Origin of the sequence: Flavobacterium sp. GCM10022190, from assembly GCF_042656445.1 — a bacterium.
Taxonomy (GTDB): domain Bacteria; phylum Bacteroidota; class Bacteroidia; order Flavobacteriales; family Flavobacteriaceae; genus Flavobacterium; species Flavobacterium nitratireducens.
Window position 1 is genome coordinate 1 of record NZ_JBHSOQ010000003.1, and the last position, 115,343, is coordinate 115,343.

The window sequence follows — 115,343 nt, forward strand, 5'->3', positions numbered from 1 at the left end:
GCTTCTATAGCTGCTCAAACCAATGTGGATTGCTACGGAAACAACTCTGGTAGTGTGACTGTGGCTGGTGCTAATGGTACTGCTCCTTATACTTATGCTATCGACGGTACTACTTTCGGTACTAGCGGTACTTTCGACTCTTTAGCTGCTGGTTCTTATACTGTAACTATCAAAGATGCTAACGGTTGTACTACTACTCAAGCGGTAACTATTACTCAACCTGAAAACGCTTTATCAGCTACGGCTTCTAACCAAGTAAATGTGTCTTGTAAAGGTGGTAACGATGGTTCGGTTGTGATTACTCCTGCTGGGGGAACTGCTGGATATACAATCACTCCTGATCAAACTGGTTTAACAGCTGGTGTACATACTTTCACTGTTACTGATGCTAAAGGTTGTAAAACAACTATCGATGTAACAATCTCTGAACCTGAAAATGCTTTATCTGCTACGGCTTCTAACCAAGTAAATGTGTCTTGTAAAGGTGGTAACGATGGTTCGGTTGTGATTACTCCTGCTGGGGGAACTGCTGGATATACAATCACTCCTGATCAAACTGGTTTAACAGCTGGTATACATACTTTCACTGTTACTGACTCTAAAGGTTGTAAAACAACTATCGATGTAACCATCTCTGAACCTGAAAATGCTTTATCTGCTACGGCTTCTAACCAAGTAAATGTGTCTTGTAAAGGAGGTAACGATGGTTCGGTTGTGATTACTCCTGCTGGGGGAACTGCTGGATATACAATCACTCCTGATCAAACTGGTTTAACAGCTGGTGTACATACTTTCACTGTTACTGACTCTAAAGGTTGTTCAACAACTATCGATGTAACAATCTCTGAACCTGCTAATCCATTAGCTTTAGCTGTTTCATCTAAAACAGATGCTTCTTGCTATGGTGCTAGTACTGGTTCGGTAACTGCTGGTGCAGTAACTAATGCTGTAGGAACGGTAACTTACTCTTGGAAAAATGCTGCGAATTCTGTTGTAGGAACTACAGCAACAGTAAATAATCTTCCTGCTGGAGTTTATACACTTACTGTTACTGATAATTGTTCTTCTCAATCTAATTCGGTTACTATTGGACAACCTGCTAATCCATTAGCTTTAGCTGTTTCATCTAAAACAGATGCTTCTTGCTATGGTGCTAGTACTGGTTCGGTAACTGCTGGTGCGGTGACCAATGCTGTAGGAACGGTAACTTATTCTTGGAAAAATGCTTCAAACTCTGTTGTAGGAACTACAGCAACAGTTAACAACCTTCCTGTTGGAACGTATACCCTTACTGTTACTGATAATTGTTCTTCTCAATCTAATTCGGTTACTATTGGACAACCTGCTAATCCATTAGCTTTAGCTGTTTCATCTAAAACAGATGCTTCTTGCTATGGTGCTAGTACTGGTTCGGTAACTGCTGGTGCGGTAGCTAATGCTGTAGGAACGGTAACATACTCTTGGAAAAATGCTTCAAACTCTGTTGTAGGAACTACAGCAACAGTAAACAACCTTCCTGCTGGAACGTATACACTTACTGTTACTGATAATTGTTCTTCTCAATCTAATTCGGTTACTATTGGACAACCTGCTAATCCTCTTGCCTTAGCTGTATCTTCTAAAACAGATGCAACATGTTATGGTGATAGTTCAGGTTCGGTAACTGCTGGTGCAGTAACTAATGCTGTAGGAACGGTAACTTATTCTTGGAAAAATGCTTCAAACTCTGTTGTAGGAACTACGGCAACTGTAAATAATCTTCCTGCTGGAACTTATACCCTTACTGTCACTGATAATTGTTCTTCTCAATCTAATTCAGTTACTATTGGACAACCTGCAGCAATAGAACCTATAAATATAGAAGCTGTTTGTAACACGGATCGTACTGAAATTATTAATTTAAATGGTTATCTTCCATCAGGTACTCCATTAAATGGAACTTGGATAGATGATAATACAAATGCATTAAACAATAATGAATTTAAACCGTTTAATGTTCCAACAGGAAGCTACACATTTGAATATCAAGTAACAGTTGGTCAGTGTCCTTTAAGTTATTTTGTGACAATTCCTGTTACTGATTTAGATTGTGGTTTAGTATTAGGTTGTGGAACTATTCTAGTTCACAATGCTTTCACTCCAAATGGAGACGGAACTAATGAAGTATTCAAAATTGACAATCTTGAAGATACTATTTGTTATCCAGAAAACACAGTTGAAATCTATAATAGATGGGGAGTATTAGTTTATGAAACCAAAGGTTACAATAACTCAGACAAGTCATTTAAAGGGTTCTCTGAAGGAAGAGTAACTATTGATAAATCTGCAGGTTTACCTACAGGTACTTACTTCTATATCTTGAATTATACATCTGTTGGTTTACAAGGTGAATTAATTCCTAATAAACAACAAGGATATTTATACCTAACTAGATAATAAACTCCAATTCTAACATACCAGAGGCTTTAAACAAGCCTCTGGATAAAAAAAAGAAACCAAATGAGAACAAAACTACTACTAATCGGTTTAATGTTTACAGCCGCGGTAAGCTATGCGCAACAAGATGCTCAATTTACCCAATACATGTACAACACTATAAACGTTAATCCTGCATATGCTGGATCTAGAGGAGCGATGAGTATCTTCGCTTTACATAGATCTCAGTGGGTAGGATTAGATGGTGCTCCTACTACTAATGCAGTTTCGATAAATACTCCTTTTAACAGCAGCAGAATGGGTTTAGGAGTTTCTATTATCAATGATAAAATTGGACCAACTACAGAAAATAATATTTCAACAGACTTATCATACACAGTACCTACTTCTGAAACGATGAAACTTTCTTTTGGTATTAAAGCTTCTGTAAACATGTTTGATCTGAATATCAACAAACTTAATGCGGAACAGCCAGATCCTTATTTGCAAGGATACAACAACAAAATATCTCCAAACATTGGAGCTGGTGTTTATCTACATTCTGATAAGGCCTATTTAGGATTATCTATCCCAAATTTTCTAGAATCTAACGTTTACAATGATAATGACAGAAAAGTAAATAAAGAGAAAATGAATTTTTATTTCATTGCAGGATATGTATTTGATTTAAATTACAATCTTAAATTTAAACCTGCATTATTAACTAAAATGGTTCAAGGGTCTCCATTACAAGTGGATGTTTCAGGTAACTTCTTGATAAGTGACAAATTTACTTTAGGACTAGCCTACCGATGGAGTGCATCGACAAGTGCTATGGCAGGATTTCAGGTATCGGATGCATTATATATTGGATATGGATACGATTTAGAAACAACAAAATTGGATAATTATAACTCGGGTTCACATGAAGTTTTCTTGAGATATGAAATTTTCAAAAAGAATAATAAAATCACAACTCCAAGATTCTTCTAAATACTACTATCATGAAAAAAAATATACTCCTTTGTATAGCTATGATAAGTGTTTTTTCATTTAACATTTATTCCCAAAAAGCTAAGTTAGCTAATGCCGATAAAAAGTACGACAACTATGCTTATATAGACGCTATTAAAACCTATGAAAAAGTTGCCGAAAAAGGATACAAGTCGGCTCCTATGTTTCAAAAAATAGGAAATGCTTATTATTTTAATGGTGAATTAGATAAAGCGGTAAAATGGTATGCTGAACTTTTTGCTATGCCCGAAACTACAATAGAACCTACTTATTATTACCGTTACGCACAATCCTTAAGAGCAATTGGTGAAAATAAAAAAGCAGATGAAGTTCTAAAAGAATTTGATAAAATTTCAGCTAATGATAGTAGAGCGAAACTTTTCAAACAAAACACTAATTATCTTGATGAAATAAAAGCTAATTCAGGACGATTCAAGATAGAAAATGCAGGTATTAATTCTAAATACTCCGATTACGGTTCTAGTCTCTATAATAACAAAGTTGTTTTTACATCTGCTAGAGATACCGGAAGTTTAGGTCAAAGAAAACACACTTGGACGGACCAACATTTTACTAACTTGTACAGTGCTGATTTAGATGAAAACATGTCTCCTAATAATCCAGTGAAGGCTTTTCGTAAATTAAATTCAAAATTTAATGAAGCCACTCCCGTATTTACTAAAGACGGTAAAACCGTTTATTTTACTCGAAATAATTATATGGATGGTAAAAAAGGTAAAAATGATAATGGGATTACTTTAATCAAAATCTATAAAGCTACATTAGATGGTGAAAATTGGACTAATATCCAAGAGCTCCCTTTTGACAGTAATAATTATAGCACGGCTCACCCAACTTTAAGCCCTGATGAAAAAACATTATACTTTGCATCAGATATGCCAGGTACATTAGGAATGTCAGACATTTTCAAAGTACAAATTAATGAAGATGGAACTTTTGGCACACCTGTAAATTTAGGCCCTACGATAAACACTGAAGGAAGAGAAACTTTTCCTTTTGTGAGTGAAGAAAATGAACTTTATTTTTCATCTGACGGACATCCAGGAGTTGGAGGACTAGATATCTTTGTATCAAAAATCAATGATGACGGTACCTTGAATAGGGTTCAGAATATTGGAATGGAAGCAAACTCCTCTAAAGATGATTTTGCATACTTAATTGACAGCAAAACAAGAAAAGGATTCCTTTCATCAAATAGAGATGGTGGTCTTGGATATGATGATATTTATAAATTTTTAGAAACTAGAAAACTCACTTGCGAACAAGAATTATATGGTGAAGTAACAGATCTTGACTCTAAATTACCTTTAGCCAATGCAAAAGTTACGTTGTTTGACAAGAAAATGAATCTTATCAAAACATTTAATACAGATGACAAAGGAAACTATAGTTTTACGGTAGAATGTGGAAAAATGTACACGGTAAGAGCTGAAAAAGAAGACTATGGTACTAATGAAAAACAAATCACAATTCCATATGAAAATGGTAGAACCTACTTACCTATTCCACTGGAAAAAGACCAATGTAAAGTAACCATTGGAGATGATTTAGGAAAATGTTTTGGAATCAAAAATATTTATTTCGACTTAGACAAGTCTAACATTAGAACCGAAGCAGCTCTTGATTTAGAAAAAATACTAGATGTACTAAATCAATATCCTACTATGAAATTAGATATTCGTTCACATACGGATAGTCGTGCTTCCCATAAATACAATGAAGCCTTATCAGATCGAAGAGCAAAATCAACCATCAGTTGGTTAATCAAAAATGGTGTAAATGCTGATCGATTAACAGGTAAAGGTTACGGAGAAAATCAATTAGTTAACCAATGTGCGGATGGAGTAAAATGTTCTGAAGAAGAACACCAAATGAACAGAAGAAGTGAATTTATTATAACGGCACTTTAATAAAAACCAAATCAAACTTAAACCTCGGAAATAGTAATTCCGAGGTTTTTTTATACATTTACTTTTTATCCATAGCTATGAAGTCAATCTATTTAATGCTCCTCACCTTTATAGGATTCTTTTCCTGGTCAATAATCAATCCTAAAGAGAGTTTTACCTGTTTTCTAGAAATCATTCCTACAATCATTGGATTTGCAATCTTACTCGCAACATATAACAAATTTAGATTTACTAATTTTACTTACTTTCTAATTCTTATTCATTGTATAATCTTATTTATTGGCGGACATTATACCTATGCCGAAGTACCTTTTTTTGATACAATTAAAGAAACATTTCATCAAAGTAGAAACAATTATGACAAAGTAGGTCATTTTGCTCAGGGCTTTATTCCTGCCATGATTATAAGGGAGTTATTTATAAGAAAAAAAGTAATTGCTAATAAACAGTTTTTTAATTTTATCATCGTTTGTATTTGTCTTGCTATTAGCGCTGCTTACGAATGGATTGAATGGTTTGTTTCTTTAGCAACTGGAGAAGGTGGTGATGCCTTTTTAGGAACACAAGGCGATGTTTGGGACACGCAATCGGATATGTTGTTTGCTACAATAGGAGCTGTTTTAGCTTTAATTCTATTATCTAAAACACAGGATAAGTATTTACAAAAACTGTAAATTCAATTTCAAAATTAACTTCGGTAATAAAAATCAATGATTATCTTCTGTATTATTTCTTAACAAATTTATAAGAACACATACAATAATAATATTTTTAACCACATACTGTCCTAATAAAGTAAAACTAAAAGAACTTTTATTAAAAGAAAGTTCCGGAAAAATAAAAAAAACCGAGAATGTAAAACTTAAATGGATGATCGCTAAAATTGTTGTTATTCGTTGTTTATAATTTAAAATAAAAAACAAACCTATTAAGGTCTCCCACATAGCCAAAACCAAATATGAAATATCCGAATGAACACCATTATTTATTAAAACATCTATCGTTTTTTTTGCAATATCTTCTGCGGGACTAAAATTTGGAAAAAATTTTAATACTCCAAAGACAAAATAAATCACTCCTATAGAAAAGATAATTAAACGATTTCCTGAAAACACTTCAGATAAAACAACATGAGTTTTTTTCATTATTTATAGATTGGTTTGTCTTTGTTAAGTGATTTTTCTTTAGCCTTCAAATAAGTACACCCAATTAGTAAAATACCCTAATCTATTTTACATGTTTTTTTGATAAACTTTAGATTAAAATAGTTGTATAAAAAAAGGTTTGAAAATTACTTTTCAAACCTTTTTTTTATGTCTTTAAAATTTTTAAATCAAGATTATAAACTAGACAAATAAGCAACAACATTCTTCTCTATTCTCTCATTGATGTTCGAAATATCTGCTTTTACAAATTTTTCTCCAATGATATTTTCATATAATTCAATATATCTATCGGATACTGTTTCGATATATTCGTCAGTCATATTAGGAATTTGTTGTCCTTCTTTTCCTTGAAATCCATTTTCAATTAACCAACGACGTACAAACTCTTTTGATAATTGTTTTTGCTCCTCTCCTTTTGCCTGTCTTTCTTCGTAACCTTCCGCATAAAAATAACGAGAAGAATCCGGAGTATGAATTTCGTCAATTAAAACAATCTGACCGTCTTTCGTTTTTCCAAATTCATATTTAGTATCTACTAAAATCAATCCACGACTGGCAGCAATTTCAGTTCCTCTTTGAAATAAAGCTCTCGTATATTTTTCTAAAACCAAATAATCTTCTTCAGTCACAATTCCTTTTGCTAAAATAGCTTCTCTGGAAATATCTGCATCATGTTCACCATTATCTGCTTTTGTAGTAGGCGTAATAATTGGTTCTGGGAATTTATCATTTTCTTTCAAACCTTCTGCTAAAGCTACACCGCAAAGTGTTCTTTTTCCGGCAGCATACTCACGAGAAGCATGACCTGACAAATACCCACGAATTACCATTTCTACTTTGAATGGCTCACACAAATGACCAACAGCAACACTAGGATCCGGAGTAGCAATCAACCAGTTTGGCACAATATCCTGAGTTAGTTCCATGAATTTTGTAGCAATTTGGTTTAGGATTTGTCCTTTATAAGGAATTCCTTTTGGCAAAACCACATCAAAAGCCGAAAGCCTGTCGGTTGCCACCATTACTAATAATTCGTCGTTGATATTGTAAACCTCTCTTACTTTTCCTCTATAAACCGATTTTTGACCAGGAAAATTAAAATTAGTGGTAGTGATTGTATTACTCATGTAAATTGAATTGAGATTATTTAATATGAATGCAAATTTAGGATTATTTTGAATAGAATGATAAAGAAAGTACTGCTAAACTCTCAAAATATTATTTATCGACTTTCTTGTTTTTATAACCATATAAGTCATTGAAGTTTTTAAAAACTTATTGAAGAGAATAAAAAGTACAAATAAGTTATTTCATAAATGAAAATCAAAAAAAAAAATCTGCTTATATCTGCGTGCCTAAATAAGTTCACGCAGATTTCCGCAGATTATTATTCAATTGAATCAGTGTCAATTTCTTTAATCAGTGTTCCAAAAAAAAAAAATCAGAAGTACTTATTCCGTTTCTAAGCTTATATTATTTAGAATTTTATCTGCAATATAATTAGCAACTCCATCTTCGTGGTTTTTAGAAATCACTTCTAGATGGGGTAATTTATTTTTCAAACTATCTGGTGCATTTCCCATCAATAATCCTTTGGCCGTTGCATTCAACATTCCTTCGTCGTTGTAACCATCACCAAAAGCTATAGTTTGATGAAATTCATAGCCTTCAATTTCAAGAATTTGACCAATAGCCACACTTTTATCCACATTTTTATTCATGAATTCTAAACAATGTGGTAAACTAAAGGCGTGACTAAAAGTATCTGGATGTTTTTCTAATATACTTTCCCTTAACTCTAATAATTTGGCATGACTATCGTGTTTGAAAAATATTTTTATAGCTTCAAAATCGTTCATTTCTTTGTAATTAACTAGTTCAGGAACGTAGGTTAATTCTTTTTGAAATTCTAATAATTTACTATCATGTTTATTGGTTTGCCAGACATTTTCTTTAAAAAGAACTGAAGTATATTCATCAGGGATCTCCATTTGCATCACTGATTTTACAGCTTCTCTATCCATATTTGTAGCAAATATCAATTCTTTATTGGGTGCATGGATACGGGCTCCATTAGAAGTAACTAAATATACAGGAAAACCCAAAGAAGAAACAATTGACATTGCATCAAGATGATGACGACCTGTAGCAACAATGATTAGATAATTTTGACGGCATAATTCATTAAAAACCTGTTTGGTGTATTCTGAAATTCGGTGGTCACTGTTCAATAAAGTTCCGTCTAAGTCACTAACAATGACTTTAATATTTTCTTTTATCATAAATTCATTTACTCTTATTCTTTGCAAAAATACCTAAAATGCTTTGAAGTCGACGTCTAACACTCTTGAAATAACAGCAAATTAACGTATGCTTACCTTATTTTTTACTTAAAACGAAGCCCAAAAACTCGATACCTAATTATTCTCCCAAACAATTGATACCCTAAAAAATTGCGAAGGATATTGAGCGCATTAGCATCAAAACCAATAGTGTTGCGTTTAAACTTCTTGGGTGGATTTTCGGCAATTTTTAATACTTTTTCAATAATTGATTGTTTCAAATCGGTATTCTTTTTGGTTTTACCTTCAACAATATGACTAATTTTAAGCATTAATTCGTTATAACATTTTAAAGGAGTGGTTTTACATTTGGATACATTTTTTTGAAAATTAGAAGGTGTATTTCCAAATTGAACCGTAGAAACACTAATATTAAAATTCATGAGTTCATAAGCCATACATTCTGAAAAACTCTCCACAGCATGCTTGGTAGAATGATAAAAACTACCCAATGGCAAATTGACCAGACCAGCAATTGACGAAATATTGATAAAATGTCCTTTTTCTTGTTTTCTAAAAACCGGAGTAAATGCTCGGCAAACTTTAACTACTCCTAACCAATTGACATCGACAATATGTTTAATTTGCTCATCCTCAGAAAATTCCACAAAACTTCTATAGCCTATTCCTGCATTATTTATTACAACATCTATTCTTTCGAAATCAGCAAGAATTTGCTCTTTAGCATTTTCGATACTAATTGTTGAAGTAACATCTATAATATAACAATGAATATTAGTCTTATTCTTGAGTTCAATTCCCTCTTCTAAACAGAGCATTGTAGCGATAACATTCCAATTATTTTTTGCAAAATGCAAAGCTAATTCCTTTCCTATTCCTGTTGCTGCTCCTGTTATAATTACGTTCTTCAATAGTTTACTGTTTTTATTAAAAAACTACGACCCTGATTAGGGTCGTAGCTACATGATATTTTAAGTTATTATAATTCTTTAATCAACGTTTTCGGTATATTTATAAGCGTCAATAATCTTTTTAACTAATCGATGTCTTACAATATCTTTATCATCTAGATAAATAATTCCAATCCCTTCAATATCTTTCAAAACCAATAACGCTTCTTTAAGTCCAGATATTGTTCTGCGTGGTAAATCTACCTGTCCAGGGTCACCAGTAACCATAAATTTGGCGTTTTTACCCATACGAGTCAAAAACATTTTCATTTGCGAATGCGTAGTGTTTTGAGCTTCATCCAGAATTACAAAAGCATTATCTAAAGTTCGTCCACGCATGAAAGCTAATGGTGCAATTTGAATAATTCCTTTGGCAATATAATCTTCTAATTTTTCATTCGGAATCATATCGCGCAAAGCATCATACAAAGGTTGCATGTACGGGTCTAGTTTTTCTTTCATATCACCAGGAAGAAAACCCAGATTCTCTCCTGCTTCTACGGCTGGTCTTGTTAAAATTATTCGTTTTACTTGTTTCTCTTTTAAAGCTTTTACAGCCATGGCAACACCAGTATACGTTTTACCTGTTCCTGCTGGCCCTACTGCAAAAACCATGTCATTTTTGTTAATAGTATCGACTAATAATTGTTGATTAGGCGTCATTGCTTTCACAATTTTACCACCTACTCCATGCACTAAAATTTTGTCATTTGGACTCATTTTTTTGTCGTCCTGAGGGTCTCCTAAAATAACACGTTCAATAACATTATCATCAATATTGTTGTAACGGGTAAAATGAAGCATCAATCTTTGAAAACGCCTTTCGAACTCGTCCAATATGTCTTTTTCTCCAAATGCTTTGATAGTTGTTCCTCTGGCAACTATTTTTAATTTTGGATAATATTTTTTAATGGTTTCAAGATGAGTGTCTTGAGCACCCCAAAACTCTTTTGGAGCGATGTCTATGAGCTCGATAATTCTTTCGTTCAAAGGGTATAATTTTACAGTTTTACTTAATCAATTTTAAAACTCCTCCAAAATGCTTTTCATCTTGGTTTTATTTGGTTACTAATTAGAATTTATTTTGGCTTTTTTGCAATTTTGAAATTACTATTATTAGCTTTGCATATCTCAAATTTAATGAAAATTAATTTTAGAATTCACCATTAGTTATAAACAAAAATATGTCAATAATTACCCTTACTACCGATTATGGCTTGAAAGACCACTTTGTTGGTTCGCTAAAAGGGAAAATTTTATCTGAGTATCCAGAAGCCCAAATTATTGATATTTCGCACGATATAGATCCCTTTAACATTGTAGAAGCCAGCTACATAATCAGTGCTTCTTATTCCAGTTTTCCCAAAGGAACAGTTCATCTTATTGGGGTCGATATGGAATTAAATAAGGAGAATCTTCATATTGTGATGCAATGGAACGATTCTTATTTTATTGCTGCCGATAACGGAATTTTAAGCATGCTTTCGCAAAAAATTGTTCCGCAAAAAATTGTAGCCATCAATATCCATGACCGTTTACCAAGTGATGCTTCTGGCTTGGACGTTTTTGTAACTGTGGCTTGCCATATTGCCAGAGGCGGCTTACTAAATGTTATTGGAAGAGAGATTAACACTGTAAAAGAAGTGACCGAACTAAAAGCCGTTGTTGCTAATGATAACAACAGTCTTAAAGGTCATGTTATATATATTGATCATTTTGGAAATGTGGTAACGAATATCACTAAAAAACAATTTCTGGAAGTTGCTAAAGGACGTCCTTATGAAATCCAAATGAAGACCAAAAACATCAAAACTATATTACCGAATTATTCGGCAATTGCAATTTCGGATAAATACCCGATTAAGAATTATGAAGGAGAGAAATTAGCCATTTTTAACGAAGCAGGCTATCTCGAAATTGCCATTTTCAGAAGTAATCCTTCTAAAATTGGTTCCGCAAGTAGTTTGTTAGGACTCAATTACCGTGATGTAGTTTCGATAGAATTTAAGAATTAAGATTTTAGATTAATGATTAACGATTTAAGATTTTTGAAGTAAAAAAAAACACAACTAATAACTCACAACTCATAACTCAAAACCCATAACTCAATATATGAAAGCCCTATTATTACGTGAAATTAAAACCTTTTTTGGTTCGCCAATAGGCTATTTAGTTATCGCTATTTTTCTTATCATCAACGGATTGTTCCTTTGGGTATTTGAAGGCGAATACAATATTCTAAATTCAGGATTTGCCGATATGACTCCTTTTTTCAGTCTAGCACCTTGGATTTTAATTTTCTTAATCCCTGCGGTAACAATGCGTAGTTTTTCGGATGAAAAAAAACAAGGAACACTAGAACTTCTCTTAACCAAACCTTTATCAATATGGCAAATCGTTAATGGAAAGTTTTTTGGTGCTTTACTACTAATCGTCATTGCTATTATTCCAAGTTATATTTATGTAGTAGTGATTTCTAGTTTAGGAATGCCTGAAGGAAATATCGATATGGGAAGCACCATTGGATCTTATTTCGGATTATTATTTTTAATTGCCGCTTATTCCGCAATTGGAATTTTTACTTCTACCCTATCCGATAATCAAATTGTAGCATTTATTTTAGCCGTGTTTTTATGTTTCTTTTTTTATTTTGGTTTTGAAGGATTTGCAACTATTGTCCCTGCTCTTTCTTCCAAAATTTCTGCTTTAGGTATGCAAAATCATTTTAAAAGTATGAGTCGTGGTGTAATTGACACACGCGATTTAACCTATTTCATTAGTGTAACTATAGCTTTTCTTTCGTTTACTGTTTACCAACTTAAATCATACCAATTATAATGATAGCAGCAAAAAAAAGAAATCTAAAATCGGTATTTATTATTGTTGCCGTTTTGTTAGTCATCAACTTCATTGGTAACTCCTTTTTTCATCGATTTGACTTAACAAAAGATCATCGCTACACGCTTTCGCAAACTTCTTTAGACATTATCAAACAAATTAAAGAACCACTTTCTGTCAAAATTTACATGGAAGGTGATTTGCCTGCTGAATTCCGAAGATTACAACAAGAAACCAAAGAATTACTGGAAGAATTCCAAGCATATAATTCCAATATTGTATTCGAATTTGTCAATCCGTTGGAAAACGAGGACGAAAGCATGAACAATATCAAAGCCTTATACATGAAAGGCTTAACACCTGTAAACATTACTGTAGACGACAAAGGAAAACAATCGCAAGAAATGGTTTTCCCTTGGGCTATTGCGGTATATCATAACAAAGAAGTCAATATTCCTTTGCTAAAAAACATCATGGGGGCTTCTACGACTGAAAAAGTAATTGGTTCGGTTCAGCATTTAGAATATTCTATTGCCGATGCATTGAATAAAATTACCAAAGAAAAACAAAAAAAGATAGCGGTAATCAAAGGAAATGGTGAAATTGAGGATATCCGAATTGCCAAATTTTTATTGCAAATTAGAGAAAGCTACCACATAGGCCCATTTACTTTGGATTCGGTTGCTAAAAATCCTATCGGTACCCTGGATGCATTGAAAAAGTATGATTTGGCGGTAATTGCCAAACCTACTGAAGCTTTTACAGATGCCGAAAAACAAGTCCTTGACCAATTTGTGATGAACGGAGGAAAAAGTATGTGGTTAATGGAGCAAACTACGGTCGAAATGGACAGTTTGTACAATGAAGCAGGTGCCACATTAGCCTTTCCTAGAAACCTAAATTTGAACGATATGTTTTTTAAATATGGCGTTCGAATTAATCCAGATATCGTTAAAGACGAATATGGAAGCCCAATTAAATTAGCTTCAGGCGAACAAGGAAGTGCAACTCAATACCAAACGTTCAATTGGAAATTTGCGCCATTAGTTACTCCTGAAAGCAAACACCCCATCGTGAAAAATTTAGGCGGAATCAAATTTGACTTTGCCAATCCAATTGATACTTTGAAAAACGGAATTAAAAAAACGGTTTTATTACAATCTTCTAAATACTCTAAAAAAGTGGGAACTCCTGCCGAAATTAATTTGAATAGTGTTACGGAAGAGACCAGTCCTAATCATTACATCAATACTGGAAATTTACCTTTGGCTGTTTTATTAGAAGGAAATTTTAATTCGGCATTCCAAAATAGAGTATTAGCATTCAAACAAAATGATTTTACAGCTACTGGAAAAACGAACAAAATGATTGTAATATCAGATGGGGATATCATCAAAAACCAATTGGATAAAAATTATGCACCGGTTGAATTGGGATACGATCAACGTTCTGGAAATTTATACGACAACAAAGATTTTTTACTGAATTGCGTGAATTATCTTTTGGATGATACTGGACTTATTAACATTCGTTCCAGAGATTTAGATCTTCCTTTATTAGATAAAGACAAAGTAAGCGAAAACTATAGTCTGACTCAAGTCATAACTATCGGGCTTCCAATCCTAATTCTAGGGATTTTTGGAGTCATTTTTAGTTTCTTCCGTAAAAGAAAATACAGTCGATAGATGTTAATAAAAATTTTTCTATACTCGATTTGTTTACGATATATTTGTAAAAATGTAGGATTGACTATTTCAGTAAAAAGAAATTCAATATTTTAAAAGAATACATTAAATCGTTCCATTTCTGAAAGAAAAAAACAGACTATTGGCGTAAGTTATTACAATAAAAAAACAAATAATCTTCATATGAAATTTATAGTATCGAGTTCGTACTTATTAAAACAATTACAAGTTTTAGGAAGTGTTATCAACAGTAGCAATACCTTGCCTATTTTAGATAACTTCTTATTTGAATTAGACAATAATGAATTAACGGTTTCTTCTTCTGATTTAGAAACAACAATGTCAGCCACTTTGTCTATCGATTCTACAAGTAAAGGAAGTGTTGCTGTTCCAGCAAAATTGCTTTTGGAAATCTTAAAAACTTTCCCAGAACAACCACTTACTTTTACCGTTGAAGAAAATAACACTATAGAAATCAGTTCTAATTCTGGTAAATATGCTTTAGCTTATGCTCCTGGTGAAGAATTCCCAAAAGCGGTAAACTTAGACGAACCATCGGTTACTTTAGTTCCTGCTGACGTTTTAGCAACTGCAGTAAGCAAAACAATCTTTGCAGCCGGAAACGACGATTTACGTCCTGTAATGTCAGGTGTATTCTTCCAGTTTTCACCACAAGGATTGACATTCGTGGCAACTGATGCGCACAAATTAGTAAAATATGCTCGTACTGATGTTACTGCTTCACACGTAGCTGATTTTATTATGCCAAAGAAACCTTTGAATATCTTAAAAAATATTCTTTCTACTTCGGATGCAGAAGTAAAAATTGAATACAACGATTCGAATGCTACTTTCTCTTTTGACAATTACGTATTGATGTGCCGTTTAATTGATGGAAAATATCCAAATTACGAAGCGGTAATTCCAAAAGAAAACCCTAATAAATTAATGATTGATCGTGCTCAGTTTTTGAGTTCTGTTCGTCGTGTAGCTATCTTCTCTAACAAAACAACGCACCAAATCCGTTTAAAAATCGCTGGTGCTGAATTGAATGTTTCTGCTGAAGATATTGATTATTCTAACAAAGCAGAAGAAAGATTGACTTGTGATTACCAAGGTGACGATATGCAAATTGGGTACAATTCTCGTTTCCTAACAGAAATGTTGACGAACCTACAATCAGACATGATAATGTTAGAAATGTCTTTACCTAACCGAGCTGGAATCCTAACCCCTATTGATGGATTAGAAGAAGGTGAAACTGTAACGATGCTTGTAATGCCTGTAATGCTAAATAGCTAATTTATTTTAGCAAAAAAAATGATATTGATAAATTTTAGTATATTTTATTTTTGATATTAAAATATATTACTTATCATTGCATCACCAAAAACGTATTAACCAACCATTTTTTATATTTTAAAAAACCGCGATTCCTCCTTGAAAAGCGGTTTTTTTTTGCTTTTTAGTAGCCTCGAATTCACGAATGAAATGCGCAAAATTACTTTAGACTCTAGATATTCTTCAAATAGTCTTTGATAAACAAAAAATCAAATAACCCCCATTTTTTTCATCAAGAATGTAGCGCTCTTATTTTTACAAATTCCACTACGAAGTTTGTAATCAAAATGCAGGTCATTGTTTTTAATTTCCACCTCAAAGCAATTATTACTTAATACGTTTGGAAATTCATTGGTAGTCAAACAAACTTCAATATCATGGGTGGCAATTGCACCAATGGCTTTTATAGAGATTACTTTTTTTAGCACTTCAATAGTTCCGTTTCGTTTATCATCCGAATTTGTTCCTCTCAAAATTTCGTCCAATAAAACAAAAGCAGGTTCAATTGTCAAACCATCCATAATTTGTTTTAAACGTTTAATTTCGGCAAAGAAATAGGATTCACTATCGGATAAAGAATCCGAAAGTCGCATAGAAACCAAAACAGGTAAAGGATGAACATGAGCTTCAGTAGCACATACCACCGAACCAGTTCCTGCCAAAACCATATTAATTCCTAAGCTTCGCAAAAAAGTACTTTTGCCCGACATATTAGAACCAGTCAAAATCATAAAAGATTGAGGATGAAAAGTGACATCATTCCCTACTCTACTTACTGGATTCAACAAAGGATGACTTAAATTAGTAAAATCTATTTTGAAATCATTAGTTAAAGTCGGATAAGCAAAATCTGGATTATTGTAAGAAAAGTTAGCCAAGCTATTTAGTTTTTCAAATTCACCAATCACTGATAACCATTCTTTTAAATCAGCTGCATGCTCTTTTTTCCAGTTTAAAAGCGCTTTTAAAACATGAAAATTAAACAAGAAGGTTCCATTAAACAAAACCGCTGTAAAAAGGTTTGCAACAGTATCATTTCTAGAAAACAATTCAGACAATTGTTTTAAATACGCACTAGATTGAGCTGCTTTTTGTTGTAACTGCTTTTGCAATTCCATTAACCTAGAGGATTCAAACGACTCATTTTCTATTTTTTCGAGTAATAGCCCATAATTCCCGATTATTTTATCAATATTATCCGAGCTCGCAATTTCGATTTTAATTCGTTTAAAGAACTTTCCTAAAACCATTAAATTAATCATAAATAAATAGCTCAAACTTTTAAGGAGAAGCAAATCGGAAGTGATTAAATAGGTAACAAAAGCAATTAGAAACAACAGTGGACTTATGAATGAGAAAAGCACAGTCCACTTTGGCAAATCCTCGCTATTAAATTTACTCCAACTCAATAACGATTGATAGCTCTTTTCGCTATCTTCAGTTACTTTGGCTAAAGCCAAAAACTCTTGACGAAAAGTTATTTTTTGAGTTAATTCCTTGATAGCTTCCTGGTTTTTCTGAATTTCCTCATTAGAAGATTTTTGCAACAAACTAGCTGCTAAAGTTTTTTTTCCAATAAATGTAGCCGTTCTGTTCAAATATTGAAACAAAGAATTATTCCCAAAAACATCCAAATCATAGGCATAAGGATGATGGAAATCAACAAATTCACCACCATTTTCGAAAGGAATTCCTTTTCTTTCTAAAAAAGTAATCTCATTGGTATTAATATCCAAAAGCGCCTGACTCATTTTTCTTTGAAACTGAAGCTTAGAATGTATTCGCATCAAAAAAAGGAAACCAACAAAAAACAAAGCTGCCAGACCCAACCAAATTATTTCATGTTGCTGAAAATAATAATAAATTGCAGTCAATGAGATTAATAAGCTCCCCAATCGCAACAAACTAATAAAATTATACTTGCTGTTGATGGAATTTAATTGGTCTGTAAATAAACGAACATGAGAAGAATATATATTCATAATGAGTTAAATGAATTACAAATATATAAGAGCCTTAACTATAAAAGAAAGAAATTCGCTTAAAATATCATTGAATAGGGATAACTAAAATAGGGACATCCCAATGTGAGGCACAATCCTTAGTTAAACTATGATGAAACAAACTTTTAAAGAAATTATGTTTATAGGTCAACATGGTCAAAATATCGATATCTTTAAAAAGGATAAAATCTAAAATGCTTTCCTTTACTTCTTCACTAAATACGATTGAAAATTCTACTGGATCATTTGCAAATTCTTCTTCCCATTGTTTAATCGTTTCTTTTGAAACATCGGAAGCATCTGTTTTAACATACAAACATTTGATTTTTGCCTTCATCTTTTTAGCTATTTCAACAACATTTTTCAAGGCTGGTTTGTCTTTTGGTCTAAATCGTGTCGTAAAACCTATTGTTTTAATAGGTTTATATTGAGCTACGGCAGGAATGCTTAAAACAGGAATATCCACATCTGAAATCACTGCTGTGGTATTGGTTCCTAAGAACAATTCTGTCCAACCTTTCTCCCCTTCGGTTCCCATTATAATGTAATCAATATGATCTTCTTTTATTGATTTTTCAATAGCGGTCAATAAACTACCATCCATCAATCGATGCAACATGTTTATATGATCTAAATTGCGTTCGTGAGCTATGGCATGCAGTTTAGGTAATTCTTCTTTAAAGACTTCAAACTGGCTTAATTCTACTGATTCATAAATTAACATGTAGTTTTCTGGAAAAAATTGACTATCAAAAACAGGTAAATCAAAGGCATGTAATAAAATCAATTCGCCCTCTATTCGATTGGCAAACTCTAAAGCGTGAACAAAAGCATTAGTAGCAGTCTCAGAAAAATCGGTTGGAAATAAAATTCGTTTCATTTAAATCAGATATAAAATTAAACATCAAAACCACAGAATAAAGTTACGATTTTAACGCCTTAATTCCCAACAATTACTACTTTTATATTTCTAGGCCAAGCGATACTTGAGTAGTTTTAGTACCTTTGCAACCAATACAGAAAAAAATGCTTAAAAATGATTCTATAGTAGCACTAGCTACCGCTTCCGGAACAGGAGCTATAGCCATTATTCGAGTTTCAGGAAAAGATGCCATAGGTATTGCTAATTCGGTTTTTAAATCAATCAAAAACAAAGATTTAACCCTGCAAAAATCGCACACGCTGCATTTAGGGCATATTGTGGATGGTACAAAAACCTTAGATCAGGTATTGGTTTCTGTTTTCAAAGGTCCTAATTCGTATACTGGTGAAAATACCGTTGAAATATCTTGTCACGGATCTACCTATATTCAGCAACAAATTATTCAATTATTACTTCGAAAAGGCTGTCGTATGGCCGATGCGGGCGAATTTACCCTACGCGCCTTCCTTAACGGAAAACTAGACTTATCGCAAGCCGAAGCCGTTGCCGATTTGATTTCGTCAGACAACGAAGCTTCTCACCAAATTGCAATGCAGCAAATGCGTGGTGGATTTTCAAATGAAATTGCAAAACTAAGAGAAGAATTATTGAATTTTGCTTCTTTAATTGAACTGGAATTAGACTTTGCAGAAGAAGATGTAGAATTTGCCGACCGAAGTCAGTTTCACGAATTATTGAACCGAATTGAATTTGTGCTTAAGCGTCTTATCGACTCTTTTGCTGTGGGTAATGTGATTAAAAACGGGATTCCTGTAGCTATTGTTGGTGAACCCAACGTAGGGAAATCAACCCTTTTGAACGCTTTATTAAACGAAGAACGCGCCATTGTTTCGGATATTGCCGGAACCACTCGTGATACTATTGAGGATGAATTAACGATTGGCGGAATTGGTTTCCGTTTTATTGATACTGCTGGAATACGCGATACTAAAGATGTAGTTGAAAGTATTGGAATCAAAAAAACTTTCGAAAAAATTGAACAAGCACAAGTCGTTTTGTATTTATTTGAAAGCTTGAAGTTTAAAGTTCAAAGTTCTGCATATATTGTGGAGATTGAAAAAATTAAAAATCAATTTCCATTAAAACCTTTGGTTGTTGTGATCAATAAATTGGATTTATTATCCGAAGAAGAAATTAACAACATTCGCAAAGCACTTGAAACTTTAAACCTTACACTAATATTTTTAAGTGCTAAACAAAAAATTGGCGTTGAAGATTTAAAAAACCAACTACTCTCTTTTGTAAATACTGGTGCATTACGTAACAACGAAACCATTGTTACTAACACCAGACATTATGATTCTTTATTGAAAGCCTTAGACGAAATTTCGAAAGTAAAATATGGTCTTGAAAGCAACCTTTCAAGCGACTTAATGGCACTGGATATCAAAGAAGCTTTGTACCAATTTGGGCTCATCACAGGTCAGGTTACAAATGATGAATTGCTGGGTAATATTTTCGCTAATTTCTGTATCGGCAAATAGCAAAACTAAATATCACAAGACATCAACAAATAAACGAGTTAAAGCAATCACAATTAACACTTTAGCTCGTTTTTTATTTCTATTAACTTATCGTTTTAAAGCGTTGGTTTGATTAAATTTGTACCTCATTTGTACCTTAAAACTTAAGATACAAAAAAATATTTTTTTTGGCCAATTTATGGCACATATAGACACACATAGACACAATGGGACATTTTAAGTCACATCACTATGAGTTCAAACATTAAAATTACACGCATTTGTGAGTTCTGTAACAATGAGTTCACAGCACGAACAACAAAAACACGCTTTTGCTCATTAAAATGCAGTAGCAAAAATTACAAATCAAAAGTTAAACAAGCTAAAATTTCAGCTAGCAATAAGGAAACAGAAATTAAGAAGAACCCGCTACTTGAAGTAATAAAATCGAAAGATTTTCTCAGTGTAAACCAAGCAAGTGAATTACTTGGCATAAGCAAGAGAACCATTTACCGAATTATTGCTAGAGGAGAATTAGATATTGCAAAATTTGGTTCAAGAACAGTCATAAGACGATCTGATTTAGATACTTTTTTCTCCCTCCCCTTAGATCAATCGATACTGCGTCCAGTACAGGAATTCCCTGGATTGGAAAATTGCTATACTATAACTCAAATTCAGCAAAAATTTGGAATTTCCTCAGGAGCATTATATATGCTTATCCAAAGACATAGCATTTCTAAATATGCTGTGGGTAAATTTAATTATGTTGCTAAAAGAGATATCGATTTAATATTTAATACAAAAAGCCATGGGAAAGAGTAATGTAACATTGAGGCAAAAAGAGATTGCAAATGGTAGAATATCTCTATATTTAGATTTCTACCCTCCTATTTTAAATTCAAAAACAAACAAATATTCACGAAGGGAGTTTTTAAAAATATATCTGTATAAAAAACCTAGAGATCAAATTCAAAAAACAGCAAACATCGAAAACCTTCGTACCGCACAATTACTTCATTTAAAAAAACAAAATGAACTTAATAAAGAGGATATCTATACGCAATGGGAAAAAGAACAATTACAAATACAAGCCATTGGCGAGGAATCTTTCTTAACTTATTTTAAAAATCTGAGAGATAAAAAATCAGGAGCTAATTACAATATTTGGTACAGTGCTATTGTTCATTTTGAAACTTTTTTAAATGGAGAGGATTTGCAATTTAAAAATGTCTCTATATCCTTGATAGAAGATTATAAAGATTATTTACTAAAGGCTAAAAACTTAAGGGGTAATGGTAATAAAATAGCAAAAAATACTGCTTTGTCGTATTACAATAAAATCAAAACTACTTTGAAAAAAGCTTATAAAGAAGGAAAATTAAGAACAGACATCAACGCTTCAGTAGAATCTATTCCGGAACAGGAATCAAAACGAAATTTCCTTACTCTAGAGGAAGCAAAACAATTATTCAAAACCCCATGTTCTAAGGAAATAGTATATAGAATTTCAATGTTCTCTACACTAACCGGAATGAGGTATTCAGATATTGCAAAATTGAAATGGTCAGAAATTGAATATATCAAAAACGATGGTTACTATATTAGATTCACGCAAAAGAAAACTGAAGGTCATGAAACTATGCCAATATCAGATGATGCCTTTGCTATATTAGGAGCAAGGGGTGAAAATAAAAATAAGGTATTCCCTAATCTAAAGAAATGGGACGTTGACAGAGTTTTACCCGTATGGATTGCAAAATCAGGAATTACTAAACACATTACTTTTCATTGTTTTAGACATACTTATGCCACGCTGCAACTAACATCGGGTACTGATTTATTTACTATTTCAAAAATGCTGGGGCACAAAAACATAAAAACAACTCAAATCTATGCGAAAATAATAGATAAGAAGAAAAGAGAAACTACTGCTAAAATAGATTTGAAATAGATGAACTTGTTAGTATATTCGGTAGTCATTACTTAATCTGACAGTAACAAAAAATGGGGCTAATTGCCCCATTTTATATACACTCAATTTCCAAATTACAACAACATTCTAACTCGAACAATATAACTTTATCTATCGTGATTTGAACTTAACTTCAAATCTACTTCTTTTTGTATCTCTGCAATAGTTTTAATTCTACCAGATTTAATCCATTCCAATAATTCTTCTTTGTAAAAATAAAGGCGTTTGCCTTGCTTATATACCGGTATTTCATTTTTACTTACTTTAGTATAAATCGTAGCTACAGACAAATTCAATAGCTTTGCAGCACCATCAATTGTAAGAAGCTCATCATTATTTCCCTCTCCTTCAATTGTGCTTTTAGATTTAAGAAGTTTCTCGATCTTTTCAATTTTAACACTTAATCTGCCAATAATTTTCGGTAGATCCTCAAAAGTAAATTGTTTCATAATTGGCTTGAATTATTCAAATTGATTAATTGAATCTTACTCCTTTGATTGTTCTTAAATGTTGGCTCATACTTAATATATCCATATTCATGAAGTTGTCTAACACACTTACTATATGTATTTGAACCAGAGATTTTTGCAATTTGCATAATCTCATAACTAAATGCCTCAATTGAATGGGTAAACTCCTTATCTATTTTAAATTGCAACAAAGCAGCATAGATAGCAATATGTGTAATACTGATTCTATTATCATTTTCTATTGCAATGAAAAAATTTGATAAGAAGTTTAAAGCATTCATCTGAATTATCTATATAGAATTAGGCTGTCTTCTTCGTCTTTTTTTTTCTTCTTTCGGGGCTTCCGGACCATCATCACCATCAGTAACTTTTTGTTTTTTACTATCCTGCTTTACTGATTTGGTTTCACTTTCGGAATGTTTCTCTTCTTTAGATTGTCGATTATCAATACGCTGCATATTGGTATCGTAAACATTGATAGTCTTGAATTGAGGGTTGGCTTCGATAAAAAGCTTTACTTCCTTTCCTTCGTTTAAAAAAGTAACCGACTGTCGATTCCCTTTTTTGATGGAATCCATCAAATCTTCTTTAAACTTGGGCGTTTCTAATTCTTTTATCGGATACTTAGATAAAGTCCCTTCTAAATCATAACCATAATTCTCATGGTATTGATTGATTTTAAAATTTCCAGCAGCGTCGGATTCTTTGAAGTCTAGCTGAACCCAGGAATTGTAAATTTGACCTTCTCTATTGGTTAAGTCTTTATTTACCGCTCTACCTTCCATCAAATTATAAGCTTCTTTCATAGTGATATTGCTTCCTTTATTGATGTAAAAAGTTTGCTCTAATGATTCCTTCGTATTTTCTTTAAACAATTCCATTTTATAGGAATTAAAAAAATACATATCACTTTGATCTGATTTTTTAAAATTCAAATTCACCCTGGCAACATCATTTCCATAATAAGCTTCATGATTAATACTAAAATTAGGTTCTTGTTGCTTCACTTTCTCTTTTAGTTCCCCTCCTAATGCCTCTCCAAAACCAGTATACTTTATCTGATCTTTGAGGTATTCAAAATTCTTCTCGTTCATAACTATTGATTTTAAATGATTACTATTCTAAAATTGGCAATACAGCCAATTGCATTAATTTCCTGTTCTTAACCTGAAGTTCAAAATGACGACCTCCCTGCTCTTCCATCAACTGAATAACCAGGTGTTTTTTATCGGGTATGGTAAATTTTGAAAAAGCAAACACTAAGGTATTCGCTGACTTACCTTCTATAGTTTTTGATTGATTGAAAATATATAATGGACAAATTTCCAGTTCCTGTGAAGCTGTTCGTTTCATTTTATTTTGATCTCGAATAAAAAATCGTAGTTGATTTATAGCATAACCAATCTTAGAATAATTTTCAATTTGAATTCTATAGTACAATACATCTTCATGAATAAACACTCCATCTAATCGAAATTCCATCCAATACTTCTTATCTCTTACATTGTATAATTTATCCTTAGCATAATACGCCAATTCTGCATAGCTATGTAATTGTTCTTCATTCTTCGCTTCAGTCGCGCCCAAATATTTAATTTCATCATTTTTGGAAGCTACCACCAAATTCAAGACTGGATTCTCTTCATCAAAATTTAAGATAAAAGAATAAAGCTGCCCATCTGAAGTAACTACCGTAAGATTGGTTTCTTTAAAATCTTCTTTAGCTGCTTTTAACTGAAGAATGTTTTCTACTCCTTTGGCTTTTTGGACTAGAAAATCATTGCTTCCCCTGTCTACACTCAATATCGCATAGGGAAACACAATATTGGTTGTTTTAGAATAAGCAATAGTTAAAGAGTCTAAGTTCACACTAAAAGGTTCTTTAATTTCCTTTTGTAATTGCCCAAATACATTATTCATAAAAAACAATGTGATCATAATTACCACTACATTCATCCTTTTCATCTTTCAATTATTTAGTTAGTATCATTTCTTTTTTGATTTTCATCGCGAATTAAAATTTGATAACCCGCTTTAATAGTTACTTTGATTAATTTTACTTTTTTACTTATAATGTTCTTAGCAGCCTCAATTCCCATTCCAGCTGCCTGAACACCCAAGGAATTATCCAGTGTACTTATCCCTAAAGTTTGCATAGAACGATCTGCCGACTCCTTTGCCACATCACGGCTGATAGCTCCGGGAATATAAATCCCCTCTATACCATCCAAATCATACACTGAAAGTTCAACTGGAAAAATGGAATTATTATACCTGATAGTAGTAATCTTAATAAGAAGTCGTTCTGCTTTTAATGAAGCTGTTCCAAAGAGAAACAAATCTTTTGGCAATAATACCCCATTGACAAAAATGGCTTGATTCAATCGTAATTTCACCGTAGATCCATTCACCAAAGTTTGGGTTTCATGTATAACTGCATCGATAGCATTTTGATTTGTACTTGAAGAAGGAGCTTCATCAAATGAATAAAAACCATTAGTATTAATTCTCCCTCTTGAAGAATTATCATTTTTATTTGCTTCTAAGAGCGTAATATTATCATTTTGAGCCATTGCATTTATACTGAAAATCTGTCCCTTATTCGCTTGGGATTGCTTTCGAAGCTTTTCTTGTACTCTCTCGGGATGCTGAATATCCAAAATACTCTCAAGCATTCCCGATAGTTTTTGCATCTCTGGATCTTCTGTATCAGGTGTATTAATCGATTGCATCATTTGTTCCAACCGGTCCACATCTTTTGAATATAACACTGAAGTATCAGTATCTTCATAATCAACATTTACTCTCCTTTCTCTTGATGGAGTTAATGGTTCATTAATCATCTTTTGCAAAGCTTCCAGTTTTGCATATACTTTTTCTTCATTAGCATCTTTATGAATTGTAGTATTTAGAGCTCCTCGTTGTTGTTTTACTTGATTTGCTCTATAATTTGACTTATCATCTGCAATTATGGAATCTCCGAAAAAAGTATCTTGTTTATAATTAGGATCATTCTTAATCATCTCATTCATTTTCAAAGAATCCAAAACCGCAGCATCATAATAACTCATTTTATCCAATACAGCTGTTTCTTCAAACTTCGGATTCGGTAATTCGACATTAAATCCTATTTCCAGTTGATTTTCTGTATTGTTAACTTCTGCTTTTCCACCACCCAAAACCCAAAATAACAGCGTAACAAAAGGCAGAATCAATAGCGGTATAATCAAAAACAATTTTCGCTGTCTTAGTTTTTGAAGCGATTTACTATTCGTTTCCATAATTTGATTTTTTAATTTTTAATTGATAAAACTTTTCTAAAACACTTAAACTATCCAACAATTTGCTACTAATTTGGCTTAGACTGTCTGACTTTTCACTTAGAGAATGAATCAGAGATAAACTATCTATTTCCATTCGCATACGATTTATTCTTTCTAATTCATTTTTGGCAACCATATTGTTTTTATCTGGTATATCATCATATTTAAAAATATCCACTGGTCTTATAATTGGTGTTAGAATAATCTTACCTGAGGTAGTTTCAGAAAAACTATTGCTTACTAGATAAGCACTGTAACCACAAAGACTACATATAAAAAAGCCCCAAATAATTTTTTGATTGCGATGGGATAATCTAGCTTGCTGCTTAGTCATCCATGACGCCCACTTGTCTTTAAAATATTGGTTAATCTGCTCCGAATAGTGCCATAAACCTACTGTTTGATTAGAATCAACTGATTCCTCCTTTGATTCTTTGCTTTTAAAAAACTCCTTCATAATTTATCACTTCTTATTTTCTGTTTTCAGTACTCAAATCCTGATTCTCAATGGTATTCCATTTCTCAATTAAAAATCCATGTGGATTATTATCACTTCTGGCGACATTGCGTAAATTCCCTTCAGTTACCAGACTTCGATGAACAATACTTGTAGCTCTGATAATATCCTGCTTGGCAAAACATTTGAAATAATAGGGATAAACATTCGTATCTACTAAAACGCTATCTATTGCGATAGTCTGACTAATATTTCCGGAAATGATTCCTGAATAATATCCTTTCTCTTTCAAATCATCATATATTCTCTTCGCGCTATTATCTGAGAGATATAAAGCCTTAGTCACATTACTTTTAATCACTTTATCATCGGGATCGAGTGTAAAGAAGAAATGATGAAAGCTTTTAACATGATCTCTTGCTTCCACTGGAATATTATCTTTCCTATCTGAAGAAAAGGCTTCTAAGGCTTTACCATTTGCTAGAATGTAAATCTTAGATTGCATTTGTGAAACCAAGCTGTAACTTTTAAAAAGAGCAAAACAACATATCACAATACAGCCTATTATTACCAACACAGAAAAAAGTCGTATCTGGCGAAAAGCAGTATCTATATTTTTCATTTTTCTAAACATCAAATTTAAATTTTAAGATTATCAGGAATTCCCCTTTAGCTTATCTCGCATATAGCTTTCCTTATCTCCAAAATAGGGAGAAGAAGATTGATCGGCAGACATACTTTGTGACATACGCCCCGCGGCATTCCCCATAGCATCAGCAGCCATTCCTACACCGGCAGAAGCAGTATTTACTACAGAGCCACTTGTAGTGCTAACCAAAGTCGTGACTTTTTGGGTTAAGGCTCCTCCTCCTCCGGCATGAACAATATAATTTGCAATGGATGGTACCGTAAAATAGCCTACAATTCCAATGATCATAAAGACCAAATAGGCCATATCGGTTCGGCTAAAAAAAGTATCACCATACTCATTGACCTGAGAAATATCGAGTTGCAGCATTTTCTCTTGTATTTTACCAATGATACTTCCAAATATATTGGCGACAGGTAACCAGAGAAAAATATTGATATAGCGTGCCAGCCAAACCGTAAGGGTATGTTGGAAACCATCAAAAACAGAAATACCAAATACTAATGGCCCTAAAATGGACAATACAACCAATTGAAAAGTTCGAAGCGTATCAATACAAAGGGAAGCCGCTTCAAAAAAGACTCTCAGTACTTCACTCAACCATTCTTTAACAGAATTGCGAAAATTATAGGAGGCTTTAGCCATAGCAAACTTGATATCACTTCCAATTCCATCTAAAAGACCTTCAGTTGAACTATCAGCTCCATCGTGTGTATATTTATACCAGCGTTCCTGATTACCACTTCCTGATTCTCCCACAAACATTTGCCAGGCATCGGTAGTTTTAATTGCTTCTTCCTTTTTCTTTAAAAGCACTTCTATTGCTTTATTGGATCCTTCAACCATTGCAGCTGTTGCTGTCACAGTTGGTTTCATAATTCCATTAATCATATACAGAACAGATGGAAAAATCATAATACAAAAACCAATTACAAAGGGACGAAACAAAGGATAAAAATCAACAGGTTCTGCATTGGCGATATGTCGCCATACTCTTGAACCGATATACCAGATAGTAGCAAAAGCGGCAATTCCCTGTCCTACTCCCAACAAATTATTACACAAGGGCATCATTTCATCATAAAGCAAATCAAGTACACTATGCAAGCCTTTCATATCATCCGATATACCTACTGCATAACCCGAATAGGACCAAAATGAAGTAAAGATAAAAAGGTATAAATAATTGATTTTAACTTTCATAATTACACTTATTTAATTTGTTACTTTATATAAATCCTTTATCGCATTTGCATCTTTTAACTCCTTGAAGCGTTGCATACTCAATACTGAAGTATTGTTGTTAAAACTTCTTAAGAAGAGTAATTTATCCTGCATATCTGCAAAAATTCTATCGATAGCTTCTAAGCGCTCATCATCAGACATTCGAAGTTTATTGGCAGTCACCACCATCATGAGTTCATCAATATTTCGTAAACTCCCCTGGAATAAATTACCATAGACACTTTCGATATATTGCAATTCTTTATCATTGAAAAAAGTACTCCCTTTAAAGCGTTTCAATGCCGCTTTGTATTCCTTCATTAAAAGCATTTGATAATTGATAATTTCTGAAATACGTTTGTATTTTTTGACAGTAGGACTCACCTGCATCAATCCATCTAAGAATGTTTTATGCAGACTAAAATTCCCTTGAGATAAATCTTTTATCGTATTGTAACCTCCATTGAGAATAATATATCCCTTTTTCATGTCTTGCAAAATCTGCTTGAACTGTGCCAGTTTCTCAATATTTAAAATGAGTTGCTGCAATTCCTGTGATTGAGCTGAAGTCTTTATTGGAAAAAGTATCCATAAAAAGACAATCCAAACCAACATCCTCTTTTTCATCATCACTCTTTTAAAATTCCATAAACGGCACTACTTTCATGCGCTTCTTTAACTTCCTGCCTTCTTGAAAAATGCAATCCTTTGAGTTGTTTTTTAAAACTTTGAAAAAAATGATAACTGTCTTCCATAGTAACATAAAGCTTGTCAATACGTTTCAATCGCTCATCATCCTTCATTTCAAGTTCCCCATTAGTAGTTACTTCAACTAATTCATTTAAAGTATCACTACAATCATTAATCAATCTATCCAAAACTCTTTTGATATACTCCAGCTCTTTGTTATTGAATAAATCAACTTCCTTTACATCACTAAAAAGGCTTTTATACTCCTTCATAATTTTCCATTGAAGATCAATTATTTCAGCAACTCTGATGTAATTCTTAATCCTTGGATTCACCACTTTCAAAGAATTGAGATAAACAGTATGCAAATTCAGTTCGCCTCTTTTTAAATCACCCACAGTGTTTAATCCTTTTCGGGCAATGGAATAACCTTTCTGTGCCGCATCAATGTATACTTGTAAAGCAACTATTTGCTGGAGTAATACTTTGATTGATTTAGATTGTGCAGAGATATTGTTTATTTGTCCTATAAAAAGAAACAAAAACAGTAGTATCTTTTTCATCACCTCAGAACTTAATTCAAAATAGAGTACAATTTTCTAATAACATCGACCTCATGTTTGGACTTTGCTCTTTGAAGACTAAGCATAACATTCTCTCTGTTGAATTGACTTAAGGCATCGTAGTTTTTATCCAACTGATCAGCAGCAGCATTGATAATTTCAAGTCTTTTGGCATCACTCATTTGGGTAGTAAAGGAATCCACAATTAAAAACAACTGATCCAGATTCTTTAAACTCTCATCGAGTATACCTGAATAGACACTTTGCATATAATCTAATTCAGAGGCACTAAAATGACGATCTTTCTGAAATAAAGACCAGGCCTTTTCATATTCCTTTACCAATCGAAGTTGTTTTTGGTACACCTCTTTTATGAGTCGATAATAACTGATGCTGGATTTTACTTTCATCAATTCATCATAATAATCCCGATACAAATCTCTTTGTTTTTGTGTCCAATTGGATATTTCCTCTAGTTTTAACTTGGATAGCACATTTTCAATTTTCTTTTGTGCATTCTGAAGCCATATCGTTTTATTCTGCAAGCGCTGAATTCTTAAATCGATGGCTTTAATCACTTTCTTTACTGCAAACCGTATTACTTCAATTATAGGTATAGCTGCATTTGCTCCTGCTGACCGCATTGGTGTAGTCAATAATAATAGACACAGCGTACAAACCAATATTTTTCTTTTCCCTTTCATCACCTTTCATTTAGATCCTTCTCTTATTTCATTTGCTAATGCCGCAATGCCTTTTTTAATATCTCCATCATACTTTTTAGCATATTGCTGCACCTTCACTTTTTCCGTTTCCTCTGTGGTATAAGCCAAATATTCTTCCAAGGAGACTTCTGTCCGATACACTTTGGACTGCATACCACCGAGAGAAATAAACACCTCCTTGTATTTCTTTTCCGGATCATTGGCTTTATTGACTGAAAGAACCAAAGCTTTTTCTTTCTCTGTCAATCCCAAAAGCTCCTGAATCTGATCGAATTTATTTTGATATTTACTCTGGTCCAATAGTATTTTACAATCACTATTATTGATAATGGCCTGTTTAACAACCGGAGAAGAAATGATATCTTCTACCTCCTGAGTAACTACAATGGCTTCTCCAAAAAACTTTCGAACTGTTTTAAATAAATACTTTATATATTCCGCCATACCTTCCTTTGCTATAGCTTTCCAGGCTTCCTCTATTAATATCATTTTACGAATACCTTTGAGCTTTCGCATCTTGCTAATAAAGACTTCCATAATGATAATAGTAACTACGGGAAACAGAATAGGATGGTCTTTAATATTGTCCAATTCAAAAACAATAAACCGCTCTTTCAATAACTTTAAATTCTCAGTAGCATTAAGCAAATAGTCAAATTCACCTCCCTTGTAATACGGACGTAAGACATACATAAAATTGTTGACATCAAAATCCTTATCCTTAACCTTATCTCCTTCTAAAACCTTTACAAAGTCTTCTTTCAAAAAATCATAGAAACTATTAAAACAGGGAAATATCGTAGTGTTTGATGCTAACTTTTCATAATACAATTGCAAGGCATTGGACAAAGCCACATATTCACTTCGATTAAAGCTTTCATCATCCTTTTTCCATAAGGCCAGTAATAATGTTTTAATGCTTTCCTTTTTCTCAGTATCCAGACTATCTCCTTCCCCAATATAGAACGGATTAAATCGAATAGGATTCTTTTCATCATAAGTAAAATAATAGCCTCCCACCATATCACAAAGCCCTTTGTAACTATGGCCAACATCCACTAAAACAACATGAGTTCCCTGTTCGTAATAGCTTCGAACCATATGGTTGGTAAAAAACGATTTTCCACTACCCGATGGTCCTAAAATAAACTTGTTCCTATTGGTGCAAATTCCATTTTTTACGGGTTCATCGCTAATATCAACATGAACAGGTTTTCCTGTGAGACGGTCTCCCAAACGAATTCCAAAGGGGCTCAAGGAAGACCGATAAGCCGTTTCCATATTCAAAAAACAAACCGCTTGTTCTGCAAAAGTGTCAAAGCAATCATTCATTGGAAAATCAGCTTCATTCCCCGGAATACCGGCCCAAAATATCTGGGCAGCTCCCACTGTTTCTTCTTTAGCAACGGCATCCATCTGCGCCAGAGCAGAAAATACTTTGTTCTTTATCTCTTTTATTTCTTCTTGATTTTCGCTCCAGGCCAAAACATTAAAATGCGCTTTTACAGCTAAACGTTGCTGGCTGATGCCTTCATTAAGAAAATCATTGGTGGCATCACGGGCAATACTGTTTTCACGGCTATAGGCGGAAAGTGATTGTAAGCGCAGCCGTTTACTTTCTAATTTTTGTAAAGTCTTCTGCGCATCCTCTATAAAGAGATATTGATTGTAAATATGATTACAAGACAACAATTGCCCTAAGGTTGAGGCAAAACCCACACTGAATTTGGTTTTATCAGTAGAATAGCGATCAAAGTTGATTCTGCTGCCACAAAAAGCCGGAAGATCAACCGCATCACCTAAAGTAAATAACTGGCAATGCTTCTCTCCTACTTGTATACCCTTTTCAAAGGATAGATCTTTGAACAGTGGTGGTGTTGCCTTATGGGATAAAAAACAATATTTTTCAATCAATCCTTGTTGACGGTTGTGGCTTTTGAGTTCCTCATTTTTCAAACGTCTCAGTTTTACAAAACCACTATCTTCTAAAATGCGTTTAAATTGCCCCGTAGAATCTACGAAATCCTGCAACAATTGCGGATCCAATGTTTGATCTGGAACTATACTACTTCGTATTAAATTCGAAAATAAAGAACTGGACACTTTTCTCCCTTTGGGTTTCTTAGTCAGAATGATATAACATTCATGATCCAAAAAAGGACGCTCATTAAAGAATCGCTCACTACTGCGACTGAGAAAACTGTTTTCCTCTTTATCAAAATTAGCTTGATACTTACTATCAATAAACCAATCCTGCTTATGAAAAACACAAAACTTGGGTAGTATTTTCACTGCCTTTAGCCAAGTTTGGTGAAAAGCTTCATATTCCTGATCTGATAAGGTAAATAGCTCCGGTAAATCAACCTGAAATACAATAGATATATCCCCTTGTTTTGACAAAATACAGTCATGCTGTACATCCATAATTGGTAAAATCGCCTCCATCTCTTTTTCCATCTTCCATCCTGTTTAAATCCTACCAATCATTTCATCATAAAAACCTTCCTACTGCGTGTCCGTACTGCTTTGGGTAATTGTTTTTTCGATAAGGCTTTCATCAAACCATGCTCCCCATATTGATGACTCATCTTATAGATTTTCACTACTAAAACAGTCCCTGAAACAACTATGATACCCATACAGATATAGGAAGGAATTTTCAAAATATAGAGTATGGCAAAAACAATCATCAAAACTACAATCCCCCCTCCTAAATACCAGATATACTGTGCTTTTAGCCCTTTAAACTCTATAGATTGATTAATCCCTTTGTTAATCTGATAGACACTGTTAGTCATCACTCATTCGCTTAAATATTATCGCAAAATCCATCCTTTTCTTTGTTCGAATATCAGACCCCGAAAAAGGATTGAATTACAGTAGCCACAACAACCAGAAAAACACAACTACCAAACCAAGCTGCCGCTACTTTTCCTGTATCAGGATCACCGGCATTCCATTTCTGATAGACTTTAACCGCTCCAATTAATCCTAAAATGGCTCCAATGGCATACATTAACTGCGTACCTGCATCAAAATAACTCCTCACCTTCTGATTGGCTTCATTGATTCCGGCAATACCATCCTGAGCATAGGCCGATAAAGAAATAACGAATACAAAAAGAAAAACGACTTTAATACAAACTGCTCTCACAAACTCCACATAACATTTTTTCATACCACTCCAATTTAAGTTTCAACTATTCCAAAAAAAGCGAAGGAAATACCGCTGTTGTATCACCTCAATCTCCTGTCACATCTAACCATACCGCACCGGGACAAACAGGGGTTATTCCTTCGCATTAAAATTTTATGTTTATGCGATGTAATTTCAAAAATTAATTCTGCTCCTTTGCACCCAAGACATCCAATTCCTTGATATCATCTGTTACCACATCAGTATCGTCGTGAAAATGCCTTTCTTTATAATCTTTTTGATAATTGGAATATTCCTCCTGATCCCTATTCCATTTACTTTCTAACCAACGAAATTTGAGTTTTCGTTTACCGCTTAGAAATTCTTTGAGCTCTGCATAGTAATAACAGACTCCAACAAATACATACCAAATAATCGTAAGTACAACAACTACTATCAAATAATCGTTCCATGAAATTCCTTTTAACATACCTCCTCATTTTTCGTTCTACATTCTGTTTCTCTTCTGAACAACATATTCTTAATGTCATATCTCCTTCAGTACATCACAAAGGAACAATTAGAATCTCCGCTGTACAAGTACAACTAAATAGTTGTACCCCTGTACCTCAGAATAAGTATGAATATAGATGTTGATTTTAGAGGAAAATAGATGATATTAAAAACAAGCCGAGGTACTACTTCCTTTCGGAAAAAGTACCTCGGTCGTTGCCCGACAAGCTTGTTTAGCTTGTGATAAGTTTTATTGTTTATTCCTCTTTTATTTCGACTTCACTATATTATGTCTACATAAAAGACGAATCAGAGACTTTTTAAAAGTATTTTGGAATTTTGAGGTATTCAGTTTAAACCGAAATAAGCAGTTCACTTTGTGCCGGAATACCCACCGAATATGGATTCACTCTAATTTGGATGTGTTTTTTATTATTTTCTTCAAACCACAGCACATCACCCTTTTGTCAACCGCTTCAATCGACCTTGATAAGACTGCAAATAATTCCGTTTAGTAGTAGCATCCAAAAATGAAGCGGCTACCATTTTTTCAACCAAATCAGATTTAGAAAACATCAATTCCATAATAGCTTGAAAATTCTTTTCACTAATTCCGGCCAGTTCCGCTAATTTGGCAAATTGTAAACCTATTTTGCCTTGAGCTAAATTTTTAGGTAATAAGCCATCGTCCAAAGCAAAATCTTTATCGTCAATATGAATACGACTATTAAGCAAATCATAAGCAGGACTCAAGCGATAGTCACCCATTGAAGTTTCAATAACCGAAAAATTTTTAAAATGAGCGTCTCCATTTGAAAAAAGATAATTAAACACCAATAATTTTAATAGCTTCGGAGCTTCTATTTTATAAGTTGGTAAATGGGTTTTCATCAACTCAAAAAGTTCTAAATAATTACCTAAATATTTGTAATCAGTACCATGTGTTTGCGGTGTTCGCTGTGCCAAAGAAGCAAAATCTTCCTGAGCTAATTTTGAACCATCAGTTTGAACATCAAATCGTTTAGTGATGTAGGCTGGAGTCCCATCTTGGAAAAAGATCATCGCGTTTTCAGCTGTTTCTATGCCATACAACTGACGAGCAATTTGCATGGTTAAATGCTCATTAGCAGGCATTTGATCGGGTTTCTTTCCCGCAGCAGGAATCGGCTTTAGTATATAGCTACCTTGCTCATTTTCAGCTATTAGCCGTAGTTTATTTTTTTCAAGAAGAACAGAAAATTTTTCCTGAACTCCAGATATAGACATTTGTCTTCGGTTTTCCTCAAACAGAGCATCTGTTTCGGCATTAGAAGAAGGAGAAAGATAAGGCAAAATATGATGCACTTTTTTACCTTGAAATACTCTGTTTAAAGCCGTTTTGCTATAGGTGTCAAAGCCACTGGCTAATGTGCCTGGGCAATGTGTAAAGGGCACTAAATCGAAATTGGTTACTATATCTTTTGCTTTCATAAATATCGACTGTACTTTATACTTTCTGTGCTATTTCAATAACGCGTACAGCGCCTATGCTGTCATTCTTGGCAGTAGTAAGTAACAAACCAAAATAGTCATTACGATCAATTTTATTTAATTTACAAACAAGCTGCTTGTTAGAACCTTCGGGTAGTAAATTATAAAAAAAAGGAAAAAGATACTCTGACTGATACTCCTGCTGCACTTTAGGTAAACCCAAACTAATTCCGGGTTTACTCCCATCGGCAAACCACGCATCATGATAACGAAAGCTAAACGAAGCATCATCATGCTGGGTTAAGATTCCAGCCTCTTCATTTTTAAATAATATTTTAGCACTTCTCATTTACCTATCGTTTTAACTTTTAAGCAAACTTCCATACCTAACACGTCGGCTACTTTTTGCAAGGTTAACAAAGTTGGGTTTCCTTTTCCGCTTTCCAGCTGTTTCAAGGTGCGTAAGCCAACACCTGATAGTTCTGCCAAGGTTTCTTGAGTCACTTGCAAAACTTCTCTACGTTCTTTGATGGTTTTTATGACTTCCATAAAGTGCATTATATAGCATTATTTAATACAAATATAAAATTATTTTTCTGTTTTATAACAAAAAGAGCGTTAAAAAGCACTATTTAGTACTTAAAAAACTATAAGCAGAATAAACACTTTAAAAAGTACAATAAAAAGCACTTTTTAAAACAAAAAGGAATAACTATGAAAATTTAATTTTTATACTAAAAAAAGATGCACTCCTGCTTCTTTTTTATCATTTCTTACTCTTTCTGGTTGTTCGTTATCTAAAAAGTTACTTTATCTGATTTTTTCCTTCAGCACTAATCCTTTCTTAATTTCAAATGGAATTATAATTGTCTCATCAATTTGTTTAATAACCTTAATTTTTCCTTCTGAAGTTTCTTCATAAATAACTCCTCCACTCATAAAAGTAATTGATAAACCTAGGTCTTTAGATTCTTTAATAGCTCTTTCCGAAGCCATTTTTCCAGCTTTAACCAAAGCATTTGTTTGTTGACTATCTTTTCTAAAAACTAATTTTGATTTCATAATATTTAGAGGCATTATGTTTGGCTTTACAGCTAAATTTTTACTTTATCAATATTAATTTCAAATTCAGTTTTTTTAGTTTTATTATCTAATTCAACATTTGTATAACCAAATTGGTTCGCAACCGAATTAAGAATGAATTTTCTTTGTTCATTATCTTCTAAAACTTTTGAATGATAAAAATGACTTTTTATTCCCATAATTGTTTGGGTAAAGAAAAATAATGAAATTTTATTATCTTCAAAAGCGCATAGATTACTTTTCTCTTCATAATCAGTATTAATTATAATCATCTCGTGAATATCATATTCATTTTTACTCATATGCAATGACTGAATATTATCTGTAAATACCTTCTCGTTTTTCGGAAGATATTTTCCTAATACCTCCTTCATCTCTCCCGAATAAAGATTGATCAAAACGACACAAGATTTTTCTAAAAATTCAAAAGAATCCAGTATTAAATTAGGGGATTCAGTGATAATTAAAATCAATGTAGTAGCTAACTTTTGGGCAATAATTTCATCTGAAAATGTATGTATTTCTAAATTAATCTTACCAGCAATAGAAACTACGAAAATCATCTCATCATTGATTTCCCTGACCGAAAACATAGGTAATTTATTTGAGAGCTTTCCAAAAATCATTAAAAGGTCTTCCTGATCCAACAAACCTCTTGATTGTTCTATTGCAATTCCTAAAACACTATAAGAAAAACGAGACCTACCCAAATTTTCAATTATTAATGTTATAATCTTTTTAAATAGTATCCTGCCTTTTTCTAAGTCAATTCTTTCGCAATAATCTATAAAAGTCAAAAAGGCATTCATTGGATTTTCAGATTTTCCTTCAGTCTCAAAATATCTTTTGAATAAACTTTTAAAATTAGATTCAACGGTTTCATCACTTGAATTATCTAAAATTAAGTTTGAAACATCATTGACGTTAATTCTTGCTGTTGTGTTTTGAATAAGTTGATTTATTAATTTATTAGCTTCTAAATGATTGCCCTCTTTATTATAAATATTAATTGCCTTGGAAATATTATATTGATATGATGCTGTAAATTCTTCAATTTTAGAATAAAACAAAGCACTTTCAACTAATGATTCAGCAGCTTTCAAAGATTCGTCCATCAACAAATAAGTATCAGCTTTCTCTCGTGACGCATTTGCTACGCCATAATAGTAATTTAATTCTTTATTGATAGCAATTGATTTATCTGCATATTCGATACTAGACTGATAATTACCTGTATCTCTCTCTATTGCGGATAAAATCCAATAGATACGTCCCTCATCTCTTTGCAAATTATATTCTCTACATTTTATTAAGGCTTCATCATATATCTTTTTTGCTTCTTCTAAATTTCCTTCATCTCTAATAACATTGCCATAATTGATTAAGTTTAAAATTACTTTATCTTTCATTTCATATTGTTGACAAAGTTTTATAGCCTTGTTTCCAAACTCTTTTGCTTTTTCATAGTTTCCTTTCTGTCTATAGATACTCGTTAAAGCATTCAACACAATAACTTCAATTGAAAATTCAGAAGCTTCTTGAATTAGTCCCAAAAGTTGTAAACCATATTTTTCAGCCTCATCTCGATACTCATTAATTTGACCTAAACAAGTTACTAAGTTTACTAGGCTACTCAACATACCAGTTTTATCTCCTAATTCCTCAAAAATTTCAAATGCTTCTTTGCAAGCTTTTGCTCCTTTTTCGTATTCTGATAAATCAACATATATTTTTGAAAGATTAACAAGAAGAGGAGCTTTAAATTTTTTTGAATCGCTTGATATTGTACTAAAAACATTATCTGCTATTTGTTTAGCTTCTTCAACGTTTCCGCATTCAATAAGATTCATTGCTTTATACATAAGAGCAAATGCGTAGAACTTTTTGTTTCCAGATTTTTTTAAATATTCTAAGGATTCATCAATGCAGGTAGTAGATTGCACTCTATTTCCCAATAAATGATGAACTTGACATAAATGATAATTCAAATAACCTTTATCAAGATCATTATTCACAAATCTCAATTTAGTCTCTAAAACTTTTAATGCAAAGCCTAATTCGCCCCAGCTTATTAAATTGGGAAAAACATCGAATAAATACTCTTCTACCTTTTCAGGAGCAATATCAAGAAGAAGATAAGTAGCTTGAATTATTTCTTCTTTTGATAAATAAAAAACACCAAGTTTTTCTTTGTAATGATTAATAATTCCTTTGCTATTTAGTTTATCATAAACAAATTCATAAAACGATGGGTGAAATAATTCTAGTTGCCCATTCCGATTATTAATAAGTGATGACATATTATCAATTTCATTGGACAAATCAATCATCGATAATGAAGCTAAAATTTCTCCAAGTTCTGTAATAGTAATACTAAAATAAGGCACAGTAATTAATGCCAATATTTCTTGTTGTGTAGAATTTAAGCCATTCCAAATTGAGTTTTGATAATCAACCAAGTTTTCAGGTAATGGTGACATCCTAAATTGCGAAAAATAAAAGAGATATAAGGGGTTTCCTTTAGATACTCGTATAATTTCATTGACTTCTAACTTCGATAGCGTGACTCCGTATAAAGTCAAAAATTCTTCGACTTCCTCATCTGAAAAAGCAGAATATTGATAAGGTATTATCCCAGATGATTCAAATAAATTTTTATTTCTTGAAACAAAAAGAAAATTATTATCAAATTTTGATAATGCAATTAATTTTGAAACTGTTTCTTTATCCTGTTCACAATCATCAATGACAAAAAAAAGATTTGATTTCTGTAAACAAATTTGTAACCATTCAAATGCTTCGCCAATATCTGTTAATTCTATAAGTTCTTCATTATTTGATAATCGTATTTTATTAACTAAATACGAAATTACTGATACAGCTGACTTATTTTTTACTGAGATATAAATGGGTGAATCTATTTTTTTTGAAATTTGATAAATCGCTGTTGTTTTTCCGATTCCTGGATTTCCAAATAATAAAATCTGTTTTTTTTCTTGTAATAGTGCTTCTATATTGCTTATTTCCGCATCTCTACAAATTAGTTTTTTGCTCTCAAATTCTTTTGATATAATATCAAAATAAACAAAAGAGTTTAACTCCTTTAGCTTATCTTGTTTTTCCTTTTTTAACAACGCTACAACCTCTGGAGAACTATGAAGCTCCATATTTCCAGCAATGTTATATATATTTTCAGCATTTTGTTCCTTTACGTTCATCTATGCTTTAATCTTTGTGAGGTTTATAGTCTCCTTGTATATTAAAAATATTTTTGCCAGCATTTTGAACGCCAATATTAAAACCTTTCTCGTTTTCAAATTCCATTTTAGATACCTTGGTTATTTGCTCTTGATTTTCTTCAATCCATTTTTTTACTTCATTATAAAGTTCTTCATTATATGATTCTCCTGAAACTTCTTCATAGCAATCTTCCACATCTCGAAATGGTTTGGAAGAATTTTTAGATTCTGTATTACAGATTGTTTCTATATATTTATCCGCATCTTCTTCTTTCTTAAAAAACTTACTGATTCTACTTTTTAATGTTGAAAAATCTAAGACTTTTTTTAAACCATCGTAGGTCGCACTTGCAATTACTTTTGAGGCTATTCCGGCTTTTTCTGCCATTAGGAATGCACATAGGGATGAAAATATAGTTTCCATTATCATATAAATTATTTCTTTAAATAGTTTTCTAATTCTTTTTGATCATTTTCAATTTGATTAATAATACGTTCTTCAGTATAAAAATCATCCGAAGGATAGTAACTATCAAATGATTCATAAGTTTCAAGTAAATAATCTTGTATTCTATTCGGATAGCCTTCTTTTGTGAAATCAAGAGCCAAATCGTCCATCTGTTTTAATCTTTCAAAAATTGTCAAGTTACATATGGCTTGTTTTACAAGTTCTACGTCAAAGTTTTTGCATAATTTTCCCTGTATATCCCCTAACCATAAATTATTCAATCTATTATAGGTTAATGGCAACAGTGTTTTCATTTCGGCAGATCTTCGTTGTGATATTTCTTCTACAGACTCTTTAGGTGGTTTAGACAATTTACTAGAATCAAACAACTTTTCTTCTTTTACAGCATTATAGCTCAACGCTGCTATACTATCAGCTATATCACTTTCTTTCGAAAAATTAAACTCCTTTTTTACAAAGTATTTTATACTCTGCTTTATTATTTTTTCTTTACTACCAATAACATATCCTATAGCAATACTTCCTGCTTTAGAATAGTTAGTTTTAAAATTTATATAATTCTGACCTAGAGTATCAATTTCCTTAAAATGTGTTTGTAACATAATTAAAGGAGTAACTCTATTTTTTAATTGCTTTGGAAGCATTCTATCAAGAAATCTATTTACTTCAGCAGAAATAGCTATTGTATATCCTCCAATATTATTTTCAATAAACTCTATATTTACAGCATCTCCATCATCATCCGATTTTGAAATCCAACCTAACAGAATATCCATAAATTTTTCTGCAGGCTCTTCATTTTGGAAAATAAAAGCCATTTGTACCGGAATCATTTCCTCTTGATTTTTTCCTTGTCTAAAAATGTATGATACACCTCTACAATCGGCTTTTGTAAATAAATCTGAAAACTCTATATCACCTACTAACATTAAAAATGGTTTTACACCATAATCAAATCCAATATTTGTAAAGTTATTTTCACTCATAATTAATTACTTTTTTCGTTATTTTCTCCCTTCCCTTCAAAACTCTCCAACTCCTTATTTACCTCATCTAATAATTGCTTTTCGGTTGGTAGGTAGAGTTCGTATTGACTCGCTATAATATGTTTTTCGTTTTCGGGTAGTGTGAATTTTACAACAGCATCATTTTTATGAGCACAAAGTAAAATTCCAATGGTTGGATTTTCATCCGGTAGTTTTTCGATGCGGTCATAATAATTGACATACATCTGCAACTGTCCAATATCTTGATGAGTAAGCTTGTGGGTTTTGATTTCGATAATAACAAAACTTCTTAAAATGCGATTATAGAATACTAAATCCACAAAAAATTCATCACCCTCGATATGGATTCTTTTTTGACGTGCTACAAAGGAAAAACCATTACCTAATTCTAAGAGAAAATCTTGTAAATGTGTGATAATTGCAGCTTCTAAATCTTTCTCATAATAGGATGCTTCCCTTTTTAATCCCAAAAACTCCAAATACATTGGGTCTTTGATAATTTCTTTGGCATCAGAAGGCTGTTTCTCGTTTTTAGCGACTGCCAAAACACTTTCTTTATCATTACTTAATAAAAGACGTTCGAATAAATTACTATATACTTGGCGTTCCAACTGTCGTGATGTCCAATTGTTTTTTATCGTTTCGGCGATGTAAAACTCTCTTTGTTCATCTTGTTCAAGCCGCATTAAAAGCTTATATTGTGTCCAACTCAATTGCGAACGCAGTGCGTTCGCAATTGGAAAAACACGATAAAACTGCCGACACAACTCGATTTGTCTTTTAGAAAAACCACTTCCAAACTCGGGTTCTAATTCATTGGATATATATTCTGTCAAATATTTTCCATAATCTGCACGGTCTTTTCCTTCTTGTTCTTCCTCAAAAATACGCTTACCAATATTCCAATACATTAATGTTCTCTGGTGGTCAACTGCACGAATCGCATTGTACCTAGATTGTGAAATAATGGACTTAATATCAGATAGAATAGATTGATTTATAAGCATTAGTAAGATTGTATAAAAGTTGCATTATTTAGAGTTTCTAAAAAACCAAATATACTATTATTTCTTACAAAAAAACTGAAAATAATAAAAAAAACAATCTATAGAATACAGCAGTACGATTCAAAAAAAACAGTCAACTTATACTATATTTATAAATTATATAATCCTATTTAAAAACCATCAATTTAACCATTCCCCTATCCCATTATTATAACTCTCTCCTTAAACAGTCCTTATCCCATATCTTGGACGGGATAAACAAGGTTTGTTTATATGCTTTTTTGTAAAAATTAGTTTTTTAATGATGTTGCGCAACAGCTACCACAGTTAGGTACAGAGATTTTTATTGTTTTGCTTCTTTAAGTAGTTCTTTTATTCGATCAATACGATTTTGCGTAATTTGCTTATCAAATTCCTCAGGCCAATAACGCTTCCCTTTTTCGAGTGAACTTATTATATATTCTGCATATCCACGTTTAATTGCATAATCATCTGCTGCATACTCACCTTCTTCATTCTTCGTCCAAGGATTAATCGCATGACCAATTTCGTGTAGGATAATTGAAACAGACTCAGATTGCGTAAATTTTCTAAGTGAATTAATGTCAATAGTAATAACTTTTGAACCATGTTCTATTGTTTTTCCAATATTAGTTTGAGATGCTGGAGAAAAAATAGGATTAAAATAAACTCCAATATCGGACAAAAATTTTAAGTCTTCTAAAGATAAAACTTTAACTAATTCTGAATATACGCCTAATTCAGATAATTCTGAAAGACCTTTTTCACTTAGTATTTGTGCATGCATTATTCCGGCTTTTTTAATATTTTCTTCAATCATTTTCGTGTAGTATTTTCTTCAATTACAGCTACAATATGTTGGCAATTTTGAAGTACAAAACTTCATTTAAACACAGAACCACCATTTTCTTATAGGTGCTGTTATATTCAATTATTCTTCATCTTTTTTCTTGTCAGTTATTATAAAGTCTCTTGGCGAACCTACAATTGCTAGTGATTTAGACTTAAATATCCCAATAATAATATTGACTTCATTAAGAAATTTATGAATCTCATTGCCAAATTTATACTCGTTGGTATTGACTTTAACTATGTCGCCTAGAAGATCTTTGGCTTCTTCTTTGTCAATCACAAAACTATGGTCTTTATATTCATAAACAAGTTTATGTGCAACTTCGTCGGCGGTCAATTTTAGCTCTTTGCCTGCTAATAATCTTATTGCATACTGTTGAGCTGATTCAGATACTCTTTCAAAATAACCAAGAATTCGTAAGTCAAGTTTTTCTTTCATAAAATCAGCAAACATTGGACTTGATTCAGGGTACTTACATACAATTTTTGCAATACTTTCTAATGAACTACTAATACCTAATGCAGGTAATCCTGCAAATTGTGGATCAATAGGCCCTAATTCACTCATTGGCCCCATGTGAATTTCATTACCTCCTAATGAAATGAGAGTTGCAGCAGATTTAGCTTTTCGAGGAATTGTCACAACAAATTTAGGAGACAATTCTTTACATGTTTTACTAATTAGATATGCTGGTTCAATTCGTCCTCCATGATTGTGTATGAGTAAAAGAATTGGTTTTATATTACCATCAGGAATAGCATTGTAAATTTTGTCCACCATTCCCTGTTCTATACTCGAGTTAGGTTCATATAGAAACAATAAATGATAAGCATCTGATATTCCGTTTCGTTTTGCAATTTCAAGTATGTGTTTATATAGAGTGGGCTTTAAGTCGTTAATTTCTTTGGCTCCTTGAATAATTTTTATCAAATCCATAAACTTGTCTGGATTTAATATTTTTTCCTCTTTCTTGGTTTCTACCTCAGGTACTACTGGAGCAGCATCGTCAATAACTTCTTCTACCTTTTCTACTTTCGTTGTCTTTGCCATATTGTGTTTTTGTTTATAATCATGTAAAATGTTAAGTCAGCTATAGGAAGTGCCATCTTGCAATAGCTTTTCAAATATAAAAATAATTCCTACACCAATACTATTAATTAACAAGTATTGTACTAAAAAAAAGGCATCTTGATATCTGCCCATTATATCTCTCAATTTATCGGTTCATCATATATTTCTCTCCCCCACAATTTAATATTTTTTTCTTGATGACCTGAATCATAAAATAAATTATTAAACTCCTCGATAATTTTAAAAACAGCATTGTTATCTGTAGTTCTTATCCTTGTTTCATAATTTTCTTTAGTTCCACTACTCGTAAAATTTAATGATCCCATATATACTATTTCATCATCAATAATGTATATTTTACTATGGATAAAAGTATTGTTGTTTCTATTTGATATTTCAGGAGAAACAAATACTTTAAAAGGAAATAACTGAGAATAGCGATAGCTATAAATCTGTTTATTATTTATTTTCCTTTGAAAATACTTTCTAATTACTATCAAAACAATAATAGGAATTAGACCGTATAAGAACTTTATTTCCTTAGAAAAATATGCTAATAAAAATATTGTGAATACAAAAGCTATATTTACATAATCCAAAATTTTAACAAGTTCAATCCATTTATTTCTAACTATTTCAGATCCTAAATCTTTAATTTGATGTTGTTGAATCAACTGGTTGATATTCTTCTCATAATGACCATAAAAATCTTCAATATTATCAGTTGTTACAAGTTGAATATTAGTTCCTTTTTTATGAAGATAAATTAATTGTTTTATTAAAAATGGTGATAGATATGGTGAAACAATTTTAACCGATTTCTTTGCATTTGAAATATCGTCAAGCAGTTTCTTTCCAGCCCCTTTTCCAATATAAATATCACAATTAGCTCCGTTGTAAAAAGTTCCCATAATATTATTTTACAGTTAAATTGTTTATCAAACAACTAAACTTGTTTGATAGTAAAAATCAAAAAAAGATACCTAAGTATCTTCTTTCTCTTTATCCCTTGTCCTCCAGCTGTCATTAAGCTTGCTGTCTTTTGCATGATCCACAAGCTTACCCATTAGCAGTAATCCTGTCAGCCACGTAGATATCGATTAATTTAATTGTTAGGTTGTGCAATAGCTACAGTTGTTCACAGTAGTTTTTACTTTTCATATCTTCCATAATAATCTTTCCAAACATTCGAACTCTCAATTGCTATCTTCTCATCAGTAATTTTATGTTTTTCATTAATTGTGAAAGGAGCATAAAAACAATAATCGCGTGTTTCAAAATCACATAATGAATCTGCCGTAAATCCCCATAGAATATATGGCAAATCTAGTTCATGATAATGATCTATTAAGAAAATCATCTCATATATTTCTTTGACTGTAGCTTTCTTTAGAATCCACTTTTTTGTTAGCTTAATCATCAAATTCATATCTGTTCCAGGTTCAAATTCTGGATTAAATGTAACATTTTTTGGTAGATTATACAGTTTTAAAAGTTCGTGCTTTTTCTTTTCGGCTAAATAATCGTCCCATTCAAGACCGCCAAAAGTATCATCTGCACAATACCATTCGTAATATGCTTCTTCAAAATGAACTAAATTTTTGAATCTAGTTTCAGTATCTAAAACATACTTCTTTCTCTCAAATTCATCACAAGATGTTAAAAACTTAACTTTTTCTTCAACTTCGTGGCGTTCAACAATTACTTCATCCGTTAATGTCAAAATTTTTGCAATGACAGTTTCAATATTGTTGTTAAGAATAGGTATTGAGACTTTATCGGCTAAGATTGGTGAAAGCTCATAAACTTCACTTTGAGATATATTTAACCAAATTGGCAATATAGTTTTTTGTTTACTAAATATTTCTTTGGTAATTAATCCGTTGAGTTCTTTTTTAGTCCATTCTTTTTTTAAAAAATTATGACTTATCACAACTAAACCATAATTTGATTTCTTAATACCGTTCGAGATTTCTTCAAATAATGAATCCCCAAACTTTAGTGTTAGTTCATCAAACCATACTTTGAAGCCCAATTTTATTAATTCTTCTGCCAGAGGTCTTACAAAAATTTCTTTGTCTTCAGAAGCATGACTAATAAAAAAGTCGTATTCTTTACTTTGATTTTGCATAGGCGGTTAAAAAATTACTGTTAACTACTATATAGCTCAAATAAAATTAGACCTATCACCCCAATTTAGGAAAGGTAGCTCTGACAATATTCAATTTTATTCTAACCAAATATAAAAATAATTCCTACACTTACAACCATTAATTAACAAGTAATATTCTAAAACAAAAAAAAGATGCTTAAACATCTTTTTTTGTTTTTATTTTAAAATCCGTAATCTCTGAGTTTGAAATTTTATCATATTTTTTAGCAAAATCGTTTAACTCATAGCCCATTGCTTTTATTATCCGAAATAAAGTAAATGTATTAGCACTTTTTTTTGCATTAAATATATCAGAAACAGTAGCTTTTCTTATATCTGAATTGTCAGCAATTTCACTATAACTTACATTTAATTCTTCACCGGTATTAGCACCTTGAATACTTTTTTTACTATTATCTAAAAGTTTATTTAAGCTAATAGCAATTTTAATTTTTATATTTTCTTGAGTTTCTTCCACTCATGCAAGTAAAGTTAAAGTAAAATATTTTTTGTTACGCTTTGGCGTACCGATTTAATTTAATATATTTGAACTGCTTTTACCTTTACATAGGTAACTTTTATTATTTTTGCGATTCTTCATATAAAATATTTGAAGCATTCGCTTTGAATCTCGTTTCAGAAAACTGGTAATTTTTAAAACGTACGAGATGATAAGTCAGATGCTCACGTCCTTGGCGTGGGCTCACTTATTCGTACGTTTGGTATACCAGTACCTCTGAATCGTTTAAGCTGAGTTCCACGCTTTTTTAATACCACATGGTTACTCACTTTAATCAAAGTACTGCTCCTCTTTTAAGTCTCGCATTATTCATTATAACAACAATTTGGGAAAGCGCTGTTGGCACTAGGCTGTAACTAGTAAAGACAGTGCTCCTCCCTCTTTTAATCTTTTAATTGACTTGCCTATGTAACATTGCGATGATGACATAAAAAAAGCCCTCTACTCTGTCGCCAAACGTGTATAGAGGACTAAGCTAACAAAACCGAAGTTTCATTAAACCAAAACAAAAGTATGAATAATTATTCAATCTTTAGGCTTTGGTCAGCTCTTGAACTGTCCAAACTCTACTATCTATTCTTGCTGTGCTTATGCTCAGCTACCTATGCCCAAAACCATTTAATTTCAGGAACAGTCGCTGATAAAACTGGTATTTTGCCTGGTGTAACCATTCAGGTCAAAAACACAGCGGTTGTTGTACTCTCTGATTCAAAAGGACATTATCGTATTGATGCTGCTCCTAACGATTTCTTAGTATTTTCTTTTATAGGTTATAAAACTCTTGAAATCCCTGTACAAAGCAATACAACTATTAATGTGCTGCTACAGGAGGATGCTACGACACTAAAAGAGGTGATTGTTAATGCAGGTTACTATTCGACCAAAGAAAGTGAACGAACAGGTAGTATCGCTAAGGTTTCTTCCAAAGATATCGAAAAACTCCCTATCAGTAACCCTTTAGCAGCCCTGCAAGGACGAATGTCTGGCATAAATATCACCCAGTCTACTTCCATGCCAGGAGGAAATTTCAGTATTCAAATCCGTGGAATGAATTCCATTCGCTCAGAGGGTAATGAACCACTGTATATTGTGGATGGTGTTCCTTTTTCCTCTCAATCGCTGGGAAACACTGCCCTTCTTGGTGGAATTCTGCCCGCAAATTCTAGTCCACTCAATAGTATCAACCCTGCTGATATTGAAAGTATCGAAGTTCTAAAAGATGCCGATGCCACCGCTATCTACGGTTCGCGTGGGGCGAATGGTGTGGTCTTAATTACCACTAAAAAAGGGCGTTCTTCTGAAACGCAATTTATGGTGCAATCGGCAGCTACTATTGGACAAGTTGCTCAAAAAATGAAATTATTAAATACCGAGCAATATCTGGCAATACGTAGAGAGGCTTTTGCCAATGACGGCATAAGTAATTACCCAACCAATGCCTATGATCTCAATGGGACTTGGGATCAAAATCGCTATACGGATTGGCAAAAAGTGCTTATCGGAGGAACCGCTCATATTAATACGCTACAGGCTTCTGTTTCTGGAGGTGGAGCCAATACCCAATTTATGCTTAGTGGAAACTACCGTAAAGAAACTACTGTATTTCCGGATGAGGCTAATTTTCAAAGAGGGGCATTTCATAACAGCCTATCGCATCATTCTACAAATAATAAATTCAATTTGTCCCTAACTACTAACTATATATCGGATAACAACACTTTGCCTGGGCAAGATCTGACTGGCGCTGCCTATACCCTAGCTCCAAATGCACCGGCTCTTTATGATTCGCAAGGAAATCTAAACTGGGAAAACGGTACTTTTAGTAATCCATTGGCTTTTTTAAATGGTTCTTACCTAACAAAGACTGCTAATCTTATTGCCAATGCACAACTTTCTTATGCACTTTTTACAGATTTTGAAATCAAAACAAGTCTGGGTTACAACAACCTCAACCTTTCTGAAACCCGTACGCTTCCCTCTACCATTTACAATCCTACTTTTAACCTAGGACCCGATTCTTCGACCTTGTATATAAACGATTCAAAAGTCAATTCATGGATCGTTGAACCACAACTTCATTGGAATAAAAAAGCTACTAACTGGCAGTTTAATATACTTCTTGGAACCACTTTTCAAAGTCAAAAATCCCAACAATTGGTGCAATCAGGAACTGGTTTTGCGGGTAACAATCTGATGAACAATCTGGGAGCGGCAAGTTATCGGGAAGTACTCAATCACGATTTTACGACCTATAATTACACTGCAGTCTTTGGCCGTATTAATAGCATTTGGAAAGAAAAATACATACTTAACCTGACAGGACGTCGTGATGGTTCGAGTCGTTTTGGTCCAGGGAATCGTTTTGCTACTTTTGGTGCTATTGGAGCGGCTTGGTTGTTTTCTAAAGAGGCTGTTTTCAATGATAGTTTTTTGAGTTTTGGAAAACTTCGCTCCAGCTATGGTACTTCGGGAAATGATCAAATTGGTGATTATCAGTTTCTGGATAGTTATAGTATAACTGGCGGACAGTACAATGGTGTAGTGGGTATCAGCCCCACTCGTTTATACAATCCTGATTTTGCTTGGGAAACCAATAAAAAACTGGAAACAGCACTCGAATTAGGATTCTTTAAAAACCGAATCAACATCACGGCCGCTTGGTATCGAAATCGCTCTTCCAATCAGCTCGTCGGTATTCCATTTCCTGGTACTACAGGATTCACCACCTTAAATGCCAATTTGAATGCTACGGTTCAAAATACGGGTTTCGAACTGGAGTTGAGCACTCAGAACATTACATCCAAAGCGTTTAGTTGGTCTACCCATTTTAACCTGAGTCGGGCGAAAAACAAATTAATTGCCTTTCCTGATTTAGAAAGTTCTACCTATAGCAATTCATTAGTGATTGGGCAACCACTGGCTATCAAAAAAACCTACGAGTTTATAGGGATTGATCCTCAAACTGGAGCCTATACCTACACCGATTATAATCAGGATGGTTTAATTACCGCTGCTGATGACCGAAAGCTCGTAAAGGACCTAAGCCCTCAGTACTTTGGAGGGCTATCTAATCAATTGAGCTATAAAAACTGGTCGCTGGATTTTCTTTTTCAGTTTGTTAAACAACAGGCCTACAATTACATCTATACTACCGCTATGGCAGGAACGATGGTCAACCAGCCTGTTGCGGTGCTCAACCATTTTCCGGATAATGGGACAACGGCAGAAATTCAACAATACACTACGGGAGCAAATGCTACCCTCACACAGGCTTATTACAAGTACTATGACAGTAACGCCGCCATTAGTGATGCTTCCTTTATTCGTTTAAAATCAGCGCTTATCAGTTACAATATTCCTGCCGCTTGGGCCAAACACTTCCAAGCCAAAATGTACCTTCAGGGGCAAAACCTACTCACTTTTACCCACTACAAAGGAGCCGATCCTGAAAATCATTCGGCTTACTTCCTCCCTCCTCTAAGGCAATTTACGCTAGGAGTTCAATTAAGTTTTTAACCCTTAAACGCAAAAAGATGAAAACGATAAATCAAATAAAAATGCTAACTCTTAGTGCCACTTTGCTACTCAATCTGGTCTCCTGTGAATCCTTCATCGAGGTGGATCCTCCTAAATCACAATTAATTGGAGCCAATACCTTTGAGGAAGTGTCAACTGCTACTGCTGTATTGTCTAATATTTATGTCCAAATCAGAGAAAATGGTTTTCTAAGTGGAGTGACCAACGGTGGAACACATCTGCTAGGAAATTATGCCGATGAACTTGACTTTTATGGCACCAATACCTCACTGATGGAATTCAACAATCATACCCTGATTGCAACAAACACCATGCTCTCTGCTTTGTGGAATACGAGCTATAATCAAATCTATTCGGCAAATGCGCTATTGGAGGGTGTTACAAAATCAGAAACGATTTCCGATACTGACAAAAATCGACTTCTTGGAGAAGCCTTATTCATTCGGGCTTATCTTCATTTCTATTTGACCAATACTTTTGGAGCGGTTCCCTATATAACTACCACCAATTATAATATAAATAAAAACATTGGAAAACTAAGCCCGGAGCAAATCTATCAAAAAAGCATCAGCGACCTTATTGAGGCTGAACAGCTGATTCCTGATACATATCCTACTGCGGAAAGAGTTCGCCCTAACAAAGCTACCGTAAAGGCTTTGCTGGCACGAGTATATCTCTATGCTCAGAATTGGGAAAAAGCAGAAAGCTATGCCACGGCAGTTATTGAAAATCCCTTGTACTTATGGGTCAATGATTCGAATGCTGAATTCTTGAAAGACAGTCCTTCAATCATCTGGTCTTTACATCCTGGCATTGCTGGACTCAATACCAAAGAGGCTAGAACTTTTATTTTTACATCTGGTCCTCCCACTCGCCCTGCGCTTTCGCTAAGCCTTATGAATAGCTTTGAACCTAATGATCGTAGAAAAACCAATTGGACTAAAACCGTTACAAAATCAGGTGCTTCCTGGGCTTGTGCTTATAAATACAAGAAAAACAGTAATACGGGTACTTCGGTAGAATACACTATTCTATTTCGATTGGCAGAGCAATATCTAATAAGAGCAGAAGCCAGAGCGCAGAATGAAGACCTATCTGGAGCACAGCATGACATCAATAAAATCCGGAATCGTGCCGGCTTAGCCAATACTACCGCAGCCACCGCCTCTGAATTACTAGATGCTATTCTTCAGGAAAGAAGAGTCGAATTATTCTTAGAGCAAGGACACAGATGGTATGATATTAAAAGAACCGATAAAGCCGATGCTATACTAAGCAACTTGAAACCGCAATGGAAAAGTACCCAGATTCTTTTGCCCCTACCCGAAAAGGAACTACTGCTAAACAAAAATCTATTACCCCAAAACACCGGATATTAAAATGAAAAAAATAAAATTATATACATGCCTTCTCTCAGGTATCCTATTGCAATTAACAAATGCTTATGCTCAGGAAAAAAAATTGAAACTCACCGCAGAGGAATTTCAAAAATGGAGCATAATACAAAAAGAAGAGATATCTCCTGATGGTCAATGGATTAGTTACATGCTGGATTATGAATCAGAGAACGATACATTATTTATTCAAAATACAGAGAATCTCAAGAGATTGTGCTTTCCCAAAGCCACTAAAATGGTATTTAGTCCTGATAGTAAATGGTCTGTTGTAATGGGAAAACAAGGCTTTTATTTAGTCGATTTAAAGAAAAATAAGTTGCAAAAAATTGATAATGTCATTACTACTGACTTTTCAGCCGATTCTCGTTATCTCTACCTCTTACTAAAGGAAAAGAAATTGCAGATTCTGGATTTAAATAAAACTGAAAGTAAGGATTTTTCCGGGATTAATTCTTTTTTCCTTGGTTCGAATAATACTCTTGCTATACTGGATTCCTCTGGTGTTTCTATTATTTCACCAAAAGATAATTATAGTCGAAAACAGATTTTCCAAAAAGAAAACGCCACAATTACAAACTTGCTTTGGAACAATACAGCAACGGCACTGGCTTTTACAGAAGAGCTTCCTGCTAATAATGTTACTGATGTAAAATACAATTTGTATTATTACGACATAATGGAATCACGTCTAAGTATTTTTAACCCAAATAACAAACCGGAGTTAAACAACCTTAATGTAATAAACCCGGGAGTACTAACCCGTATGCGTTTTGCTGCAGATGATCAAAAGTTGTTCTTTTATATGGCTCCACCGAATGTAAAGGAGAGTGACGCCAATCAACCGGAAATTTGGGATACTGCATTACCTTTAGAATTTACTTCTCAGCGATATAAAGGAGATACTAAAAAACTACCAAAACTACTGTCTTGGAATCCTAAATCGGATAAAATACAACTGATAGGAACCAATGAACGCCCCGATGTTAAATTAAGTATGAGTAGAAAACTGGCAATTACCTACAATAACCTCCAATACGAACCAATATTTACTACAGAAAAACCGGTAGATCTGTATTTAATAGATTTAGAAAGCGGAAAAGAACAACTTTTTCTTAAAAAACAGGAATTGACTACTTCTCAGCTTGCAAGCTCTGCTGATGAAAGATACATTAGCTATTTTAGAGATAAAAATTGGTGGATTTTCGATAGAATAACCAATACCCATAAAAATCTTACTGCAGTATTAGGCGTTCCTTTTTACGATGTTGATTTTGATCGTCCAAGTACTGCACCTCCATTTGATAATGCCTACTGGACGGATAATAATAAGTTACTGCTAACGGATCAATATGATATCTGGATGCTATCTCCCGATGGTAGTGCCGAGAGAATTACTAGTGGCAGAGAACATAAAATCTCCTATAGTATCCCGTTTTCAGAAATCCCATCTTTCAAACCTTTTTCCTTGTCAAATTTTGGCAGACCATCTTTAGTACTTTCAAAAGGTCTAATTCTTCAAAGCAGAGGGAATAATGAAGAAAGTGGCTATAGTTTGTACATGCCTAATAAAAAATTAAAAACATTATTTTATAGTAACTCTGGCTGTAGTACTCTCAATAGAGCAACAATGGCAGGTTCCTATATATTCAAAGAGCAAACTGTCAGCATTTCTCCAAAAATTAAATTTGCCAACTCCAACAGTAAAGCCCCTAAAATGCTGTTTCAATCCAATCCCCAATATGTTAAGTATGAAATGCCTCAGGCTGAATTAATATCATTTACAAATAAAATCAAAACAGATTTAAAGGGAATTCTGTATTACCCTGTAGGATATAATCCAAATAAAAAATACCCGATGATTGTTTACATCTATGAAAAACTCTCAGTTGGCTACCATAAATTCTTACGTAATAACAACTTTGATGCAATAGGTTTTAATCCTATAAATTACAATCTGGATGGATATTTAGTTTTATTTCCGGATATTGAATATCAAATTGGTAACGCCGGAAAATCAGCCTTGGATTGCGTAGAATCAGCCATAGAAGTTGTAGCTAAAAAAGGCATAGTAGATCTGAATCGTTTAGGAATAGTAGGCCACTCCTATGGAGGTTACGAAGTGAATAATATTGTCACACAAACACCTCGTTTTAAAGCTGCTGTATCGGGTGCAGGCATTAGTGATTTGACTAGTTTTTATTTCTATTATCATTTAGAAACAGATAAATCGAATATGTGGAGAATCGAAGATCAACAATTTCGAATGGGGAAATCCTTTTTTCATAACAAGCAAGGCTATCTGAATAACTCACCTATTATGCATTCCGATAAAATTACTAGCCCGTTATTAATCTGGAGTGGTAAAGAAGATATTAATGTACCTAAGGAACAAAGCATGGAATTGTATATGTCGCTAAGACGACAAAACAAAAAAGCGTTGTTATTGCTATACCCTGATGAACCACATAGCCTTGTAAAATACGAAAATCAATTAGACCTGAAAAAGAGAACAAAACAGTGGTTTGATTATTACTTAAAAGGAATTTAAACAAAAATGAATTAAATATAATTATAGACAATAAAGCCAGATTAGAATTCCAATCTGGCTTTATCTTTTGCTAAAAAACAATATTACTTATAGTTTTCTATACAAATGATTTGGACAGGCAGTACCTGCCGCATTTAAATCATACAATTGAGTGCCAGCAGCATCGGTACAAAAGATACCGTTATTTTCTTGCTGACATACTACCTCTGTTTCTTCACATGGCGATCCCGGAATATATCCGTTTACATCCATTACAGCACTTTTTTCTGGTTTTGCATTAAATGCAAAGGCTCCTGCTACGGCAAAAACGATTGCCACTAAAGGAAAAAATTTCGTTTTCATAACTATTAAAATTAAAATGAATGATTTACTCTATTACAGGTTTTCAATCGTTCCCCTGATACTGCGCGGTATATTTTAAAAGCTATTGCTTTGTATTGTCTATATTCTTTTCACTTTTGAATCGATAACTAAAAAGATGATTTCCTCTAATCCCTATCAATAGATTGTTCCAAACCTTAAAATCACTCATTTTTTTATTTTTTTGATCATCTACATAAAAACTGTACTGATAGCTTTGGTTTACCAAATCATAAACATCAATGATAGAAGCGGTCTTCCACATTTCCTCGGGCTCGTACTTCCCTATCAAAGCGGCATTTACATAAAGATACTTTCCATAACTACTAGAATTTTTATTGACTAGCTGAGGTGGTGCTGAGAATTTACTCATTTGATGGGATTTGATATAACGAACCTTTATTTTAGCTCTAGTAGTGGTATCAATGGTATGTCCACGATAGTCTAAGTTCAAAAGAGAATCAGCAACTATGAATTGATTTCGATAGTAATAGGTATAAATCATCTTATGCAGATCCTGATTATACAACAGCATCCCATCAGTATCAAAAACACCATCAATTTGTTTGACCAGCAAATGACTATTAAGATGCGTGACTATCTTCCCGGTATCACTTATAGAACCCAGAATATTTTCTTTTGTTGCACTACTTAATGCCCTGATAAGTATCCTGTCTTTAGTAACAGGCACCATGGCATTAAAATAAGCCGCTCCCTCCATCCAGATATGAGCTTTCCAGTCCGAAGTGTTCCCTCTGAAAATCACTGGTACGGTGCCATCACTTATATAGAAATAAGGTGGTCTCACAACTACCCGAACGGAATGAAACGCAAAGGAGTTCTCAGGCAATTGAATACGAAAAGATTCTTTCTTTTTGAAACTGCTATCTATTACAGTCATAGCGAGTGGGGCTACTTCATTAGCCAGATAAATTTTGCCATTAGCTACTCCTGCAATATAATAGCTAGGTTGTTGTAAATCATAGGAATGAGCGAACGTTATAGGATGATGCGGAAAACGTCTTATAAAACTATTTCGATGGTGAATCATTTCTTCCGAAAGCATAAAAAGAACTGCAACTAATGCTATACTACTAAAACTAACAAATGAAAGAATTTTTAGTGTTTTACTGCATAGAGGTCTTTCCTGATGGGTTTGCATGCCATATTGTAATACTATGCCAATAAGAGCCAGAAAAACAAATACGATATTAAAAATCAGGTGCGTTCTCCAACTCATCTTTTCTAAAATGCCACCACAGGAACAAGGTATAAAAGAACTAAAATTTAAAATAATGATGATATAGGTGGTAAACATCAGCATAAGTGCAAACGCAGCATACAAAGCTATCCGTCTAAACCGAGACGATAGCAACAAAAAAGCAATTAGTATTTCCAAAATAGGAACTCCCCATGATATCCATTCGGCGAATGCACTTAATAAGGGAGATTGGCCAAGCTGCACTTGAAAAATTTCAAAATCCAATAATTTACTTAGCCCTGAATAAACAAACAATACCACGTAGAGTAAACAAATAATTTCAATACTAATCTCTTTTGTTCTGATTCCCAGTTTCATGATTTCCCATTTAAATTGAACGTATCATTTAATTTGATTCAATAATGTAAATTTCTGAAGTTCAAAACAATAAGCTTTGTTTTATTAGGAGCAAAACTTGGCTAAAACGGATAAAGTAAAAAATTTGATGGCTGAGATTGACTGCTATTAGCTTTCATAAAACGCAAAATAGTTTCTAAAAAGGTACTCTAGGATGCAACAATCCCAAGCCAGACACTTACTCCGACAAAGGGGCAGGGAGTTCTTCAATGCGTGGTAACTCGTTTGGGGAAATACCGAAATGTTTTTTGAAGGATTTGGAAAAATTAGGATAATTGTTAAATCCATTCATCGTAGCTATGTTTTTCAATGGAATAACGGTATGTTCAATCATAAAATAGGCTCTTTTAAGACGCTCCTGATTGTAGAACTGATAAATACTCGTTTTGAAAAAATAACGAAAACCCAATTTTAATTTGTACTCATTGGTTCCAAATTGACGGGACAAATCTTTTATTGAAGGCAAGGGGTCTTCCAAGTGAGCCAATATGTAATCATACAATTTTTGAATTAAAAGAGCGTCTACCCTTCTCAACTTACTACTATTGATGCTTTCCTGTTTTTTAGCCAGGGGGCTATACGAATTTTGCCTCACTATCGAATTAAAACTAAGTAGCAGTTCAGAACGGCTACAAAGCTTCCCTAAACTGCAGGACACAGTGACTAGTAAAGATTCTTTAGTCATAAAATTCAAAACAATAGGCATCGGTTTTTCCTTAGATTCCTGAACCGCGTTTTTCAAATGTTCAAGAGAGGTATCACTTAAAACCGTACCTAGAGACTGATCCAATAATTCCGATTCAAAAAAACCCAAACAAGAACTTGTCTCCGAGGTAAAACTTCGAATGATTAAGTTTTCATCCAAAAGGATACTAATGTGATTCACATCCTGATTACTATGATGCGCATTGAGATAGCCATCATGAAAAACGGATTCTCTCATTTCTTCTGCTACCATGTTTATTAAAACGGCTAAAGTTTCAAATTGCCCATCGATATTGGTTAATGGAATACTGCTATTGAAATTCCCCCTAGCCATTTCAAATAGCATCTGGTATACAGGAACTATTTTATCTTCTCTAAATGCCTTTTCCATACTATTACATTTACATTTACATTTACATTTAAAGACAATGTTCCAACAAACACTGCCGATTGATATCTTAAAAAAAGGAACTATAACCATAAAAAACAGTTTGCTGTTGTTTATGATGTGATACAATCAAAAAGGCTCCCTTCCATAAGTAAGCTGCAGCTATTATGAATCTGAAAAGAAAAGCGAGTCACAATTCGTTTTTCGAACTGCTTGAACGGGGCAATCTGACTATTTGTTTATAGCTAAAAATGGAGTCACAGATAACAAAAATAGCAACAATTATATTATTTAGCTTGTTAATTCAGGATTATTCCTTGTGAAATAGCCGATTTGTTGTCAATTCGGGAATTAAAGTTGTTAATTCGGGAGTATTGAAGAGTGGAATAAAATTCTCTCACTATTTATAATGAATTTTAGTGCTATTTCAGTACTCATTGTAAATTTAGAGAGCATGGCTAAAATCAAACACAACAATTTTATTGACACCGTTGATGATGTTTTATCAGGTGCGAAAAAAGAAGGGGTATTACACCTTTATGCAGAAGACAAATTCTTAACTGGGAGAACCATCCAAATCCAGGGAAAAAAAATGTTTCATTTTGGTACAACTGGCTATTTAGGGCTGGAACAAGACAGTAGACTAAAAGAGGCTGCCATTAAGGCAATCAAAGATTATGGTACCCAATTTCCACTTTCAAAATCCTATATTTCACATCCTCTCTATGCAGAATTAGAGGAAAAACTGGAATTGATGTATGGCATTCCCCCTATCATTACTAAAAACAGCACCTTGGGTCATTTGGCAATAATTCCTACTTTGATACGAGATGAAGATGCCGTTATCATGGATCATCAAGTACACTGGAGTGTTCAAAACGCTTGTCAGCTACTTAAACTACGGGGTATTCCTGTTGAAATGATTCGGCACAACCATCTCAATATGCTAGAAGATAAAATTAAACTTCTCAGTAGTAAATGCAATAAAATCTGGTATATGGCTGATGGAGTCTATTCGATGTATGGCGATTATGCGCCTATTACTGAGTTACTCCAGTTAACCCAAAAATACAGCCAACTTCACCTCTACTTTGATGATGTACATGGCATGAGTTGGAAAGGTAAAAACGGTACAGGCTTCGTTTTTGATGCTATCAAAGAACTACCTGAAAACATTGTCGTAGTAGGTACTCTGAGTAAAACATTCGGTGCCAGTGGGGCTACCTTATTGTGCTCTAATGAAAAACTCAGAAATAAAATCAAAAACTTTGGTGGTCCCCTAACCTTTTCTGCGCAATTGGAACCAGCCTCAGTAGGAGCTGCTATTGCTTCTGCAACTATCCATTTATCTCCGGAAATCAATATGCTACAAAATGATTTAGCGGAAAAAATAGCTTACTTCAATCATTTATTATCTATTGGATCACTTCCCATCCTATCCAAAAATGATTCGCCCGTATTCTTCTTAGGTATGGCTACTCCAATAACAGCGTATAACTTTGTACACCGTCTTTTTTCTGAAGGTTTCTTCCTAAATCTGGGTATCTACCCAGCTGTTCCTATTAAAAATACGGGTATTCGAATTACCCTATCAAGCCATAATCAAAAAGAAGACATTAAGGCATTAGCCCAAGCGATAGAGTTCCATTTTCCTAAAGACTTAGAAGAAACCAATAACAGCCTTGCAAAAGTAAAACAAGCTTTTGGTATGCAGAATAAAACTACTTATGAGAATAAAACTCCTGCTAATTCAGAACTCATTCTGGAGATAAAAAAAAGTATCAAGCATATTGATCCACTGCTTTGGAATAAAGCAATGGGAAAACTAAATATACTGGATTATGAGGGTCTTTGCTATCTGGAAAACACTTTCAGCAAACACCAAGACCCCACTAATCAATGTGACTTCTTTTATTATACCATTAGCGATAAAAATCAACAAATCATCCTAATGACTTTCTTTACTTTTGGAATCTGGAAAGATGATATGCTCGCCACCGAATCCGTTTCCATTCAATTGGAAGAAATCCGAAAAAACAATCCTATGTATTTAACGTCTAAAATATTAAGTATGGGATGCTTATTCACCGAAGGACAACATTACTATGAAAATACAGACCATCCACTTGCGGAAAAAGCTTTGAAACTACTCTTAGATGCAATAGAAGAAAAATACAATGCGTTGAATGCTGATCGATTAATATTACGGGATTTTCAAGAAAATAATCGCTGGAATAAGATTATTCAAAATCAGGGATATTTTAAAATCAATATGCCTGAATCCTGTGTACTAAAAAATGAAACTTGGCATTCTAATGAAGAGTTTGCTCAAAGACTGTCCAGTCGTTCAAAAAAGCATTTCAATAAAGAAATCCTTGCTTACGAAAACTACTATCACATAGCCGTAAAACCCTACTTATCAGCAGTTGAATTAAAAAGAGCCTTTGAACTCTATAAAAATGTGCAGGCCAATAATCTAGCTATTAATACTTTTGCCTATACCTTAGAAGTTTTCGAAAACATGAATCTTTGTCCCAATTGGGAATTCATCATTCTTAGTTTAAAACAGCACAAAACTGAAGCATTTATAGGTGTCATGTTTTGTTATAAAAATGCCTTAAATGTATATGTTCCAGAACTTATTGGAATGGATTATAAATGGGCAAAAGAATACCATCTCTACAGACAATTATTATTTCAAACAATCAAAAGGGCAAACCAATTAGGTATCCACCAAATTGACTTTGGCCTTTCTGCTACCTTTGAAAAAAGGAAATTAGGTGCTACAATTGTACCAAAAGTAGCCTACATACAGGCAAGAGATAATTATGTTTTGGAACTACTCAATAATCTCCAAAATGAGCATAAGTTGCGATAAAAAATGTGAAGAACAGATAAATAGCAAAAGAGTTCACTATAAAAGAGTATAGTTGAACTCTTTTTTAAAGTTGTGTGGGATTTTGAATCTCATTTAGAGAAATGATTTTAAATAATCTAATGCTTCCGCTTCTTTGGTAAAAACCTTCGTTGGCACACTAGGTTTACTTATTTCCAAATAAAACAAACTCACCATATGAGAAACATTTTCATGCACCAAAAGTGCCACAGAAGTGGTTAAAATAGAACCTGTCTGAGCCAAATAATCCCTTCCCGCTTTTTCAGTTGCAATAACACCACGTACATCACATAATACAGGAAAGGAACGTTCGTTTTGAAAATGAATTCTATCAGTTACTACCATCTGGGCTACTTTCAAATCAAGGGTTGTATTTTCTTTGTATTCGAAACGGAGAATAGAGTCTGCGATCCAAAATCGCGCATATTCATTCTCATAAAAGTCATGAGCTGTAATCATCTTTTATGAAATTTATAAGTTAATTCTACAAAAATAGAAACATTTAAATACAACTAAGTTGTCTATTTAGGATTATTTAATAGCTATTCTAGCATTTTTTAATGTCAAATCGGGAATATGACTTGTCAATTTGGGAGTAAAAGCGATTGCTATGAAAATACTTTCAATTTTTATTTTGAATTTTATAATCCATTGCTATCACTACCAAAGAACACAGCTAAAGACATTCGCTTTTTACTCTTCTTTGAGAATGATTTTGAAATTATTACGATACAAATACTACTTATACTAATGAATTAAGAAACCGATTGTAGTAGATAAGAATGGAATTGACTAACACCTCTAAGTAATGCTAATGGAAACACCTAAGACATATCCTTTGGAATGGTTAGATTCTCTAATTTCTTTCACCCTTAACCCGAAAAAGAATGCTATTTGTACTATTAGTGCTGATGAGATCAGTCTTATTACAGAAAAAATTCTAAAAGAAATGCTATGCATACAAACACAACTTAACCAACAAATCTTCCTATTTCGCAAAGAAAGTGAAATCAGACTCTTAGTGCAAAAATACCATTCCTCACTGATAACCTTACAAGATATGGTCGTTTGCAATCAAAATAAAGATGTTTTTAAAAGTCCACATTTAGCAATAATAAAGGAAACTGTGGTGAGTTGTCTAGACGAACTATTAAGCTTTATAGAAAATCGATTCCAAAATTATTTAAACATCGATGAACGAGTTCCTATTAGCTATCTGATCCTTACCAAAAAGGAACTAAAAAGCAAATTTGACATCCTTAAGCCGCTACTAAAAAAAGAAATCAACAACAAATCTATTATAGCGATTATTACAGATGTATTTCAGTTTTCCAAATACAATTGCACACTTACTTATAGAGAGGTTATTTATAGAAAAAAGCTAATCCATGAATTAGAACTGTTTTGTGAAAACCCGAAAAAATCAATCACTTACCCTGCCATCGATGAACTACTCATTTATCTCAATTTTAACAATCTCAAATACCTGAACTATCTTAAAAGAACGATCAGAGAAAAAATTGATCTATTTGAAAATGATTCGGACCGACTGGATAAACTGTTGTTCTTCTTTAAGGAATTTAACCAATTGTACACCAACAAGAATCTCTGTTATAATTTAAAAAATAGGAGCCTTAAAAAAGTAATTTCACGTTGGTTTGAACAGGAAATAATCTATCTTGAAAAAAAGATGGAACAAACGCTTCTCCCCTCAAAAGAGCATGAGAAACTAAATAGTAAGCCTAAAGAAAATAGTAAAGAAAACAAAATTACCTGTCTCTTATCTGCGGATCAAATCGCTCTAATTTTAAGAGCAGCAGATGAATCCAGAATTCTCAATGCCAAATCGATGAGCGCTGTCTTCAAAACTATTATTCCTCATCTCTCTACTCCTTTTAAAACGGAGCTTTCCTATCAGTCCGTTAGAAGTAAATCCTATAATGCCGAAGATAAAGACAAAGAAATAGCTATTGAAACATTGGAAAAAATCATCAAAAAAATTAAAAATTATTAGTAAGCAATACTCCTCAAATTTTTCTAAAATATTCAAAAAAGAGGTTTTATTTTCTTCATAAGTCTAAACTTTCTATTTTTACATTCAAATTTAAAAACACCTACTATGAAAGAGCTTTTTGCTAAAATTGAAGTTGAGTTTGAAAACTTCAAATCGGAATCTGAATTGCACATCGAAAAAGGAAATAAGGCAGCCGGAACAAGAGCACGTAAATCTTCTTTAGATTTAGAGAAACTTTTAAAAGAATTTAGAAAAGCTTCTATAGAAGAATCTAAAAAATAATTTTCTATTGAAATCGTCTTACACTTAAAAAGAGGCTTATGCCTCTTTTTTTATATAGTTTCGTTTGCAAATCATTTTGAATAAGTAATAAGTGGTCAATTTAAATTGGAATTTGGTTATAAATAGTACTGAAATTTGCAAAATACAACCAAATTGAATACCATACCTAAAAAAGAAAGGAATAACAGTTATATTATCCCTTTCTACAAAACCAAAATAAAATTGATGCTGTATTAACTTCCTTTTGACAGATCCTTCAATTTTTGATTCAAATCTATCAGCCCTGCTTTCTGCAAACTTTCTTCAGCGATTGCTTTTAATTCTTTCTGGTTTTCCTCTGGAATATTTTCCATAAAAGCTACAAACTCATCATCATTCTTAATAGACAAACCTCGTTCAATCACCTGATTTAATAACAATACATTTTTACGTGAAATTCGCAAATCAATCTTCACTACTTCATTCATTCCAGGAATACTCATTATAGTGTCGTACACCTTAACTACATCATTTGTTGTAAACATAATTTTACGCTTTTAATTAATACTTTGTTCTATACAAAAATAACGAGCACTTTTGAAATGATCCTAATCAAAATATGAGGAGGATTGCTTAAGGGATGTAGCTTGCTTACATTCGTAAATGCAATGGAATAATGAACCTGAAAAAATGAAAAATATGAACTTCAACTATTCTACAACAAAAGTGCTCAAGACCAATATAATTTATTTAAATTCCTTTGTATTCTTAATTGATTTTAAAACATCAAAAGAACTTGTTTATCAAACCGATTTTCACTCTCATCTAAACCGATTTTTATATACAATTTTAAGAATAAAGATTCCTAAAATTATTTGTTTCTGTAACTGGAAACTATCCGAAATTTATCAATCGAAATTGAAAATTTATTCTTGTTTTATCTTCCTTAGATCCTCCTTAAATCGAATAAAAAAAAGCTTTCCAAAAAATTATTTTAGACTCTTGAATTACTTAAAAAGACATGAGCAAAAACCCTCCTTAAACAGTCAGGATTTTGTCATAGTAAAGTTAAAATATTCTTTAGAAAGAGCAGCTCATGTCTATAAAAAACAATTGTCATTCCTGCTCAAAATAAACTAATAAACAAACAGTTGAGCTGCACTTTCCCAGAATTCTAAACTTGTTAAAGAAAGTTGAACCCTCCGAAAGAACTACAATTAAATGATTGGTTTTAGAATTTATAAAATCTAAAAAAATAGTTTTTTTTTAAACCTAAGAGTTTTAAAGATAAAAACACGCATTGCTAAATACACAAATACAAATTTTAAAGAATCATAAAAATTATGACCTAAAATCAGTTCTAAGATTGCCTCGTTCCTGCAATCGGCAAGATGAACGGTTGTCGGACAACCGCCTATCTTGCCACCTATTGCCTCGGAACTCGGCGGTGGAGACACTTAAAAGCGTAGATTTTGAAAAATAATTAAATGAAGCGAAGCAAATTCACGAATACCAATAAAGATAAATTTGAATTAATGAGTAAAATGATAGATGATGGAAAGAGGAAATTCAAACAGAACTCGCAGGATAACACTGCGCCTGACAGAACAAGAGTATGCAAAAATTGAAAGTAAATTTAAAGTTAGTTGCTGCCGAAAGTTAAGTGACTACATTAGAAAGCATTTATTCAACAAGCCTATTATAAGCACCTACCGCAACCAATCTTTAGATGATTTAATGGAGGAAACTATTGTATTAACTACTGAACTTCGGGCTATTGGTAATAACATCAATCAAATTGCTAAAAAGATAAATACTTTGAAATCTCTAAGTGATTTTAAAGAGCAATATGTTTCGTTCGAGCTGCATCGAAAAATACTTTTTGACAAAATAGATTTCATTGGAAAACACACTCAAAAAATGGCTGAACAATGGTTGCAATCATAAAAACCGGAAACTCAATTCACAGCATATTGAATTACAATGAAAACAAAGTTAAAGCTGAAAAAGCGCAGTGTATTCATGCTGTAAATTATCCTTTAAAATTGGAAAATTTAAGTTTTAATTTAAAGTTAAATCGTTTTTTAAAACTAGCTGAACTTAATGAAAATGCCAAACGGAATACTGTTCATATTTCGCTCAATTTTGATCCTTCGGAAAAGCATTCCAAAGAAAAATTAATTGAAATTGCTGACACTTATATGGATAAAATAGGTTTTGGCAAACAGCCTTATTTGGTGTACCAACATTTCGATGCCGGACATCCTCACTTGCACGTGGTCACAAACAATATTCAGAGTGATGGGAAGCGAATTGATTTACATCATTTAGGTATTCGAAAATCAGAACCTGCAAGAAAAGAAATCGAAAAACTCTTTGGACTTGTAAAAGCTGAGGATAGAAAAAACAAACAACAAGTTACTTTACAGCCGATTGATTCACGGAGAGTAGAATATGGAAAAACAGAGTCTAAAAAAGCTATAAACGGAGTTTTAAATAAAGTTTTGTTCGAATACAAATATTCCAGTCTTCCGGAACTCAATGCTGTTCTAAACCTCTACAATGTTCATGCTGACAGAGGTAGTGAAGATTCCAGAGTTTTTAAAAATAACGGACTGCTATATAAGATTCTCGATAAAGATTCTAAACCTATTGGAGTTCCCATAAAAGCAAGTGATTTTTATTCTAAACCTACTTTAAAATTTCTGGAGGAAAGATTCAAAACAAATGACATAAAAAAGCAATCTCATAAAAAACATTTGAAGAACACAATTGATTTTACTCTCTTAGACAAGAAAATATTCTCTCCTGAACAATTAGCTCTTAAACTCCAAAAAGATGGGATTCATGTGGTTTTTAGAAAAAGTAAAGAGGGACAGTTATATGGAATCACCTATGTTGACCACAAAGCCCAATGTATTTTTAACGGAAGCAGCCTGGGAAAAGAATATAGTGCTAAAGGAATTCAAAAACGTTGTGAATCATTTAATACACCTCAGAAACATTTTAACCTATCCGAAAATCTTGAAAGACTGAAAACCGAAATGGATTCACAAACAACTTTTAATCCAACTATTATCAACAATTTTTTAGATGCATTACTAAAAGCTGAATTCCTTGATAATAGTTATACACCTAAAGAATTAAAGCAAAAAAAAAGAACCAGAAGAAGAAAATTGTAAATTAATTCCAGCTATGAATATCACAAATATTTTATTCTAGAATTCAAATGAAAAAATAATTTACTTAACAAAAGAAAAAGAGAAAAAAGAAAGCTTTCAATCAAGTGGAGGTTATGAATAGAACAAGGCTTGGCACAACCTGAAAGGCTTGGCCTTGTTCATTTCAGAACCGGAACTTAATATGCTTTGCTTTTTATGATTTTTGGAAAGAAATAAAAAACAGTAATCTGAAAACATATTACTATTTTTAATATCGTTGAAATAAAAAATATCAACCTGTTACTAACCCTATTTTTTTTATAAGTAGCTTTTATTTAAAACTGACGACAAACAAACGACAACAAATGTTTGTTATTGTGAACAAAAACGTTATTTTTGTACATAATAATAAACATTTTTTTATTATGAGTAGTAAAAAGCAATCCATATTTCCAAAACATTTTAAAATCTTGGAACACATGGGCGAAAACATAAAATTAGCTAGAAAAAGACGAAAATTGACAGCTACTCAAGTTGCCGAAAGAGCTGATATTGTCCGCACAACTTTATATCAAATTGAAAAAGGAAACCCAAAAGTTGCGTTGGGGTCTTATTTCAATGTACTCCGTGTTTTAGGTCTGCAAGACGATTTTCTCAAATTGGCTGCAGATGATGAACTTGGAAAAAAATTACAAGATTTAGAACTTTTAAAATAATAAATGGCTCAAAACAAAACTGACATATACGTTTATGCACACTGGAAGGGAATGTCAGAACCTGAACTAATAGGTATCCTATCAGCACAACAAGCAAAAAGTAAAAAAGCCTTTAGTTTTGAGTACGATAAACATTGGTTAAAATCGGGAAATCAATTTCTTTTAGATCCTGATATTCAATTATACAGTGGCCCACAATATCCCAACCAAAAGGAAAACTTTGGAATTTTTCTCGACAGTATGCCTGATACTTGGGGACGTACATTGATGAAACGTCGAGCCGCACAAATCGCCAAAGAAAATGGAGAAAAAACACCTACACTTTATGATATTGATTTTCTGTTAGGTGTATATGATGAAAGCCGTATGGGAGCTTTACGCTTTAAAACCAATCCTAATGGAGATTTTCTGGACAACAACCAAACCACTCCAACACCGCCTTGGTCTTCCATTCGTGAATTGCAAAACGCAGCTAATAGTTTTGAAAATGACGATCATAATGATGAAGTAAAAAAGTGGCTGACAGTACTTATGGCTCCAGGTTCTTCATTAGGAGGTGCCAGACCAAAAGCAAATATACTTGATATAGATAAAAATCTTTGGATTGCTAAATTCCCTTCTAAAACGGATACAACAGACAAAGCCGCCTGGGAATTTCTAGCCTACCAACTCGCCTTACAAGCTGGTATTAGCATGTCCGAAAGCCGCATCCAAAAGATTACAGGAAATTATAATACTTTTTTCACTAAACGATTTGACCGTGGAAATGGCGAACGCATACATTTTGCTTCAGCTATGACTATGACAGGAAATAGTGAAGATACTATTCGTGACAATCCAGCAAGCTATCTTGATTTAGCAGAATTCATCAGCAATTATGGAGCCAATGTAGAAGCCAATTTACATCAGCTATGGCGCAGAATCGTCTTCAATATTGCCATTTCCAATACCGACGACCACTTACGTAATCACGGATTCATACTCACCAAAAACGGTTGGATTCTATCACCTGCCTACGACCTCAACCCTTCAATTGACAAAGATGGTTTAGCCTTGAACATTGATATGGATAACAATGCTCTAGATTTTGAACTAGCTAAAAGCGTGGGGGAATATTTTAGGCTAAATAACTCTCAAATGGATCCTATCATACAGGAGGTAACAAATGTAACTTCAAAATGGAAAGACCTTGCTATTAAAATTGGTATTCCTAGAAGCGAACAAGAACTAATGGGAAAAGCGTTTAAATCATAAAGAGGGTGTTATTTCAAAAATTGTTATTTTCGTGATTCGTCACAACGTTTGATTTAGCAGGAGTAACGCTGGTACCGTTGTGAATTGCTTTCAAAAATTGTTATTTTCGTGATTCGTCACAACATGTAGTATTTCAGATGTTCATGCTTTTCGGTTGTGAATTGCTTTCAAAAATTGTTATTTTCGTGATTCGTCACAACACATGGTATTCACAACAAAAGAAGTTTTCCGTTGTGAATTGCTTTCAAAAATTGTTATTTTCGTGATTCGTCACAACTTTCTTATAGACCAGGGAAAGTTATATTCAAGTTGTGAATTGCTTTCAAAAATTGTTATTTTCGTGATTCGTCACAACAAATTATCTTGTAATAGATTGGAATTTAGGTTGTGAATTGCTTTCAAAAATTGTTATTTTCGTGATTCGTCACAACAACATTATGGCAGAAGAAAATAAAGACAACGTTGTGAATTGCTTTCAAAAATTGTTATTTTCGTGATTCGTCACAACAGAACCCACTAAGACGATACGTGTACCAGTGTTGTGAATTGCTTTCAAAAATTGTTATTTTCGTGATTCGTCACAACTTAGTTCCGTGAAACCCACGAACCCTGTAAGTTGTGAATTGCTTTCAAAAATTGTTATTTTCGTGATTCGTCACAACTGTGTATATACAGAACGTTAACAACAATCTGTTGTGAATTGCTTTCAAAAATTGTTATTTTCGTGATTCGTCACAACAAACGATACCGTAAATCAAACCGGAGTACAGTTGTGAATTGCTTTCAAAAATTGTTATTTTCGTGATTCGTCACAACTTTAATCATGATAACCTTTTACAGTAAGCAGTTGTGAATTGCTTTCAAAAATTGTTATTTTCGTGATTCGTCACAACCACCATATTCAACACCAAAACCTCAAACTAGTTGTGAATTGCTTTCAAAAATTGTTATTTTCGTGATTCGTCACAACCCGGTAAATACAGGAAAACATTAGAGCGTGGTTGTGAATTGCTTTCAAAAATTGTTATTTTCGTGATTCGTCACAACAGTACAACCTTAGAAGATATCGCGACAAAGTTGTGAATTGCTTTCAAAAATTGTTATTTTCGTGATTCGTCACAACACTATCGACTGTTTTAATTTGATAGGTTTTGTTGTGAATTGCTTTCAAAAATTGTTATTTTCGTGATTCGTCACAACAAAATCGAAATTGGGGCAAAATACAAGATAGTTGTGAATTGCTTTCAAAAATTGTTATTTTCGTGATTCGTCACAACTACTTGATTCACGCGAACAACTCTCTGACCGTTGTGAATTGCTTTCAAAAATTGTTATTTTCGTGATTCGTCACAACCAGTATCTCGGTATTTGTAATTTGATGAAAGTTGTGAATTGCTTTCAAAAATTGTTATTTTCGTGATTCGTCACAACACCCCTGAAATGAAATCCTCCGTACCCTTCGTTGTGAATTGCTTTCAAAAATTGTTATTTTCGTGATTCGTCACAACCTCAAAAGAAGCTGTCTCACAACTTGAGGCAGTTTTTTTTTGTTTTACAACAGGATTTAGCTTATATTTAAGTGTTGATTTTAAGTCCTCTGAAGATGAAATTTAAACATTACAATCAAAATCAAACCACCCTTTTACCTTATTCATTTGATGAATTTATTGTAGCCCAGCATCCTGTTCGTATTGTAAATCAGGTTGTAGAATCAATCAATATCAAACCCCTACTCAAAGCCTACAGCGAAGAAGGTAACCCAGCGTATCATCTCAAAATGTTACTTAAAGTCATGTTGTATGCCTACATGAACAATGTTTATTCTTCTCGAAAGATTGAATTGGCCATAAGAGAAAATATAAATTTTATGTGGCTTACTGGTATGACAGTGGTGGACCACAATACCATTAGTCGATTTAGAACCAATAAACTCAAAGATTCTTTTAAAGAAATTTTCAAACAAGTTGTTTTAATGTTAGCTAGTGAAGGTTTAATTTCTTTAAAGCAAATCAATACCGATGGTACTAAAATAGAAGCGCAAGCCAACAAATACAGTTTTGTTTGGGGAAAAAGTATTAAAACCAATAAAGCCAAAATGCTTACCCAATTGGAAGAACTCTGGAAATATGCCCAAAGTGTATCTAACGATGATGGTACTAATCCTGAGCCACCCCAGTTCAAGGAAATTAGCCAAGAAGTCATCGAAAAAACAGTAGCTCAAATCGATGCCAAACTCTCCGGTAACGAAAAAGCAAGTTCTAAAGCAAAAGCTAAACTGCGCTACATTAAGCAAAACTTCAGCAAAAACCTAGAAAAATACAATGAACAAGAAAAGATTTTAGGAGAAAGAAGCTCTTATAGTAAGACCGATACCGATGCGACTTTCATGCGAATGAAAGAGGATCATATGTTAAATGGTCAATTGAAACCAGCCTACAATGCTCAAATTTCGACCGAAAATCAAATCATTGTCAACTATACGATTCATCAAAATCCAACCGATACTAAAACCTTAAAACCTCATTTAGAAAATTTAAAAGAGATCTTTGGAGAAAAAGTTTTTCAAAACTTAGAAGAAATCACTGCTGATGCAGGTTACGGAAGCGAACAAAACTATGATTATCTAGAACAAGAAAACCTCACAGCCTATGTGAAATATAACACTTTTGATAAAGAGCAAGATAAAAATCATCAAAGAAAAAAACATCCCTTTAGCAAAGAAAACCTTTACTATAACTCGGAAGAAGATTTTTATGTGTGTCCAATGGGACAAAAAATGACAAAAACACATCAAAGTAAACGAATAACAGAAGCTGGCTACACCCAAAACCTATCACATTACCAAGCTCAAAATTGCGAAGGTTGTCCATTACGAGGGCAATGTTTTAAAGGAAAAGGCAATCGAAGTATTGAAAGAAACCATAACCTAGAAAGACATAAAGAAAAAATTAGAGAACTACTGCTTAGTGCAAAAGGAATCCAAAAACGAAAACAACGCACTGCCGATGTGGAGCCTGTATTTGCACAACTCAAGCACAATCATGGATTTAGACGATTTTCATTAAAAGGTCTTGAAAAAGTAGAATTAGAGTTCGGATTAATGGCTTTAGCACACAATCTTAGAAAGAAATTAGTAGCATAATCAAAAATCAAACTTCCCTCATTATAATATTTAGTTATTCCTTAAAAAGAAGGGACAAATAAAAAACCGCCTCAAATTTAGTATTGAGACGGCTTCTTTTGTTTTTAGGAATAAAAAATCAGAATAATTCGAGTTGCTGTGAAGCAGGTTGAGGATTTTCTTTATTTCTAGCAAAAAAGATTTCAATATCTCCAAACTGCTTGTCGGTAATACACATTATAGCTACTTTTCCAGCTTTGGGCAGCATAGATTTAACCCTTTTAATATGAACTTCTGCATTTTCACGACTCGGACAATGCCTAACGTACATCGAAAACTGAAAAAGTGTAAAGCCATCATCAATAAGTCCTTTACGGAATTTATTGGCATCCCGCATATTCGTTTTCGTTTCTGTAGGAAGGTCATACAATACTAAAACCCACATAATTCGATAAGCATTAAACCTTTCGGCGTTCATAATAATTCAGGATAAGAAATCAATCTTTTTTCCCCGGTATAACATTTGTATAATGATGATACTGTCATTTTTACTGCAACCATCAACGGTCTTGTTTTATCGTCAATTCGTACATCTTTGGTAGCAATCTGCAAAATATATGCTTTAAACTCTCTGGTTAATTCCTCCTGATCTGGATTTATTGCCAGCCACTGCATGACTAACAAATCAACAAAGGGGCGATAAGGTTCCATCAAATCATCAGCCAGACAGTACGGATTGTATTTATTTTTATGAAAAATACCCAATACAGGCAATAATCCTGTTTCCACAATCGCTCGTGCTACGATACTTCTCAAAACCGCATAACCAAAATTGAAAAATGGATTGGGAGACTCCCCATAACGTTGCCTCAGGAAATCCAGACTGATGAGGTATTTCCAATAATGTTGTGCTGCAATACCTTCCATATTGGTCATGTCACCACTTTTTACATTTCTTAGGTATTCCAACATCGGTTCATAATAATTCCCTAACCGTAATAAAACCTCTTTCTGATTTTCAATCTTACACTCTACCGTTTGTTTCCAAAGTTGCTTTTTCAGTGGCTCACTTGCTTCCAATTGGTCTTTAACTCTACCCGAGTGTTCGGTATGACCATACAACGGTAACATCATCCCATGCGGAAGATGTTGCGCATCACAACTCACTACCACCACATTATTACCCATCATCTTTTGAATCAGATTATGCGAAATGGTAATCTGAAAGTGATCCAACATTAATAATCCCAAATCCTCTACAGGAACACTGCCTTTTTCGACCTTAGTTTCTGGACAAAGGATTTTCATCTGTTCATCTTTGAGTTTAAGATAAGCGGGATTGCCGATATAGATGGAGCGAGTAATCATATAGTAGATTTCCAATTAATTTTACCTTCTAATGAGATTTCAAAGTCTTCTCCTTCAAAAAGAAAATTCCACTTTTCCTTCCCCATTTTTAGAAGAGGAGTCTCTCCTTCAATCTCTATGGTAGATGGAATTGCTTTGTATTTATCTAACTTCCTTTTTATCTCATTAGTTTTTTCTAGACCTACGGTTTTAACAAGACGTGATAATCTAAAACTATTATTAATAGTATCAAATCTTAGTTTACGATTCAAAAAGTCTTCACGACGTTTTTTATTGTCTTGAATATTTATATCTTCAATAACATTCGGCAAACCATATTCTTTTTCATATTCTAATAATTTTTCATCTTTAATGAAGGCAATTGATTTCTTTACATCATCTTTAGATAACGCATTTAAATGATAATTAAGCCAAATACTACCATCCGAAAATTGACTTATCACGAATAACCTATTTTTCTGAAAATCAACATCTAACCTTCTTTCAAATTCACCATCTTCGTTTAACACAATTATTTTTTGCCCAATTTTGAGAAGTTGCTTACTGTCCCATTGGATAAACTCAGGATATTTTTCAGAAATAAATTTTTCGATGAAAAAATTTCTATATTTCTTAAATTCTTTGGCTATTTCAAAAGATGAAATTGGAATCAATTCTCTTTTAAGAGTGTCGTTATAAATTCGCTGTACTAAAATTGCATAAGGAACAGAACCAGCTTCTGAATAGAACTTATTTTTATAATCATATTTTGAGCGATAATTCAATCTTTCTTTCACTTCTCTACCGGTACTGGTTTTAATTCTTACGTGACGAATTACATTTCCCTGGAAATCTTTTATTTCAACATTCTTTTTTTGATTTAAAACCAATTGTCGTATGTTAGGATCAATTATGGATTCAATGAGTTTATCTGATTCTTTTACTTTAGAGATATTTTCTCTTTTAACAAAAATATACTCATCCTTGCCTTGTTTGTATTTCCAGTCACCATTTTCTCTTTGGGGTTGGTTATCAGCATATCTTTCAACATCCCGTATTTTTCCTAAATAGGTTTGTGCATACAATGAATTTCTAATCGAATCCCCTTTTTCCTTTTTAATAATTTTATCACCATTCTCGTTCAATACAAATTCACCATCTTTATTCTTTATATATTGAATTGTTCCTCTTTTTCGTACAGTTTTACTGGTCTGTTGAAGAATTTTATCTTTTTGATAATTAACAATCAACGTTGTAGATTCTATTTCATTTATCAATGATTGAACATTGAAATATGGAGGAATCATTTTTTTTCTTAACTCATCAATTTTACGTTTATCTTTATTTTCTACCGCTGAATAATATTCCTTTAAGACTTCTTCCCTATAACTACTGTTTGTGGGAATCATTGTAAGAACCGCAGCATCTATAGCGTGATGCGTATGTTTATTTCTACTTTTTATTTCATCCTGCTCTTGGAAACCAAATATTTTCCTAAAATCTGCCGTCACACTACCTTTTTGTACAGCCACTTTTTTGAAGTAAAGTTTTAGATATTCTCTAGCATATTTACTTACCATCTGAGTATCTACCAATTGTCTTCTCGCCCAACTGTCTTTTATTTCTTCGGCTTCAAAACGATTTAATTTATCGTTCCAATACTCAAAATGCAGTTTATAGTAATGCTTATCTTGGATTCTTTTATTTTTAATATTTTCATCTTCTGCTCCCTTTGCACGTCTTCTGCTTTCGTACTGATTTTTGTAATAATCCCTCAGTTTTCTCCAGCTATCAAGTCTTGGTGAAATACTAGTTCCGTTCGGAGTATCTTTAGAATAATTTTCACAATAAAAAGGTGTTTTTGCACCTTTAATATCTCGGTTGTATTTTGAGAAAGCAACAGTTTGGTTTGCCAATGTATTATCCGGTAAAATGCTTCTCGGAATGGTATGCTCGATGTCAATTTCGTTTGAGAATAATAGCGAAATAGAAATCATTTTTCCAGTGTACATACACTGACCTTTTTGCTCAGTCCATAGTTCATACCGTTTTACATCCTCTTTTTCTCTAAGGATATCTAATCTGTTTTTGTTCTGAATTTTATTTTTGCTTTCGTCTTCAGTCTCTTCGAAAATCTGCTCTGTCCAAAGTTCAAACAAAGGAATATTATCTTCGATGTTAATTGATTGGTTCTCTTCTTGGTTATACTGTTCTAAAAATTTTCGGATTTTCTCACGATTATCTCTTCTTTCTTTTTGATATCTTTCGATTGCAGCACGTTGATTATTATCATTCAGTTCTCTTGCGAGCTCTATTGTCACTTCAGTTTCTTGGTCAATATCTCCATTAATGATTAATTTATTCAATAGTTTTCTAACAATGCTCATTGATTTATTGAACATTGGATTTTTGATACTATCAATAAACGGTATTGGCAGAATCTCAGCTTCTGTATTTTTATACTTTGGAAGATATTTCTCTCCGGTTTTGAAGTTAACTTCTAAATTTTTATTATATAAATTTTCTCTGTTAGAATGATGATAAAGTTCTCCATTGAGTGTAATGTTTTTCTCTTCTAATAATGATTTAAAAATATCTGTAAGTGTTTCCGCTTTTCTGTAAGCTCTCTTTTGATCAAAGAAATATTCTTGATATTCTAAACCTACTTTTTGGATAATTTCATCTTTGTTTTGTATACTATCCCAAGTCTTATCTCCAAAATAATTAATACAGGCATTTTTTACATCTATAATATCATATTCTACAAGCAAATAAGAAAAGTCTTTATAAGCAACTGCTTGTTCTTCATTTCCATCAATCATTGCTCTTGTTTGCCCTTTGTGTTTATCAATCAAATTATTTGATATAGAAGTAATCGATGATTTCTCTTTATAAATTTTGTTACTTTCTTTTAAAACATCTAAAATTATTTCTTGGGAGGAATTCCAATCTGTACCCATTAATTCAGGAATCTTTGCTAGAACAACAGCTTCATTATATAAATATCCTTCTTTAAGAAATGGTATTATTTTACAAATTGCTTTTAAGCTAACATCAGAATAACCTTGCGAAAACTTTCTCTTTAGTTCTACCAATGGCGAGATAGAAATATCTAACCCCTTTCGTTTACGAATTACATCTTCAATTCCTAATTTTTCTATAGCAAATTTCCCTAAATGCTGTTCATCAAAATCGAAAACAATATGCCAAATATCATAAATAGAATATCCATTCTTAATTTTTGGAGCATTTCCAATATTATAATCCTCAATTTCCAACAGTGCATGTTGTACATCATCTTCAAGCAAAGAAATAAGGCCTTTACAAATCGGCATTCCAGCTATCGAAGTATCATACTTATTGTTTTTGGGATTAATTGGATAATTGTATTTTTTAATCGTTTTAGTTTCTTTATTTAAAAACTCTTTTATATCCTCAAATATAAAATTAGAATCTTTTTTTAAGAATAAGTTTGTAAAAAGTTTATCTTTTAATTCCTTGCTAATACTTTGTTTTTCATTATTCTCATCAAAATATTTTATTGTATTAATGAATTGTAAGGCTCTGAAAATTTCAAAAGCAGGATGTGAAATAGGACATCGAAGTTTTGAAGGTTCTAATGTACATTTTCCTATATTACCTTTTTGACTCTTTAATGGTCTTTGCCAAATAATTGCTTTCCAAAGATTCTGTACAAAAACATCAAAGTACTCACCTTTCTCATTTGTTGCGACAGAATATCCTTGCGACTTACAGATAAGTTCCAATTCATTTTTATATTCCTCTCTATATGGGTATTGATTTCTTGCACGCTCATCTTTATCTAAAAACTCCGTTAATAATGCTTCCGCAATTGTTCTATTTGTATCTAAAGCATTTTGAAATCCGCTTTCTCCTCTTCTCTGTATCTGCTTTTCAGTCTCTTGGTCTGTTTCGCCAATATCCTTATATCCTCTTCTCTGAACTAAGTGATATAAAGCTCTTCCAAACTCGTGCTTATTCAATGTTTCATCCAAAGCCTTAACTCTCAGCTCATATGGGTTTTTATATTTTTCTCCATTTTGATATGTAAAATCGCAGGCGAGCCATTTTAAAAATTGTTCATTTTCCGGAAACTTTTTTCTTTTACCTTTCTGATAATGACACCACTCATTTAATTCAATTTCATTTAGTGGAACAAAATCATTCAGAAGAACTTTTAGCAATTCCCATTTTCTATATTTTTTGGCTCTAATTAAATTTCTTTTAGATCGTGCTTCTCTACGATCTTTAGTAGGTGAAGTATATCCTCCAGATTGTCCTTTAGACATACCTGTTTCAAAAGTAACAACACCCTTTTTATTTTTATTGATAAACCATCCTAATGATGAACTTCCTATATCTAATCCAATTTTTGTCATAAGTTATTTGTTTATTAAAATATTTTTATACATTTGTAAGTGAAAGACAATTCACAACAAGGCTATAAGCCGTAGAAAAATCTTCTAGGTAACTGCTTCCGGTAGTTGCCATTTTTTTTACTTACCTAGATAAAAATAGGAAATTTATTATTATTCTACACAAAACAAGTTTATTTATTTTGAAATCAATTCAACATAAGAATTATTCTGTTGTGAAAACATTTTAATTCCCGTACTATCTTCAAGTCTTTTTTATACTTATAATCTTTAAAGAATAAAGTACAAAAACTTTTAAAATATTTAATTTCAATCTAAAAACTCTTAGAATTCAACGAAAGTTTTTTCAAATCTTGCCAAAGGAGATTTGAATGCTATAACGCCAAGGTCTCAAATTTATCATTAAAAACAATGCCACTAATGAAAGTTGAACCAATGTAACTTTACAAATATTATTCATAAACACACAAATTGTATACACAGATTATACAAACAGAGAATAACCTTTTAATATCTGATTAAACATTAGATATATCACACTATTAATAACAGCTACTTCGATTAGTAATTTCTAAATTTTGAAATAAAAGAGTGAGGAAAAAGAGTGAGGAATACTCAAAAAAAAGTCGAATCCCGAAGTATTTAAATATTTCAAAAATCCCCAAATTAAGATAAGCAAAGTGGATTATACAATTAATCCACTTTTCATAACCCTGAGGTCATGGGTACAATTACCGTCTTCATCACATTTAAAAATATAGTTTACATTAGTTTTACTCGCGTCTTATTAAATTTTGGTGATCAGGGTGGGATTGAACCATTTTTAAAAAATCATTAGCAATTATTTAACTTTCTCCAGTAGGTAATTATCTTAACAATATCACTGAAATTTGAAAATGATTAAAATCGTTAATAAATAACAGTTAATTTTTTTTTATTCTCTAATACCCTAATCAAAATATGCTTAGGATTGCTTATTTATTTAACCTATTTTACCTTAGTGTTGGACTTTAAAACCTCATAACCTCTCACTTACATCTTAGCAAGATGATGTCCAACAATCACACAATTAAAGTTTATTTCCAATAAGCTTGTTTTAAATCTAATATAAATTCGTCTGAAGTTCTAAATTCTAATACTGCTTTTGGAAAATTCACTGAACTGCTCACCCATTTAGAAAAGACTCTAAGCTAGATCACCAGTCAATAAAAAAGGCAAGCGTAAAAAGAAAAAAAGAACAGGACAATCTAATCATCTTTAAAAACAGAAATTATGGCACTGCAAACAGGAGAAAACGATCAGGCTTTGAGAAAAATAGTGGATATGACCAGATTAATAAGCATCATACTACTGGCTATTCATTTCTATTATTATTGCTATAGTGCTTTTAAAGAGTGGCAATGGGTAAACGAATTGGGAAATACTGTTTTGGGTACTATTCTCAAAACAGGATTGTTTACTTCTTTTCATAAAACCAAATTCTTTGTTTTAGGATTTTTAGTAATTTCTCTATTGGGTGCTAAAGGAAAAAAGAATGAAAAACTCCATTATAAAACGGCTCTTACTAGTATCTTAGTAGGCTTAACGCTCTTCTTTGGTAGTGCATTGTTTTTTTATCTGAATTTGGGTTTTATTACAGTCCCTATTATCTATATAGTTACGACTTCATTAGGATACTTGATCATGCTCTCTGGAGGGATTTTACTGTCCCGAATTCTTAAGAACAAACTGAATCCTCATGATATTTTCAATAAAGAAAATGAAACCTTCCCACAGGAGGAACGACTATTGGAAAATGAATATTCAATAAATCTGCCCGCCAGATATTATTTAAAAAATAAGCTGCGTTCAAGCTGGATTAATATTATCAATCCTTTTCGGGCTTTGATGGTTTTAGGGACACCTGGTTCCGGAAAATCCTACTTTGTTATTCGACACGTCATCAATCAACATATCCGAAAAGGATTTTCCATGTTTATCTATGATTTTAAATTTGATGATCTTTCCAAAATAGCTTATAATTGCTGGTTAGAAAATAAAAACAACTACAGCATTGCTCCTAAGTTCTACATGATCAACTTTGATGATTTGAGTCGTACCCATCGTTGTAATCCTCTTGAACCTTCTGCTATGACCGATATCACCGATGCGGCCGAATCAGCCCGTACTATTTTGTTAGGGCTCAATCGGGAATGGATTAAAAAACAAGGGGACTTTTTCATCGAATCTCCTATCAACTTTCTCACAGCTATAATATGGTATTTACGTAAATACCAAGATGGAAAATTCTGTACGCTTCCCCATGTCATCGAACTCATGCAAACCGACTACGACAATCTCTTCACCCTCCTTAGAACAGAGAAGGAAATTGAAGTATTAATAAACCCTTTTGTGAATGCCTACCTCAACGATGTCATGGAGCAATTAGAGGGACAGATTGCCTCTGCTAAAATAGCTATGGCAAGACTGTCTTCTCCCCAACTCTACTATGTTTTATCTGGTAATGATTTTAATCTGGATATTAATAATCCTGAAGAACCCAAAATTGTCTGTATGGGTAACAATCCTCAAAAAATACAAATTTATGGCGCTGTATTATCATTATATGTAAGCCGACTAATCAAGCAGGTCAACCAAAAAGGAAAACTAAAAAGTAGCCTGATATTCGATGAATTTCCCACTATATATTTGAATAATATGGATAGTCTGATTGCCACAGCCAGAAGTAATAAAGTAGCAACTTGCTTAGGTATTCAAGATTTCAGTCAGCTTCGTAAAGATTATGGTCGGGAACAGGCCGATGTAATTATGAATATTGTTGGGAATATTATCAGCGGACAAGTAACGGGCGATACCGCTAAACAATTATCAGAACGATTTGGTAAAATTATGCAAGACAGAGAAAGCGTTTCTATAAATAGCGGGGACACTTCTATCAGCCGTTCAAAACAATTAGAATCGGCCGTCCCTCCTTCCAAGATTTCTTCTTTAAGCTCGGGTGAATTCGTGGGTATGGTTGCCGATGATCCCGACTGTAAAATAGAATTAAAAACCTTCCACTCTGAATTACTAAACGATCATGAAGCCTTGAAAAAAGAACAGGAAAATTACAAAGAAATCGAAGTTATCAGAAAGTTGGATAATGCTATCGTACAACGTAATTACCTTCAGGTGAAACAAGATATTCAAGACATCATCCTTTCGGAAATGGAACGACTACTGAATGATCCTGGATTGGCTTATTTGGTGTTAAAAAAATAAAAACTTCGATAAAAAATTACGTAAAGAGAAAACACTTTTTGAAGCTATATTAACACCTATTTAGGTATATAAAAATAAACTTCTTAAAAGGTTTTAGCATGAATACATACTAATTCAAATGTAAAAATCTAAAGTCTAAAACAACTATTACATAAGTTTAATTATTAACCCTAAAAAAGCAGCGATTGCAATGATATATGGCTCCTGAAGTTTTTTATAATAAAGTAAAGCAACTATACTTAAAACAGCAATAGCAATTGTTGGAATGTCTATAATACTTCTCTTGGCAATGACAATTACTGACCCTACTAAAGCCCCTACAACAGCCGCTGTAATTCCTTCAACAAAAGCTTTTACCGATTCTTTTTTTGCAATTTTTTTGAAAGAAGGCGCCATCGCAATAGTAAAGAGGTAACAAGGTAAAAATGTTGCTAGTGCTGCAACCAAAGCACCTATAAATCCTGCTACCAAATACCCAATAAATCCCACTGTTATAACTACCGGTCCAGGGGTTATCATTGCTACTGCAACCGAATCGAGAAATTGTTGTTCGGTTAACCACTTATTTTCCATTACTACACCGGAATGTAAAAAAGGAACAATTGCCAATCCACTTCCGAATACAAAAGCTCCCGCCTTAGCAAAAAAAAGTGCAATTTTAATCAGTGTTGAACTATCATAAGTCCAAAAAGCTACAGGAATTAATAAAATTGAATTTGTAGTCTTTAGGTTCCACCATTTTGGGCAAGCTTTTATAAACATATATAATAGCCCAGCAACTATAAATAACAGTATTTGCTCCTGTTCTGTAATGTAAGTTATAACAGTAGCCAAAATAAAGAACAACCACAACATCCAATTGGTTTGTAAAGATTCTAAGTTGAATTTTCCAACGGATTTTAAAGTCAGTTTATATGAACTTAAGGCTATAATTCCAACAACAGCAGCTCCAACACCATAAAAAACAGCTTGTATCCACAATAAACCACCAAATGATTTATAAACTATTCCTAATAATACTACCATTATAAATGATGGCAATACGAAAGCAATCCCAACTAATGTTGCACCAAAAATTCTGTAATGTACAAAGCCCAAGTAGATTCCTAGTTGAGCCGCTAATGGTCCTGGAGCTAATTGAGCTAATGCCAATCCCTGCTTATACTCTTCTTCAGAAATCCATTTTCGATTTTCTACTAAATCTTTATACATATATCCGACCAATGCAACTGGACCACCAAATCCAATGGTTCCCAATTTTAAAAAATATAGGGTTATTTCTTTTAAAGAATATTTTTGAGTTTCATTCATAATTCCGAATATTTTAAAGACAACTAGCTTACTATATTTGTTCTTGCAAAACTAGAATTATCAAATTACTACAAATAGAATCCTTTTTACTTTTTGTACACCAATTACTTTTTTGTATTCTTTTTACGATAAGAAGAGGGATTTTTACCTGTATGCATCTTAAAAATTCGGGTAAAATGGCTTTGATCTGAAAAGCCAGTCATATATGCTATTTCAGTAAGTTTATATGTGCTGTTTTCAATGAGATGTATTGCTTTTTCGATTCTCAATTTTCTCACATAGTCACCAAAATTTAAATCTTCAAAATATTTAGAAAATTCACGGGATAAATAAGATGGATTTAGTTCTAAATCATTTGAGAATTGTTTTAAATCAAATGTAAACTGAGTATCAATCTGATCTTGTATCATTTCTTTTAAGTCCTTAACCCAAGTGGGTGTTTTTTTGCTTTTAGATTTATCTTCATGCAACAATTTATTATATACGTGATGTAATAAATTTTCAAAAGGACTATTTTGCAAGTGTTTTTGTTTATATAAATGTGTTGCCCAACTATACAAGGCATCATAAAGTAGCATTCCTGTTTCCAACAATTTGGAATCATCGGTAATATTATAAGATAAACCAGCAGAAATTGCCCAAAGACCAGCCGATTCTTTGGCCAAATCATGTCGGTCTGTATCGGCGCCACGAACAATTTCGGCCAAAATTAAAACGGACTTATCTTCAATTTTATGTTTTTTAATAATATAATCAAAAGTAGTTTTATCATTATAATGGGTATACTCAGTATCAGGAACATCAAATGGAATAGCACCTAATTCTTCTGCTTTAACCAAAACCTCGGCAAATGGTACATAAATAAATTCGGCTTCAGAATCAACATATTTTTTAATTAACCAAGGACATGCTATCCGATCAATTTTAGGTCTTTCTCTGGTAATCCATTTCATTAAAATATATCTAAGAATTTAATTCTGCTTTCCTACAAATCTAGACATTTTTGTAAATAAAAAAAATCTCAAACAAAAATATTGAAAGTTTGAAGTTTGTTAATGATTTCCAATCTCACCAACTCAGCTGCGATTCAAAGTCGGATTTAAATTCCTTTTCCCTACTTAGACATTATAGAATATCCGCATGTATATTTCAAAATAATTGACTACCAATACATCTAAGCCATTACACTTTTAAATTCTGTAAATCACCAATTCTAATAAATTGTAAATAGCCACCCTACTTTCTTTGACTTACATTTTAACAGAAATACATTACAAAATATCTTATATTCTACTTATTTTATAGAATTAATATATTTTATTTGCTTAACTCAAATTTTGTTCGCACATTTGTCACAACAAAAACCAAATTCTCCTTTTGAATGAAAAAATTTATGCAAAATATATGTTTGAAAACATCGAATCCCTCGACAGAGTAACTATACTAATTTATATAAATTAAAGAGCCTCTGTATTTCACAGGGGCTTTTTTATTAGCCTAATGATACATAATAATCCCTTTAAATAATACAAAAACATGAGCACACAAAAATTTGAAACAAAAGCATTACATGCAGCACACGATGTAACAACAAACAAAGGGACTAGGGCTGTTCCTATTTATCAAAGCAGTTCTTATGTTTTTAACAGCTCCGAACATGCAGCCAATTTATTCAAACTTGCTGAAACTGGTTTTATATATACCCGTTTGAACAATCCGACTAACGATATATTAGAACAAAGACTTGCTCAATTAGAAGGCGGTATTGGTGCTGTAGTTACAGCCTCTGGGGCTTCGGCTATAGCTACTACTTTCTTGGTATTACTTAAAGCCGGAGATCACATTGTAGCATCCAATAGTTTATATGGTGGAACCTACAACTTATTAAAAGTGACTTTACCCAGATTAGGAATCACTACCACATTTGTCGATCCTACTGAACCATCAAACTTTAATAATGCAGTTCAGGAAAACACCAGAGCTTTTTTTGTAGAATCATTAGGTAATCCAAAACTAGATGTTTTAAACCTTAAAGCTATTTCTGAGGAAGCTAAAATAGCAAAAGTGCCTTTTATAGTTGACAATACAGTCGCGACTCCATATTTATTAAATCCTATAGAACACGGAGCAGATATTGTAATCCACTCGTTAACCAAATATATTTCAGGAAATGGAACATCACTTGGAGGAGTAATAATCGATGGCGGGAAATTTGACTGGAGCAACGGAAAATTCCCCGAATTTACAAGCCCATCTCCTGCATATCATGGACTAATATATCATGAAGTTTTAGGTAACGCTGCTTTTATAGCAAAAATTAGAATCGAAGGATTACGAGATATAGGTGCTTCTTTAAGTCCTTTTAATGCTTTTCAAATCATACAGGGTTTAGAAACCTTAGCTATTCGCATACAAAGACACAGTCAAAACGCACTGGCTTTAGCTCAATGGCTGGAATTTCAGGAAGAAGTAGCCTGGGTTAATTACCCTGGTTTAAAAATAAGCAAACACTATTTATTAGCTCAAAAATATTTACCAAAAGGTCAAAGCGGAGTGCTTACATTTGGACTTAAAGGAGGTTATGAAACTGCAAAAAAAGTAGCTGAATCCACCCAATTGTTTTCACTTTTAGCCAACATAGGAGACACCAAATCTCTTATCATACATCCAGCGAGTACTACTCACCAGCAATTATCAGAAGAAGAACAATTGGCTACAGGAGTAACCGATGATTTAATTCGATTATCCGTAGGTTTAGAAGACATCGAGGATCTAAAAGCCGATTTAAAAGCCGTTTTTGAAACTCTTAATATTCTTCAAGAAGCATAATCTATTTTGCACTAAATCTGTTTAAAAACACATTAAAAATATAACATGGGAAATATCAAAAGAATAGCAATCTTCGATTTTAATCTAGAAAATGGTAAACAAAAACCAAAATTAAACCTATATTATGAAACATTTGGTTTACCACTTGGAACTGCACCGGTAATCGTCATCAACCACTCACTAACCAGTAATTCTACTGTTGTAGGTAAAAACGGCTGGTGGAATGAAATTGCAGGAGAAAACAAAGCTATAGATACCCAATTATTTACGGTAATTGCATTTAACATTCCTGGCAATGGATATGCTAATCCCGAATCCAATTTAATTGAAGACTATCTTGACTTTAGTATTCGAGATATTGCACGAATATTCTGGGAAGGCTTACATTTTCTAGACGTTACCGATATTTACAGCTTAATAGGCGTTAGTTTAGGTGGAGCTGTAGCTTGGGAAATGGCTGCATTACAACCTGACAAAATTGAACATCTCATACCTATAGCTACTGATTGGAAAGCAACCGACTGGGTAATTGCTAATGTTTTAATTCAGGATCAAATACTAAACAATTCAAAAAATCCAATTGTTGATGCAAGAATGCACGCCACACTATTGTACCACAGCCCTGAATACATCAGTCAATTGTATAAAGGTGAAAAATCAGATGAAGCTTTCACATTTAAAATTGAGGAATGGCTCAGCGACAAAGGCAGCCAGCTAAAAAACAGATACCAATTAACTGCCTATAAGTTTATGAATCATTTGCTCAAAACAAATGATGTTACTCGCAACCGAAATGATATCACAGCCCTAGCCCTAAATATTGAATCTAATATTCATTTGGTTACAATTGACTCGGATTATTTATTTACTACGGAAGAATGCTTTAAAACATTTCAAAAAATCAGAAGCGTTAAGCAAAATGTTTATTACAACCTGATTGAATCAAACTATGGACATGATGCTTTTTTAATTGATTTTGAACAATTAGCCAACATTTTAAGCCTCATATTAAGTAATCAAAAAAAAGAAAATTATGCCTACTCATAGAATAAATATAGTATTATTTGGTGTTAGAAATATCGGAAGTGCACTCATTCGTGAAGTGATAAAAAATCAGCAATTCCTATTAGAACAGCAAAATATAGATCTTCGTTTTCCTATAATTGCCAATTCCAGTTTGGCTTTCATTGAAAAAGAAAATCAAAAAAACAACTGGGAAACCGACATCAACCAATTGAGTATTCCTTATACTATCGAATACATCATCGAGCGTACCCAGGAGCTAGAACTTGAAAACCTAATCGCCATTGATGCAACGAGTGGCGCTGAATTTGCCAAATCTTATATTCCACTCATTCAGAACAATTTCGATATCATTTCTGTGAATAATATTGCTAATACTTTGCATCATGATTTTTATACTGAAATACGTAGAAATGTAAAAAAATACCAAGTCGAATTTGAGTATGAATCCAATATAAGTCCTGGATTGAGGGTTATTGAAAAAATTAAAAAAATACAGGCATCAGAAGACACTGTGACCAAAATCCGAGCTCTTGCATCTAGTTCAATAAGCTATATTTTTAGCAGATATGGGAATGAAGCCATTCCTTTTTCAAGAATACTACAGGATGCCGAAAAATTGGGCTACACTCAACATGATTCCAGAGAGGATTTATCAGGGATTGAGATTGCCAGAAAACTATTGATTATCGCAAGAGAACTTGATCAAAAAATAGAACTAAGAAACATCCAGATTCAGTCATTACTACCCGAGACAATTAATAAAACAAATTCCAAATTAGTTTACAATTCCCAAAAAAAATTACTTGACAGAAATATTAAGCTTATCAAACAAAAGCAAAAAAAAAAACACGTATTACGTTACATTGGAGAGATAGATTTAGTACAGCAAACTTTTGAAGTTAAATTAGTTTCGGAACCTATTGATTCAAATTTTGGAAAACTAAATGCAGGTGAACATCTAATTGAACTTTACACCTTGAATAACGGCACTACCCCTATTACAATTCAAGGAGCTCCTTTTGGAAAACAAAATACGGTAAAAAGTATCCTTAACGATATTTTAAAAATTGCCGAAAGAAAAAAAACTATAGTATATGACTAGATTTTAATACTTGATTTTTAACTATCAATTTCCAATAATCCTTTTATTCTTACCTATGAATAAAAGGATTATTTATTTCATCTGTAAAATCAATCTGTGCAGCTTAAGACATCAATAAGCTATTACTAATTGTACAAACAATATCATCACGGATTGCGAAATGTAATACCAAAATAAAACCTTCAGCCCAAAAGTTCTTGCCGGAAACACCATCGAATACAGCAAAAAAAAATTAAAAAAATAATTAGTATTAAGTGGTAGGAATAAAAAACCTAAAAAAAAGAATACTTGATTATCTTATCACAAAGCAAATTGCCCAATCCTAAGATGCAATGCTTAAGATTGGGCAATTTTTATTCAGCTACTTGATAAATGAAATTTAATATAAAAACACAATACTCTAAAAATAGAACTTAATCAATTTTAGACGAATTAAATCTCTTCAATTTAAAAAAATCCATTTTATTTACAAAAGTTATTTGACTGTAGTCAAATTCCATTATAGAATAATTTTTGAAAGTGTATAAAATGAAGTCAATATAATTAAGACTCCCACGGTTATCATCATCGTTTTTACAGCTAACTTTTTTGCAATGTAAGCTCCAAAAGGTGCTGCTAATGTCCCTCCAAGTATCAGCCCTAAGATAATTTGCCAACTTTGGATACCGGTAAAAAAGATCAGAATACCAGCACTGAAATAAGTTATAAAAAATTCGGCAGTGTTTACTGTTCCTATTACCGTGCTAGGTGTATGTCCTTCTTTTATTAAATTAGAAGTCACAATTGGCCCCCAACCTCCGCCTCCAATGGCGTCTAAAAAACCTCCAAAAAGCGCATAAACAGGTGCTTTCTTCAAATCATTTTTTTTGCCAGTATTTTTCTTAAACGCTTTAGAAATAATAATTCCTCCCAGAACTACTAAATAAAGATTAACATAGGGTTTAATATAATCACCATCGATAACGGAACCTAATAAATAAGCTCCAACTGAAGCGCTCAAAACTCCGGGAACTATTAATTTTATAAACAATGCTTTGTTAAAGTTACCAAACTTAATATGGGAAAGTCCTGATACACCAGTAGTAAAAACTTCTGCCGTATGTACGGCTGCAGAAGCTAATCTGGGAGAAAGTCCAAAACCTAGTAATACCGAATTAGAGGTAACACCATAAGCCATCCCTAAAGCACCATCAACTATTTGAGCCAAGAATCCCGCTAGTAAGAACCAGAAGAAAGTTTGATTAAATGTTAAATCTTCTGCTGAAGCGTTGGGTAAATACTTGATAACTACTACTGCTATTAACAACAGTTTTAATGCTACAATTACTACTGAAATATGTTTCAATTTGATTTTTTCCATTTTTTATTCTATCAGTTTTTTGTTATTAAAAAGTCTCTAATCAGATGTACAATACTGATTACATTATATTTTGATGCAAACCTACAAAATAATTTTACAAACTCTATAGAATTAGTAGAATTATTTTAAACAAAAAAAGCAAGTCGCCAAAAAACACCAACTTAAAAACTATTTTTTAGTACAATACGTTTTAAAAAGGTTCAACATCTTGATTTTTGGTAAAGGAGGTTTCAAAATTTTTTTTCTGTCTATGAAAGCTAGAAACTCCTGTAGTGCTAACTTAATTTTAGGAGTACTATCATACATAACCGCACTATCTGTTGAACGAGGTTTTTGAGGCTTTTCGTAGGTATCCGTACTATTGGGAGACTGTTACATAGCCTTACTATCTATTGCATTTAGAATAAAGATTCGCCATTTAAATCTGTAGTAAGTAATTCACTCATATAATCGAAAAAAGGTCTCATTGCTAAAAATGTTGCCATCACTTCTTTCTGAAAATCATCTGATAAAACTTCCTGGTCTGTAAATTTTCTCTTCACTACAAATTGTTTTTTCTTAATCAGATTAATAGCAGGATGATTTTTATCGAAACCTTTCGGAGCCGTTTTTACTCCATCTTCTCCTTCAAGCTCCCCGAAATATTTTACGAAAGTATTGTCGGAAGTAATCTTTTCGATTTCTGTTGTATCCCTTTCGAATTCTTTACGGATACGAAGTAAATCTGCACTATTTGGAGCCCAAAATCCTCCACCCACAAAACTATTATTTTGTTCTAAATGAATATAATAACCACCTCTTAACATTGGCTTTGTACGGGAATATCCAGCTCCAAAATTAGTTTTATAAGGAGATTTATCTTTAGAAAAACGAACATCTTTGTAAATTCTAAAAATATGGATGCCTTGTAAACTATCCTGTTTTTGAAGTTCGGAATAAATCTGTTCGAAAAAAATTTTATTTTCTTTCACAATCAAATCGTATTCTGGTTTGTGATTAGTAAACCATTCCCGATTGTTATTTTCTTTTATCTGTTTAAGAAATTCAAATCCTCTTTTCATAATACTATACAGGTCAAAAGTCCGAATATTTTTCTCATTTGTTTCAAGTGTTAATTGTCTTTTCGAATTGTAGCTTCTTGAAATTTTATTACTTAATCTCGTTTGTGGTTACGGTTTACTTCGTCAGTTTGCTATCGCTCATGTACAAAACCAGGCTATCCGTTGAACGAGATATTTACTGAATATCCGAGCGATCCTTTAGATTTGTTCTTTGAAAAATTCGTAAATTTTAATAAAAATAACCAACCCAACAAAGTGAACCTTCGCGCGAGCAAAGTTAATGGCTTATCCCCCGATTAGGACTTTGTTGGGTTTTACTGAAAAGCTTCAGAGTAGTAATTAAGGTTTTTAGACCTTTTATCAAGGTTTTGAATTATTTCAGTAATTGGTTACTCTAAATTTATTGCTATGAACAAATTTAATCATTTCATTGGAATTGACATTTCAAAAGAGTATTTCGATGCATTTTTATTATCTGAAAATGGTAATCAAAAACACAATCAATTTATTAATTCAACCAAGGGCATTAAGGATTTTCTCAAATGGATTAAAAAAGAAAATACCTTAGTAACAAACACTTTGATCTGTATGGAACATACTGGTATGTATGGTAAACTTTTATCAAGTGTTCTTATAGCTAATGATTGTGATTTATGGATTGAAATGTCCTTTAAAATTATTAGAAGTATTGGTATTCAACGCGGAAAAAATGACAAAATTGATTCTGAAAGAATAGCATATTATGCTTTTAAAAATCAGGAGCAATTCAAACTTTTTAAAGCACCAAAAAAGTCTTTAGAAAAAATAAGAACAATGCTTTCGTTACGTGAAAAGATGGTTGTTTTTAAAGCTTCTTTGATTAGAAACGTGAATGAATTAAAATCTTTTGATAAAGAAATATATACTCTAACACAAAAATATCAAAAACAAACCATTAAAGGAATTAATCATGACATCCGTAAAATAGAAAAAGAATTGCAAGTATTTATTTCAAAAGATGATGAATTAGATTCATTGTTCAACAATATCACTTCTGTTCCAGGGGTAGGTAAAATTACTGCTCTTTCTTTAATTTGTTTTACCAATGAGTTTACCGCATTTGAAAAACCTAGAGAATTAGCTTGTTATTGTGGTGTTGTGCCTTTTGAATATACATCTGGAAAAAGTGTAAGAGCAAAACCTAAAGTCCATTATATGGCTAATAAAAAGCTTAAAAAGCAACTGCACATGTGTGCTTTATCAAGTATAATGCACAATCCGGAAATGAAAACTTATTTTAATAGAAAAGTTGAAGAAGGAAAAAATAAAATGCTTGTTTTAAACAACGTAAGAAATAAACTAATACATATTATATGTGCTTGTGTTAGAGAAAACAGACCTTATCAAATTAAGAAAGCAGTATAGTTGAAAAATTAAATATAATTTTCTTTTGAAAGGAAAGAAGTAAAAAAACTTCTTCCCCTTCGCAAGATTTATTGTTTTTCCTGAACCAAATTTATTGAAAAATCCGCAAAAAAAAACAGATTGAAAATTTATGAATTTTTATTTGGAAGAATCATAGTAATCGGGATTTAATATTTTTCACAAATACTCTTCAAAATCTCTTTTCTGTTCATTTTCTATATCTTTTTTCAACCATATAATTTTTTGTTCCAAATATTTTATATGTTCTACATAATCGAGAAGATTAGGTAATAATTTTACCATCGAAGCTATTTCACCACAAAAATCAATTTCTTTCTGGATATAGGGTACTCGGCTTCCAGTTGTAACTCCAGATGTTTCTAACCAGATGTACTTAAAGATCTCTATATCTTTATTTAAAAGTAAAAATTGCTTCAAGTAGCTGATAAATTTATTATGAAATCTATATAATATCACACTCATAATCATCATAGTTCTTTGCCTATCTTTAAAATGAATGTTAATAAAATTAGCAATATAATTATGGACTTTTTCTGTAGTTTCATCATTTTTTTCTTTAAAATTAAAGAGAACAGTTGAAGGATGTTCTAAGCTGGAAAAGATAGGTGCTTTTGTTATAATAATATCTAAAGCTTTGTCAACTATTTCTTTATAACTAGGCAGAGCCCAAATGCAATCAAGCTTAAAGCGTTCAAAACGGAATGATAAATAATCCATATCAACAACTTTCTGTTCTAAATATTCAATAAAGAAATTACTATCTAAGTTTAAGACTGCTTCAAATTCTTTTCCATCGTAATCAAAATGAGCATCACCCTTTTTTAAAGATATAAAAGCTTGTTTGACTAAGTGTAGATGGTTTGAAAAATAAGAAGCACAGTCTCTGCAAAAATGATGTCCCAAATCGTATCGTTGCGTTATTGGTTTATTCAATATAATCTCAGTCAAATAAGAAATTATATTGTGTTTTTCGATACCTCTCTCACTGCTTGAAGTTTTATAGTTATTGAATTCAGAATCAAATTTTAAATAATCAGTTAATCGGTGAATATATATGTGATTATTGTTTTTAAAAGTTTGTATTAGGAGTTCTAAAAATTTTAAATTTATCTGATTTTCAGGAAGACATTCCAACAATGTAACTATGCTTGATGTTTTATCTTTAAAATCTGAATTATTAATCAGCGTCAGCAATTCTTCACCACTCAAAATATTATTATTGATAATAAAATAAATTATTCTTGGTTGAAATTGGAATGAGAACTCATTATTAAACGTGAGATTTAATGCTTTTTTTATTGAAGTTTTCCCTTTACTAGCAATCCCAATAAAGATTTCTGAGATTCCTCCTTCAATTTCCCAAACTTCTCTTCCTTGCTGTTGAAGAAATAATGAATTCATAAAATAAAGCAAGGACTTGATTTCATTCCATGTTTTAGGCTTAATATAAGCCTGTATTTTTTGACGTTTTTCTTGTTCTCTTTCTTGCCAAGATTTTCCATTTCTATCTTCCAGAAAATCCGTTTTTAAAAGCTTAGAGAGTTTAATAATATCCGAATTGATGAATTGATTCCAATCATCAGGAATTAAACATCCCAATGAAGAAATCTTCTTTGATAATCGACTTACAAATTTGCAATGTGAGTATTGGTCAGGAGAAAGTTTATCTGAAATTATCCTTGCATAAATTGACAATTCATCAATATATATTTGTTCATCAATCTTTCCTCCGGGATAAACAATTTTATTTAATATTTTTTCTGACAGTTCTTCATATTCCTCAAGTGAATTATATAAAACATCCAATATTTTTGCTCTAAGTTCTAATAATTGTGAAGAATGGTATAAATCAAAATTTACAATTCTAAACTCAATACCTTTCGATCCAAATTCTGTAAAATGCCAACCTAACAAAGTTTCTCCAATGTGTAAAAAAGTTCCGTTTGCAATTTCTTTATGTAAGGGAGAACGATTCTCAGTTGATAATATTTCTAAAAGAATATTTTGTCTTTGGTACTCATTATGTAAGTCTTCAACTTTATAGCTAAAATGGTCATGAATGAATTTTAAAAATTCAGGTAATCTATTAGGTTGCTTTGCGACTAAATCAATAGATAATTCAATTGCTGGTTTTAAAAGTTCATTTGGATGATTCCAAAAATTAATCAATAAATCAAAATTTTTAGAAGCTTTAGTATGATCATTGTGTGCATACGAAAATTTAAGTTCTCCATTCTTGATTTCTGTAGTCAATCCATCAATCCATTTTTTTAAGTAAATTAAAGTATCATAACCTTTATAGAACCAAAACAGAGTATAAAAAGAATAGTATTTTTCATTAGTTTCATCACCAGATACAACACTTTGCAAATGAGGCATTACAAAATCTTTGATATGAAAATAGCCAAAAGTATTATTCACATCAACCAAAGTAGTAGTTATTCTTGACGGACATTTTTCTATAAAAGTAGAGATCCAATCTGAATATATTATACTTGCAGAATCACTATGAATAAAACATTTGTAAAAAGCATACGTACCAAGTACTTGGTCTGAAACTTTTACAATTTCGTTAGAATAAACATCTAATATTTCATGTCGATGCAACTCAAGAATTGTAACCCATAATTCATCCCAATCAATATCAAAATTATTTTTTAAAACTGTCTTTAGTTCTTCATTGTTTCTGTCTAACGCACCAAAGAATGAAACTATTGCAAGAGTTTTGAATATGATAGGTCTTGTAAATGCTTCTATTTCATCAGCTACTTTTTCAAAGTACCTTTCATATAATAAGACAGGACTGCTTAAATAATTTATTTCAGAATCTGGAGTAACAGAATATGTTGCCATTAACGCAACTCTTGCATTACCTTTCGATAATTCAATTATTTTTTTTCTAATGTCATAATGATGATGAAGATTCGGCAAAACTTTGAGAATAATTTTTTCAATATCCTCATCTTTCAATTTTTCGACTATAACTTCTTGATATTTGAAATCTTTTAATTCCTGATATACTTGATGTTTCACATAATCTCTGACAGTAATTACTACCTTAAGTTTATTTGTTTTAGGTTTCTGAATGAAATTCAGTAAATAAGCTAAGTTTTGTATTGATTTATTAGCGTCATCAAAAAGAATAATGTAATCTTTTCCATTTTGAAACAGATGAACAAAATCGTCCCAAAGTGGAACAGCAGAACTCTGAATTACTATTGGAATAAAATCTTCTTTAGAGTCTTCTAAAATTTTCACAGCTAATTTTGATTTTCCAACTCCTGCAGAACCTGATAAAAGTAAAATATCAAGATTTTTTAGATGTTCTAAAGATTGTTTAAGTTCATCCTCTCTTGCAATAAAATCATTAATTAATGAAGGTTGTAATCCTTTAGTTGTTTTAATTAAAAAGTCTGGAAGATTATATATCTCACCTTTAATAATTTCAACACCTAAATATTGCTCAGATAAACCTGGAAAATCATAAATATATAAAGGTAAATTTTGGATATCTAAAATTTCAAATTCCGCGTTGATATTGTAATTTTTGACTTTACTTTTTAATCTATAATGCTCATCCGCATCTATTTTACTGGTACAAGCTAATATCACCTTTTCAACATCCTCATTTTTTATCTTGGTTTTTTCTTCATCGAAGCAATGTTCAATATCTTTTTCGAGTTTTTCAATGAATGTTTTTATACCATCAAGTTTGTCTTTTGTTGTACATTCAACAAAAACATATTTGTCATCTTTTACAAAGAATGAATCTGGTGCTCCTTTGCTGGTTTTCTCTTTTCCTACAACAGATCCGGGTGCACCAATAAACATATTTCCTTGTACATGTAATAAATGATTTATTAAGTCTTGGAATCTCGCTTCATTAATAGTTGTTAATGCAACTTCAATTTGTTTAATGAAATTCATACTTTTTTGATTTTATAATTTTATTAACTGACTCAATTGGTAAATCATGTCACTCCAAATATGTCTTGTTTTTAAATCTATTTAGGCTATATCAATTCCCATTCAACTTACTTTCTTTAAATATAATTACAAAAATTTTCTTATAAATATCAAATCTACAAAAAACAAATAAAATCGTTCATTGGTAAGAATTACCACAAAAAAAGCCCAAGAATTCAATCCTGAGCTTTTGCTTTTTATTTCTTTCCGGATTTTAATTTCCAGCGGGTTTCTATAAACGCATCCACATTCTGGGTGCTGTTGTAAAAGTTTAAAAAAACATTTCAGCTAATTTAGGCTATCAACTCTTAAATCGTACTATCCTCATATTTGCAAATTTCCCTCCTGAATTATCGCCAACAAAGAGACCAACTTTACCATCAGAATAAGGGCTTAAGCGTTTTACATGAAGTACTGGATTGGGATTTTTTTCGACAAAAACTGTTACTTCGGTTGCACTAATTTCAATTCGCGCATGAAACCATCCATTAGGATCTGGAGCATTAGGAATTGCTTTTTCAAATTCGGCATTTCTTTCTTTCCTCACTTTTTCCCAAGTGAACTTTGGATGCGAAATATATTGCACCGCATGAATTCTTCTCACGGAATCCTGGGCATAAAAATTAAAGGGTCTAAAATAAACCGCTTCATAAATCGAATCATTTTGACCGTGAAACGCAATTCCCAGAAAACTCTTTTGAAAAACATCCTGCCCCTTCACATCGATTTCGATACTTCCTTTTGAGAAATTTTGGTTTTGAAGCCAAACTATTCCTTCGCCTTCCTTTTCGTTTAGTTGCAGTCCTTGGTATTTTTTATCATTCAAAGGACTGGCAATTCTATTTGCAATATGAAGTCTGTTCTTCTTAATTTCAGTATGCAGGTTTATTTTCTTCACCTTCTGTGCTGAACTCGTTTCGATTGCAAGTACAAGCACCAAAAATAATAATATCTTTTTTCTCATAATGTTATATATATTTTTAAAACACAAAAACTATTGAGCATCTTTCACACAGCGAAAACCCAAGTGATTACAAGCACTTGTAGTTTCCCCTTTTCCTCGGCTACCTGCCACATAGCGAATGCAATATTGGTCGCTACACAAATAAGAACCACCTCTTTGCACGTGTTTCTCCACTCCGGGTTCTTCCGGATCATGACTTTCTAAAGGCCCTTGCGGATTATCACCGGGACTCGTTTTATAATAATCGTCACGGTATAAATCGTTACACCATTCCCATACATTTCCTTCTAAATCATAGATTCCAAAAGGATTTTTTGGAAAAGACTTTACCGGTGCGGCGGCTGCAAAACCGTCTTCGGCTGTATTGTTATTCGGGAAAGTTCCCTGAAAAATATTGGCTAGCCATTTCCCATTGGGTTTCAATTCCTGACCCCAATAATATTTAGTATGCTCTCTACCAGCTCGGGCAGCAAACTCCCATTCGGCCTCTGTTGGCAGACGCTTCCCTGCCCAATCCGCATAAGCCTTAGCATCCGGATAACTAATTTGTACCACAGGATAATTTTCAAGTCCCACAATAGTACTTTCAGGACCAGATGGATGTTTCCAATTGGCACCTGGCACATATTTCCACCATTGTTGAATATTTCCCAAAGAAACTTTAGCTGTTGGAGGAGAAAACACCGCAGAACCAGGAACTAAATTTTCAAGAGGAACTCCGGGATAATCAGCGGGATTTAAAGGCCTTTCGGCAATGGTAATATAATTGGTCGCTTTTACAAATGCTTCAAATTGTGCATTGGTAACTTCGTGTTGATCCATCCAAAATCCTTTTACACTTACGCTGTGAACAGGCTGCGCATCGGGATAATCATTGGTTCCCATTTTGAATTCGCCTCCTGCAACCCAGACCATTCCATCAGTTGATTTCGTTATATTTTCAGTAGAAATGTTGGCAATTGATTGTAACAATAAGGCTTTCTTAGAAGTATTGGCTTTACACATGGCTTCGCAACTTGTTGCAGTAACTACAGCAACAGCCTTATTTTCTTGAGCAAAAGCTGAAAATATACCTGATAAAACAATCAAAGCAAGTGAACTGTATTTTTTTTTACTCATAATCAATAATAATTCGACATAACCTTACTCTTTAATTAGCAAAAACCAAATCAACCTCTTTTTTCAAATCAGCAAAACCTTCTTTTTTAAAAACCATTTTGCCGTTTTGATACAAAATCAATGTTGGAAAAACGGTTACCGTTTTCAAATCGGCTATGACATTGGGATTGTCTTCCAAATCAATTTCTACAATTTTTACTTTTTCACCGTACTCGTCTCGAATCGTTTTCAGGACTGGTTTTACTTTTTTACAAAGTCCGCAATATCTTGAACCTATATCAACCAAAACGCTGTTATTCTCAGTAATGATTTTTTTGTATGCTTCAATTGACAATACACTTTTTGAATTGGTATAAAACGGTTTTCCTCCACCTATCCAAGCCGCTATTCCTCCTTCTAAACTATAGACTTCAGTAAATCCATTTTTCAGTAATTCATCAGCCAGTTTAACACTTCGTCCTGCCCCTATGGAATAAATAAAGACTGGTTTTGATTTATCTAATTTGGCTATATGTTCGTCATAATTTTCAAATTGCTGATTCAAATTAACAGCTCCATTAATGTGATTTAAAGCAAATTCTTCTTTGCCTCTTGCATCAATGATTTGTGGATTTTTTTCGCTATTAATTTTTGTATAAAAGACTTCTAAAGCTATTGTATTGGAATTCCCATCCTGAGCATAACCAATAACTGTAAGCAGAATTACTGCCGCAATGCTAATTTTAAACTTTAACTTTTTCATGTGGATTTCATTTTAAAATACAAACCATATTATTTTACATTACAATTTCAAAATCGATAAAACAGAGTAAAAGGGACAACCGTAGTAGCCCCTTTTTACTAACTAACACTAACAAACCAAACCAAGAGTTGAACTCAATTTAAAAGATAATAGTTCTTTATTGAGAAATCATTATTTCTTTGCAGCCGCACCAGGAATCAATTCATTTCCTGGTCTTATTTTGCTGTATTCTACCACGCCTGTTTTATTAGCCCAATCAAAATATTTAGCCGAAAGATCATTGACAATTGCTGGATTTTGTTGTGCCAGATTGGTTGTTTCTCCTCTATCGGATTCTAAATCGTATAATTCCCATTGGTAGGACGGAAAGATAGAAACCAACTTCCATTTTCCTTCTCTAACGGCTCTGTTCCCAGCTCTTTCCCAGAATATTGGAGCACCACGATTCACTTCGGAAGCACCGTCAAATAAAACTGGCAACAAACTTTTTCCTACTAACGGATTTGATTTTACACCGTTCAATTCTTTTGGATATTGAATTCCTGCCAATTCGTAAAAAGTAGGAGCTAAATCAATAAGATGTCCTGTACCTTTGTCAATACGACCCGGCTTAATTTTTGACGGATACCAGGCAATAAAAGGAGAACTAAAGCCACCTTCGTGCATATTATTTTTATAATCTTGCAAAGGTGTATTAGACAAATAGGCCCAGTTTTGTTCCTGATAGTCAAATGAACCCGAAGTTCCAACTGGTCCATCGTTTTTCACCAAACCTCTTCTTAAAGGATTGTAAGTATTGAAACCACCTTGTGCTCCATTATCAGAGATGAAAACAATCAGTGTATTTTTATCTTTTTTCAACGCTTTTAATTTCTCCAAAACTTTTCCAACATTTTGATCCATGTTGTCAACCATTGCTGCGTAAACTTCCATTTTAGCTTTCCAGAATTGTTTTTCATCATAGGTCAATTTATTCCATTCCGGCACTTCAGGATCTCTTGGAGCAATGGTCTGATTAGGTAATAAGATTCCACTTTCTTTTAATTTCTGGATTCTTTTTTCTCTTAACGCATCCCAACCCTCATCAAATTTCCCTCTGTATTTAGCAATATCAACTGCTTTTGCCTGTAATGGCCAGTGCGGCGCTGTAAAAGCCAGGTACAAAAAGAAAGGTTTATTTTCTTTGTTTTGTTCGTCCAAAAATTGTACGGCATTGTTACCAATTTCATCTGTAAAGTAATAAGAATCTGGTGTAGGATGCAGTTCTTCGTTATTTCTAATCAAAGCCACCGGATAGGGTGTTTTACCAAAAGGCAATCCATCAGTATTAAAATAATTGGCTCCACCTTTTAAGATTCCAAAAAACTTATCAAATCCTCTTTGATTAGGCCACTGGGCTTTATCTTCGGAACCAACGTGCCATTTTCCTGACATTAAAGTGCTGTAACCACCTGAGCGAAACACCTCTCCTAATGTTAGTGATTCTTTGTTCAAATAGCCTTGATACGCTGGTAATCCTAAGTTCACATCAAAATAACCAACACCCGCTTTATGTTGATATTGCCCTGTTAATAACGAAGCTCTTGTAGGTGCACAAATCGAGTTGTTATAAAATTCGCGTAAGCGTGTTCCTTCTTTGGCTAATTTATCCAAATTAGGCGTGCTTATTTCGGAGCCATAATTTCCTAAGTCAGAATAGCCCATATCATCCACCATAATCAAAATAATGTTAGGCTTTGTTGGATTGGTTTGTGCCTGACTAAAAAAACCAAATGCCAGCAAAAGGTTTAGTGTAATAAAAGTTTTTTTCATTTTATATCAATTTAAAATAGTTGTCTAATTATAATTTCCAATCTGAGTTTTGTTTCAAATTTGGGTTTAAATCCAATTCTCTTTGTGGAATTGGAAAATGAACATGTTTAGGCTGTGCATTGTTTTTTCCTGCGGCTTTCAATCGGGCTACAAAATAATCTGGTCCTCTTCGTGCCAGATCAAACCAACGTTGGTATTCGTAAACCAATTCTTTTCTTCTCTCATTAAAAACAGCCTCTCTAAAATCATCTTTACTTAAAGCTGGTAAAATTTCAGAAAGCAACGGAATGTGGGCTCTTTCTCTAACTCTGTCAATCGCTTCATAAGCTAAAGCTGATGGTCCGTTCTGATACTCATTTGCTGCTTCGGCATAGATTAACAATACCTCAGCAAATCGAATTATCGGTGTGTTTTTTGACGATTGTCCCGGCGAAGCTGGTGTGGTTGGATCAAAATATTTATTAAAATGCGGAGTTGTGGTATAGGTTTTTCCATCGGTTGGACTAACATATTTAACGGCAAAAGTCACATATTTACGAGCGTCATCTTCAGCAAAAGATTCAAAAAGTCCTCCGGCTGTGTGTAAAGCATCGGCCTGATCTCCTGCAATTCCCGGTACAGAAGTAGGTGCTGATGTAGAAGCCAACATGTTTCCATTCCAGTTAGTCAGTCCTTTAAACTGTGCCGAGAAAATATGCTCTTTACCATTTTTAGTGGCAACATTAAACACGTCTGCAAAATCTTCGAACAAATCATATACTTCACTATCAATCACTTCTTTACTTTTTTCGGCTGCCAGTTGCCATTTCTTTTGTGTCAAATACACTTTAGACAAAATACTTTTTGCTGCACCCGATGTCGGTCTTCCCTTAATTTGCTGTACTACAGGCAATGCTTCGGCATCCAATAAATCCCTTTCAATTTGGGCATAAACAGCTGCTTCTGCTGTATTGGAAACATTCAAAGCTTCCGAAGTTAAAGTTGTGGTTTCATGTAAAACCAATGGTACATCACCAAACCATCGCACCAAATTGAAATACAAAACTGCTCTTAAAAACTTCGCTTCATTCACCAAATCCTTATCCTTTTGAGAACTTAAAGCTGGGTTATTTGAAATATTATCAATCGCGACATTGGCTCTGTTGATTCCATCATAACTTTGACGCCAAAGTTCTAACATACGGTCATTTGAGGCATCGTGCGTTAGATTAGACAAAGCTCTAACATGCGCATTTCTGGCGCGTGGTCCTGCTTCATAATCATCCGTAGCCATTTCTGTCGAAATCTGAATTAAACGATTGTATAAAGTATGGGTACCACTATTCATCGCGTTATGAATGGCAATTACAGCTGCCTCTGCATCTTCTGTGGTTTTATAAAAATTATTCGCTGCAATAAATGCTTTTGGATCTTCGTCCAAAGAATTACAAGCACTGATTGTAAAAAGAATCAGTAAACTTAGTATACTTATTTTTTTCATGATGTTTCTTTTAGAATGTTACACTTAAACCTGCCGAAATACTTTTAGATGCCGGATAAATTCCAGTATCTGTTCCCGGAGAAATAGAACTTCCGTTAGTTACTTCCGGGTCAAACCCGCTGTAGTTTGTAAATGTGATTAGATTCTCTCCTACCAATCTTAACTTTACAGCAGTCAATTTAAATTGCTCTATTAGTGCTTTAGGTAAATTATAGCTCAATGTGATGTTTTTGAATCGAACGAACGAACCATCTTCTACAAATCGATTTGAGAATACGGGTGCCGGATCTAACTTAGCACGTGGAGTCGTTGTACTTGGATTAGCTGGTGTCCAAGCATCTAAAGCAGATGTTGACGCATTTTGCTGTCCGTTGAACAATTCTAAGGCTTGTGAATTCCCGTTTAGGATATCATTGCCAACAGATCCTTGTATTATAATACCCAATTCAAAACCTTTATAAATAAAGTTATTTGAGAATCCAAATGTGAAATCAGGTTGGGCATTCCCTATAGTAGTTCTGTCAGCAGCAGTTGTAAATGCACCATCACCATTGATGTCTTTGTACAAACGATCACCAGCTTTAGGTGTAACATTTCCAGTAAAAACGCCTTTAGTTGCAATATCAGCAGTTTGCAAAATCCCATCAGTTACTGCACCATAAAATGAACCTAAAGGGTCACCCACTTTTAAAATGTAATTACCAAAAGTGTAGAATTCGGCATTATTACCTAGAGCCAAAACTTTATTTTTATTGAAAGCAATATTAAAATTAGAAGTCCATGACAAATTACTATTACTTAAAGAAGAATTAATTCCTAATTCAATTCCTTGATTTTGTACTGAACCAAAATTTTGTAATGAAGATGTAAATCCACTAGTATATGGGATTTGAACATCTAACAATAAATTCTTAGTTGTTTTGCGGTAAGCGTCAAGCGTAAGAATGACTTTATTACTAAAAATCCCTAAATCTATTCCTGCATCAAACTGATTGGTTAATTCCCATCCTAAGTCGTCATTTGCAATTCTTGTTGGTGTAAACCCAGTATAAATTTGGTCACCAAAAAGATATTTCACACTACTCAATGTAGATAACGATTGGTATTCCCCAATTTCCTGGTTACCTGTTGATCCGTAACTTGTTCTCAATTTCAAACTATTGATTACATTAGAAACCGGACTAAAAAAGTTCTCTCTGTCAATTTGCCAAGCTGCCGCTACTGATGGAAAATAACCCCATTTGTTGTTTTTACCAAATCGGGAAGAACCATCAGCTCTAATACTTGCAGTCAAATAATATTTGGAATCATAATTATAATTTAACCTTGACAAATACGAATTCAATGCCCATGTACTTTCACCAGAAGTAGGAATCAATGCTAAATTTCCACTTTGCAAACTATAAGAACCTGTTACATCATTTACAAACTGTTGTGATCCTGTAGTAACAAAATCTCTGGTTGAACTTTGCTGTGTATAACCCGCCAAAAGATTAAAACTATGTACATTTGAAAATACTTTAGTATAAGTCAAGGTATTCTCGTTCAACCAGGTTTTGTTATTAGCATTTCCTATTTTTGCCTCACCATTAGTGATTAAACCTTCATAAATAGTAGAAGGAATATAAGTAGTTTCTTTGTTCGCCAGAAGATCGGCACCAAAAGAAACTTTCAGTACTAAATTTTCCAATACATCATATTCGCCAAAAACAGTTCCTAAAATTCTTGTGTTTACTGCTTGATTTTTACGTTCATTTAAAGTAGCAATTGGATTTGAAAAGATGTTTTCAAAAGGATTCCTTAATGTATAAGTACCATCACTTTCATAAATTGTAGCTGTAGGTGGCATACTTAATAAAGCCGTTATCAACCCTGATGGTGCCACTTTAGACTTGGTTTCAGCTACTGAAAGATTCACTCCAAATCTTGATTTATCACTTAATTTTGAATTCAAATTAATTCGCCCACTCAACCGTTCAAAACCGGTGTTTTTTATAATTCCTTCCTGATTGTAATAATTCCCGGAAATGGCATATTTAGTTTGGTTGTTACCCCCAGAAACACTCAACTGATGATTTTGAGTTTGGGCAGTTCTAAAAGCGGCATCCTGCCAATCCACCCCTTTTCCTAATTGCGCTATTTGAGCATCTGATAAGTATTGGTTAGTCCCTCCCGCCGGATTAGTATCATATAAAGCTGCATTTCTAAGTCTGGAAAAACCCGCAGCATCTAATACTGATACTTTTTTACGAACTTCTTGTTGCCCTAAAGAGTATTCGTAATTTACGGCCATGATATTCGATTTTCCTTTCTTAGTAGTAACAATTACTACTCCATTTGCCCCTCTGGAACCGTAAATAGCGGTAGAAGAAGCGTCTTTTAAAACTGTAATTGACTCAATATCTGCAGGGTTTATTGCCGAAAGTGGATTAGTCGGACTACCGCTCAAAACACCTGAGGTTACATCTGAGTTGTAAATTGGAAAACCATCAATAACATAAAGCGGCTCGTTTCCTCCTTGTATCGAACTTCCTCCACGAACTCTAATACTCAATCCTGCTCCAGGCTGACCCGATGTTTGAGTCACATTGACCCCCGCAACCGAGCCTTGGAGTGCGCTCTCTAAACTACGCTGAGTAGATCGCAACGCCTGAGTAGAAACGGTTTCGGCTGCTCCTGTATAGTCTTTTTTGGAAGTAGTTCCATAGCCAATAACAACCACTTCATTCAGCTCCTTTACATCCTCTTTTAATGCAATTTGTATGAACTTGTCATTAACAACTTGTTCTTTGCTAATGTAACCTATAGAGGTAATAACCAATGTGTAAGGAAAACTTTGTCCTGTTTGAAAACTAAATTTCCCGTCTAAATCAGTAATAACACTATGTGTTATTCCTTTAATTTGAACGTTAACCCCTGGGATGGGTTGTTTTGTAATTTGGTCTATAACTACACCATCAAGGGTGGAATTTATTGTGGGTTTTATGCTTTGTGCGCTAATTCCTAGTGAAACTAGAAAAACAGCGAGCCAAAAATTTATTTTTAATTTTTTTTTCATTACTTTGTTTCGGTTTAAATAATAAGGAGCCTGAAGGCTGATTTTATCAACTTTCTTTTTTCCTTTTCTGAGATGAACATTTCTTTTTTAAACTTGCCATTTCTGTAGCCGCAGAAATGGCTTTTTTATTTACAACATAATCTCTTATCGATATTATTTCTTTTAGATTGTAATTATTATTGTTTACTTTTTCTATTTATTTTAAGTTTTTAAAAATCACATGAGCTGAAAGAAATAAGATTCATAACTACAGTAACTACATATGATGTTGAAAATAGAGGAAGTCGAAGTTTTAAATGTTAACAATAAAATGTTTTTCATAGTGTTGATTTTAAATTTTTAATTCTACTAATTTGATAGAACAAATATATATTTAAAAAATTATATTAACAAAAATAAAAGTGCTATATTTTAAAATAAACTTATACTTCTATTTAATATAAACAGGGGGCAGCGTTATTAGCATTATTTTTATCAAAATGATTTAGAAATTAAAATCACAATTACATCTAAAATTTAAGATTATTACTATCCTGCTCAAACTGGAAGGACGATGGAGAAAGCTTACTTATAATAATATAATAGGGGAAGATAAAAACAGTTTGACGTCACATGGCTAAAAGATAAATCCCTTGCCGATAGATATAATATACCTGATTCTGAAATTTTGACACAAGATGTTGTTGAAAATACTGAAGCAGCATTGGCCAGTTTTAAAACTACAAGAGCTAGTTTAAAATAAAATATAAAAAACGATTAGAATATTAATTGTATTGGATTTTACGCTAGAGTTGTATAAATAACTTAATCACCGTATTTTTTTAAGATGGACTATTTGAATTTTTCTGTTTTGATTTCCAATAAATTTAAATATTTTTCTTTCATATCCTCTGATAAAAAAGAGATTTCAAGCAGTTCTTTCCATTTTGGAATCACTTGCCACATTTGTTGCAAAATTATTTCAATTGTTTTTCCATTGAGTTGCAATCTATCTTTTGCATAGTATTCTACAAAATCGGAAGCCTTCAAATTACTTTTCTTTCCTTTTAAACTAAGTGCTATTTCTTCTTCAGGATTTTTAATTGCTATTGTAGAATTTAAAAAATCATAGACAGGAGCTAGTGTTGTTTTCCCATTTTTGGTTATCAGCGAAAAGTTTTTCAAATGCATATCTTCATTTCCGGTGACAAAACAAAAAAGTATTCTTTTAAAAAAATCCGCTTTTTCAATAGCAGGAAAAGAACAGTACTCATCAAGTACCGGAATCAATTTCTCCATTGTAAAACGGTATTTTGTATCTCGTGTATTTCCTGTTAATTGAGCAAAATCTTCTGTTGCTAACTTATTTCCTTTTCCATAACGATCAAAACGCTTAATAAAATATGACAAACTACCGTCTTTAGCATACACCATACCGTGAAAAGGAACTTCTAAACCAAAAGCTTTAGCCATTCGCATCGTTACATCTTCATTTTCTGGTAATTGTGAAAATAAGTCATTCTGTGGTTTTATAATGTAAGTTCCTAATTGATCCACTATTTTAAATTCCTGATCCACTATTGAAATAGCTGCACTAAGCTTTGGTTGTACTCCTTGTATGGATAACTTTTTAGCTCTGTTAGCGGCTTCCTGACGAAGTTCAACTGCCGTATAGGGTAAATCATTTAAGTAAGTCAATTTAGGAGCTATCATTCGAAGCCCTTTTTCACTGTACTTATCTGTTCCGCATAATTCATAAGTAATAGGACATCTATTCATCTTCCATCAATTTAACGGTTACTGCTCCTACTAAATCATTTCCAGTTGCTATTAATTGAGAGAAATAATCTTTTTTGTCAATTTTTACAATGCGTAGTAATCCTTCTAACATGACACCTTCAGGTAATAAACCTTCAAAAAATGGAGGAAAGGATTTATAATCGTACTTTTTGTGACTTACAGGCATTGTCAATGAAACGGCATCACCTTCATAATTTTCATCATACTCGAAATGATAATTATTTGAAGTTATTTCTGTTAAAATCCCAGCTCTCTTTCCGTGTACCAATACGATTGCTTTTCTCATGATTATTTAGTTAACGGACTTTTGAATTCTACTTTAATATTCAACACACGGAGAACTGCTAAAAGATTGTTCCAACGAACTGTTTCTTTATTTTTTTCAATATCGAAAACGGTGGTCTTCCCTACTCCTGCCAAGTTGGCTAACTCAAGTTGTGTAAGCCCCGCCATTTTGCGATGCTCTTTAATTAACGCACCTAAATTGTAATTAGCCATTTTTTACTGTTTTTACGGTAAAAATAAACAATTTTAAAATACAAAAGGATAAAAACAGGAATAAATTATAAATTTTACTGCTATACCAGTAAAAAAATACAATACAACAACGATTATCTATAAACTGAAAGAAATCCTAATGATAATTACTGTTATAGCGGTAAAATTTAATCATAATAAAGATATCACTTTGAATTTAATATATCTTAAAAGTATTTTGCTTGGCAAATCACTATTGAATCTTAGCCTTAACTTCTCTTATTTCCTTTCGCATATCAAGTAATAATGAAGTAACAGTATCTGTAGTATATTCGTTTTTCTGGTCGTTGCGTCCAATATTGCAGACATATTCCCATATTTCCAGAATATCAGATACTTTGAGTTGGTATGGTTCGTAAAATGTATTGTCTGAATGTAGCATTAAAACATTTTTGCCGTTTTTGTTCAGTCGCTTATAGACTATTCCATCGTCTTTGGTGACTACAATATAAGTTCGGCCATCTCGTATTTCACCATAGTTCTCCACATACTTGCCAACGATAAAAGATCCATCTTCATGAGGTGGCATCGAATCACCTTCAACGGGAAAAGCCCGGTGCTTACCCGTACCCAAAAAAGGAAGGGATAGTATGGGTAAGTTGCCAATGTATTCGGGATCGGAATAACCAGCAGTATAACCTGCTTTGGCAGCTTGTGGTACAATTTCTATCACATCATTGTTGTCAGCATCAACCCGGATAGGAAGTAACATTCGGTTCTGCCCTATCTTTATCATTTCATCGAGCCCTACTTTCTTCAAATCGGCTGTTAAAAGCAAATCCATTGTCACATTGTAGTACTTTGAAATACGGATCAAAACTTGATAAGGTGCTTCAGAAACACCGTCTTCATACTTTTGATACTGTCCACGACTAATCAGCAAATCATTAGCAATTTTCTGTTGCGATAATTTTTTACGCCCTCTCAAATACCTCAGATTATCCGCAAATAAATTCATAATTATTTTTTGATACAATTTATATCACCAAAAATAATACAAATTATATCAATCCGTATTAATTTTGCAAAATATATTTTCAATCTAAAATTTGAGTGGATGACCAGGGCAATTGTACACATGGATTTAGACACTTTTTTCGTGTCTTGCGAAAGGCTAACTAATTCAAAATTAGAGGGAATTCCTTTGATTATTGGCGGTGGGGATCGTGGTGTGGTTGCCTCCTGTTCCTATGAAGCCCGAACTTTTGGAGTACGCTCGGCCATGCCTATTAAAATGGCACTTCGACTTTGTCCACAGGCAAAAGTAATGAAAGGTGATATGGAATTGTATTCGAAATTATCTCATGATGTTACCGAAGTTATTCAGGAAAAAGCTCCAATCGTTGAAAAAGCCAGCATTGATGAATTCTATCTTGATATTACCGGAATGGATAAATTCTATGGAGCCTATAAGTGGACGAATGAACTTGCTCAGTCTATAACCAAAGAAACGGGACTTCCAATAAGCTTTGCATTGTCTGTCAACAAAACTGTATCCAAAATTGGTACCGGTGAAGCAAAACCAAAAGGAAATCTGGAGATACCTGAAAATAAGGTACAACTTTTCCTGAATCCGTTATCGATTCAAAAAATCCCTATGGTGGGCGATGTAACCTTTCAACTCTTATCCCGTATTGGTATACGCACCATTCAAACATTATCTGAAATGCCTGCTGAAGTACTCCAACGAATGATTGGCAAAAATGGTCTTGAATTGTGGAAAAAAGCAAACGGTATCGACAACACTCCTGTTGAGCCTTACACGGAACGAAAATCAATATCTACAGAACATACCTTTGTAGAGGATACTATTGATATCCCGAAACTGAAATCAATTTTAGTGGGTATGGTAGAAAAACTGGCTTTCCAATTACGCTCCGAGCAATGGCTAACCTCAACAGTTGTCATTAAAATACGATACGCTAATTTCGATACCGAAACCAAACAGTGCAGAATTCCTTATACCTCTGCAGATCATATTTTAACTAAAAACATCATCGATTTATTTGATAAATTATACCAACGTCGCATGCGGCTTCGATTAATCGGAATACGCTTTAGCGGACTCGTTCGTGGTACCTATCAAATTAACCTCTTTGAAGATACAGAGGAAATGCTTTCTCTCTATCAAACTATGGACCGTTTGAAGAGCCGATACGGCTTTGATGCCGTTATGCGCTGTGCAGGTGCCACTTTTAAACCCAATAATAAAGCTGAAATCTTAAAACGAATCCCTAAAGAATAAATAATAAACGAATAACCAAATTATCAAATCCATTACTCTCGACTCACAACTCAAATCATGTACCTCAATTGTCATTCGTTTCACTCTCTTCACTACGGTACTATACCGCTTTCTGATCTAGTTGAACAGGCTACTGGATCTAATGTGAAAGCTATGGCGCTTACGGATATTAACACCGTGACCGGAATCTATGATTTTATAAAAGCCTGTAAGGAAGTAAACATAAAACCACTGGTGGGAATCGAATTTCGCTCTGAAAATCAGCTTCGTTATATTGGACTGGCCAAAAGTGCAAAAGGTCTCTCTGAAATGAATCGTTTTCTAACCCAACATAATTTTGATAACACAGTATTGCCACTTTGCGCACCCGATTTGGACGAGGTATTTATCATATATCCAATGGAGAATGTACCTGATCGCTTAAAAGAAAACGAATACATTGGGATTCGTTTGGAACAACTTCCTAAGCTATTCCAAGAACAATGGAAAGCAAAGCAGCATAAAATGGTAGTGCTACAGCCTGTCACTTTTCGTACTAAAAAAGAATTCAACCTCCATAAGATTCTTAGGGCTATCGATACCAATTGTATTCTTTCTAAACTTAGCCCAGAAGATTATTGCAGGACTTCGGAAGTGATGCTTCCTTTGGAAGAATTAGTAGAAAAATTTAAAGAATACCCAGACATACTAAATAATACAGCGAATATCATCCGAGATTGTAATTTCGAATTTGATTTTAAGACTCCAAAAAACAAAAAATTTTATACCAACAGTAGAAAGAATGATATGGCTTTGCTGAGCAGTTTAGCCCAACAAGGACTTTTATGGCGCTATGGTACGAATAACTCTCAGGCAAAGGCCAGAGTCGAGAAGGAATTAAAGGTAATTGAGGAATTGGAGTTCAGCGGTTACTTTTTGATTACCTGGGATATCATTCGCTATAGCAACAGTCGTGGCTTTCTCCATATTGGTCGTGGAAGTGGTGCTAATAGTATTGTAAGTTATTGTCTGGGTATTACAGACATTTGCCCTATTGAATTAGACCTGTATTTTGAGCGCTTTCTGAACGTGAATCGAAAGTCACCACCTGATTTTGATATCGATTGGTCATGGAAAGAACGAGATGTCATACTGGAATATATATTCAATCGCTATGGTTCGGAACATGTTGCTTTTTGTGGCACAAATGTGGAATTCAAATACCGTTCGATTTTCCGTGAAGTGGGTAAAGTTTTTGGTTTGCCGAAGGAAGAACTGGATGTTCTTGCTAAAAACCCAATAGCTCTCCATGATTCCAATTCCGTTGTCAAATTGGTTCAGGAGTATGGCTTGCTTTTAGAAAAGTATCCTAATCAAAGAAGCATGCATTCCTGTGGCATCTTAATTTCAGAAGAACCCATAACTAATTATACCCCTTTAGAAATGCCTCCTAAAGGATTTCCAATTGTACTCTTTGACATGCATATTGCCGAAGATATTGGTTTTGAAAAATTTGATATTCTAAGTCAACGCGGTATTGGGCATATTGATGACAGTGTAAAACTTATCGAAAAAAACAGAGGTATTCGGCTTAATATTAGAGATACATCAATTTCAAAAGATGAAGCTTTAGCGAATACCTATTTAGCCCAGGGCAAAACAATTGGATGTTTTTACATTGAAAGCCCAGCCATGCGAGGATTACTGCGTCGTCTTAAATGTGATAATTATAAAACACTTGTAGCTGCTTCTTCTATTATTCGTCCCGGAGTTGCACAATCCGGAATGATGAAAGAATACATATTCCGACACAACTATCCTGACAAATTTGAATATTTTCATGAGGTCTTTAAGGAGCAGCTTGATGAAACCTATGGTATTATGGTATATCAGGAAGATGTCATTAAAATTGCTTTACATTATGGAGGTCTCCCAGCGGCTGATGGTGATATCCTACGCCGTGCGATGAGTGGTAAAGGACGCTCTAAAGCTGCCCTACAAAAAGTCAAAGAAAATTTCTTTGCCAGTTGCCTCAAAAAAGGACATCCCCAAAAACTTAGTGAAGAAATCTATCGCCAGATTGAATCCTTTGCCGGTTATTCTTTTTGTAAAGCCCACTCTGCTTCTTATGCTGTAGAAAGTTATCAGAGTCTGTATCTTAAGGTATATTATCCTATCGAATTCATGGTCGCTGTGATTAATAATCAAGGGGGATTTTACCGTACTGAAGTTTATGTTCACGAAGCCAGAATGTCTGGGGCAACTATTCATAATCCTTGTGTAAACAAAAGCGAATATGAAACCACTTTATACGGGACTGATGTCTATCTGGGACTGATGCATCTGGAAGGATTGGAAACAAAAATGGCTCATTTTATAGTAAAAGAAAGAGAAAAAAATGGGGATTACCTATCATTGGAAGATTTTATCAATCGTATTCCTATAGGTATTGAAGGGATTCAAATACTAATTTTCATTGGTGCATTTCGTTTTACAAGTAAAACAAAAAATCAATTGCTGGTAACAGCTCGAATGATACTAGTAAACTTCAATCCGGATAACCGAAATTTGATGCTTATTCAAGAGCCTCTAAAAGAATATAAACTACCCGTATTGGAACGTTCTGCTTTTGAAGATGCCTTCGATGAAATTGAACTACTGAGTTTTCCTGTCTCCTGCTCTCCTTTTGATCTTTTGCAAACGACGTACAGAGGTTCGGTTATGGCCAAAGACCTTGTCAACCATCACAAAAAAACAGTTAAAATGCTCGCCTATCTCATTTCTCGAAAACAGGTACCCACTAAAAGAGGCACTATGTATTTCGGTACCTGGATAGACAATGAAGGTAGCTATTTTGACACTGTTCATTTTCCTGATAATTTACAGCAATTTCCTTTTCAGGGTGGTGGCTGCTATTTATTACTAGGTACTGTTGAGGTAGATTACTACTTCCCCACTATTACCATTAGTAAGATGGCCAAAATGCCCTTTATACCCGATCCGCGTTATAGAGAAGCAAAGGACCAATATAAAACCCAACAAAATATTAAAGAAGACATCAGTAGCACCCAACGAAAACCCTATCCCCAAGCACACGAAATCAACTTGCCCAGACATAAAATGTCCCATTGATCAATTAAAATAGTCCCCTAACTCAATCTCAATAATATTCTTTATCTTTGATAATCAAAATCAAATAAAATCAATAAAGATGTGCTTTCATACGGAACAAACTAAATTCCCAAAAGAAGTGGAATCGCGTTTTAAAGCAAAAATTAAGGATTTGGATACATTCAAACCAACAACTCACTTTAATGGCTTTGAATTTCCTAAAACCCCTATTATTATTGATGAAAATCCACAAGAAATTCTACATTACAATTGGGGATTAATACCTGCTTGGGCTAAAGATGACAGTATTCAAAAAATGACTTTAAACGCTCGAATAGAAACAATAGAAGAAAAACCCTCATTTAAAAATGCAATAAACAAAAGATGCTTAGTAATAGCAACTGGCTTTTACGAATGGCAATGGCATGATCCAAAAGGTAAAAACAAAACCAAATACAAAATTGGAATTGAAAACCAGGATTTATTTGCCTTCGCCGGACTATATTCCCAATGGACAGATAAAAATACTGGAAAAATAAAAGACACCTATACCATTGTTACCACTATAGCCAATCCCCTTATGGCCGAAATCCACAACTATAAAAAAAGAATGCCTATCATCCTAAAACCCGAAGATGAAACCAAATGGCTAAACCACGAACCTATTGCACATTTTGCCTTTCCCTATTCGGTAAATTTACAAGCGATAAAGCAATGATATCAAACATCTTTTTGAAATTTTAAATTAAAAGGGGAAAATCTATCTTACATCTGTACCTGATCCAAAAAGATTTAATCTATAGCTATATCTACTGCCACCTGTGCTACTGCAAGATAATCTGCCATTGCATACTAGAAAAAACGGAAGAATTTCTTCAACATACTTTAACAGTACACCACTTATTGAATAAATAAAGATATTACAAAGTCTGAAAGGAAAATCAACCGAAGCTATTTTTGGAGATTTAGATACATTGAAATTACGTTCTTGCATGACTCCTTTTGCTTCTACACAAAACGCAAATCCTGTGTTTCAAAAAGTACTCGATAGCTATTTTTCAGGGCAAGCTGATCAATTATTTTTTCAATTTTAAAAAAATCAATCCAATAAACAACAATTTGTTTGTTTATTTGTTTTTTTTAACATCTTGATATTGAAAGGATTTAGGTATTCAAATAGTACTATATTATCAAGATTGAGACGTATTAATATTTAAAACTTGAACCATAAAAACCTCTAAAATCAATGACTTTAGAGGTTTTTTGAATTTTGATGAAAGATACGAAACTATTTACTAACCACTTTTTCTACAAGATTTGAAAAAAATAATCACAAGATAGTTTTCAAGAATTTCAGGATAATTAAACATTTACTCGTGAAATTAATACCAAACTTGTTTTCCGTTTTTTATTGTAAATGGTCTTTCTTCATATCCTCTATGCAGATTATGTAATAAAAGTAAAGCTCCTTCAGGTACATTTTTAAATACAAGAGAACCACTGGAAGCTTTTTTTCTACCTAAACTTTTCCATTCTTTGTCCCAAAATGATAATTCATATTCATCATTTACTTCAACCATATTTCCATCATTACGACCTACAAATCTAATTTTATTTATAGCAGTGGGTTTATTAAAAGCTAAACCAACCCAGCCAGCATTTGGATCAGGAGCTTCAAAAGAAGTAAGAACATCGTTATCAAATACTTTTTCGATGGTATTACCTTTATCTTCAAAACTACCAGCTGTACCAATTATTTTACCGTCCAATTTTTTCCCTTCATTATCATAGATAGCAATTTCATTAATATTACAGAAACTGTTATCAGAACCCATAAATCTAAAATACTTGAATTTTTTAGTTGTATTTGATCTAATCGTATAAAAAATCGGATCCGTCATTTTTTCTGTAACAACTCCAATAGTAACTGCATCAGAAAAATCCAATCTGTTACTGCCTTGAAATTTACTTCCTACAATTCTTTTATCCAGTAATTTATCAGCCTTATAATAAGGATATTTCCTTGAAATTGACACCGTATGCTTTTTTTTAGGATTGATAATTATCTTCTGTATTTTTCCCAATGAATCAATAAAAAAAGGATCATTGAAAGCTTTAAAATCATTGCCTTCAAATTGTGCAGGAAGATACAATATGTCTTTTTCTAATTTTTTGAATTCAAACGCTGAACCAGTTCTTTCTCCCCAGGCAATAGGAGTCCACTTTCGATTGTTATGCACTAGTATATATCCATATTTATTTGAGGCTTTTGCACTTGTTTTTACCGGAATTGAAATATCACGACTTTCACAATATTCATCAGTAACATCAAAAAAATAAGGATTATTAAAGATATCCGGAATTGTCTCTTCTCCATTATTTTTAATAAACAAACTATTCTTATTAATGGTATTCGATTTTCTATATATTTTCCCTTTTTTAAAATGACTATTCCAGATAACAGCACCTACCGGATTATGACAATTATTTTGAATAGTATTTCCTTTGTGATCAAAGACAACACTCCATTCATGACCTGAATGTCTATTCCCCCAATTGAATACAAAATCAATAGCACTTGCAACCCCTAAAGAACGCAAAACCATTGTTTGGTATTGAGTTTCAATAGGACAACTACCATAAGAAAAATCTAGAATATTTTTAGAATTGATAAGTCCGGCCATATTACTTTCACCAGACCAATGAAAACGATTTGTAATGTCCGTAACTCTCATAGCTGCTTTAATTGCAGAATCGATTGTATCTTTAAATTTTGCTTTTTTATCTTTTTGAAAATACCAATTACTAGCCAGAGAGCGCTCTACAGATTGAATTAAAATATTCTCCTTTTCAGAGGAAAGCAATTTGCCAGTCGCTTTATTTTTAATTAGGAAACCACTATTTTTGTTTGGGATTATTCCCCATTTTTGATTATTCTGACTATAATTCTTATAAATAGTAACAACATTACTGTTTTTTCCTTGAAAAGCATCTATTACCTTTGCTGTAGCATCATATCCTAACTTAATTCGATAAAATAACCCATCTGAAGTTATTTCAAGAGGTGTTGCCTTTGAAAAATCATTCGTGATTTTTACGCGGGCTGAATTAACGAGTGAATCTTTTTCTAATGTTAGCCAACCTGCTGAATTTTTTACGTAGTAAATACCATCAGCTATTATCATTAACTCAGGTCTTTCTATTTTTATTGACTCTGGAATCATCAAAAAATCTATAAATAGATCTTTATCCAAAGACTCCATAGTCAAACCATGTTCTCCAGAATCCAGATTGACTAAAAATTCTATTGGTATCTGATCATTATTAAGCTTTTCCCATGACCCTGTAGATGGAAAAGGGAAATCTCCAATAACTTTATCATCAATTTTAATTCTAACATTTGAAGCTCTTAGATTACCATTTATATATTTAACAACAATTTTTTGCCAGCCTTTGTTGTTGCTCTTGATCGAAATTTTAAATTTATTCTTCCCTTTTTTATATAAATGAAAAACTTTACCTCCTGATGCATTTTGTATATCAACAATATCAGAATTAAATTTAGTCAATAATTCGGCTTCGTAAATAGTATTTTCTCCTTCAAAAGACATTAGATCAAAGCTTGGGTAAAATTTCCGGTTAGCATAAGATCTCCAGTCCACATTTGCTGCCTGAGGGAATTTATAAGGCAAAATATATTCGCAAAACATTTTAAAGGAATACTTTTTACACCAATCATATTTGTAAATTTGAAAAGCCGATTCAATTTGTTCTATTAAAAACTCACTGGAAACATTTTGTAAATCATATTTAAAATCTTTGTTCCCTCCTTTTTGCAAAGAATCTGATTTAAAAAGCTTACTCCTGTCTTCTTTTTTCGCTCCATAAACATATTTATAAGTAGCATTAATACTATCTACCCCTGATCCAACTATCGAATATTGATATAACATATTCGAAATAAGGTATTCTGCTGCTTTCAATTTTAATGAATCAGACTCATCTTTACTATAATGATTAAGTACTTTCTCTAATTCTTTTCTGTTTTCTCCTGCTAGGTCTAAGGCTCGATTGGTATCCGATGACCAAGGGTTACAGGCTAAAAATAAATTGAAAAAGACAAATAATATATATTTTGCAGGCTTTCTTAAGTAGTATTTATAATTTCCCATAGTTGTTAATAATTTTAAAAATTTAAACTAATTAAAACCTATTTATAATCACAAACAGATAAATAGGTTTGTATTCTCTATCTTTATTTTTTATTGTTTAATAATTTAGAAAACTTAGGTTTTCTTTTAAGGCAAAATATTGGCAAATAAATGAAAATCCCTACTAATGAAAATAACAATCCCCCTATGGAACCTGCTGCAAACGAAAACCAAAAAGCCTCATTTTGTCCTCCCCACACAAAGGGGATTAAACCAACCATAGTAGAAATAATAGTAAGCATTACCGGAATTATTTTATAATTAAATGCTTTGAAATACATCCATTGGTTATTTCTTAAAGGATGTTCTCTTTTCAAATTATTATAATCATTAATTATGTATAAGGCTGCATTTACGCTAATACCACATAATAATATAAATGAAGCATAACCTCCCTGATCAAAGTTGAAATCGAAAAGATAAAACGTTAGAAAAACCCCAATGAAGGAAATTGGAATCATGCAAATTATAGCAAAAGGCTGTTTTAATGACTCTAATAAGATCGAACAAATAAAAAATATAATTAAGATCACTACAAAAATGAAATAATATTGTTTTTTATTGCTTTTATCCCAG

At 33.0% G+C, this 115,343-nt stretch carries 91 protein-coding genes and 1 CRISPR repeat array (1 of these 92 running past the window's edge); of the genes, 31 read left to right on the plus strand and 60 right to left on the minus strand.

The window, feature by feature from the left end:
- The 4 genes from ACFPTQ_RS10295 to ACFPTQ_RS10310 form a co-directional block, all read left to right on the plus strand.
- On the plus strand, positions 1–2,436 hold a 2,436-nt coding region (locus tag ACFPTQ_RS10295), incomplete at its 5' end, for a gliding motility-associated C-terminal domain-containing protein (RefSeq protein WP_379777225.1).
- 63 nt (positions 2,437–2,499) lie between these two features.
- A complete protein-coding gene (locus ACFPTQ_RS10300) occupies positions 2,500–3,408 on the plus strand; it encodes a type IX secretion system membrane protein PorP/SprF (protein ID WP_379777228.1) in 909 nt (302 codons plus the stop codon).
- 11 nt (positions 3,409–3,419) lie between these two features.
- Positions 3,420–5,360, plus strand: a complete 1,941-nt coding sequence (locus tag ACFPTQ_RS10305) for an OmpA family protein (RefSeq protein WP_379777230.1) — start codon at positions 3,420–3,422, stop codon at positions 5,358–5,360.
- A gap of 77 nt (positions 5,361–5,437) precedes the next feature.
- Positions 5,438–6,034, plus strand: a complete 597-nt coding sequence (locus ACFPTQ_RS10310) for a DUF2238 domain-containing protein (RefSeq protein WP_379777232.1) — start codon at positions 5,438–5,440, stop codon at positions 6,032–6,034.
- A gap of 33 nt (positions 6,035–6,067) precedes the next feature.
- Here ACFPTQ_RS10310 and ACFPTQ_RS10315 read toward each other — a convergent pair whose 3' ends face one another.
- The 5 genes from ACFPTQ_RS10315 to ACFPTQ_RS10335 all read right to left on the minus strand — a co-directional run bounded on the left by ACFPTQ_RS10315 (position 6,068) and on the right by ACFPTQ_RS10335 (position 10,769).
- Positions 6,068–6,505, minus strand: coding sequence for a doxx family protein (locus ACFPTQ_RS10315; RefSeq protein WP_379777234.1), 438 nt, complete (start codon positions 6,503–6,505; stop codon positions 6,068–6,070).
- Positions 6,506–6,699: 194 nt separating this feature from the next.
- Positions 6,700–7,653: a phosphoribosylaminoimidazolesuccinocarboxamide synthase gene (locus ACFPTQ_RS10320; RefSeq protein ID WP_379777236.1), complete on the minus strand. Its 954-nt coding sequence runs from the start codon at positions 7,651–7,653 to the stop codon at positions 6,700–6,702.
- Positions 7,654–7,977: 324 nt separating this feature from the next.
- Entirely contained in the window at positions 7,978–8,808 is an 831-nt protein-coding gene (locus ACFPTQ_RS10325) for a Cof-type HAD-IIB family hydrolase (protein ID WP_379777238.1), read from the minus strand.
- Positions 8,809–8,912: 104 nt separating this feature from the next.
- A complete protein-coding gene (locus ACFPTQ_RS10330; protein WP_379777240.1) occupies positions 8,913–9,740 on the minus strand; it encodes an SDR family NAD(P)-dependent oxidoreductase in 828 nt (275 codons plus the stop codon).
- A gap of 78 nt (positions 9,741–9,818) precedes the next feature.
- Positions 9,819–10,769, minus strand: a complete 951-nt coding sequence (locus ACFPTQ_RS10335; RefSeq protein ID WP_379777242.1) for a PhoH family protein — start codon at positions 10,767–10,769, stop codon at positions 9,819–9,821.
- Positions 10,770–10,963: 194 nt separating this feature from the next.
- On the opposite strand from ACFPTQ_RS10335, the gene ACFPTQ_RS10340 reads away from it, so the two are divergent.
- The 4 genes from ACFPTQ_RS10340 (at position 10,964) to dnaN (ending at position 15,604) form a co-directional block, all read left to right on the plus strand.
- Positions 10,964–11,794 carry an SAM hydrolase/SAM-dependent halogenase family protein gene (locus tag ACFPTQ_RS10340; RefSeq protein ID WP_379777244.1) on the plus strand — a complete coding sequence of 277 codons (831 nt, stop codon included), beginning with the start codon at positions 10,964–10,966 and terminating at the stop codon, positions 11,792–11,794.
- A 97-nt stretch (positions 11,795–11,891) separates the two neighbouring features.
- Positions 11,892–12,617, plus strand: coding sequence for a gliding motility-associated ABC transporter permease subunit GldF (gene gldF / locus ACFPTQ_RS10345; RefSeq protein WP_379777246.1), 726 nt, complete (start codon positions 11,892–11,894; stop codon positions 12,615–12,617).
- A complete protein-coding gene (gldG, locus tag ACFPTQ_RS10350) occupies positions 12,617–14,302 on the plus strand; it encodes a gliding motility-associated ABC transporter substrate-binding protein GldG (protein ID WP_379777248.1) in 1,686 nt (561 codons plus the stop codon). Before gldF ends, gldG begins: the two co-directional genes overlap by 1 nt.
- 183 nt (positions 14,303–14,485) lie before the next feature.
- Positions 14,486–15,604, plus strand: a complete 1,119-nt coding sequence (dnaN, locus tag ACFPTQ_RS10355; protein ID WP_379777250.1) for a DNA polymerase III subunit beta — start codon at positions 14,486–14,488, stop codon at positions 15,602–15,604.
- A gap of 248 nt (positions 15,605–15,852) precedes the next feature.
- Here dnaN and ACFPTQ_RS10360 read toward each other — a convergent pair whose 3' ends face one another.
- Both ACFPTQ_RS10360 and ACFPTQ_RS10365 read right to left on the minus strand, forming a co-directional pair.
- On the minus strand, positions 15,853–17,625 hold the full coding sequence (locus tag ACFPTQ_RS10360) for a MutS-related protein (RefSeq protein ID WP_379777252.1): 1,773 nt from the start codon (positions 17,623–17,625) through the stop codon (positions 15,853–15,855).
- A gap of 67 nt (positions 17,626–17,692) precedes the next feature.
- Complete coding sequence (locus ACFPTQ_RS10365; protein WP_379777254.1) at positions 17,693–18,526, minus strand: universal stress protein; 834 nt, start codon at positions 18,524–18,526, stop codon at positions 17,693–17,695.
- A gap of 146 nt (positions 18,527–18,672) precedes the next feature.
- On the opposite strand from ACFPTQ_RS10365, the gene mnmE reads away from it, so the two are divergent.
- The 3 genes from mnmE (at position 18,673) to ACFPTQ_RS10380 (ending at position 22,006) form a co-directional block, all read left to right on the plus strand.
- Positions 18,673–20,073, plus strand: coding sequence for a tRNA uridine-5-carboxymethylaminomethyl(34) synthesis GTPase MnmE (gene mnmE, locus ACFPTQ_RS10370; protein WP_379777256.1), 1,401 nt, complete (start codon positions 18,673–18,675; stop codon positions 20,071–20,073).
- Positions 20,074–20,304: 231 nt separating this feature from the next.
- Positions 20,305–20,877, plus strand: a complete 573-nt coding sequence (locus ACFPTQ_RS10375; protein WP_379777258.1) for a helix-turn-helix domain-containing protein — start codon at positions 20,305–20,307, stop codon at positions 20,875–20,877.
- The gene (locus ACFPTQ_RS10380; protein WP_379777260.1) at positions 20,864–22,006 is read left to right on the plus strand and encodes a tyrosine-type recombinase/integrase; all 1,143 of its coding nucleotides are present in this window, start codon (positions 20,864–20,866) and stop codon (positions 22,004–22,006) included. Before ACFPTQ_RS10375 ends, ACFPTQ_RS10380 begins: the two co-directional genes overlap by 14 nt.
- 128 nt (positions 22,007–22,134) lie before the next feature.
- On the opposite strand, the gene ACFPTQ_RS10385 is transcribed toward ACFPTQ_RS10380, so the two are convergent.
- From ACFPTQ_RS10385 to ACFPTQ_RS10520, 28 genes are all read right to left on the minus strand, one after another.
- A complete protein-coding gene (locus ACFPTQ_RS10385; protein ID WP_379777262.1) occupies positions 22,135–22,476 on the minus strand; it encodes a helix-turn-helix domain-containing protein in 342 nt (113 codons plus the stop codon).
- Complete coding sequence (locus tag ACFPTQ_RS10390; RefSeq protein WP_379777264.1) at positions 22,473–22,778, minus strand: hypothetical protein; 306 nt, start codon at positions 22,776–22,778, stop codon at positions 22,473–22,475. Before ACFPTQ_RS10390 ends, ACFPTQ_RS10385 begins: the two co-directional genes overlap by 4 nt.
- Before the next feature lie 9 nt (positions 22,779–22,787).
- Entirely contained in the window at positions 22,788–23,591 is an 804-nt protein-coding gene (locus tag ACFPTQ_RS10395; RefSeq protein ID WP_379777266.1) for a hypothetical protein, read from the minus strand.
- 22 nt (positions 23,592–23,613) lie between these two features.
- Positions 23,614–24,462 carry a conjugative transposon protein TraN gene (gene traN, locus ACFPTQ_RS10400; protein WP_379777268.1) on the minus strand — a complete coding sequence of 283 codons (849 nt, stop codon included), beginning with the start codon at positions 24,460–24,462 and terminating at the stop codon, positions 23,614–23,616.
- Between the two features lie 11 nt (positions 24,463–24,473).
- The gene (gene traM / locus ACFPTQ_RS10405; protein ID WP_379777270.1) at positions 24,474–25,778 is read right to left on the minus strand and encodes a conjugative transposon protein TraM; all 1,305 of its coding nucleotides are present in this window, start codon (positions 25,776–25,778) and stop codon (positions 24,474–24,476) included.
- The gene (locus ACFPTQ_RS10410; RefSeq protein ID WP_379777272.1) at positions 25,765–26,277 is read right to left on the minus strand and encodes a hypothetical protein; all 513 of its coding nucleotides are present in this window, start codon (positions 26,275–26,277) and stop codon (positions 25,765–25,767) included. Before ACFPTQ_RS10410 ends, traM begins: the two co-directional genes overlap by 14 nt.
- A 13-nt stretch (positions 26,278–26,290) precedes the next feature.
- Positions 26,291–26,911 (minus strand): conjugative transposon protein TraK, encoded by a 621-nt coding sequence (traK, locus tag ACFPTQ_RS10415; RefSeq protein WP_379777984.1) that lies wholly within the window; start codon positions 26,909–26,911, stop codon positions 26,291–26,293.
- Positions 26,912–26,932: 21 nt separating this feature from the next.
- Positions 26,933–28,129, minus strand: a complete 1,197-nt coding sequence (traJ, locus tag ACFPTQ_RS10420; RefSeq protein ID WP_379777274.1) for a conjugative transposon protein TraJ — start codon at positions 28,127–28,129, stop codon at positions 26,933–26,935.
- Between the two features lie 12 nt (positions 28,130–28,141).
- Positions 28,142–28,777 (minus strand): TerB family tellurite resistance protein, encoded by a 636-nt coding sequence (locus ACFPTQ_RS10425; RefSeq protein WP_379777276.1) that lies wholly within the window; start codon positions 28,775–28,777, stop codon positions 28,142–28,144.
- Between the two features lie 2 nt (positions 28,778–28,779).
- Entirely contained in the window at positions 28,780–29,403 is a 624-nt protein-coding gene (locus ACFPTQ_RS10430) for a hypothetical protein (protein ID WP_379777278.1), read from the minus strand.
- 11 nt (positions 29,404–29,414) lie between these two features.
- Positions 29,415–30,107, minus strand: coding sequence for a conjugal transfer protein TraI (locus tag ACFPTQ_RS10435; RefSeq protein ID WP_379777280.1), 693 nt, complete (start codon positions 30,105–30,107; stop codon positions 29,415–29,417).
- A gap of 6 nt (positions 30,108–30,113) precedes the next feature.
- Positions 30,114–32,585 (minus strand): TraG family conjugative transposon ATPase, encoded by a 2,472-nt coding sequence (locus tag ACFPTQ_RS10440; protein WP_379777282.1) that lies wholly within the window; start codon positions 32,583–32,585, stop codon positions 30,114–30,116.
- 26 nt (positions 32,586–32,611) lie between these two features.
- Entirely contained in the window at positions 32,612–32,926 is a 315-nt protein-coding gene (locus ACFPTQ_RS10445) for a DUF4133 domain-containing protein (RefSeq protein WP_379777284.1), read from the minus strand.
- Positions 32,927–32,979: 53 nt separating this feature from the next.
- Positions 32,980–33,306, minus strand: coding sequence for a DUF4134 domain-containing protein (locus ACFPTQ_RS10450; protein WP_379777286.1), 327 nt, complete (start codon positions 33,304–33,306; stop codon positions 32,980–32,982).
- Between the two features lie 160 nt (positions 33,307–33,466).
- Complete coding sequence (locus tag ACFPTQ_RS10455; RefSeq protein WP_379777288.1) at positions 33,467–33,754, minus strand: hypothetical protein; 288 nt, start codon at positions 33,752–33,754, stop codon at positions 33,467–33,469.
- A 479-nt stretch (positions 33,755–34,233) separates the two neighbouring features.
- Positions 34,234–35,247: a type II toxin-antitoxin system HipA family toxin gene (locus tag ACFPTQ_RS10460; RefSeq protein ID WP_379777290.1), complete on the minus strand. Its 1,014-nt coding sequence runs from the start codon at positions 35,245–35,247 to the stop codon at positions 34,234–34,236.
- 16 nt (positions 35,248–35,263) lie between these two features.
- Entirely contained in the window at positions 35,264–35,596 is a 333-nt protein-coding gene (locus tag ACFPTQ_RS10465; RefSeq protein WP_379777292.1) for a HipA N-terminal domain-containing protein, read from the minus strand.
- Entirely contained in the window at positions 35,593–35,796 is a 204-nt protein-coding gene (locus ACFPTQ_RS10470) for a helix-turn-helix domain-containing protein (RefSeq protein ID WP_379777294.1), read from the minus strand. Before ACFPTQ_RS10470 ends, ACFPTQ_RS10465 begins: the two co-directional genes overlap by 4 nt.
- A 261-nt stretch (positions 35,797–36,057) precedes the next feature.
- Complete coding sequence (locus ACFPTQ_RS10475) at positions 36,058–36,309, minus strand: hypothetical protein (protein WP_379777296.1); 252 nt, start codon at positions 36,307–36,309, stop codon at positions 36,058–36,060.
- Positions 36,310–36,341: 32 nt separating this feature from the next.
- Positions 36,342–39,548: a tetratricopeptide repeat protein gene (locus ACFPTQ_RS10480; RefSeq protein ID WP_379777298.1), complete on the minus strand. Its 3,207-nt coding sequence runs from the start codon at positions 39,546–39,548 to the stop codon at positions 36,342–36,344.
- Between the two features lie 7 nt (positions 39,549–39,555).
- A complete protein-coding gene (locus tag ACFPTQ_RS10485; protein WP_379777300.1) occupies positions 39,556–39,957 on the minus strand; it encodes a hypothetical protein in 402 nt (133 codons plus the stop codon).
- Positions 39,958–40,004: 47 nt separating this feature from the next.
- Positions 40,005–41,024 (minus strand): hypothetical protein, encoded by a 1,020-nt coding sequence (locus tag ACFPTQ_RS10490; RefSeq protein WP_379777302.1) that lies wholly within the window; start codon positions 41,022–41,024, stop codon positions 40,005–40,007.
- Between the two features lie 2 nt (positions 41,025–41,026).
- Positions 41,027–42,052, minus strand: a complete 1,026-nt coding sequence (locus ACFPTQ_RS10495; RefSeq protein WP_379777304.1) for a PDDEXK nuclease domain-containing protein — start codon at positions 42,050–42,052, stop codon at positions 41,027–41,029.
- A 343-nt stretch (positions 42,053–42,395) separates the two neighbouring features.
- Positions 42,396–42,860 carry a hypothetical protein gene (locus ACFPTQ_RS10500; RefSeq protein ID WP_379777306.1) on the minus strand — a complete coding sequence of 155 codons (465 nt, stop codon included), beginning with the start codon at positions 42,858–42,860 and terminating at the stop codon, positions 42,396–42,398.
- 144 nt (positions 42,861–43,004) lie between these two features.
- Positions 43,005–43,976 (minus strand): SDH family Clp fold serine proteinase, encoded by a 972-nt coding sequence (locus tag ACFPTQ_RS10505; RefSeq protein WP_379777308.1) that lies wholly within the window; start codon positions 43,974–43,976, stop codon positions 43,005–43,007.
- 161 nt (positions 43,977–44,137) lie between these two features.
- Positions 44,138–44,908 carry a phospholipase D family protein gene (locus tag ACFPTQ_RS10510; RefSeq protein ID WP_379777310.1) on the minus strand — a complete coding sequence of 257 codons (771 nt, stop codon included), beginning with the start codon at positions 44,906–44,908 and terminating at the stop codon, positions 44,138–44,140.
- 239 nt (positions 44,909–45,147) lie between these two features.
- The gene (locus tag ACFPTQ_RS10515) at positions 45,148–46,128 is read right to left on the minus strand and encodes a toll/interleukin-1 receptor domain-containing protein (RefSeq protein WP_379777312.1); all 981 of its coding nucleotides are present in this window, start codon (positions 46,126–46,128) and stop codon (positions 45,148–45,150) included.
- A 178-nt stretch (positions 46,129–46,306) separates the two neighbouring features.
- Positions 46,307–46,627 carry a helix-turn-helix domain-containing protein gene (locus ACFPTQ_RS10520; protein WP_379777314.1) on the minus strand — a complete coding sequence of 107 codons (321 nt, stop codon included), beginning with the start codon at positions 46,625–46,627 and terminating at the stop codon, positions 46,307–46,309.
- Between the two features lie 555 nt (positions 46,628–47,182).
- Between ACFPTQ_RS10520 and ACFPTQ_RS10525 the strand changes: the two genes are divergently transcribed.
- From ACFPTQ_RS10525 to ACFPTQ_RS10535, 3 genes are read left to right on the plus strand one after another with little or no spacing between them, the layout of a single operon-like run.
- Positions 47,183–50,185 carry a SusC/RagA family TonB-linked outer membrane protein gene (locus tag ACFPTQ_RS10525; RefSeq protein ID WP_379777316.1) on the plus strand — a complete coding sequence of 1,001 codons (3,003 nt, stop codon included), beginning with the start codon at positions 47,183–47,185 and terminating at the stop codon, positions 50,183–50,185.
- Between the two features lie 17 nt (positions 50,186–50,202).
- Positions 50,203–51,585 carry a RagB/SusD family nutrient uptake outer membrane protein gene (locus tag ACFPTQ_RS10530; RefSeq protein ID WP_379777318.1) on the plus strand — a complete coding sequence of 461 codons (1,383 nt, stop codon included), beginning with the start codon at positions 50,203–50,205 and terminating at the stop codon, positions 51,583–51,585.
- A 1-nt stretch (position 51,586) separates the two neighbouring features.
- Positions 51,587–54,151, plus strand: coding sequence for a prolyl oligopeptidase family serine peptidase (locus tag ACFPTQ_RS10535; RefSeq protein ID WP_379777320.1), 2,565 nt, complete (start codon positions 51,587–51,589; stop codon positions 54,149–54,151).
- An 87-nt stretch (positions 54,152–54,238) separates the two neighbouring features.
- Here the strand turns inward: ACFPTQ_RS10535 and ACFPTQ_RS10540 are convergent, their stop codons facing one another.
- The 3 genes from ACFPTQ_RS10540 to ACFPTQ_RS10550 all read right to left on the minus strand — a co-directional run bounded on the left by ACFPTQ_RS10540 (position 54,239) and on the right by ACFPTQ_RS10550 (position 57,225).
- A complete protein-coding gene (locus ACFPTQ_RS10540) occupies positions 54,239–54,493 on the minus strand; it encodes a DUF6520 family protein (RefSeq protein ID WP_379777322.1) in 255 nt (84 codons plus the stop codon).
- 82 nt (positions 54,494–54,575) lie between these two features.
- Positions 54,576–56,090, minus strand: a complete 1,515-nt coding sequence (locus tag ACFPTQ_RS10545; RefSeq protein ID WP_379777324.1) for a DoxX family protein — start codon at positions 56,088–56,090, stop codon at positions 54,576–54,578.
- Positions 56,091–56,307: 217 nt separating this feature from the next.
- Positions 56,308–57,225 carry a helix-turn-helix transcriptional regulator gene (locus ACFPTQ_RS10550; protein WP_379777326.1) on the minus strand — a complete coding sequence of 306 codons (918 nt, stop codon included), beginning with the start codon at positions 57,223–57,225 and terminating at the stop codon, positions 56,308–56,310.
- A 451-nt stretch (positions 57,226–57,676) separates the two neighbouring features.
- On the opposite strand from ACFPTQ_RS10550, the gene ACFPTQ_RS10555 reads away from it, so the two are divergent.
- Positions 57,677–60,100: an aminotransferase class I/II-fold pyridoxal phosphate-dependent enzyme gene (locus ACFPTQ_RS10555; RefSeq protein WP_379777328.1), complete on the plus strand. Its 2,424-nt coding sequence runs from the start codon at positions 57,677–57,679 to the stop codon at positions 60,098–60,100.
- 93 nt (positions 60,101–60,193) lie between these two features.
- Here the strand turns inward: ACFPTQ_RS10555 and ACFPTQ_RS10560 are convergent, their stop codons facing one another.
- Entirely contained in the window at positions 60,194–60,577 is a 384-nt protein-coding gene (locus ACFPTQ_RS10560) for a hypothetical protein (RefSeq protein WP_379777330.1), read from the minus strand.
- A gap of 355 nt (positions 60,578–60,932) precedes the next feature.
- Here ACFPTQ_RS10560 and ACFPTQ_RS10565 point away from each other — a divergent pair, with 355 nt between their 5' ends.
- Positions 60,933–62,132: a hypothetical protein gene (locus ACFPTQ_RS10565; protein WP_379777332.1), complete on the plus strand. Its 1,200-nt coding sequence runs from the start codon at positions 60,933–60,935 to the stop codon at positions 62,130–62,132.
- Positions 62,133–62,237: 105 nt separating this feature from the next.
- The gene (locus tag ACFPTQ_RS10570; protein WP_379777334.1) at positions 62,238–62,414 is read left to right on the plus strand and encodes a histone H1; all 177 of its coding nucleotides are present in this window, start codon (positions 62,238–62,240) and stop codon (positions 62,412–62,414) included.
- Between the two features lie 233 nt (positions 62,415–62,647).
- Here ACFPTQ_RS10570 and ACFPTQ_RS10575 read toward each other — a convergent pair whose 3' ends face one another.
- Positions 62,648–62,938 carry a hypothetical protein gene (locus ACFPTQ_RS10575; RefSeq protein ID WP_379777336.1) on the minus strand — a complete coding sequence of 97 codons (291 nt, stop codon included), beginning with the start codon at positions 62,936–62,938 and terminating at the stop codon, positions 62,648–62,650.
- A gap of 1,009 nt (positions 62,939–63,947) precedes the next feature.
- Here ACFPTQ_RS10575 and ACFPTQ_RS10580 point away from each other — a divergent pair.
- From ACFPTQ_RS10580 to ACFPTQ_RS10600, 5 genes are all read left to right on the plus strand, one after another.
- Positions 63,948–64,340 (plus strand): plasmid mobilization protein, encoded by a 393-nt coding sequence (locus ACFPTQ_RS10580; protein WP_379777338.1) that lies wholly within the window; start codon positions 63,948–63,950, stop codon positions 64,338–64,340.
- Positions 64,325–65,575 (plus strand): relaxase/mobilization nuclease domain-containing protein, encoded by a 1,251-nt coding sequence (locus ACFPTQ_RS10585; protein ID WP_379777340.1) that lies wholly within the window; start codon positions 64,325–64,327, stop codon positions 65,573–65,575. Before ACFPTQ_RS10580 ends, ACFPTQ_RS10585 begins: the two co-directional genes overlap by 16 nt.
- Positions 65,576–65,979: 404 nt before the next feature.
- Positions 65,980–66,270, plus strand: a complete 291-nt coding sequence (locus ACFPTQ_RS10590) for a helix-turn-helix domain-containing protein (RefSeq protein ID WP_379777342.1) — start codon at positions 65,980–65,982, stop codon at positions 66,268–66,270.
- Between the two features lie 3 nt (positions 66,271–66,273).
- A complete protein-coding gene (locus ACFPTQ_RS10595; RefSeq protein ID WP_379777344.1) occupies positions 66,274–67,524 on the plus strand; it encodes a type II toxin-antitoxin system HipA family toxin in 1,251 nt (416 codons plus the stop codon).
- Positions 67,525–67,600: 76 nt separating this feature from the next.
- A CRISPR array of direct repeats spans positions 67,601–69,032; the repeat unit is 47 nt; unit sequence GTTGTGAATTGCTTTCAAAAATTGTTATTTTCGTGATTCGTCACAAC.
- Between the two features lie 95 nt (positions 69,033–69,127).
- Positions 69,128–70,666 carry an IS1182 family transposase gene (locus tag ACFPTQ_RS10600; protein ID WP_379777346.1) on the plus strand — a complete coding sequence of 513 codons (1,539 nt, stop codon included), beginning with the start codon at positions 69,128–69,130 and terminating at the stop codon, positions 70,664–70,666.
- A 118-nt stretch (positions 70,667–70,784) separates the two neighbouring features.
- On the opposite strand, the gene cas2 is transcribed toward ACFPTQ_RS10600, so the two are convergent.
- Genes cas2 through cas9 form a run of 3 tightly spaced genes read right to left on the minus strand, consistent with a single transcriptional unit; the run spans position 70,785 to position 76,392 of the window.
- The gene (cas2, locus tag ACFPTQ_RS10605) at positions 70,785–71,123 is read right to left on the minus strand and encodes a CRISPR-associated endonuclease Cas2 (protein WP_379777348.1); all 339 of its coding nucleotides are present in this window, start codon (positions 71,121–71,123) and stop codon (positions 70,785–70,787) included.
- A complete protein-coding gene (cas1, locus tag ACFPTQ_RS10610; protein WP_379777350.1) occupies positions 71,120–72,013 on the minus strand; it encodes a type II CRISPR-associated endonuclease Cas1 in 894 nt (297 codons plus the stop codon). The genes cas2 and cas1 overlap by 4 nt, the downstream gene beginning before the upstream one ends.
- Positions 72,010–76,392: a type II CRISPR RNA-guided endonuclease Cas9 gene (gene cas9 / locus ACFPTQ_RS10615; protein WP_379777352.1), complete on the minus strand. Its 4,383-nt coding sequence runs from the start codon at positions 76,390–76,392 to the stop codon at positions 72,010–72,012. Before cas9 ends, cas1 begins: the two co-directional genes overlap by 4 nt.
- A 1,269-nt stretch (positions 76,393–77,661) precedes the next feature.
- On the opposite strand from cas9, the gene mobC reads away from it, so the two are divergent.
- Complete coding sequence (gene mobC / locus ACFPTQ_RS10620; protein ID WP_379777354.1) at positions 77,662–79,650, plus strand: conjugal transfer protein MobC; 1,989 nt, start codon at positions 77,662–77,664, stop codon at positions 79,648–79,650.
- A gap of 147 nt (positions 79,651–79,797) precedes the next feature.
- Here the strand turns inward: mobC and ACFPTQ_RS10625 are convergent, their stop codons facing one another.
- The gene (locus ACFPTQ_RS10625) at positions 79,798–80,961 is read right to left on the minus strand and encodes a chromate transporter (RefSeq protein WP_379777356.1); all 1,164 of its coding nucleotides are present in this window, start codon (positions 80,959–80,961) and stop codon (positions 79,798–79,800) included.
- 104 nt (positions 80,962–81,065) lie between these two features.
- Positions 81,066–81,914 carry a chromate resistance protein ChrB domain-containing protein gene (locus tag ACFPTQ_RS10630; RefSeq protein WP_379777358.1) on the minus strand — a complete coding sequence of 283 codons (849 nt, stop codon included), beginning with the start codon at positions 81,912–81,914 and terminating at the stop codon, positions 81,066–81,068.
- Positions 81,915–82,497: 583 nt separating this feature from the next.
- Between ACFPTQ_RS10630 and ACFPTQ_RS10635 the strand changes: the two genes are divergently transcribed.
- From ACFPTQ_RS10635 to ACFPTQ_RS10645, 3 genes are read left to right on the plus strand one after another with little or no spacing between them, the layout of a single operon-like run.
- Positions 82,498–83,790, plus strand: a complete 1,293-nt coding sequence (locus ACFPTQ_RS10635; RefSeq protein ID WP_379777360.1) for an O-acetylhomoserine aminocarboxypropyltransferase/cysteine synthase family protein — start codon at positions 82,498–82,500, stop codon at positions 83,788–83,790.
- A gap of 45 nt (positions 83,791–83,835) precedes the next feature.
- Complete coding sequence (locus ACFPTQ_RS10640) at positions 83,836–84,837, plus strand: alpha/beta fold hydrolase (protein WP_379777362.1); 1,002 nt, start codon at positions 83,836–83,838, stop codon at positions 84,835–84,837.
- Complete coding sequence (locus ACFPTQ_RS10645) at positions 84,824–85,918, plus strand: aspartate kinase (protein WP_379777364.1); 1,095 nt, start codon at positions 84,824–84,826, stop codon at positions 85,916–85,918. The genes ACFPTQ_RS10640 and ACFPTQ_RS10645 overlap by 14 nt, the downstream gene beginning before the upstream one ends.
- 499 nt (positions 85,919–86,417) lie before the next feature.
- Here the strand turns inward: ACFPTQ_RS10645 and ACFPTQ_RS10650 are convergent, their stop codons facing one another.
- Together ACFPTQ_RS10650 and ACFPTQ_RS10655 are read right to left on the minus strand one after the other, a co-directional pair.
- Complete coding sequence (locus ACFPTQ_RS10650) at positions 86,418–87,278, minus strand: sulfite exporter TauE/SafE family protein (protein ID WP_379777366.1); 861 nt, start codon at positions 87,276–87,278, stop codon at positions 86,418–86,420.
- 398 nt (positions 87,279–87,676) lie between these two features.
- Positions 87,677–88,339: a DUF2461 domain-containing protein gene (locus ACFPTQ_RS10655; protein ID WP_379777368.1), complete on the minus strand. Its 663-nt coding sequence runs from the start codon at positions 88,337–88,339 to the stop codon at positions 87,677–87,679.
- A 408-nt stretch (positions 88,340–88,747) separates the two neighbouring features.
- On the opposite strand from ACFPTQ_RS10655, the gene ACFPTQ_RS10660 reads away from it, so the two are divergent.
- On the plus strand, positions 88,748–89,743 hold the full coding sequence (locus tag ACFPTQ_RS10660) for an IS110 family transposase (RefSeq protein WP_379777370.1): 996 nt from the start codon (positions 88,748–88,750) through the stop codon (positions 89,741–89,743).
- Between the two features lie 177 nt (positions 89,744–89,920).
- On the opposite strand, the gene ACFPTQ_RS10665 is transcribed toward ACFPTQ_RS10660, so the two are convergent.
- The 11 genes from ACFPTQ_RS10665 to ACFPTQ_RS10715 all read right to left on the minus strand — a co-directional run bounded on the left by ACFPTQ_RS10665 (position 89,921) and on the right by ACFPTQ_RS10715 (position 106,179).
- Positions 89,921–93,691, minus strand: coding sequence for a hypothetical protein (locus ACFPTQ_RS10665; RefSeq protein ID WP_379777372.1), 3,771 nt, complete (start codon positions 93,689–93,691; stop codon positions 89,921–89,923).
- Positions 93,692–94,031: 340 nt separating this feature from the next.
- Complete coding sequence (locus tag ACFPTQ_RS10670; protein WP_379777374.1) at positions 94,032–94,694, minus strand: hypothetical protein; 663 nt, start codon at positions 94,692–94,694, stop codon at positions 94,032–94,034.
- Positions 94,695–94,724: 30 nt separating this feature from the next.
- A complete protein-coding gene (locus ACFPTQ_RS10675) occupies positions 94,725–95,813 on the minus strand; it encodes a formylglycine-generating enzyme family protein (RefSeq protein ID WP_379777376.1) in 1,089 nt (362 codons plus the stop codon).
- A gap of 31 nt (positions 95,814–95,844) precedes the next feature.
- On the minus strand, positions 95,845–96,555 hold the full coding sequence (locus ACFPTQ_RS10680) for a thioredoxin domain-containing protein (protein ID WP_288835911.1): 711 nt from the start codon (positions 96,553–96,555) through the stop codon (positions 95,845–95,847).
- Between the two features lie 171 nt (positions 96,556–96,726).
- The gene (locus ACFPTQ_RS10685) at positions 96,727–98,367 is read right to left on the minus strand and encodes an arylsulfatase (protein ID WP_379777378.1); all 1,641 of its coding nucleotides are present in this window, start codon (positions 98,365–98,367) and stop codon (positions 96,727–96,729) included.
- A gap of 28 nt (positions 98,368–98,395) precedes the next feature.
- Positions 98,396–99,847 carry a RagB/SusD family nutrient uptake outer membrane protein gene (locus ACFPTQ_RS10690; protein ID WP_379777380.1) on the minus strand — a complete coding sequence of 484 codons (1,452 nt, stop codon included), beginning with the start codon at positions 99,845–99,847 and terminating at the stop codon, positions 98,396–98,398.
- Positions 99,848–99,857: 10 nt separating this feature from the next.
- A complete protein-coding gene (locus ACFPTQ_RS10695) occupies positions 99,858–102,905 on the minus strand; it encodes a SusC/RagA family TonB-linked outer membrane protein (RefSeq protein ID WP_379777382.1) in 3,048 nt (1,015 codons plus the stop codon).
- 831 nt (positions 102,906–103,736) lie between these two features.
- On the minus strand, positions 103,737–104,663 hold the full coding sequence (locus tag ACFPTQ_RS10700) for a HipA domain-containing protein (protein ID WP_379777384.1): 927 nt from the start codon (positions 104,661–104,663) through the stop codon (positions 103,737–103,739).
- A complete protein-coding gene (locus tag ACFPTQ_RS10705) occupies positions 104,656–104,970 on the minus strand; it encodes a HipA N-terminal domain-containing protein (protein WP_379777386.1) in 315 nt (104 codons plus the stop codon). The genes ACFPTQ_RS10700 and ACFPTQ_RS10705 overlap by 8 nt, the downstream gene beginning before the upstream one ends.
- A gap of 2 nt (positions 104,971–104,972) precedes the next feature.
- Complete coding sequence (locus tag ACFPTQ_RS10710) at positions 104,973–105,182, minus strand: helix-turn-helix domain-containing protein (RefSeq protein ID WP_379777388.1); 210 nt, start codon at positions 105,180–105,182, stop codon at positions 104,973–104,975.
- Between the two features lie 232 nt (positions 105,183–105,414).
- Positions 105,415–106,179: an XRE family transcriptional regulator gene (locus ACFPTQ_RS10715; RefSeq protein WP_379777390.1), complete on the minus strand. Its 765-nt coding sequence runs from the start codon at positions 106,177–106,179 to the stop codon at positions 105,415–105,417.
- 99 nt (positions 106,180–106,278) lie between these two features.
- On the opposite strand from ACFPTQ_RS10715, the gene dinB reads away from it, so the two are divergent.
- From dinB to ACFPTQ_RS10735, 4 genes are all read left to right on the plus strand, one after another.
- Positions 106,279–107,466, plus strand: coding sequence for a DNA polymerase IV (gene dinB / locus ACFPTQ_RS10720; RefSeq protein WP_379777392.1), 1,188 nt, complete (start codon positions 106,279–106,281; stop codon positions 107,464–107,466).
- Between the two features lie 57 nt (positions 107,467–107,523).
- Entirely contained in the window at positions 107,524–110,577 is a 3,054-nt protein-coding gene (locus ACFPTQ_RS10725; RefSeq protein ID WP_379777394.1) for a DNA polymerase III subunit alpha, read from the plus strand.
- Between the two features lie 79 nt (positions 110,578–110,656).
- On the plus strand, positions 110,657–111,274 hold the full coding sequence (locus ACFPTQ_RS10730) for an SOS response-associated peptidase (protein WP_379777396.1): 618 nt from the start codon (positions 110,657–110,659) through the stop codon (positions 111,272–111,274).
- Positions 111,275–111,473: 199 nt separating this feature from the next.
- Positions 111,474–111,650 (plus strand): DUF1810 family protein, encoded by a 177-nt coding sequence (locus ACFPTQ_RS10735; RefSeq protein ID WP_379777985.1) that lies wholly within the window; start codon positions 111,474–111,476, stop codon positions 111,648–111,650.
- Between the two features lie 288 nt (positions 111,651–111,938).
- Here the strand turns inward: ACFPTQ_RS10735 and ACFPTQ_RS10740 are convergent, their stop codons facing one another.
- Positions 111,939–114,728 carry a hypothetical protein gene (locus ACFPTQ_RS10740; protein ID WP_379777398.1) on the minus strand — a complete coding sequence of 930 codons (2,790 nt, stop codon included), beginning with the start codon at positions 114,726–114,728 and terminating at the stop codon, positions 111,939–111,941.
- 83 nt (positions 114,729–114,811) lie between these two features.
- On the minus strand, positions 114,812–115,343 hold the 3' portion of the coding sequence (locus tag ACFPTQ_RS10745; RefSeq protein WP_379777400.1) for an efflux RND transporter permease subunit. 2,642 nt of this gene lie beyond the right edge of the window; the window shows 532 of its 3,174 coding nt (coding positions 2,643–3,174); its start codon lies beyond the right edge, outside the window; the stop codon is at positions 114,812–114,814.

Coding starts and splice junctions, on each gene's coding strand:
- ACFPTQ_RS10300 (WP_379777228.1), top strand. CDS start 2,500: ATGAGAACAAAACTACTACTAATCGGTTTAATGTTTACAGCCGCGGTA.
- ACFPTQ_RS10305 (WP_379777230.1), top strand. CDS start 3,420: ATGAAAAAAAATATACTCCTTTGTATAGCTATGATAAGTGTTTTTTCA.
- ACFPTQ_RS10310 (WP_379777232.1), top strand. CDS start 5,438: ATGAAGTCAATCTATTTAATGCTCCTCACCTTTATAGGATTCTTTTCC.
- ACFPTQ_RS10315 (WP_379777234.1), bottom strand. CDS start 6,505: ATGAAAAAAACTCATGTTGTTTTATCTGAAGTGTTTTCAGGAAATCGT.
- ACFPTQ_RS10320 (WP_379777236.1), bottom strand. CDS start 7,653: ATGAGTAATACAATCACTACCACTAATTTTAATTTTCCTGGTCAAAAA.
- ACFPTQ_RS10325 (WP_379777238.1), bottom strand. CDS start 8,808: ATGATAAAAGAAAATATTAAAGTCATTGTTAGTGACTTAGACGGAACT.
- ACFPTQ_RS10340 (WP_379777244.1), top strand. CDS start 10,964: ATGTCAATAATTACCCTTACTACCGATTATGGCTTGAAAGACCACTTT.
- gldF (WP_379777246.1), top strand. CDS start 11,892: ATGAAAGCCCTATTATTACGTGAAATTAAAACCTTTTTTGGTTCGCCA.
- gldG (WP_379777248.1), top strand. CDS start 12,617: ATGATAGCAGCAAAAAAAAGAAATCTAAAATCGGTATTTATTATTGTT.
- dnaN (WP_379777250.1), top strand. CDS start 14,486: ATGAAATTTATAGTATCGAGTTCGTACTTATTAAAACAATTACAAGTT.
- ACFPTQ_RS10360 (WP_379777252.1), bottom strand. CDS start 17,625: ATGAATATATATTCTTCTCATGTTCGTTTATTTACAGACCAATTAAAT.
- ACFPTQ_RS10365 (WP_379777254.1), bottom strand. CDS start 18,526: ATGAAACGAATTTTATTTCCAACCGATTTTTCTGAGACTGCTACTAAT.
- mnmE (WP_379777256.1), top strand. CDS start 18,673: ATGCTTAAAAATGATTCTATAGTAGCACTAGCTACCGCTTCCGGAACA.
- ACFPTQ_RS10375 (WP_379777258.1), top strand. CDS start 20,305: ATGAGTTCAAACATTAAAATTACACGCATTTGTGAGTTCTGTAACAAT.
- ACFPTQ_RS10380 (WP_379777260.1), top strand. CDS start 20,864: ATGGGAAAGAGTAATGTAACATTGAGGCAAAAAGAGATTGCAAATGGT.
- ACFPTQ_RS10385 (WP_379777262.1), bottom strand. CDS start 22,476: ATGAAACAATTTACTTTTGAGGATCTACCGAAAATTATTGGCAGATTA.
- ACFPTQ_RS10390 (WP_379777264.1), bottom strand. CDS start 22,778: ATGAATGCTTTAAACTTCTTATCAAATTTTTTCATTGCAATAGAAAAT.
- ACFPTQ_RS10395 (WP_379777266.1), bottom strand. CDS start 23,591: ATGAACGAGAAGAATTTTGAATACCTCAAAGATCAGATAAAGTATACT.
- traN (WP_379777268.1), bottom strand. CDS start 24,462: ATGAAAAGGATGAATGTAGTGGTAATTATGATCACATTGTTTTTTATG.
- traM (WP_379777270.1), bottom strand. CDS start 25,778: ATGGAAACGAATAGTAAATCGCTTCAAAAACTAAGACAGCGAAAATTG.
- ACFPTQ_RS10410 (WP_379777272.1), bottom strand. CDS start 26,277: ATGAAGGAGTTTTTTAAAAGCAAAGAATCAAAGGAGGAATCAGTTGAT.
- traK (WP_379777984.1), bottom strand. CDS start 26,911: ATGTTTAGAAAAATGAAAAATATAGATACTGCTTTTCGCCAGATACGA.
- traJ (WP_379777274.1), bottom strand. CDS start 28,129: ATGAAAGTTAAAATCAATTATTTATACCTTTTTATCTTTACTTCATTT.
- ACFPTQ_RS10425 (WP_379777276.1), bottom strand. CDS start 28,777: ATGAAAAAGAGGATGTTGGTTTGGATTGTCTTTTTATGGATACTTTTT.
- ACFPTQ_RS10430 (WP_379777278.1), bottom strand. CDS start 29,403: ATGAAAAAGATACTACTGTTTTTGTTTCTTTTTATAGGACAAATAAAC.
- ACFPTQ_RS10435 (WP_379777280.1), bottom strand. CDS start 30,107: ATGAAAGGGAAAAGAAAAATATTGGTTTGTACGCTGTGTCTATTATTA.
- ACFPTQ_RS10440 (WP_379777282.1), bottom strand. CDS start 32,585: ATGGAAAAAGAGATGGAGGCGATTTTACCAATTATGGATGTACAGCAT.
- ACFPTQ_RS10445 (WP_379777284.1), bottom strand. CDS start 32,926: ATGACTAACAGTGTCTATCAGATTAACAAAGGGATTAATCAATCTATA.
- ACFPTQ_RS10450 (WP_379777286.1), bottom strand. CDS start 33,306: ATGAAAAAATGTTATGTGGAGTTTGTGAGAGCAGTTTGTATTAAAGTC.
- ACFPTQ_RS10455 (WP_379777288.1), bottom strand. CDS start 33,754: ATGTTAAAAGGAATTTCATGGAACGATTATTTGATAGTAGTTGTTGTA.
- ACFPTQ_RS10460 (WP_379777290.1), bottom strand. CDS start 35,247: ATGAAAGCAAAAGATATAGTAACCAATTTCGATTTAGTGCCCTTTACA.
- ACFPTQ_RS10465 (WP_379777292.1), bottom strand. CDS start 35,596: ATGAGAAGTGCTAAAATATTATTTAAAAATGAAGAGGCTGGAATCTTA.
- ACFPTQ_RS10470 (WP_379777294.1), bottom strand. CDS start 35,796: ATGGAAGTCATAAAAACCATCAAAGAACGTAGAGAAGTTTTGCAAGTG.
- ACFPTQ_RS10475 (WP_379777296.1), bottom strand. CDS start 36,309: ATGAAATCAAAATTAGTTTTTAGAAAAGATAGTCAACAAACAAATGCT.
- ACFPTQ_RS10480 (WP_379777298.1), bottom strand. CDS start 39,548: ATGAACGTAAAGGAACAAAATGCTGAAAATATATATAACATTGCTGGA.
- ACFPTQ_RS10485 (WP_379777300.1), bottom strand. CDS start 39,957: ATGGCAGAAAAAGCCGGAATAGCCTCAAAAGTAATTGCAAGTGCGACC.
- ACFPTQ_RS10490 (WP_379777302.1), bottom strand. CDS start 41,024: ATGAGTGAAAATAACTTTACAAATATTGGATTTGATTATGGTGTAAAA.
- ACFPTQ_RS10495 (WP_379777304.1), bottom strand. CDS start 42,052: ATGCTTATAAATCAATCTATTCTATCTGATATTAAGTCCATTATTTCA.
- ACFPTQ_RS10500 (WP_379777306.1), bottom strand. CDS start 42,860: ATGCATGCACAAATACTAAGTGAAAAAGGTCTTTCAGAATTATCTGAA.
- ACFPTQ_RS10505 (WP_379777308.1), bottom strand. CDS start 43,976: ATGGCAAAGACAACGAAAGTAGAAAAGGTAGAAGAAGTTATTGACGAT.
- ACFPTQ_RS10510 (WP_379777310.1), bottom strand. CDS start 44,908: ATGGGAACTTTTTACAACGGAGCTAATTGTGATATTTATATTGGAAAA.
- ACFPTQ_RS10515 (WP_379777312.1), bottom strand. CDS start 46,128: ATGCAAAATCAAAGTAAAGAATACGACTTTTTTATTAGTCATGCTTCT.
- ACFPTQ_RS10525 (WP_379777316.1), top strand. CDS start 47,183: ATGAATAATTATTCAATCTTTAGGCTTTGGTCAGCTCTTGAACTGTCC.
- ACFPTQ_RS10530 (WP_379777318.1), top strand. CDS start 50,203: ATGAAAACGATAAATCAAATAAAAATGCTAACTCTTAGTGCCACTTTG.
- ACFPTQ_RS10535 (WP_379777320.1), top strand. CDS start 51,587: ATGAAAAAAATAAAATTATATACATGCCTTCTCTCAGGTATCCTATTG.
- ACFPTQ_RS10540 (WP_379777322.1), bottom strand. CDS start 54,493: ATGAAAACGAAATTTTTTCCTTTAGTGGCAATCGTTTTTGCCGTAGCA.
- ACFPTQ_RS10545 (WP_379777324.1), bottom strand. CDS start 56,090: ATGAAACTGGGAATCAGAACAAAAGAGATTAGTATTGAAATTATTTGT.
- ACFPTQ_RS10550 (WP_379777326.1), bottom strand. CDS start 57,225: ATGGAAAAGGCATTTAGAGAAGATAAAATAGTTCCTGTATACCAGATG.
- ACFPTQ_RS10555 (WP_379777328.1), top strand. CDS start 57,677: ATGGCTAAAATCAAACACAACAATTTTATTGACACCGTTGATGATGTT.
- ACFPTQ_RS10560 (WP_379777330.1), bottom strand. CDS start 60,577: ATGATTACAGCTCATGACTTTTATGAGAATGAATATGCGCGATTTTGG.
- ACFPTQ_RS10565 (WP_379777332.1), top strand. CDS start 60,933: ATGGAAACACCTAAGACATATCCTTTGGAATGGTTAGATTCTCTAATT.
- ACFPTQ_RS10570 (WP_379777334.1), top strand. CDS start 62,238: ATGAAAGAGCTTTTTGCTAAAATTGAAGTTGAGTTTGAAAACTTCAAA.
- ACFPTQ_RS10575 (WP_379777336.1), bottom strand. CDS start 62,938: ATGTTTACAACAAATGATGTAGTTAAGGTGTACGACACTATAATGAGT.
- ACFPTQ_RS10580 (WP_379777338.1), top strand. CDS start 63,948: ATGGAAAGAGGAAATTCAAACAGAACTCGCAGGATAACACTGCGCCTG.
- ACFPTQ_RS10585 (WP_379777340.1), top strand. CDS start 64,325: ATGGTTGCAATCATAAAAACCGGAAACTCAATTCACAGCATATTGAAT.
- ACFPTQ_RS10590 (WP_379777342.1), top strand. CDS start 65,980: ATGAGTAGTAAAAAGCAATCCATATTTCCAAAACATTTTAAAATCTTG.
- ACFPTQ_RS10595 (WP_379777344.1), top strand. CDS start 66,274: ATGGCTCAAAACAAAACTGACATATACGTTTATGCACACTGGAAGGGA.
- ACFPTQ_RS10600 (WP_379777346.1), top strand. CDS start 69,128: ATGAAATTTAAACATTACAATCAAAATCAAACCACCCTTTTACCTTAT.
- cas2 (WP_379777348.1), bottom strand. CDS start 71,123: ATGAACGCCGAAAGGTTTAATGCTTATCGAATTATGTGGGTTTTAGTA.
- cas1 (WP_379777350.1), bottom strand. CDS start 72,013: ATGATTACTCGCTCCATCTATATCGGCAATCCCGCTTATCTTAAACTC.
- cas9 (WP_379777352.1), bottom strand. CDS start 76,392: ATGACAAAAATTGGATTAGATATAGGAAGTTCATCATTAGGATGGTTT.
- mobC (WP_379777354.1), top strand. CDS start 77,662: ATGGCACTGCAAACAGGAGAAAACGATCAGGCTTTGAGAAAAATAGTG.
- ACFPTQ_RS10625 (WP_379777356.1), bottom strand. CDS start 80,961: ATGAATGAAACTCAAAAATATTCTTTAAAAGAAATAACCCTATATTTT.
- ACFPTQ_RS10630 (WP_379777358.1), bottom strand. CDS start 81,914: ATGAAATGGATTACCAGAGAAAGACCTAAAATTGATCGGATAGCATGT.
- ACFPTQ_RS10635 (WP_379777360.1), top strand. CDS start 82,498: ATGAGCACACAAAAATTTGAAACAAAAGCATTACATGCAGCACACGAT.
- ACFPTQ_RS10640 (WP_379777362.1), top strand. CDS start 83,836: ATGGGAAATATCAAAAGAATAGCAATCTTCGATTTTAATCTAGAAAAT.
- ACFPTQ_RS10645 (WP_379777364.1), top strand. CDS start 84,824: ATGCCTACTCATAGAATAAATATAGTATTATTTGGTGTTAGAAATATC.
- ACFPTQ_RS10650 (WP_379777366.1), bottom strand. CDS start 87,278: ATGGAAAAAATCAAATTGAAACATATTTCAGTAGTAATTGTAGCATTA.
- ACFPTQ_RS10655 (WP_379777368.1), bottom strand. CDS start 88,339: ATGAAAAGAGGATTTGAATTTCTTAAACAGATAAAAGAAAATAACAAT.
- ACFPTQ_RS10660 (WP_379777370.1), top strand. CDS start 88,748: ATGAACAAATTTAATCATTTCATTGGAATTGACATTTCAAAAGAGTAT.
- ACFPTQ_RS10665 (WP_379777372.1), bottom strand. CDS start 93,691: ATGAATTTCATTAAACAAATTGAAGTTGCATTAACAACTATTAATGAA.
- ACFPTQ_RS10670 (WP_379777374.1), bottom strand. CDS start 94,694: ATGAGAAAAAAGATATTATTATTTTTGGTGCTTGTACTTGCAATCGAA.
- ACFPTQ_RS10675 (WP_379777376.1), bottom strand. CDS start 95,813: ATGAGTAAAAAAAAATACAGTTCACTTGCTTTGATTGTTTTATCAGGT.
- ACFPTQ_RS10680 (WP_288835911.1), bottom strand. CDS start 96,555: ATGAAAAAGTTAAAGTTTAAAATTAGCATTGCGGCAGTAATTCTGCTT.
- ACFPTQ_RS10685 (WP_379777378.1), bottom strand. CDS start 98,367: ATGAAAAAAACTTTTATTACACTAAACCTTTTGCTGGCATTTGGTTTT.
- ACFPTQ_RS10690 (WP_379777380.1), bottom strand. CDS start 99,847: ATGAAAAAAATAAGTATACTAAGTTTACTGATTCTTTTTACAATCAGT.
- ACFPTQ_RS10695 (WP_379777382.1), bottom strand. CDS start 102,905: ATGAAAAAAAAATTAAAAATAAATTTTTGGCTCGCTGTTTTTCTAGTT.
- ACFPTQ_RS10700 (WP_379777384.1), bottom strand. CDS start 104,663: ATGAATAGATGTCCTATTACTTATGAATTATGCGGAACAGATAAGTAC.
- ACFPTQ_RS10705 (WP_379777386.1), bottom strand. CDS start 104,970: ATGAGAAAAGCAATCGTATTGGTACACGGAAAGAGAGCTGGGATTTTA.
- ACFPTQ_RS10710 (WP_379777388.1), bottom strand. CDS start 105,182: ATGGCTAATTACAATTTAGGTGCGTTAATTAAAGAGCATCGCAAAATG.
- ACFPTQ_RS10715 (WP_379777390.1), bottom strand. CDS start 106,179: ATGAATTTATTTGCGGATAATCTGAGGTATTTGAGAGGGCGTAAAAAA.
- dinB (WP_379777392.1), top strand. CDS start 106,279: ATGACCAGGGCAATTGTACACATGGATTTAGACACTTTTTTCGTGTCT.
- ACFPTQ_RS10725 (WP_379777394.1), top strand. CDS start 107,524: ATGTACCTCAATTGTCATTCGTTTCACTCTCTTCACTACGGTACTATA.
- ACFPTQ_RS10730 (WP_379777396.1), top strand. CDS start 110,657: ATGTGCTTTCATACGGAACAAACTAAATTCCCAAAAGAAGTGGAATCG.
- ACFPTQ_RS10740 (WP_379777398.1), bottom strand. CDS start 114,728: ATGGGAAATTATAAATACTACTTAAGAAAGCCTGCAAAATATATATTA.